This is a genomic window from Qipengyuania citrea (genome assembly GCF_024171405.1).
GTDB lineage: Bacteria > Pseudomonadota > Alphaproteobacteria > Sphingomonadales > Sphingomonadaceae > Qipengyuania > Qipengyuania profunda.
In genome coordinates, this window is the sequence record NZ_JALJZT010000002.1 from 680,342 (window position 1) to 788,539 (window position 108,198).

Genomic DNA, 108,198 nt, shown 5'->3' on the forward strand with positions numbered 1-108,198 from the left:
GGCGGGTTGGCGAGCATCTGCTCGGGCAGGTAGAAATAGCTCGCCTGGTTGCGCAATGCATAGGCCGCGAGCAAGCCCGCCCCGACCAGCGCCACGAGCGCGAGGACGACCAGCACGAGCCGCTGGTGCTTGGGTTTGGGCGCGTTCATTTCCGGCGGCTTTCCTCACGGCGCTTCTCGGCGCGTTTCATGTCGAGCCATGCCCAGCCGACCATCGCCAGCGTGCCGATCACGCCCACTGCATAGGCGGCGACGACGAAGGTCCATTGATCGAGTGCTTCGCGCATCAGGCGGCTTCCATCGCGCGGCGGCGCAGGCGCGCCTCGGCCTGCACGTCGGCGAGCAGCGCGCGCATGCGCGCAAGTAGGACGCCGCCGAACAACAGCGAGAAGCCGGCCACCGCCACAAGCAGCGGCACGAAGAATTCGGCGTCGATCGCGCTCTTGCCCAGCGTGATGCTGGGGGGCTGGTGGAGCGAATTCCACCACACCACGCTGCGATTGATGATCGGGATGTTGATCGCGCCGAGCAGGCCGAAAATGGCCGGAATGCGCGGCGAAACACCTTCGCGTTCGGCGGCCTGCGCCAGCGCGATATAGGCGAGATAGAGGAAGGCGAGCACCAGCATGCTGGTCAGCCGCCCGTCCCACACCCACCAGGTCCCCCAGGTCGGGCGTCCCCAGATGGATCCGGTGGCGAGACAGATGATCGTGAAGACGAGGCCGGGCAATGCCGCAGCGCGCGCGGCCAGCGCGGCGAGCGGATGGCGCCAGACGAGGAATACGAGGCTTGCCACGGCGATCGCGGCCCAGCCGCCCATCCCCAGCCATGCGGCCGGGACATGCAGGAACAGGATGCGCACGGTCTCACCCATCAGGCGGTCGGGAGGCACCTGGAACAGGCCCCAATAGAGCGCGGCCGCGCTCACCACCAGGCCGCCGACCAGCAGCAGCGGGGTCAGCGGGTTGGCGAGCGCGAGGAAGCGCTTGGGATTGGCGAAGCCATGCATCGAATATACCGTCCGGCACCGCTTTGGCAGCGCGCCACCGGCCTCGCAAGGCCGCAGTTCAGCGGCCAATCAGTTCCTGTGCCATGCGATCGGCAACCTGGTCGGGCGAGACCCCCGTCTGGTCGCTTTCCTGCCAGATCTGTTCGAGCCGTCCGGGGATCAGCGCGATACGCTTGCGGACCTCGTTGATGTCGCACGGCGTCTTGTCCCGGCGACAGAGATATTCGAGCGTTACCGAGATGATCCCGCCGGCATTGATCACATAGTCGGGAGCATAGAGAATGCCGCGTTCGGCCAGCATCGGGCCATGTTCCGGGCGCTTGATCTGGTTGTTCGCACCGCCCGCCACGATCTGGCAATCGAGCCGCGCGATACCCTCGTCGTCGAGGATTGCGCCCAGCGCGTTGGGGCTGAAAACATCGCAGGAAACCGACATGATCGCATCGGCTGCAGCGGTGTCCGCACCGAGTTCGGCGGCGAGCGCTTCTGCGCGACCCGCGTCGATATCGGAAAGCGTCAGCCTGGCCCCATCGCGCGCCAGCAGGCGGGCAACCCCGCCGCCGACACTGCCCGTGCCCTGCAGCGCGACATGCACGCCTTCGATACTGTCCTTGCCGAGCTTGTGCCGCACCGCGGCCTTGATGCCGAGGAAAATACCGAGCGCAGTGAACGGGCCCGGATCGCCGCCCGCGGCGTCCTCGCCCTCGACCGGGAGGCCCGAGACATATTGCGTGCGCTGCGCCACCGCAGCCATGTCGGCTTCGGAAATGCCGACATCTTCGGCGGTGACGTACTGGCCGTTAAGCCGCTCCACCGCATCGGCGAAGGCCGCCAGCATTTCGGGCGTTTTGGCGGTGTCCTTCTGAGCCAGGATCACGGCCTTGCCCCCACCCATCGGCAGGCCTGCCATGGCGTTCTTGTAGCTCATCCCGCGCGACAGGCGCAGCGCATCGCGCATGGCATCGGCGGGTTCGGCATAATGCCAGAAGCGGGTGCCGCCGGCACCGGGACCGAGATGGGTCGAATGGAGCGCGATGATGGCGGTCAGGCCGCTTTTCGCATCGCGGACCACCTCGACCAGTTCATGGTCGTCGAAATCCGCTTCGGTCCAGAATGCCGTCATGCAGCGAGTCCCCAAAATGCTCTGATGGACGGCCATGATGGGGGAGAATATGGGGCGATCGACGGGGTTCGAACCCGCGACCTCCGGTACCACAAACCGGCGCTCTAACCAACTGAGCTACGATCGCCACATGCCCCCGGAACCGCCCGGGAAAGGGGGGCTGTTACGCATGAGCGGGACAGCGTCAAGCCGCCTGCGCAACGGCGCGTGCCTGTTGCACAATGAAGCCGAATAGGGAAGCGAAAATCGCAACCGCCGCAGCTGTGCGCAATTTTCTTTCGCGGTTGAAGCGCGTTGCGCGCGCGCTATCGTAAAAGTGATGACGGGACCGGGCGAATCTTCGAGCGAGATGCTGCTGGCGCGCGAGGGCATGCAACGCGTGCCGAGCGACAAGATCGAGCTGTTCCAGCTGCGCGATTTCGTCCCCCTCGACCTGCGTGCCGGATTGATCCGCCTGATCGAGCAGGACCGGCGGCCCTCGACGCTCGCCGATGCTGGCGACGACCGCTATTTCCGCACCAGCGAAACCTGTGACCTCGATACGACTGAACCTGCCGTCCAGGCACTCGAAGACTTGCTGTTCGAACTCAACGGGATCGACCCGGCGCATGGCGAACCGCTGCAGGGCCAGCGCTATGACGTGGGGCAGGAGTTCAAACCGCATTGCGACTATTTCAATCGCGGCGGAGCCGACTGGGCGACCTATTGCTCGGTCGCGGGCCAGCGGACCTGGACCTTCATGATCTATCTGAATGATGTCGAAGGCGGCGGTGCGACCCGCTTCAAGGCGGTCGGCAAGACCTTCCAGCCCGAGGCGGGGAAGCTGGTCTGCTGGAACAACCGGCGCCCCGACCTGCGCGAAAACCCTAATACGCTCCATCACGGGATGAAGGTGCGCAAGGGGATCAAATATGTGATCACCAAATGGTACCGCGAGAAGCCCTGGGGCTGGTGACGCGTTCGGCACGCGGCGTTTGCACAACGAGAAAGGGCGGCCCCAGCGGGACCGCCCTTGCGTAAATTCTTGGGGTTGGCTGCGTTCAGCCCTTCTTGAGCGACAGGCCGCCGAAGCGCTTGTTGAAGGCTGCGACGCGGCCGCCTTCCTGGATCTGCTTGGTGCCACCGGTCCATGCCGGATGGCTGGTCGGATCGATGTCGAGCGTCAGCGTTTCGCCCTCGTTGCCCCAGGTGGAGCGCGTCTGGAATTCGGTACCATCGGTCATCTTGACCGTGATCATGTGGTAATCGGGGTGACCTGCGGCCTTCATGATAAACGTCCTTCTAGCATCGGAACGGTTCCGACCGGTCCAGCTGTTATGGGAAAGGCGCGCGCATAGCGGCGAGCGCCCGAATTGACAACCCTATTCGGGCCCGTCGGCAATCATCGCGGTGAATTGCACTTCGCAGGTCACCTTGCCATCCACGCTCGCCTTGCCGGCGAACTTGCAGACCTTGGCGCGCTTCTGCACGAATTCGGCCTTGAGATCGAGCAGCACGCCCGGAGTCACGGGCGCGCGGAACTTGGCGTTCTCGATCGCCATGAAATAGACCAGCTTGCCCGAGTCCGCGAGACCGAGGCTCTCCACCGCGAGCACGCCCGCGGCCTGCGCCAGCGCCTCGATCTGGAGAACGCCGGGCATGATCGGCGCGCCGGGGAAATGGCCCTGGAAGAAATCCTCGTTGAAGCTGACCGCCTTGACCGCGTGGATACGCTCGTCGGCGACCAGTTCCTGCACCCGGTCGACGAGCAGCAGGGGATAGCGATGCGGCAGGCGCTTCAGCACCCCGACGATGTCGAAACCGGTCTCGCTCATCACCCTGCCCCTCTTGTCGTGCCTAGCGGCCGGTCGGCTGCGCGGGCTGCTGCTGCTGCTGCTGCGCGGCCTGCTGGGCTGCCTGCTGCTGCGCGACACCGAGGAGGACCTGCGACACGGTCTGCTGCGCGGACAGCGATTCCTGACGGGGACGCCAGTCGGCCGGCGGCGTGATCTGGACGCTCGGCATGCGCTGGTTGAGCGCGGCGACGAGGTCGTTGGTCACATTGACCGCTTCGGGTGCCCACTGGATCGCGTCCGGGTTCAGCAGCAGCTGGATGTTCTTCTGCTGGATGACCTGCTGCTGGACATTCTGGTAATCGTTGATCAGCTGCTCGATAGCATAGGTCTGCGCGAGCACGATCGGCTGCGAAGCCTGGCCAAGCTGCTGCTCTTTCTGCTGGAGCTGCTGCACGACCGTAGGGTTGGCCTGCGCTTCGGCCTGGCTCAGCTGGCCATTGTTGTCGGTATCGAGGCTCTGCTGCAGCGTCTGCATTTCCTGACGCAGCGTGCGGATCTGCGCGATCTGCGCCGAATACTGCTGGTCGATCTGCTGATAGGCATTGATGCGCGCCTGGCTGCGCACGATCACGGCTTCGGGGCTGCTGGTAGCGATGCCCGAAACCTGCGCGGCGGCGGGAGTTGCGATGGCTACAGTGCCCGCAAGCGCGGCGGCAGCAATGGTCTTGGCAAAAAGTTTCATCAGAATTGCGTTCCTACGTTGAAGGAGAAGGTCTTGGTGTCGTCTCCGACCTGCTTCTTGAGCACGTGAGATACATCGATCCGGAACGGACCGAAGGGCGAGTTCCAGTTCACGCCAATGCCCACCGAAATACGCGGTGCGGGGCTGTCGCCGACGAAGACTTCCTTAAAGAAGGTCCCGCCGATGACGTTGCGTTCGTTCTCGGTCCCATCGGGTGCGAAGCGATTGGTTACTGCCTGGAGGATGTCGTTGCCTTCATCGTCTACGCCGGGCTGCAGATAAAGCAGATTGCCGTCCCCGTCAGTGGCTTGCAAGCCATCGGGGTAATCCTGCAGGACCGGGCGGGTAACGCTGAACAACGACCCTACGTCCAGGAAGATCGACGGACGCAGGCCCATCTCACGCGCTCCGCTGCCGAGCGGAATCTCGAGTTCGGCGCGGCCGAGGTAATAGGCCTTGCCGCCCAAGGCATCGTCCACGCGGCTATCGCTGGCGAGCGCTTCCTCGATCGTCTGCGAGACCCGCGGCGTGGCGGCATCGCCATCGTCGTCCAAATACTGCAGGCGCACGATGCGCGGTCCAACACCGCGGATGTCGAACCCGCGCATTTGCGGCTCGCCGAGGAAGAAACGATCGGTCAGGCGAACGTCGTCCTGCCCGGCTACGTTATTGTCCTCGAGGCTGCGAATCCAGCCGCCTTCACCGGTCACCGAGAAGATGAAGCCCCCGCCGACGGGCCAGTACTTACCGGCGCGGGCGCGCGAACGGACATATTTCACATCGCCGCCGAGCCCGGCCAGTTCGGTCGTCCAGCTGATCGTCTCGCCACTTGTGGGACGCAGGCGGCTGTTGAGCGTGTTGTAGTTGAGCGTGAGCCCGACGATCGAGCTGGTCCGCTGCCCGATCGCCTCGCACAGATAACGACTGGCAAGGATCGGATCACAGGTCGCAACCCCGTCGCCATCGCGATCAGAGAAATACAGTCCTTCGTCGAGCGTCACGTCGTCGTAATTGAACGTATAGCTGGCAACCGCCGAGGTGTACTCGGTCAACGGAACGCCCGCACGCAGCTGGGCGCCGGTGGTCGACTGCGCAAAGGTGGTGTTGCGCTCGTTATTGCGGAAGTTGAAGCTGTTGGTGTCGCGGCGATAGATATCGACGCCCGCCGAGATATTGCGGTCGAACACATAGGGTTCGGAAAAGCTCACCTGCGCCGATTTTGAATAGCGCGAATAGTTCAGGCTGAGGCCGACCGTCTGGCCTCGCCCGCGGAAGTTGCGCTGGCGGATCGAGCCCGCAAGAATGAAGCTCTCGAGGCTGGAGAAGCCAGCCGACAACTGCAGTTCGCCGGTCGCCTGTTCTTCGACATTGGCCTCGAGCACGATCCGGTCGGGGGCGCTGCCCTCGACCTGGTTGATTTCGAAGTTTTCCTGGAAATAGCCCAGCGAATTGATGCGTGCGGTCGACCGCGCGACCGACAGCGAATTGAAGGCATCGCCTTCGGCCAGGCGGAATTCGCGGCGCACGACCTTGTCCTGCGTCAGCGTGTTGCCGTTGACGTCGATCCGTTCGACATAGACGCGGGGTGCTTCGCGCAAGGCGAAGGTCACGTCCATCGTCAGCGTGTCCTGGTTGCGGCTGAACTGCGGCTGGACGTCGGCAAAGGCGTAACCGAAGGTTCCGGCCAGCTCGCTGAGCTGCTCGACCGTGTCCTCGACCAGCTTGGCATCGTACCAGTCGCCGCCCTGCATCGGCAGACGCGCGGTCATCGCCTCATCGTCGAAATCGCGGATCTGCGATTCGACATCGACCGTGCCGAATTTGTACCGCTCGCCTTCCTCGACGACATAGGTGATGATGAAGTCGCGCTTGTCGGGGGTCAGCTCGGCGACCGCCGAAACCACGCGGAAATCGGCATAGCCTTCGGTCAGGTAATACTGGCGCAGCTTCTGCTGGTCGAAGGCCAGACGATCGGGATCGTAGCTGGTGTTGGAACTGAGGAAGCTGGTCAGGCGGGCCTGCTTGGTCAGCATCTCGCCGCGCAGCTTCCCGTCGGAGAAAGCATCGTTGCCGATGATGTTGATCTGGCGAACCTTGGACTTGGGTCCTTCGCTGATCTCGAACACGATATCGACACGGTTCTGCGACAGTTCGACCATCTTCGGCTCGACCGTGGCGGCGAAGCGGCCCTGGCGCTTGTACAGCTCGATGATGCGGGAGACGTCGGCGCGGACCTTCGAGCGGGTAAAGATCTGCCGCGGCGACAGCCGGATTTCGGGCAGCACCTTGTCGTTCTTCAGCCGGCGATTGCCTTCGAGGATGATGCGGTTGATGACCGGGTTCTCGACAATGGTGATGACCACATCGCCATTGTTGTTGACCACATTGGCGCTGGAGAACAGCTCGGTCGCGTAGAGGTCCTTGAGGACCTCGTCGCCCGCGGCCTGCGTCCACGTGTCACCGGGGCGCAGCTTGATGTAGGACAAGATCGTCTGCGCCTCGAGGCGCTGGGCGCCGCTGACAGCGATCGTGCGCACGACATCCTGCTGGACCGCCGGTGCGGCTGCCGGGACTGCGGCAGCCTCTTCCTGGGCAAGAACCGCGGTGGGTACACCTGCAAGCATGGTGCCGGCCAGCAGGCCGATAGCCAGCCGCGCGGCAGGGTTGCGTCGCGTGGCGGCAGAAGCAAAATTAGTCATCGACAAGGAGATTCCCGTCCTCGTTACACTTACAGCAGACCCGGCTGGTGCAGCCCCGATCCGGCATCGGGCCGCGTTGTGCGGGGCGGCCTTGCCGTCCCCTGCCCCATGCGTCCGTGGCGATCAAGCTTTGCTGCGGTCTATTGCCGGTTACCCGCTCCCTTTCCCCGGCTAATTCCCGAAAACGGGAAGCGTCACCAGATCGTTGATTGTGACGAACACCATCAGCATGAGCACAAGGGCCACACCGGCGCGGTACGCCACTTCGGTTCCACGGGGGCCGACCGGCTTCCGGCGGACCGCTTCTGCCGCGTAGAAAGCCAAGTGCCCGCCGTCGAGCGCCGGAATTGGCAGGAGGTTGATGAATGCCAAGTTAAGCGAAATCAGCGCCGCGAAATTGATAAAGGCCATCGCGCCGAGGCTGAGCTGTTCGCCCGAGAATTTCGCGATCTTGACCGGCCCGCCCAGTTCCTGGACCGACCGCTCGCCGGTGAATATCTGGCCGATGCCGGTCACCATCATGTCGACGATCCCGATCGAGTGATCGACCGCCAGGCCAAGCGAGGCAACCACGCCCTGCGGTTCGAACTCGAAGCCCGCGGCCGCCGGTGCGATGCCGATCAGCCCGATCTTGGATACATTGCCGAACCGGTCTTCCATCTCGACGCTGCGGACGGGCACGGCAAAGCTCTGCTCGGCGCCGTCCCGTTCGACCGTGATGTCGAGCGTACGCCCGGGATAGAGCATGATCGAATCCTGCAGGTCGCGGAAGTCCTCGATCCGCTCGCTTTCGACCGCCACGATGCGGTCGCCGATCGCGATACCCGCTGCGCGCGCAGGCGAAATTTCGGCGAATTCGGCGACGGTCAGCTGTTCTTCGGGATTGCCCGGAACCGGCTTACCGTAAAAGGCGAAGAAACCCGCGAAGATCGCCAGCGTCAGCAAGATATTGGTTGCCGGCCCGGCAAAGACGATCAGCGCGCGCTTCCATAGCGAGGCATGATGGAAGCTTCCCGCGCGCTCTTCCGCGCTCGCTTGTGCCGCGGCGTCGGCATCGGGAATGCTCGCCGGGTTCATATCGCCCTTGAACTGGACATAGCCGCCCAGCGGCAGCGCGCTGAGCTTCCACCGCGTGCCACGTTTGTCCGTGAAGCCCCAGAGTTCCTTGCCAAATCCGACCGAGAACGCTTCTGCATGGACGCCGAACCAGCGACCGACCAGATAGTGGCCCAGCTCGTGGATCGTCACCAATGGCCCCAGCAGCAGCGGGAAACCGATGACGTAATAGAGCCATAAAGGCAGGTTCAGTTCCAAGGTCAGGCAGGCTCCAGAATGCGGGTGGCACGGGTGCGGGCGTCTTCGTCTACGCGCAGGACCTCTTCGAGGGTCCGCGGCGCCGGGTGCAGATCACCCTGCTCGAGAACGCTCTCGACCAATACCGCGATGCGGCTGAATACAATCTGACGCTTCAGGAAAGCGGCCACCGCGATTTCGTTTGCGGCATTGAGCACCGCCGGGGCCGCTCCGCCCGCTTCGGCGGCCTGCCGCGCAAGTCGTGTCGCCGGAAAACGGTCTTCATCGGGGGCGAAGAAGGTCATCTCGCCAATTGCCGGCAGGTCGAGCGGGGCCATTGGCGTATCCATCCGCGCGGGCCAGGCAAGGCACGAGGCGATCGGCACGCGCATGTCGGACGGCCCCAACTGCGCCAGTGTCGAGCCATCACGGTATTCGACCATCGAATGGATCACGCTTTGCGGATGCACGACGATGCGGATGCGGTCGAGCCCGACGGGAAACAGGTGATGCGCCTCGATCAGCTCAAGACCCTTGTTGAACATGGTCGCGCTGTCGACGCTGATCTTGGCGCCCATATCCCAATTGGGATGCGCGATCGCCTGCTCGGGCGTCACTGCGGACAAATCCTCGACCATACGCAGCGGACCGCCGCTGGCGGTCAGTGTGATCGAGCGGACGTCCGCGATCTTGCCGCCCTGCAGGCACTGGAAGATGGCGTTGTGCTCGCTGTCGACGGGTAGCAGCGTGGCCCCGTGCCGGGCGACGGCGGCGGTCATTACCTCGCCTGCGGACACCAGCGCTTCCTTATTGGCCAGCGCAATCGTGCCGCCCTGTTCGATCGCCGCCATCACCGGGCCCAGCCCGGCGCAGCCAACGATGGCCGCCACGGTGATCGCGGCAGGACGCGCAGCCGCTTCGCAGAGCGCACTACGCCCGGCCGCGGCTTCGATCCCGCTGCCCGAAAGCGCGTCACGCAGGTCATCGAGGCACTTCTCGTCGGCGACGACGGCAAGTTCGGCCCCGAATTCACGCGCTGCCGCAGCCAGCCCCGCGACGTTGGAATTGGCGGTCAGCGCGACGACGTTCCAGTCCCCTGGATTGCGGCGGAGGAGGTCGAGCGTCTGCTCGCCTACCGAACCCGTCGCACCGAGGATGGAGATCGACCGTGTCACTGCGCGGCACCCAGCAGGACACCTGCGAGCAGCACGACGGGGATCATCCCATCGGTCCGGTCGAACACGCCGCCATGACCCGGGATGAGCATGGACGAATCCTTCACCCCCGCCTTGCGCTTGAGCCAGCTTTCGAAGAAATCGCCGGCCTGTGCTGCCACGGCAGTGAGCGCGCCAAGGCCGAGCATCTGGCCGAACCGGGTAACATCGATGGCAGCAGCCGCATCGCCGCGCATGGCGGGGGCGACGAAATAGCTCCAGACCGCGATCCAGATCGTCGCACCGACGATCCCGCCAAGCAGGCCCGCCCAGGTCTTCGATGGGCTGATCGAAGGCGCGATCTTGGGGCCACCCAGCGTGCGACCGAAGAAATAGGCAAAGCTGTCGACGAACACGACGGCGCCGATCACGCCGACCACCAGCGGCAGCGGGAACCGCGCCAGCATATAGCCCGCAAGCCCGATATAGATCGCGCCGCCGAGGATACCGGCGAGGCGGAAGGCCACGGACGGGGTGGCTTTCACCATCAACAGTACGAATTCGACCATGGTCGCAAGCGTGACGGCGAGGATGAACCAGCCCAGCCACGGGGCACCGGCGACCAATGCGCCGACTGCGAGCGCAATCATCACCACGGCGGAGACGACCCGTACGGGCAGATCGGCATTCTTGCGTACGGGCGATGCCGCAGATGTCTCAGCGTCCGCCAAAGCGCCTCTCCCTCTCCGCGAACTCGGCCAGCGCCTGCTTCAGGTGATCGGGCGTAAAGTCCGGCCAGAGGACGTCGAGGAACAGCATCTCCGCGTAGGCCGCCTGCCACAAGAGGAAATTCGACAGCCGCACTTCGCCGCTGGTGCGGATCAGCAGGTCGAGCGGGGGCAAATCCGCACTGTAGAGATGCCGGGCGATGCCCTCTTCGGTGATCTCGCCCTCGGCCGCCGCTTGCCGCGCCGCCTGGACGATTTCGGCATGCGAACCGTAATTCAGCGCGACCGCGAGCGTGCGCGAGCCCGGCGCGGTCTGCTCCAGCGCATCCTCGAGCATTTCGACGATATCGGGCGCAAGTCCGCGCCAGTCACCGAGAATATGCAGCCTGACGTCGTTGGCCACGAATTCGGGCAGGTCCGATTTGATGAACTTACGCATCAAGTTCATCAAATCGTCGACCTCTTCCTCGGGCCGCTTCCAGTTTTCGCTGCTGAAGGCATAGAGCGTCAGGCACTCGATCTCGGTACCCTGGAGACCGCGCACCAGTTCGCGCACCGCTTCCACGCCCTTGCGATGCCCCATCGCGCGGGGCAGATGCTTGCGCTTCGCCCAGCGGCCGTTGCCATCCATGATGATGGCCACATGGCGGGCGCTCGCCCCTTCCCCAGTCATCCTTTCACTCCGCGTCCTGCCCGCCTTACTGCGTCAGGATTTCCTTTTCCTTCTGCACAGCGGCGGCATCAGCTTCGGCTACATAGGTGTCGGTCAGCTTCTGCACTTCATCTTCGCTGCGCTTGCGCTCGTCTTCCGAGATTTCCTTCTTCTTCTCGCCTTCCTTGAGCGCTTCCATCCCGTCACGGCGGACATTGCGGATGGCGATCTTGGCCTGCTCGGCATACTGGCCGGCCAGCTTGGCCAGCTCCTTGCGCCGTTCCTGGGTCAGATCGGGCATCGGCAGGCGCACGTTCTGCCCGTCGATCATCGGGTTGAGCCCGAGGTTGGCCTTGGCGATACCCTTTTCGACCGCAGTGACATTGGCCTTGTCCCACACCTGCACGCTGAGCATGCGGGGTTCGGGCGCGCTGACCGTGGCGACCTGGTTAAGCGGCATCATCGAGCCATAGACCTCGACCATCACGGGATCGAGCAGGCTGGTGTTCGCCCGGCCGGTGCGCAGGCCGCCAAGATCGCTCTTGAGGCTCTCGACGGCACCCTTCATGCGGCGCTCGATATCGGCTTTGTCGTATTTGGCCATGGCGGCTTCCTCTGTCTTGTCTTTGCGTTCAGTTCTTGACGATCGTCTGCACGCCTTCGCCGCTCAGCACACGGGCGAGATTGCCCTTGTCGCGGATCGAGAAGACGACAATCGGGATCTTGTTGTCGCGGCACAAAGCAACGGCGCTGGCGTCCATGACCTTGAGGTCGTCGGCCAACACCTTGCCGTAAGTCACCGTATCGAAACGTTTGGCGTCCGCGTTCTTCTTGGGGTCGCTGTCATAGACCCCGTCAACGCTGGTGCCCTTGAGCAGTGCATCGCAATTCATTTCCGCTGCGCGCAGCGCGGCACCGCTATCGGTAGTGAAATAGGGCGCGCCGACTCCCGCGGCGAAGATCACGATCCGTCCCTTTTCGAGATGGCGCTCGGCGCGGCGCCGGATCACCGGTTCGCATACCTGGTCCATCTGCACCGCGCTCTGCACGCGGGTCTGGACGCCAAGCTGCTCGAGTGCGCTTTGCATCGCCAGTGCATTCATCACTGTGGCAAGCATGCCCATGTAATCGGCCTGCGCGCGGTCCATCCCCTGCGCTGCGCCGGCCATGCCGCGAAAGATGTTGCCCCCGCCGATGACGAGGCAGATTTCGAGGCCGGTTTCCTTCGCCTGCTTCACTTCCTGCGCGAGCTCCAAGACGAAGGCCGGATCGATCCCGAATTGCTGGTCGCCCATCAGCACCTCGCCTGAAAGCTTGAGGAGGACACGTTTCATCGTCGAAAGAGGCATGGGCGGAGAGGGATCCGTGTAGCGTAGGGAGTTGCGGGTCCTTAGCCATGAAGCAGGAAACGCGCAAAGGGAAAGCCGGGGTTCGGTGCGGGAGGGGAAAACGGCGGGCCCCGGTTCGCAGACCTCGCGCGAGCGAGACGCAAACGGCCCGCCGGACACGAAAGCGGTCGCCGAACCGAAGTCCGACGACCGCTCCCGAATTCACGCGTCCCGGAAACATCGGGCGCAGGAAACTGCACAGATAAAGAACTGACGGTCCAGCCCTTTATCGTGCGCGATACACAGAATTAGCCAGCGACGGCTGCCGCGACTTCCGCGGCGAAATCGCTTTCTTCCTTCTCGATGCCTTCGCCGAGCTGGAAGCGGACATAATCGACCAGTTCGATCTTGGCGCCGGCATCCTTGCCGGCCTGCTCGACGACCTGCGCGATGGGGGTCTTGTTATCCATCACGAAGACCTGGCTGAGCAGCGCGTTTTCCTTGGCGTACTTGCCGATTGCGCCTTCGACCATCTTGTCCTGCACGGCTTCGGGCTTGCCGCTTTCGGCAGCCTTTTCCTTGGCGATCGCGCGTTCACGCTCGATCACGTCGGCGTCGAGGCCTTCGGCGGTCAGCGCCTGCGGGAATGCCGCGGCGATGTGCATGGCCAGCTTCTTGCCGAGTTCTTCGAGCTTGGCGGTATCGCCTTCGCTCTCGAGTGCGACGAGCACGCCGATCTTGCCGAGGTCGGGGGCAACCGCGTTGTGCATATAGGGCACGATCACGCCGTTGGTGACCGAAACGGTCTTCATGCGGCGGACCTGCTGGTTTTCACCGATGGTCGCGACATTGTCGGTCAGCTTGTCCGAAACGGTGCCGCCATCGGGATAGGAAGCAGCCTTGAGCGTGTCGATGTCGTCACCCGAAACGCCCAGTGCGACCTGCGTGGTCTTGCGGACGAAGTCCTGGAACTTGTCGTTCTTGGCGACGAAGTCGGTTTCCGAGTTCACTTCGACGGCCACGCCCTTGGTGCCTTCGACAGCCACGCCGACAAGACCTTCGGCCGCGGTGCGGCTCGACTTCTTCTGGGCGGTGGCGAGGCCCTTGGCGCGCAGTGCGTCGACCGCGGCTTCGATATCGCCATTGGCGCCTTCGAGGGCCTTCTTGGCGTCCATCATGCCCGCGCCGGTCTTCTCGCGCAGGGCCTTTACGTCAGCAGCAGTGAATGCAGCCATGGTCGTTTCCTTCTTGGTATGGTGTGCGGGCACCGGGCCAGCTGGTGGGCGGCCCGGCGCGTAGCTCCGCTTTGTGACGGGCGCATGATGGCGCCCGGTCAATCGAGGGATCAGGCCTCGACGGTTTCTTCCGGCGGGTTTTCCATCGCGCCGACATCGGCACCCGAATCCTGCACGCTGTCACCCTTGCCGCTCTTCGCGGCATTGGCGACTGCATCGCAGTACAGGCGGATGGCGCGGGCCGCGTCGTCATTGCCCGGGATCGGGAAGGCGATGCCTTCGGGATCGACATTGGTGTCGAGCACCGCAACCACCGGAATGCCGAGGACGTTGGCTTCCTTGATCGCCAGGTCTTCCATGTTGGCATCGATCACGAACATCACGTCGGGAATGCCGCCCATGTTGCGAATGCCGCCGAGCGACATTTCAAGCTTGTCCCGCTTGCGGGTCAGGTCGAGCACTTCCTTCTTGGTCAGGCCCGCAGTGTCCCCCGACAGGCGCTCGTCGAGCGTCTTGAGGTACTTGATGCGTTCGCTGATGGTCTTCCAGTTGGTCAGCATGCCGCCGAGCCAGCGATGGTTGACGAAGTGCTGGCCCGAAGCGAGCGCGGCTTCGCGGATCGCGTCCTGCGCCTGGCGCTTGGTACCGACGAACAGCACCTTGCCGCCCGAACGTGCGGTCTGCTGGATGAAGTCGAGCGCACGCGCGAAAAGCGGCACGGTCTGCGACAGGTCGATGATGTGGATGCCGTTGCGCGCGCCGAAGATATACGGCTTCATGCGCGGGTTCCAACGGTGGGTCTGGTGGCCGAAATGCGTGCCGGCCTCGATCAGTTCCTGCATCGTGACGGTAGGAGCCGCCATAAGTAAATTCCTTTCCGGTTATGCCTCTGGAAAGCTGGAACCCGAATGCGGTCATGTCCCGCGGCGGGCACCGGTCTGTGCGCCTTCCATGTGGATTTGCCCGCTGCGCTGCAGCCGAAAATCGGCCGAATCCGCTGCGGACCGCGCGCACTTAGCGCCGATGAGTGGGAAAATCCAGACTCGATTTGCCGCAAAAAATGCGGGGCCGAACGGGAAAACGCTTGACAGTCGAGAACAAAAAGAGAACATTGTTCTCATTCGCCGGAACCTCCGGCGGGCGCTACGGGTTTTCCACTAGATTTCCCCGGTCTGTCAACAGGCTTGTCGGCAACCGGGCAGGGAGATTTCGCGATGTTCGCATTGTTCCTCATTACCCTTCTCGCTGCCATCGGCCTGGCAACGGCGACCGTGCTCGCCGACAGCGGGCTGCGCTGGTGGTCCGCTTTCGCTCGTCTGCGGAGTGAATTGAAGGGCGCACCCGCCCCATTGCCAGCACTGCGACCGGCCACGACTGCTGGCTCTCAGGCCGCGTTCGATCGGTCGGGTGCGGTACGGTCTGCCGGCGGCAGGGTCAGCTACGCCGCTTGACCCGCGAGTAGCGCAGCAGGCTGTAAGGAAGCAGCAACAAGTACCCGGCGCAGATGGCGCTCAGCGTCCACCAGGGTTCGACGAGCAGCGCCGCGAAGGTCAGGCCCACGAAAGCCAGCACTTCCAGCCGTATCCCGCGGCGCGGGCGCAGCGAGGTCCAGCTCGGCGTGGCCATGTTCGAGATCATCAGTAGCGCAATGACGGTCAGCCAGATGCCCACCAGCAGCGGATGGCGCAGCACGTCGAGACCGGTGGCCATCCACAGATAGAACGGTGAAAAGGCGAGCCCCGCCCCGATCGGTGCGGGAACGCCGGTCAGAAAGCCAAGCGATTTGTGCGGCTGCTCAGACACATCGATCTGCGCATTGAAGCGCGCAAGGCGCAGCGCGCAGCAGATCGCGAACGCCAGCGCGGCAAACCAGCCGAGGCGCGGCTCGGCCACCAGCGACCACAGAAAGATGATGATCGCCGGTGCGGTCCCGAAGCTCAACGAATCGGCAAGACTGTCGAGCTCCGCACCGAACCGCGACTGCGCCTTGAGCGCGCGCGCGATCCGCCCGTCGACCCCGTCCAGGATCCCGGCGATGATCACTGCCACCACTGCAGCAGACCAGTTCTCGTCAATCGCAAACCGGATACCGGTCAGGCCTGAACACAGCGCGGCCGCGGTGATTGCATTGGGGATCATCGCGCGCAGGGTCAGCGCCCTCGTGTGCACCTCGGTGGGTTGTTCGTCTTCCGTCGCCTTCGGGCCGAGGCGGGCTCCGCCCTCCGGGTCGGCGCTGGGGGCGGTCACTGCGACACGCCCTCGATCAGCCGCTGCGAACCGATTTCGGCCAGCACGGTTTCACCCGCGATGACCTTCTGGCCGAGCAGGACCCTGGAATCGGTCCCGGCGGGCAGATAGACATCCACCCGGCTGCCGAAGCGGATCAGGCCGATCCGCTGGCCCACGCCGACACTGTCGCCGGGCTTGACGAAGGGCACGATCCGCCGCGCGACGAGGCCGGCGATCTGCGTGAAGCCGATCTTCTGGCCGTCCATCCGTTCGATCAGGACGTGCTGGCGTTCGTTTTCCTCGCTCGCCTTGTCGAGGCCCGCATCGACGAAACTGCCGGGGATATATACCACGCGGCGCACGGTCCCGGCGATCGGGGTGCGGTTGATGTGGACATCGAACACCGACATGAAGATCGAAATGCGCGTGACCGGGCCCGGCGTCAGCCCGGCATGGCCGCTGCCATCGTCGATCATCAGTTCCTCGGGCGGTTCGACTTCGGCGATCAGCGACACCAGGCCATCGGCCGGGGCGACGATCAGATTGTCGTCCTGCGGCACCACGCGCTCGGGATCGCGGAAGAACGCGAACACGCCAAGCGACAGCAGCAACAGCGGCCAGCCAATGATTTCCCAGTCGAGACCGATCAGGAACACAAGGCTGACCAGCACCGCGATGACGCCGAACTTGCGACCTTCGGGATGGATCGGGGGCCATGACCAGCGAACATCGCCGCGGCCACGATTGTCGAGTAAATCACCTGCCATGTCGGCCAAGTAGGGCCTGCGGGCAGCAGTCACAAGATGTTATGCCACCTTACGCACGAACACCGCACCCGCTGAATAGCCCGCGCCGAAGCTGCAGATCAGCCCCGTATCGCCCGCGGCAAGGTCTTCATTATGCTTGTGGAACGCGATGATCGAACCCGCGCTCGACGTATTCGCATAGGTATCGAGCACCGTCGGGCTCTCGTCCGGCGTGGCCTCGTGGCCCAGCACACGCTGTGCGATCAGCCGGTTCATCCCGGCATTGGCCTGGTGCAGCCACAGCCGCCTCAGTGCCTGCGGATCGATGCCCAACCGCTCGGCTTCGGTGACGATCATCTCGGCCACCATCGGGACGACTTCCTTGAACACCTTGCGGCCTTCCTGGACGAACAGCTTGTCCGGCTTGCCCTCACCCTCGGGCGAAGCGCGGTTGAGGAAGCCGAAATTGTTGCGGATGTTGTTCGAGAACACGGTCTTCAGCCGCGTACCGAGAATATCCCAATGCTGCTTGGGCGCCACAGCGACATCTTCGACCAGCACCGCCGTGGCCACATCGCCAAAGATGAAATGGCTGTCACGATCGCGCCAGTTGAGATGGCCGCTGGTAATCTCCGGGCTGATCACGAGCACGCTCCTAGCATTGCCCGAGCGGATATAGTCGGCCGCGGTCTGGATGCCGAAGGTCGCCGAGGAGCAGGCGACATTCATATCGAAGCCGAAGCCGTCGATGCCCAGCGCCTGCTGGATTTCGATCGCCATTGCCGGATAGCCGCGTTCCATGTTTGACGCCGCGCACAGCACCGCATCGACATCCGCAACATCGCGGCCCGCCCGCTCGAGCGCCTGCCGCGCCGCCTTCACGCCGATTTCCGCCATCACCGAAAGTTCGTCGTTCGACCGCTCGCGCAGCCGCGGTGCCATGATTTCCGGATCGAGGATGGGCGCCTTCGTCATCACATGGCGCGCCTTGATTCCGCTCGCCTTTTCGATGAATTCGACCGAACTCGGCTGAAGCGCTTCGACTTCCCCCGAGGCAATGGCTTCGGCATTGTCGGCATTGAATATCTCGACGTAGCGATTGTAGCTTTCGACGAGCTCTTCGTTGGTGATGGTGTCTTCGGGCGTGAACAGCCCGGTGGAGGAGATGACGGGGCGCCCGGTCAAATTGCTATCGTGACTCATGCCGGCTGGTTAGTCCGGCTCCGGCCATCCCGCAAGTTCCGGTCCTGCCCGCGGTGCAGACACGCCTTGGCATCGCCGCGGGCACCCGATAGTGCTGGCGATATGCAGGATATGCAGCCTTCGCGCCCCCGCAACTTTTGCGATAGCTGCGCCATTCGCAACCGGGCGATCTGCGCCGAGCTGGACGAGCGCGAGATCGACCTGCTCAACACCATCGGGCGGCGCCGCACCCTGGCAGCGGGCGAACAACTGATGTGGGAAGGCGACGAGGCGGTGCTGGTCGCCAATGTGATCGAGGGCGTGCTCAAATTGTCATCGCACTCGGCCGACGGCAAGGAGCAGATCCTCGGCCTCGTCTATCCCTCCGATTTCCTCGGTCGGCCCTTCGGGGAAACCTCACCTTATGGCGTCGAAGCGCTGACCGAGGCGCAGATCTGCGTGTTCGAACGCGCGGACTTCGACCATTTTGCGCGCGAACATCCGCGGCTTGAACACAAATTGCTCGAACGCACGCTTAGCGAACTCGACCGGACCCGGCGCTGGATGTTGCTGCTTGGCCGCATGAATGCCGAACAGAAGGTCGCCAGCTTCCTGCTCGAAATGGCCGACCGGCTGGGCAACGGCGTTGCGGGCGCGCAGACGAGCCTGCTTCTGCCCGTGTCACGACAGCAGATCGCCGATGTGCTCGGCCTCACGATCGAAACGGTCAGCCGCCAATTGACCCGCCTGCGGAGCGCAGGCGCGATCGAACTCCCCTCGCGGCGCGAAATCATCCTGCGCGACCGCGCCGACCTCGAACTGCGCGCAGGGTAACGCCGATCACGCGGATTGCCGCCGGAAATCCCGACGACGTCAACGGATATGAGAGTTTCGGAAAGGGTGGCGGTGGTGGACAGGGCTGGTCGAGCGATTCCCCCCAATTTCAGCGGCTTGCTGATGTCCAACCTACCCTAGCAGCCCACGGAAACCCGCCGCATCCCGCGCGGCGTTGTCCAACCTTTCGGCCCCGATCTGGGCCAAACCATGCACCCAGGGCTGGCGCACAATTCCGCATAGCCGACCAGGGCCAGACCGCGGCGCAGTGCGATCGGTCCGCTCATTGTCGAAAATGGCAGAACCGCGTGCCCACTCACAACGGTCCAGGGTATGCGCGGGAAATGCCTAACTTTTCTAACATCTTCGAAAATTCAGCAGCTTACCTTGTAACATTTAGCTAATATCTATCTTATCAAATTACATATTCTAAAGGTAATATCGCCACCGGAAAAAACCGCGAAAATTCAATGAGGTAAGGAAATCGGTTCGAAAATGTTAGGCTAAGTAATACCGCACTTGTAACCGCAGGAGCGGCGGAATTCCGCCACTTTTCGACCGCGCAGCGGAGCACGTTAGGAAGGTTAGGCGATCGCCGCGACCGGACCCTGCCGCCAGCTGCAGCGTGACCAGCCAACTTTGCATAATTCGAAGCGAAAAAGGGGAGGGCGTGGCGTGGGGGCGAGCGCGGCGCGCGGGTCGGGCGGCATGAAAGTCGGCGGTCTGGATGCCCTGCCCGCGCTTGACCAGGCGCGCACGATCGCGGCAGGGCCGCGGGATGGTCCGCCGCCGCTCGCCTTCGCATTTGGTCCCGCTTCCAGATCCGCTGCCCGATGGCTGGACCGCGCACGATGGCGGCGCGATGCCGGTCGAGCCCGACAGCTTGCCGGCGGTCTGGTTTCGAGGCGGCCAGCGGATGCAGGCCGGCCTGCGCAGCGCGGCCAGCTGGGAAGGCTGGGCCGGTCGATCGACCGGCAGCTGCTGGACCTGGGAGGGGGACGCCTTCGACATCGTCGCCTGGAAGCCCACGCAATGAAGCCACGGGTCGAATTCGCGCTACTTCTGGCGCTGTTGCTGTTCTTGATGCTGGCGCCACTGCTGACCTAATCCGCGGCCAGGCAAAGCCGCTTTCCTACAAGGTCCGCGCGCCCCTAAATCGATTCGCATGAAGACACCCGAACAACGCCGCGCGGCGATCGAACGCCGCGCATCGACCTGGTCAGACCCTGCCGCTGCCGATCGGCTGCGCCAGCTGGCCGAGGAAACCGACTTCATTGTCGAAGTTGAACCATCTTTCCGCCACCGCGGATGACACCGAAGGGCCCCGCAACCTAGAATGGTCGCGGGGCTTTTCGTGTCTTAGGCCGCCAGGCGATCCAGCAGCTGCTTAAGATAGGGCAGCGCAGTAGGGTCTTTTTCTTCAAAGTAGGCCCAGGCGCGGGTCGGCAGCCACACCTCGCGGAAGTAAGACCGAAAATCAGCCAGGAGCCGTTCGGGATAGGCCTTCGGCTGCACCGGCTTTCGGCCATCCTGGAAAGACTGCACAAAGGTCGGCATTCGATCGGTATCGATGCCACATTCCTCGCGAAGATGACGCGCGAACATTGATCCAGACGAAATATCCGGCCAAAGCCGTTCGGGAAGTTCGTAACCTAGCTCTTCCAATGGGGCGATAAGCAAAAAGGTCATCTCGGTCAGAACCGAGAAATGGCCCACCGGCACCCCGCCCTGGTTGGCGAGATAGCGGGTGATGTGATACGAATTGATGCCCTTGCGGGGCGGCTCCTTGGTCATGGTCGTGATCCCTAAAATGGACGCTGGAAAACAACTTCCGATTGGGCTGATCGACCTTGACCTAATCCGCTGCAAATTGCATATCGCGGTTGAACCTAGGAGAGGGTCGACCAACCCTTTCGTGAAGCCTCGCCAGAGAAATCCGGCGAGGCTTCTTTCATAGAGAATCAGAACGGGGATTCGAAGGCAAGAAGTAATGATTCGGCGGGGAAAAAGTTGGGATAACCCATCGCGATCCCCCGCGCTTACCTACGCTACCATCCAATTGCCGCGGTTCCTCCATATCGAAGTCAGTCGGTGGACTGAATTGACGTTGCCGATTCGCGCGGGTCAGTCTTCGCTGGCAGCCGCAATCCGCTTGCCGGTCGGCGTTATCTGACTGCCATCGCTTGCGTCGTAGTTCGCGAACTGCAGCACTTCGCTTCCCGCCCAGTCATTCACCCGCAACAGGCGCCGGATGATCGGGACGACTTCGACCAGGTAAAACGTGTCCAGCGCTTCGCTGGGCTTGCCGAAGCCGGCCGCATTCTGGGGCACGATGCCCAGCAGGATCGGCGGGACGCGATGCGCGGCCAGCATGTCGTCGCGGCTGATGTTCTTGATGCCGCTGAATTCGTCCTTCGCCGCCAGTTCGCCGACCGGTAGCAGCTGGACGCTGTCTTTCTTGCCGCTGGGGATGTTGAGAAACATATTCTTGAAATTCCCCGCGCCCTTGCCGGCCTTGATCGCCTTTTCGATCTGGTCGGCGGTTTCCTGGTCGCTGAAGGCTTCGCTGACATACAGGATGAACCCCATGTGCGCCCCGTTCAGGTAATAGCGGCGGCGGAACAGCGTTGCGTTCTCATTCAACAGGCCGGATTGCAGCGCGGCCAGCCAGGCCGGCAATCCGTAAATCTCCTGGGCGACATCGGGCTGCTGAAGGTGAAAAATCCGCCCAGGCGCGAACTGATGTTCCTGCGCCACGCCGCTGCCGATGAAGAAGTAACCTTCGTTCGGGTCTTTCGGCGCGCGCATGTGCCGCGCGCTCGCATGGTCCAGCCTGGCGGTCCCGCCCCCGCGGTTCGGGATGTCCTCGAGATAGCCGTTGCCCATCTGCAGGAAGTCCAGCGCCCAGCGTTCGAAATCGTCGCTGGAAAGCTTCGCGGTCGGGACATGCGCGCCGACCAGCAAATTCACCTTCAGCCAGATCGCGCTGCTATGATGCGGCGCCATGTTGAACGCCTGGCAAAGCTTGTCCATCGGCAGCGGCGGTTCAAACCAGCGGCCATTGTGCCAGATCTCGAAATATTGCGACAATTCGCGCCGGTCCAGGACGCTTTCGGCCTCGCCGAAGCTGAAGGCCATTGCCTTCGATGCGCCGGCGCCGCCGCCATCGGGCGCGGCAGTCTCGGCAAGGTCAAGCTGGGTCTGTTCGGTCATGGTCTTCGGTCCCTTGGAAAAGGCGTTCAATCGGAAAAGGCGACGCGCGTGCGGCTTGTCCCGCTGGCTGCCGCGGCAGCGTCCAGCGGTTCATTCGAAAAGGCATGAAGCACCGACCAGGCCAGGTCGGCATGGCCCACGCCTCCGGCGCGGCTCGCGGTATAGGTGACGCGGTTGCCGCTGGCGGTCAGCGTCGGGCGGATGGCCATGAAGGCGGCCATCAGGTCTTTCCAGCTGGCATCGAATTCGACCCGCCCTTCGCGGAACAGCCGCTGACCCTTCAGGACCAACGCAGCCTTGACCGCGACCGTGTATTCGATCGCGCGAACGTTCGGATACCAGCGCTGGACCAGCTGCAGCACCGCCGCGCCGATGCCGCCGCTGGCATCGATCGCGATGTCCTGGACATTGAAGCGCTGCGCGATCGACCGGATGAAGTCGGCCTGCGCCTGAAAATCCATGTTGTTCAGGCGGAACTTGGCGAGGATGCGGAACTTGCCCACGCCTGGCTGGTCAGGCGGCGCGATCACGGTCAGCGCGGCATCGTCGCGGCCCTGATGGTTCGGGTCGTAACCCAGCCAGACCGGTTTGTCGCCGAAGGGCCGCGCGCGCGGGATGTCCAGCTTCGCCGGTTCGAAATCGCGCCAGGTATAGAAGCTGTCGACCCGCGCGGTCGCCAACAAAGCCCAGGGGAAGCTGCTTTCGCTGTCGTCGACGAATTCGCATTCGTAAAGATTGCGGAATTCGTCATCGCTCGCTTCGACGCGCAGTTCTTCGATGTCGACCAGGTCGCCCAGCCCGCCGGCGATGGCATCCTGCAGCGTGACCACCTGGCACCAGCTGCCATCGGGCATGATCTTGCCGCGCTGCAGATTGGCATGGCTGCAATCGAATTCGCGCTGGTCGCCCTTGGGCTTGCCGCGGTTCCATTCCTCGCCGGACCAGAAGGCGAAGGCGTCATGGGTCTTCGTGCTGGGCGTCGAAAAATAGGTGCGCTTGAATATCTTGTGGGTCGCCATCGCGGCGGCGACCTTGCGCAGTTCGGCGAAGCCCTGGGCCCAGAAGAATTCGTCGAAATAGAAATCGCCGCTTTCGCCCTGCGACGTATTCGAATTGGTCGACATCGGATAAAGGCCGACCTGGTCCAGCCCGCCGCCGATCGGTTCGCCGTCTTCGGTTTCCAGCCCGCCGAAGTCCAGCATGATCGGGTCGCCGACCAGATCGACGCCGGTAACGCGCTTGACCCAGCTGACAATCTCGCGGCGGAACTTGTTTGCCTGGCGGCGCGATGCCGAAAGGAAAATCTGGTTGCGCGGCTGCTCGCCGGCCAGCACATCTTCGGCGATCTTCGCCACCGCTTCGCGGGCGAAATACCAGGTCGCGCCGATCTGCCGCGACTTCAGAATTTTCCGCGTCCGGCGCTCGCGCTGTTCCCACCAGCCCGCCTGGTATTCGAAATTCTTATCGTGGAAGTCGTCCAGCAGCGCCTGCCACTGGTCCAGGGTCAGGAAATTCTTGCGCTTGTCGGCGCGCTTGGCCTTGGCCGCATCATCGTTTCGCGCGGCGATCTTCGGGTTAAGGTCGCCTTCCTTGCCGGTCTGGCGATACTTGCGGCAGCGCTCGACCCGTTCCAGCTGTCGCATACAGAAGTCGACCCGCTTCATGTCGCCTTCGGACAGATGCGGCTTGTCCATCAGGTTCGCGACATGAATTTCGAAGGCGTCTTCGGCGACATCGATCGCGCTGAAGTCATCCCAATTGCCGCGCTTTTTCCAGCTGGCCAGCGTCTGGTAATTGACGCCCAGTTCCTCGGCAATTTCGGCCAGCTTCCATTCGCGCCAATACAGCGACCGCGCATGGCGGCGCAGGAATGCCGGATTGGTCAGGTCGGTTCCGTCTCGGGCGGGAAGCAAGTGCATGGCGATGCCATGCACCCCTGCAGCGCGGGCTTGGCCATCGCCTTGCGCGGTCGAAGCGACATCCACCGCGCAGCGGCGTTGCGCGCAGGCGCATCTGTCGGCCCTTAGTGCGCTTCAGATTGCACACCTGCCCCCGCGCAACGGAGCCTAGACCGCCATGAAGACCAAAAAGTTCCTGCTCGCCACCGCCGGCGCCACCGTCGACGGGCGCACGATCGATGCCAACATGCTGACCGAAATGGCGGAAGGCTATGATCCGAAGACCTACGGCGCGCGCGTCAACATCGAACACATCCGCGGCATCAGCGGCCAGGCGCCCTTCCGCGCCTATGGCGATGTCCTGGAACTCTCCACCGCCGAAGTCGATGTCAACTTCCACGGCCAGACCGAAAAGCGCCTGGGCCTGTTCGGCACGCTCGACGTGACCGATGATGCGAAGGCATTGAACGATGCCGGCCAGAAGGTTTACCCGTCGGTCGAAATCGAGCCCAACTTCGCCGGCAAGGGCAAAGCCTATCTGATGGGCGTGGCGCTGACCGACAGCCCCGCGGCGATCGCCACCGAGCGCATGGCCTTCAATCGCTCCATTCCCGGCGCGCTGACCCTTGCGGCAGATCGGCCCGAACAGGCGTTCGCATTCGAATTCGCCGACGCCGAAGGCAAGCCGAGCGAGGCCGCCGAAGGGCTGATCGGCAAGTTCGGCGCCATGCTCGACACCGTCTTCGCCAAGCATGGCGGCAAGGAAGGCGAGGTGCCCAAGCCGAAGGAAGGCGACGCCCCCCAGGCCGGCGACCTCGACTTCGCCCAGCTGCGCCCGCTGTTCGAAGGCTTCGCCCAGGATGTCGCCGGTTCGATCGACACGCTGCGCACCGAAATGCGCGGCGAACTCGACCAGTTCGCTGTCCGCATCAAGGGCATCGAAGGCAAGGTCGAAGGCACCCCTGCCGACACCTACAACCAGCGGCCCGCCGCTGCCGGCGCCAATGGCGACCAGCAGCTGACCGACTGCTGACCGCCCAACCCGCAACCCAAGCAAAGCCCCGCATCCGCTTCGCTAAGGAACCCGCTCCATGAAGACCACCACCCGCATCAAGCTTGCGGCCTTCGTTTCGCAGATCGCCATGCTGAATTCGCTGCCGGCGCTCGCCGAGCCTGGCAACGGCACTACGAAATTCAATGTCGCGCCGAACGTCGAACAAAAGCTGGAAGACCGCCTGCGCAATTCCAGCGAATTCCTGCAGGCGATCAATGTCATTCCGGTTTCGGAACAGGAAGGCGCGGTCCTGGGCGTCGGCGTCTCGCGGTCGATGGCCGGACGCACCGACACCAGCGGCGGCGCGCGCCGCAACCCCACCGCCATCGGCGGCGCGACCGAAAAGCACCGTTACCTTTGCCGCAAGACCGACTTCGACTGGTCGCAGCGCTATGCCGTGATTGATGCCTGGGCGCATCGGCCGGAATTCCAGACCTTGCTGCGCGACGACATCCTGGCCCAGCAAGCCGAAGACCGCATCACCATCGGCTTCAACGGGACCAGCGCGGCGGCCACTACCGATCGCGATGCCAACCCGCTGCTGGAAGATGTCAACGAAGGCTGGCTGCACAAGATCCGCACCGACGCGCCGGCGCAGGTCATGGCCGATGGCTTCGAAGCCGGCGCCATCTACATCAAGGCCGGCGTCGAACTCTACGACAGCGAAGCCGACAATGCGGCGACCGCGAAGGCGGACTATTCGTCGCTCGACGCGCTGGTCCTGGACGCCAAGCGCGGCATCCACCCGCGCCATCGCGGTTCGAATGACCTGGTCGTCATCGTCGGCCATGATCTGCTGGACGACAAATACTTCAACATTGCCCAGAAGACCGGCGCCACCGCCACCGAAGTCGAAGCGACCGATCGCATCATTCGGTCCAGCAAGATGCTGGGCGGGCTCGAGGCGATCCGCGTGTCGGGCTTCCCCGGCAATGCGGTGATGATTACCAAGCTGTCGAACCTGTCGATCTATTGGCAGGAAGGCACCCGCCGGCGCCAGCTGAAGGACGAACCCGAATTCGACCGCGTCGCCAACTATGAATCGGTGAACGAAGCCTATGTCGTCGAAGAATACGAACTGGCGGTCCTGATCGAAAACATCGTCAACGGCGAAAAGCCCGCGGCCTAGCTGATGCGCTGGGGCGGGCTTGATCGAGCCCGCCCCGCTTCGACCGGCTGACCTGGCCGGACCCCTGCCGACCAGGTCAGCCAACCCGAACCGAACAAGGAAGCCCCCGCAATGTCGACCAGCCCGTTTCTGCGCAACCGCCACCGCCGCCTGGCCGCTGCCGCCGGCAAGGCCGCGACCGCCGGCATCCCCCAGGCGCCCGACGAAGCCAGCGAAGCCGGCCAGGAATATGCGGTCCTGAAGGTTCGCCTGGACGACAATTTGCGCAAGCTGGCCGATGTCGCCAGCCATGAAGCGCGCCTGCCGCTCAAGGCGGAATTCCTCGCTACCTTCCGTCCCTGGGTCGAAGGCGTCGTCGAAGCCGATGCGCCGGTCCAGGATGAAATCCTGCTGACCAGCATGGTCTGGGCGATCGATGTCGGCGACTTCGAACGCGCGGTCGACCTGGGCGCGTTCGCGCTGAAGCATGGGCTGGCCATGCCCGAACGCTACAATCGCAGCGTCGCCTGTTTCCTGCGCGAAGACATCGCCGAAGCCGCGCTGGCAGATGCCGATGTGGTCAGCCTGGAAACGCTGGTCCGCGTCGACCATCTCACCGCCGACGCCGACATGCCCGACGCCGCCAAGGCCAAGCTGGACAAGGCGCTGGGCCGCGCCTGGGCGGCCAAGGCCGACAGCTTCGATGCCGCCGACGACAATGCCCCCGCCGGCGGCGCCGCCGCATTCGTCGACCAGGCGCTGGGCAAGCTGCGCCGCGCGCTTGGGCTCGACAAGAAGGTCGGCGTCAAAAAGGACATCGAAAAGCTTGAACGCCGCCTGCGCGATCTGCGCACCGAAGCGGCGGCCAACGGCGCCGCCCAGGAACAGCAAGCCGGCGACGCCGGCGGGTAAAAGGACGCCCCACGGCGCTGGGGAGGCGATTGCGCCGCGATGCGATGGCTTCGGCCTGCAGCTGACCGGTTCTTTCTCACCTCCCCACTTGCCGGCGGGACATGCGGCCTGATGCAGTGAAGCGTCGGGCCGTTCAAAAGGTCAGGAAACCAGCATGGCAGGACTAACAGCGCCAGCAGACAATCACACTAGCGAGGGCCGGGTTATCGAGGCCGATGGCTGGTTTCCTGGCATCGACACCGCCGCAATTCGCGCGGCCATCCGCCTGGGCGATGGCGCGATCGGCGACGAACGCCTGGCGGCGGCGATCGAAGGCGGCATCATCGCCGGCCTGCGCGCGCTGTCGGCCTGGCGCAGCGCCCGCGCCGCCGAAGGAATCCCCGACCTCGCCGATGTCGCGCCTGAAGACCAGGTCAACGGCAAGCCGCGCGCGGTCCTGATCTGGCAGCGCATCGTCGGTTTCTACACCGCTGCCGAACTGGCCGACACGCATCTGGACGTTAGCGCCACCGACGAAGCGCTGGACCGCGACAGCGAAAAGCGCGACGCCGCCGACGATTATCGGCGCAAGGCATTCGAAGCGGTCGCCGATCTGCAGGGCATCGGCCTGGCCGAAGGCGCCCCGGCCCCTGGCCGCAACCGCGTGGCGCTGATCTGATGCGCCTGTTGCGCGACATCGGCCTGGCGCTGAAGCTGCTACTGACCGGCCTGCTGGTGGCGCTTGTCGGGATCTGTGTGTCGCTGGTCATCGGCATCGTCGAAGGGGGCAAGATGCTGGCCGGCTTCGCCTGTTTCATCGCCTCTTGCGTTGCCGACGACTGGAAGGGCCGCCGATGATCGCCACCGCCCAGGCCGGCGAAACGGTCGACGCGATCTGCTGGCGCGTCCTGGGCCGGACCGCAGGCGTTACCGAACAGGTCTTCGAACTCAACCCAGGGCTGGCGGACCTGGGCGCGCAGCTGCCTGGCGGGACGAACGTTACCCTGCCGGACCTCGCCGCAACCGCGCTTCCGGCGCGGCAAATCGTCAAGCTGTGGGATTGATCGATGCAGAAGCCCACCTCCCTTCGCAAAGCCCTGGAAGCCGCGCTGGAAGAACTGCGCATCGATCCGACGCGCCTGGCGCTCTGGGTCGAAGATGGCGCGGTTCGCTCGCGTTCGACCGGCGACCTGTCCTTCAGCTTCGAATATCCGCTGTCGGTCCTGCTGCGCGACATGAAGACCGACATCGCGCTGGTCACGCTCGCCATCACCCGCTGGCTGCATGTCCACCAGCCCAACCTGCTGGCGGGCGGCAGCGGCGACAGCTTCAAGTTCGAAACCGACATCCTGGACAATGAAAAGGCCGACATCCTGGTCACGCTGCAGCTGACCGAACCGGTCAAGGTCACGCCCAAGGAAGGCGGCGGCTTCGATCTGGAATATCTGGCAGAACCCGACCCGCTGTTCGCCAGCGACGCCGGCTTCGCCGAAACCGCCGCGCCCCCGCTGCAGACTGCCGACACCATCGTCGCCGACTGATGGCTGATGGCTATGACAGCGAAGCCCTGGCCGCGCTCGACAGCTGGCTGGGGCGCGTCCTGCAGGGACTGTCGCCAGGGCAGCGCCGCCGCGCGGCGACGAAGCTTGGCCAAGCGCTGCGCCGGTCGAACCTCAAGCGCATTACGCAAAACACCGAGCCCGATGGCGGCAGCATGGAAGAACGCAAGCCGCGCCTGGACCGGCGCGGGCGCGTTCGCCGCAAGGCCGGTGGGCGCATGTTCCGCAAGCTGCGCCTGGCGCGCTTCTGGCGCATCGACGCGCGGCCCGACAGCGTCGAAATCATGCCGCACGGCAGCGACAAGCTTGCAGCCCAACACCACTTCGGCAAAAAGGGCTTCGTCGGGCGCGCGCCGGACGGGTCGAAGACCTTTGCCCGCTATCCCCAGCGCCGCCTGCTGGGCTTTTCCGATAGCGATCGCGACCTGGCGATCGACATCGCCGCGCAGCTGGTCGACCAGCGCCGCTAGATTGCCCGCCGGACCTGCGCGCAGCACGGTCGAAGACGCTTCCACCGCCCCCGCCCCTATGCGCGCGCGGAACAGGTCGGGCATCTGGTCCGCATGTCGGCATCCTCGTCAATCGCAACGTCAACCGCAGTCGAACTGTCGCGCCTGCCGCCGCCCGATGTCGTCGAAGCGCTCGAGTTCGAAACGATCTTTGCGGCGCGCCTGGCCGAATTCCAGGCCAACTATCCCGACCATGACGCGCTGGTCGAAAGCGATCCTGTCTTCAAGCTGCTGGAAGTCGGCGCATATCAGGAACTGGTGCTGCGCCAGCGAATAAACGAAGCCGCGCGCGCCTGCATGGTCGCTTATTCGCTGGGTAGCGATCTGGACAATCTCGCCGCAGTCTTCGGCGTCACGCGCCTGGTCGTCACCCCGGCGGACGAACAGACCGCCACGCCGGCAGTCATGGAAGCCGACGAAGCGCTGCGCCGCCGCGTCCTGCTTGCCGCCGATGCCTATTCCGTCGCCGGCCCGACCGCGGCCTATATTTTCCACGCGCTGACCGCGTCGGGCGAAGTCTTCGATGCTTCGGCCATCAGTCCCGCGCCAGGCGAAGTCCTGGTCACGGTCCTGTCGACCCAGGGGACCGGCACCGCATCGCCCGAACTGCTGGCCACGGTCGAAGCCGCAGTCGCCGGTGATACCGTCCGCCCGCTGACCGACCAGGTGACGGTCCAGGGCGCCGACATCGTCGACTTCGCGATCGATGCGCAGCTGACGCTTTACCCTGGACCCGACCGCGCGCTGGTCGAAGCCGCCGCGCGCGCCAGTCTCGCCAAGGAACTGGCCGACCGCCGCCGCCTGGGCCGCGATGTCACCAGGTCGGCGCTCTATCGCGCGCTGCATGTCGGCGGCGTTCATAACGTCGTCATCAATTCGCCCGCCGCGGACATCGTCCTGGATGACACGCAAGCCTGGAATGTCACCGACACCCAGCTGCTGGTTGGGGGCGTCATGCAATGACCTTGCTGCCGCCCCAGGCGTCCAGACTGGAACGCGCGGTCGAAGCCAGCTTTGGCCAGCTGGTCGAAGTTCCCGCGCCGATCCGCGATCAATGGAATCCGGCGACCTGCGCGCCCGAATTGCTCCCCTTCCTCGCCTTCGGCGTGTCAATCGACTTCTGGGATGCCGACTGGACCGAAGCCGAAAAGCGCAGCGCGATCGCCGGCGCGATCGATGCGCAGCGCCGCAAGGGAACGCCCGCCAGCTTGCGCGAAGTCCTGGACCGGTTCGACCCGATGATCGCGTTGGTCGAATGGTTCGAAGACAAGGTCCATCTGGCCCCCTACACCTTCCGCCTGGAACTGCCGACGCGCGCGGAAAGTGCCGTGGTTTACGATGAAGACCTGGTCCTGGCGCTGCTGCGCGACATCGAAGCGGTCAAGCCCCTTCGCGCCCATATGTTCGCTGTCCATCGTCTCGCGGCGAATGCCGACGCCTGGCTGGTCGGCGGCGCGAAAATCGCCGGGTTCGTCCGCGTCGAAGGCTACACCGACCTGACCGTCCCCGCTGACCCAGCCTGGTCAAACTATCTCGAAACCCAGCAAGGCGAGCCCATACGGAGCGCCGAAGGCCCGTTCCTGGAGGTTGCATAATGTCGGATCGGATCGACCTCATCATTACCAGCGCGGGCCTGGCGGCCCTTGTCGACGCTCAAAGCGGCAACACCGATGCTATTCGGGTCGTCGAAGTCGGCCTGACCGAAGCCATCTTCGACCCGGCCCCGACGCTCAATGCACTTCCTGGCGAATTCAAGCGGATCGACAGCTTCGCCGGCGAATCAGTGGCCGAAAACATCATCCACATGACTGGTGTCGACCAAACCACCGACACCTACGATCTGCGCGGGATCGCACTATACCTAGAGGACGGCACCCTGTTCGCCAGCTTCGGCCAGGCGGACCCGATCTTCAGCAAGGTTTCGATCGCCCAGTTCCTGTTCGCCTTCGATGTCCGCTTCAGCGGCGTCGTCTCTGGCGACATCGTCTTCGGCGATGCGACGTTCCTATATCCGCCGGCCAGCGAGACCATCAAGGGCGTGGCCGAACTCGCCACCCAGGACGAAACCGACGCCGGCGACGATGACGAACGCATCGTCACACCGAAAAAGCTGAAGACTGTCATTGATGCAGTTGTCGACGCACTGCAGCAGATGATCGCCACGCTGACCGGGCGCACGATTACCGGCAGCGGCCTGGCCACTGGCGGCGGCAATCTGTCGGCAAACCGGCAGATTACTGTCAGCGCCGCGATCGGCGCGGAAATCGCCGCCGGGACCGAAGCGGGAAAGGCAGTAACCCCGCTAGCGATCGCCAGCGTCCCGCAGACCTTCGGCGGCAATTCCAGCATTCGCGGCCTGGGCGGCTCGATCCTGAAGACCGGGACCGTGAATGTCGGCTTCCCCGGCGGCGGTTCGCACACCTTCGCCACCGCATTCCCCACCGCCTGCGACCGCGTCCTGCTGACGCCGCTAGGCAACCCGGATGGAAGCGATGAAGCCGACGAGCCCTGGTGGGTTGGCAACATGTCCGCTTCGGGCTTCTCGGTCTCGACCGCCAATGACGGCGTGACCGCCAGCTTCGCCTTCCTCGCCATCGGACACTGACCACCATGACTTACTTTTTCAGCCCATCGACCGGCGGTTTCTACACCCGAGAAAGCCACGGCAATGCCGTCCCCGCCGACGCGGTCAAGGTCTCGGTCAAGCGCCATGCTGCACTTATGAAAGCCCAGATGGCGGGCGCGCGCATCGAACCGGATGCCAAGGGCAGGCCGCAGGTCCGCCGCCCCGCGGCGGCCGATCTGCGCGCCGCCCTGGCCCGTGGCATCGCCAGGGAAGCCCGCCGCCGCATCCTCGCCATCAGCCCCGAATGGCGGCAGATGAACGACATCCGCCAGCCCAGCGACGCCGGCGCCGCTCGCTTCGCCGCGATCGATGCAATCCGTTCGGCCAGCGACCGGATCGAAGCCGCGCTGACCGACATCGCCGATGCGGATCTGGACCAATTCCAGATTAGCGAAAATCCGAGCTGGCCGGAGGTCCAACCATGACGAAAATACCCGATCTCGATCTGCTGGCCGGCGCCGACATGGACGGCAGCGAAACCTTCCCGATCGTGAAGGATGCGCAGACCAAGCGCGCGACGATTGCCGGCATCAACGAAGCCGCACTGTCGCAAATGATCGCGCTTTTCCCCCCGATGATCGATCGAACTGCCGGAACGTCCGGCAGTCTGGGGATGACCTTCCTTTTGCCCGATGAAACCTGCATCGGCGCTGCGGTCGTTTTCGGCAACCGTCTGGCTTTTGGGGTCGATGTCGATACCGGCGACGTTTTCCAGGGGAACATCGCATTCGATGACATTCGCCCTCTGCGCTTCGACGCCGATGGCATCCTTCCGCTGCTGTCGGACCCGACCGGCGCGACCCCTCAATTCCTGAAGGATGGTCAGGTCTGGGCGCCATCTGCGCCCGACACGCCTGAAATCGTCATTCGTCCGGTCAATGGCGTCGGTCAGGCATTCCTGCTCGATGATGGCGGCACGGCGGCGCGCCAGGCCACGTTCTCGCAGCTTGGGGTCGTCAGCGCCCGCGTCGATGGCCCTGGTCAGCTGCGGTTCGCGGCTGAAGACATCGGCGGCGGCGTCCATATTCAGACCGCGCCCTTCCTTCACACCCCGCGCGCCGCGCCGGTCAGCTGGGCGCATATCGTCGGCATGGGGCAATCGCTTAGCGTCGGTTACGATTCGACCGGCAGCCAGGAAATTGTCACTGTCAATGAAGCGGCGCCCGACGATGTCTTGATGTTCAACGGCGGCGTCATCCCGCTGCAGGTTTCGCCGACCGGCAGCAACAAGACTGTTGCGCTCAATGCCGCCGAAATCACCTCGCTTGTCGGCGCCAAGGAAGAACAGCGGGGCGGCAGCAACTGGGAAAGCCACCTGTCGACTATGGGCTGGGCAGCTGCCGGCCCCAGCGGCTTCAATTTCGCGCATCCGCTGACTGTTTCCGGTCATGGGTTCGGCGGCACGGCTTATGCGGACATGAAGAAGGGGCAGCAGTCGTTCGCCAACATGCTGGCGGCGGTCCAGGCGCATAGCGACCTGGCGGCGGCGGCGGCGACTTCCGCCTGGGTCCCTTGGCTGGATTGGGTCCATGGCGAAGCCGATGCCGGCGCCACGCAGGCGGCCTATCTGGGCTATCTCAATGAATTGTGCGCCGATGCGAATGCCGACATTCCGGCGATCACCGGCCAGGTCGAACCCGTCCTGATGGTCACGAACCAGATCGGGTCGAATAGCGGAGGCGCTGTTTCGCAAGTTGCGCTTGCGGCGCTTCAGTTCGGCACGGAAAACCCCCTGGGCGTGTGCGCCGGCCCTAAATACATGCTGCCTTTTTCCGATGCCCAGCATCTGCAAAGCGCCTTTTATCGCGTGATGGGCGAGTATCATGCAAAATTCGCGCTCGAGCGCCTGCGCGGCCATGCCGCTTTCCCGCTCCATCTGACCGGCTTCACGCGGGTCGATCCCCGAACGCTGAAGCTGAAGTTCCATGTCCCTGTAGCTCCCATCGCGATCGGCGGCATGGGCTTTGTCACCGACCCTGGAAACTGCGGCATTTCGGTCGACCAGGTCGGCCTGCAGGACATCGCCAGCGTGGAAGTGACAGGGCGCGACGAAATCACCGTTCGGATGGTCGCAGACCTGACTGCCGCCGGCGTCACCGTGGAAATAGCCATGCAGAATTTGGGCGAGCAAGGGCCGCAAACCGGGCCCCGTTCAATCATCCATGACAGCGACAATCGCATCGGCCCTGTCACCGGCACCCGCCTGGTGAACTGGTGCTGTCACTGCCGAGTGTCGGACTAATCGAAAGGAAACATCCATGCCCAAACTCGGTTCTTCGCAGATCATCGACGCGCCCCTGGTAAATGCGGCGCCTGGTCTGCCGATCGTTCCCGAACTGACCGACCACGAATTCCTGGTCGCTCGCACACCCGATGTCGGCCTTTGGGTCGACCCTGCCAACGCGCCCCCCAGCGGGATGCCCCTGCTGCGTGAAAAGCGGTCGGGCCTCAAGCTGGCGCGCTTCGCTGGCGACAAGACCACCACACTCGCGCCGAACATCGCCAACGGCCATCCGGTCATCCGGTTTACCGGCGACAATGCCCAGGGCATCCTGGTCCCTGCCGATTATGTGGTCCCCGCCGCCGCTTACACCCTGATCGCTGTGGTCGCCATTCGCGACTTGACCCAGGCGGCAGTCATCGCGGGCGATCCTTCCGGCACTGCCTCCCCGCGATTTAATTTTGCGCTTCAGGCGGGCGCCGGCAAGGCAGGCATTCGCATCGACCACGGCAACGCTACCGGCGACCGGCTTGTCGTCGACGCCGGCGCCGAAGGTGCGGGCCTGCCGCAAGATACCTTTGCCGTGATTGCCGCATCCGTCGATGGCGCGACCGACAGCGCGCGCTTGTATATGAACGAAACCGAAATTGCAGCGACTGGCAACTTCACCGTCGACAATCCGCGAGAACCGGGCCTGCACCTGGGAACAATCAACGGCAGCAACACCGGCGCCATCGATCTGGCGGAATTCGTCATTCTGCACCGGTCATCGCATGCCGATGCGACCGGCATCGCCAGTCGCATCGCGCTTACCGCTTCGCTGAAGGCGAAGTTCGGAATCGTCTGATGGCAATGTCGGCCAGGCGTTCGGCGATGCTGGCGTCCGCGCCCGTTTCTCCCCCATCCCAAGCGAGGGCAAATTATGGGCTTTGAACTGAAAACGCTGCTGGTCTGGGCCGCGCTCGCGCTGGGCATCACCGCGCCACTTCCCGACCTGGTCGGCGGCATGGTCGTGGGCCTGGCCGCGACCTATGCCGGCTTCCTGGTCACGCCGGCGGAATCGCGCATGACCGTTTGGGCCACTTTGTTCACCGGCCTGATGGTTTGCGTGGTCTTCGCCATAGCGCACCCGCAGCTGCCCTTCGGCCTTACGGATTTGCGCTTGCAGCTGGTCATGGCTGTGGCCGGCTTCACGTCGCGCTGGATTGCCGGCGCGATGGCCAGCTTCGGCAAGGGGGCGGTCGCGCGCGCCGGCAAGATACCTTCCGAACTTCGCCTACCCTGGGGGAAAGACTGATGGACACCATCCACCTGTTGACCGGCCTGGTCGAAATCGCCGTGGCGATCGCCCTTTGGCACCACGCCGCGCCCGCACTGCGCCGCCTGGGAACCTGGCGCGCCTGGATGACCTGGCTGCTGGGCCTTGCCCTCGCCCTGCTTGGGATCGGCCAGATCGATGCCTGGCTGACCGGCCAGACAATCCCCTGGCTGCGCCAGTGCGGCGACATCGCCCTGGTCATCTACGCCGCCTGGCGCTTCGTCCACATCATGCGCCATGTCCCACCCCCGCATTGGAGCGACGCACCATGAACGAAGCAATCACCTGGCCGCTGGTCCGCAACCGCATTCGCCGTGGGATGAATAACCACACCTTCGGCATGGTCCGCCGGAACGCCGATGGCAGTCGCCGCCCGCACCAGGGCTGGGATTTCGAAGCCGACATCGGCGAAACCTGCTTTGCCATCGCCGATGGCACGATCGAACTGGTCCGCAATGGCGGCGCCTATGGCCGGCAGATCATCCTGCGCTTCGCCTTCGACTTCGATGGCGATGGCGATGCCGACACGCTGTTCGCCGCCTATTGCCACCTGTCGCGCGTCGATGTCGCGCAAGGGCAGAAAGTCCGCAAGGGGCAGCCGATCGGCCTGACCGGCGACAGCGGCAACGCCCGCGGCATGGCGCCGGCAGACCGCCACCTGCATTTCGAAATCAGGACTAAGGCGATCGCGGGCCGCGGGCTCGCCAACCGCTTCAGTCCGCTGGCGGTCTTCGGCGAATGCCCGCTGGCGCGCCCGGTAGGGCGGATGGCGGCATGACCGGCTTTCTCGGCGCCCGACATGCCATCAAAGGCACCCTGCTGGCGGGCTGCGCTGGCGCATTCCTGTCGGTGGTGGCCTTCGCCGGCGTCCAGACCGCGCGCCTGGAAGGCTTCCATGTCTGGCCGGTCAGCGTGACGGGCTGGAAGAAAACCGCGCAGGATGCGCAGGCGACAATCGACCGCATCGAACTGGCGCAGATCGAGGCTGCCGAAGCCGCGCGCCTGGCGCGCATCGCCAAAGAAGACGCCTACCGCCAAATTGCCGAAAGGATCGACGACAATGCAAAGCAAAGCCTGGACACGGCACTGGATGCTGCCGATCGCTTTATCGCTGCTGGCGGCCTGCGCGCATCAGCCGCTGGAAGTGCGCCCTGCAGCGCCCGAACCGGCGCCGCGGATTACCCCGCCGCAGATCCTGACCGAACCGGTCGAACGGCCCAGCTGGATGCCGCAGGCGCTGGCGCTGGTGACCTGGGGGCACCCGCCGGCGGGCTCGTTCTGGTCAGCGCTGCCGATGTCCGCATCTGCACCCGCAACACCGTGAAGGCCGAAGCGGGGCGCGACCTCGCGCTGCAGCTGGAACATGCGAGTGCGAACGAATGAGGCTGTTCGACCCGCAGCAAGCATTTGACGAAATACCTGCCGACCTCGCCGCGATGATCCGCGTCGGGACCGTCCTGTCGGTCGACCTGGCCGGCGCGCGTTGCGTTGTCCGCTATGGTGACCCTGAAGGCGAAGACACTGCCGAGACGCCGCCGATCCGCTGGCTGGCGCCGCGCGCCGGACTGACGCGGGTATGGTCGCCGCCCAGCGTGGGCGAACAGGTCTTGCTGCTGGCGCCCGATGGCCAGCTGGGCGCCGCGGTCGCGCTGCTGGGCATCGTCCAGGATGCCTTCCCGCCGCTTGGCAATTCCGAAGCCGAAGCGATCGAATGGGCCGATGGCGCAAAGATCACCTATGACCCGACAGGTCACGCGCTGACCGCCATATTGCCGGCGGACGCCACCGCGGTCATCGAAGCGCTTGGCGGCATCACGCTGCGCGGCAATGTCACCATCGAAGGCGACCTGGCCGTCCAGGGCGCGGTCCAGGTCGACGAAACCTTGACCGCCGCCGAAGACGTGATAGCCGACGAAGTCAGCCTGACCGGCCACAAGCATGGCGGCGTCCAGTCCGGCGGCAGCGAAACCCAGCCACCCAGCTGACCCGACCGGCGGCAACGGTCGAAGCGCCTTTCACCGCTGCCGCCGCTGGCCTTTCGCGCGCGAAAGACCCCATGCCCTGCGCATGATCGGCATCAGCGCCACCACCGGAAAGCGCCTGGAAGGCGAAGCGCATCTGGCGCAATCGATCGGTGACATCCTCTCTACGCCTCTCGGCAGCCGCGTCATGCGCCGCGACTATGGCAGCCTGCTGTTCGAATTGATCGACAAGCCGGTCAACGGCGCCGCGCGAATGCTGATGCACGCCGCCACCGCGATCGCACTACGCCGCTGGGAACCGCGCCTGCGCCTGACGCGCGTCTCGTTACAGGGCGATGCCGCTGCCGGCCAGCTGACCATCCGCATCGAAGGCCAGCGGCTCGACCTGCCGCCGGCGAACTCGCTGACCACCTTGACCATCCCCATCGACACCACCCGCGGGCAACGCGCCCAGGCGGCAAACTGAAGGAACCCGAGACATGGCATTCCACCACGGCCTGACCCTTACCGAATCCGCCGGCGGAGCGCGCGCGCTGGGCGCCATCAGCCTGGCGGTCATCGGCATCGTCGCGACCGCGACCACCAGCGGCGACGCGCAAGCGCAGGCCGACCTGGACGCAGCCTTCCCGCTCGACGAACCGGTCCTTATCACCGGCGGCGTCGACATCGCTTCAGGCAAGGCCGGCGATGGCGGGACGCTTGGGCCGGCGCTGGCCGCGATCGGCGACCAGGCCAGCCCTGTCGTCGTCGTCGTCCGCGTCGCAGAAGGCGCCGACCAGGAAGCCACCGAAGCCAATGTCATCGGCGCAACCGATGGCAATATCTACACCGGCCTGCAGGCGCTGAAGGCCGCCGAAACGAAGGTCGGCGTCAAGCCGCGCATCCTGGGCGCGCCAGGGCTCGACAGCCAACCGGTCGCCGAAGAACTGGTCGCCATCGCCAAGGCGCTGCGCGGCTTCGCCTATGTCGGCGCGAAGGGCGCGGATGGCGTGGCGCCGGCGGACGACATCGACGAAGCGCTGACCTATCGCGACAACTTCGACCATCGCGAACTGATGGTCATCTGGCCGGACACCAGCCAGGGCGGTGGCGACGCCATTGCCCGCGCGCTGGGCCTGCGCGCGCAGATCGATGAATCGACCGGATGGCACAAGACGCTGTCGAACGTCCCGCTGGTCGGCGTCACCGGCCTGGCGCGCGATGTCCACTTCGACCTGGTCGACCCGTCGACCGATGCCGGCGTTCTCAATGCGCAGGAAGTGACCACCATCATCCGCCAGACCGGCTTCCGCTTCTGGGGCAACCGCACCTGCGCCGATCCTGCAGCGCAACCCGAATTCGTCTTCGAAAGCGCGGTCCGCACCAGTCACGCGCTGCAGGACATCTGCGCGCAGATCGTGTCGCCCTTCATCGACAAGCCGATGACCATCGGGCTTATCAAGGACCTTCTGGAAACCGGCAATGCGCGCTTCCGCCAGCTGGCCGCCGAAGGCCAGATCATCGGCGCGGAAATGTTCTTCGACCCCGATGTCAACAGCGCGCAGGAACTGGCTGCCGGTCGCCCGCGCTTCCGCATCGACTTCACGCCCGCGGCGCCGCTCGAGAACCCGAACATCGACCTGGTCATCACCGACTTCTACTATTCGGGCTTCGCCGACCAGCTGATCTAGCGCCGCGACCTCCCACCGCCACCTGACCACCCGCGAAAGGAACCCTGTCATGGGCATCCCCAAGAAACTGAAGAACATGAACGCCCATGTCGATGGCGAAGGCTATCTGGGTAAGATCGCCGAATTCGAAGAACCGAACCTGGCGCTGGCGACCGAAGACTGGCGCGGCGGCGGGATGATCGGGCCGGTCAAGATCGACCTGGGCCTGGAAGGCATGGAAGCGAAGCTGAAAATGGGCGGGCATGAAGCGTCGCTGATTCGCAAGTTCGGCACTACGCGGGTCGACGGCGTCCGCGTCCGCCTGACTGGCGCTTACCAGGCCGACGATGGCACCGCCGCCCAGGCGGTCGAATGCTACATCGGCGCGCGCTTTTCCGAAATCAGCCCAGGCACCGCCAAGCCTGGCGACGACACCGAACACGATTACACGCTGCCGCTCGCCTATTACCGGCGCGAAGTGAACGGTCGCACCGAAGTGGAAATCGACATGGTCAACGGCGTCTTCAAGGTCGACGGTTTCGACCGCTATGCCGAGATCATGGCCATCATCAGCAGCTGACCCGAAGGTTCGCCGGTCGGTCCTTTTGCGGGGCAGCCGATCGGCGGATGCGGGACTGGCCGGCTTGCCTCTCGGTCGCGCCAGTCCCGCCCCAGCGTCCCCGCATAGTCCTGGCCCGATGTCGCTAAGCGGCAGGCCGAAAGCAACAGGAAGTCCCCGCAATGACCGACACCGCCACCGACACCGCCCAGACCGCCCAGACCGCCAAGTTCGAATCGATCGACCTGGTCGCGCCGATCACGCGCGGCGACACCACCATCGCCAAGCTGCAGCTGCGCAAGCCCAAGGCGGGCGAACTGCGCGGCCTCACGCTTTCCGCGATCATGGAAACCGACATCTCGACCACGCTGAAGCTGTTGCCGCGCATCAGCGAGCCGGCGCTGACCGATGAAGAATGCGGCAACCTGGACCCTGCCGATCTGGCCGAGGCTGGCGGGACCATCCGCGGTTTTTTTATGACGAAGGGCGAGAAGGCGCTGATGGAAGCGCTGATGGCCGAGCAACAGTCGAAGACCTGATGGCGGACATCGCGGCCATCTTTCACTGGCCGCTGTCTGACCTGCAGGCGCTGGCGCTTGACGAACTGGCCGACTGGCACCGCCTGGCGATCGACCGGCTGAAGCAAATGAAAGGCGTGAAATAGGATGTCGAACAAGCTGTCGCTGCTGGTCAATTTCGTCGGCGTCGACAAGATGTCCGGCAGCCTGCGCAATATCATGGCGCTGGGCAAGAAGGGCTCGCGCTCGCTGGGCGACCTGCGCGGCGAAGGCCGCAAGCTGGAAAGCCAGCTACGCGATGTCCGCCGCGAAATCGCCGGCGCGTCGGGCAATGTCAGCGACCTGGTCAACCGCGAACGCGCGCTGGAATCCGCGATCGAAGACACCAACCGCCAGCTGGATCGCCGCAAGAAGCTTAGTGCGATCGAAGGCGACCGGCGGGCGATGGTGGCGCGCGGCGAAGACATGAAGGCGCGCGGGCGCGATCATATCGTCCAGGGCGCCGCGCTCGCCACCCCGATCATCCTGGCGACGAAGGCGGCAGCCGAATTTTCCAGCGGGATGGTCGACATCCAGCAAAAGGCCGCGCTCTCGAATGCCCAGACCGATCGCCTGGCGCGCAACATCGTCATCATGGCGAAGGACGCCAAGCAACTGCCCGAAGACATCCGCAGCGGCCTGGACCTGCTGATGGCGAAGGGCATGGGCCTGGACGCCGCGACCCAGGCGATCGGGCCCGCGGGGCGCCTCGCCACCGCCTACAAGGTCGACATTCCCGACGCCGCCGATGCGGCCTTCGCCAGCGTCAACAATCTGAAGGTCGCCGGCGCCGAAACCGCCAGGATATTCGACGCGATGGCCGCTGCCGGCAATGAAGGCGGCTTCGAAGTGCGCGACATGGCGCGGCACTTCCCTTCGCTGACCGCGCAGATGCAAGCCCTGGGCGAAAAGGGCGTCCCAGCGGTTGCCGACCTATCCGCGGCGCTGCAGGTCGCCATGTTCACCGCCGGCAATGCCGACGAAGCGGGCAATAACGTCAAGAACCTGCTGGCGAAGATCAACGCGCCGGCGACCATCCGCGCCTTCGAAAAGAACTTCGGCGTCAACCTGCCCGCGGCGATGAAGAAGCTGACCGACGAAGGCCATTCTTCGCTGGAAGCCATCGCCATGATTACCGACAAGGCGACCGGCGGCGACGACAAGAAGCTGGGCTTCGCCTTCGAAGACATGCAGGCGCGCATGGGCATCATGGCGCTAATCCAGAACCTGGACGAATACCGCCGCATCCGCGCCGCGGCGCTCAATTCGGGCGGCACGGTCGACCAGGCTTTCGCCCAGCGCACCGCGCGCGATGCGACCGTTCAATGGAAGGCGTTTCTGGGCAGCGCTTCGGCGCTGGCGATCACGCTGGGCAACACGCTCCTGCCGGTCGCCACCCAGGTATTGACCATGCTGTCGAATCTCGGCAACTCGGTCGCTGCCTGGGCGCAGCGCAATCCTGAAGCCGCGGCCACGCTGGCCAAGCTGGTCGCCGGCCTGGCGGTCTTCAAGATCGGGCTGGGCGCGGTCCTGCTGGTCACCGGCGGGCTTATGGGGCCGCTCGCCACGGTCGTTTCGCTGTGGCACAAATTCCGCGTCGTCGGGTCGCTGGCGGCCATGCTGCCGCGCCTGGCCACCGGACTGCGCCTGGCCGGCATCGCCTTTCGCTTCATGCTGGGACCGGTCGGCCTGGTCATATCGGCGCTGGTCATGCTGGGCATCGCGGTCTGGCAGAATTGGGACAAGATCAAGGCCGCCTTCGACGCGGGGAAAGCCTGGCTGGCGAATTTCGGGTCGAACATGCTGGCGGTCGGTCGCGACATCGTCCTGGGGCTCGCGCGCGGCATCGCCGGCGCGCATGGTGCGGTCTGGAACGCGCTGAAGGGCGTCGTCCAATCGGGCGTCGGCAAGGTCAAGAACCTTCTGGGCATCAAATCCCCGTCGCGCGTCTTCATGGCGATCGGCGGGCACACCGCCGAAGGCATGGCGGTCGGAATCGATCGCGGGCGCCGCAATGTCCTGAATGCAGCCGGCAGGCTGGCCACCGGCGCCGCGGCTGCCGGCGCGATGGCTATGGCGCCATCGGTCGCTGCCGCCGGAAACGGCCAGGCGCGACCGGGCGACCCCCGCAGCGGCGGACTGCAGGTCACCTTCAACATCACCCAGCAGCCTGGCGAGGATGCCGAATTCCTGGCCGATCGCGTCATCCGCAGGCTGGAACAGCAGGCCGGCATCGCCGCCCGCTCGAACTACCAGGACAGTTAGACATGGCCAGCAGACCGCCAGACACCACGCCGACCGCCCGCGAACTGATGACGCTGGGCATGTTCGTTTTCGGCATGTCGACCGTCGCTTATCAGGATCTGCAGCGCAGCCGCGAATGGCGCCATGCCGGCAGCGAACGGCACGGCGCGCGCGATGCCAGCCAGTTTATCGGCCCAGGGCCGGACACGGTCACGCTGGCGGGCCTGCTGGTCCCCGAAGTCGCCGGCAGCTTTTCCGCGCTGGAAACGCTCGCCGACATGGCCGACGCTGGCGACACTTACCCGCTGATCGACGGGCTGGGCCGGATATTCGGCCATTACCGCATCACCCGCCTGGAAGAACAGCACCTGTCGGTCATGGCCGGCGGCCTGCCGCGCCATGTCGGATTCCGCATCGAACTGCAGCGCGGCGACGATGAAGTCGACGCTGGGGCGAGCCAATGACCGTCCGCCAGGCGGCGCTGCAGCTGGCGATCGATGGCGGCGCCGATCTGACCGCCAAGGTCAATCCGCGCCTGGTCGACCTGACCCTGTCCGAAAGGCGCGAAGACGACGCCGACGAATTGAACATCGCCCTGCAGAATGCCGATGGCCAGCTGGCCATCCCCGACACCGGCAAGGCGTTGCAGCTGGCGCTGGGCTGGGCGTCGGGCGACGATGTCCCTGTCGGCATGGTCGACAAGGGCCGCTTCATCGTCGACGAAGTCGGCATGGAAGGGCCGCCCGATGTCGTCACCATCCGCGCCAGGTCTGCAGACCTCACCGACCGGCTGCGCCAGCGGCGGACGAAGTCCTGGAAAGACACCACGCTGGGCGCCATCCTGCAGGCCATCGCCGGCCGGCACGGGCGCACCGCCCAGGTCGATGGCGCGCTGGCGGGCATTGCGGTCAAGGCGATCGAACAGGAAGGCAAGAGCGACATGGCCTTCATCCGCGACCTGGGCCGGCGCCACGATGCCATTGCGACCTGGAAGGATGGCAAGCTGCTGTTCCTGCCGATCGGCAAGTCGGCGAGCGCCAGCGGCGCCGCGCTCGCTTCGGTCACGCTCGCGAAGCGCGATGGCTGGCGCTGGTCTTTCCGCCAGGCCGACCGCGACGCCTATGATGGCGCCGAAGCGCAATGGCATGACCAGGATGCCGGCAAACGGCGAACGGTCCAGACCGGCGGCGGCAAGCGCAGGAAACTGAAGCGGGTCTATGCCAGCGAGGCCGAAGCGAGAAAGGCCGCCGAGGGCGCAGCATCGCGCGCCGCCCGCAAGCCCTTTTCCTTCACCTATGACCTGGCGATCGCCGACCCCGCGCTGCAGCCCGACATGCGGGTCAAGCTAAATGGCTGGGGCGAAAAGATCGATGCCATCGACTGGCTGGTCAAGACAGTCGAAACCCGCTTCGGCGCCGGCGGGCTGCGCCAGTCGATCGAAATGGAAAGCGCCTAATCCAGCGCCAGCGCAGTTGTCCCTTCGGCGATCGCCAGGTCGCCGACCGTGCAAGTCTCGCCATCGAACGCGCCGCCGGCCACCATCATAGTCCCATCGCCGCGGCGGACGCGTAGCAGCGCCAGTTGGTCGCGCGGAACCGTAAAGTCGACGAACTCGAGATTGCCCGCCTGGTCCACCGGCAAGCGATCGCGGACGCGGTCCAGCAGCGCGTCCAGGAAGGCGGCATCGCGGGTGCGGCAGATGTCGCCCGGATCTTCGCGCCATAGGTCTGCAGCGCGGATGACATAACTCGTCGGTTCGGGCACCGGTGGCGACGCAGGTTCGCTGCACGCTGCCGCAAGAGCCGCTAAGATCATAATCATGCGCATCTGGCTACTTCACTCTAATCAGGCTGGAAGGCTCTCTATGACGCGATTGCGAAGGTCGCGGGCGTGAGCGATCAATTCGTCAATTGCTTCAACAGATTTTGCAGTTCTAAGGTCTATGCAGATGTCCTGCAGTTCGGCCTTTGCCTTTCCTTTGGGCTCCGCATGATCGATCTCTTCGAGAAGCGTATCCAATGTCATTGCACGCGTCTGCATCTCCATGGCCTTTGATTTGCGAGCCCTTGGATGATCCCAGATTACCCTCTTTGCGCCCAGCACAACTGCCATTGTCGCCCAGGACACCGGCTCTGGACCGATCAGACTTCCCGCAATAAGATCCCATGCGAATTCAGCCTGGGCCCCGGCCAAGCCGGCAATCGGAACCAGGACCCAGTCGCCCGGATGCTTGAAAAAACTTGCAAGGGAATCGAGCATCAGTCGCCCTTCTTGCTGGTTTCATTTTGAGGGCTCTGATCCTCGTCTTCATAAGGCGATGACCTGGAGATTATGAACTTCCCAGAACGTGTTGAGCGTGATGCTTTGCCCTCGTGCTTGGTGCTTTGTCCTTCTTGACGCTTCCTGCGATTTCGTTCGCGAAGTTTTTCGCTCATGGTCGAGGCAGATTCCACCGCGTCAGTCGCAAGCATAGTCTTTGCAGCGACAAAACTGCCGGTTATTCCCCTACCTCTGATGGTCATCACCGTTTGGTTAGAACCCTCCAAGGCCGAAATGGTCGGGATGGGATCAGGCTTAGGTTTCTCTTGGTAGTATGCTTTCACCTCGCCGGGATGCGCTTTGGCAGTTGGCTGGTCGCCCCACGTTTCGGACTGCGCCATATTCGCGCGCGCACCCTCGAAAGCCCCCTTCAGAAAGGCGATCCTTTCACCCCACCTTTGCAGGTCCAACGCAATCGCGATAAGTAAAATGGCACCGCCAGCTATCGCAATCGACAAGACAAAAGGCGCGCCCAAGTATGATGAGACAAACCCTATTCCTAGGAAAGCCATCGGAAGATCGATAGCGCAATTTTCTTCGATGTGCTCGGCTTTGGTCATACCTTCCTCACAATCGCCACCACGCGCCCGATCAGAAACAATTCCTCATCTACAGCCCGATCTTCAGGCACCGCAGAATTGTCCGAAAGGATGGCGATGCTGCCATCGGGCCGCGGTCGCAACCGCTTGACCATCCCCACCCCGCCGAAGCTGAAAGCCCATATTTGATCGGCGACGCGCAACGTGTCGACACTGCGATCAATCAACATCTGGTCATTGGAACCGATCGTCGGCGCCATGCTGTCGCCTAGGCCGTCCGCGATCACCAGGTCTTCGGCCTTCGCTTTCGTGTAGCGGCGAATGAATGACAGCGGGAACGGCTCGCTGCGCACATTCGCGTCGACATCGTCCAGATATGTGCCGCCCATGCCATAGGCCAGGTCGATGACGGGAATCTCTAAGGTGCGGTCAGCCACTTCGGCAGGATCAAGCTTGAAGGGAACTTTCTTGTCGGGCGCGTGGCCTGGATGCGGATTATCCGTGTCCCCCATCAGGTAATCTGGCGAAGTCTCCAGCAGCGCAGCGATGCGGTGTAGATGCTTCGAGCCCTGCGATTCTCCGCGCGCAAGCTTCCCGATCGATTGCGGCGTGATGCCGACGCGGCGGGCCAATTCGGCCTGCGACCAACCCCGGTCTTCCAGAAGAATCGCTAGACGCTCGCCGATCATGTTCTGATGCTACAACTTACGTTGACAACTCGCGCGGCGCTTTTGGTTGTTGACGGTAGCAACTTAGGTTGCCATAGCCGCAACCATGACGAAACCAACCCCTCTCGAAGCCCTGACCTCCGCCGTAGGCGTGGCAGGCTCGCAAGCTGAACTCGCCCGCATCTGTGAAGTATCTGCGACCGCGGTCTGGAAATGGGTTCAGTCCTCAAAGCGGATGCCTGCGGAATATGTTTTGCGCGCAGAAGCGGCGACCGGCGTCTCGCGCCATGACCTGCGGCCCGACATCTACCCGCGCGAAATCATGGTCGATCACCACGCCGGAGCCCGCTTCGAAGGTGTCGATCAACACGCATTTTCCCCTGTTGCGCCTGCTCGCCTTTCTAGCCGTGCCCATGCAACCCGCGACTTCAATCGCGACTGCGTATTGAAGGGCGCAGACCAATGACGAAGCGGCGGGAACCCCTCACCTATCAACACACCCTGACGAAGATCGCCGGATTGATCGGTTGGGACCGAGCGGGTGCGGTTTGCGGTGTGACCTCGCGTCAGGTCCGAAACTGGTCGGACCCCGATTGCGAAACCGAAATACGCCTGATCGACGCCGAACGACTTGATCGCGCCTTCATCGAATTGGGCGGCGACCACGCGCCTTTCCATCGGCTGTTTGCCTTGCGGCTTGAAATCACCGCACGGGCCGATGTCGACTGTCTGGTCGCGATCGCCAGCAGCATGGCGAAGGAAGGCGGCGAGGCAGTCGCAGCAGTCTTGGATCTGGCCCGAGACAACGACACCGCCGCGCACCGACGCGCCCGCAAGGAAGTCCAGGAAGCCATCGAAAGACTCACCGATTGCGCAGCAAAATTGGAAGGATGCGAACCATGAGTGGAGAGGGAGCGGCCTTGATTAAAGGACCGATGGTTCATGCCCCGCTAGAATTCCGCCTGCAGCCTGGCGGCAGTCGTGCGGGCGATGGTTGCTTCCTGCGCTGTCCTAAGTGCGACACCCAGGCAGCCATCCGCCGGTCCGAACGTCCGACCCCGACCGTGACCCAGATGGACTGCATCTGTTCGAACACGGCCTGCGGCCACACCTGGCGTGCCGACATCGTCTTCGTTCATTCCATCAGCCCTGGTCTGATCGACCGGCCTGACCTCGCGTTGCCGGTCTGCCCTCGCGAAGACGCGGTCCATGTCGTTCCGCCGCCGCGCGCGACCGACCCGAGCGCCCCGACCTTTTTCGAAGACGGGAACAGCGCCGCCTAGCGGCGGCCAAACCCACGGAACCGAAGACACGCCGCGGCGGACGCGATTCCGCCGCCTGGGAGGACTCACCCGATGCACGTTGAAGACACCGCCTGGCCACCCCGCTGGTCCGCCGCATCCGCCCGCCGCCGCCGGCGGTTCGATTGGCTGGCGCTGGCCCCCGCCCTGTTCCTCGCCGCTTATGGCGCCGCCGCAATTGGGGAGGCGTTCGCAAGATGAACCTGGGCGAACAAATCCTGCATGGCCTGAAGCGCGAATTCGGTTTCAAGAACGTCCGCGGCGACTGGCTGCAGGGCGGCAAGTGCCCGCAATGCGGCAAGCACGAAGTCTATTGCGCCGCGACCGAACCCAAGGTCGTCAAATGCGGGCGCACCGACCGCTGTGGCTGGGAAGACAGCGTCCGCAATCTTCTGCCCGACCTGTTCGAAAACTGGTCAGATCGCTTCCAATCGACCGAAACCAACCCCGACGCCGCCGCCGAAGCCTACTTGCTCCACGAACGCGGCCTGGACCTGCGATTGCTGCGCGGCACCTTCAGCCAGGAACTGTTCCGCTGCCCCAGGACGCGCCAGACATCGGCGACCGTCCGCTTCCCGATCGGCAACAGCTATTGGGAACGCATCATCGACAAGCCTGGCCGGTTTGCGAAGAAGGCGCACTTCAAGGCCGGTGGCAGCTGGGGCGGCCATTGCTGGAAGCCCAACGGGCTCGACATCGCGGCGCTGGCGCAGGCGAAGGACATCTGGGTCACCGAAGGCATCTTCGACGCTGTCGCGCTGGTCCAGGGCGCCGGCGTCGCCGCGGTTTCGAATATGTCGACGGGCCCCTATCCCGAACACTTCCTGAAGGAACTGGTCGACTATCTCGCTGTCGAAGGCATCGCCGAGCGTCCGCGCCTGGTCTTCGCGTTCGATGTCGGCCCTGCCGGCGTCACGTATTCCAAAAAGCATATCGCCCGCGCCAAGCGCGAAGGCTGGAAGGCGACCGCCGCACAGGTCCGGCCCGATGGCGAAGGGTCGAAACTCGACTGGAATGACCTTCTGCTGAAGCACCAGGCATGGAAGGGCGAAGCCGAAAAGGCGCCGCTGGCCGCCGCCGCGCTCGACACCTACCTGCACAACGGCGCCATCACCATCGCCGAAACTGCAGTCCAGAAGGCGCGCCTTATCGTCGACCGCGCAGCTGCCGGCGCGCGCGCCATGTCCAGCTTCGACATGCGCCACGGCAATCGCATCTGGTGGGTCAGGACGAAGACCGAAGAAGAAAGCGGCCAGACCCAGATTGACCTGACCGAAATCGCGAACTGCGCCTTCCGCCTGCTCTACCGCGAACGCGACGAAATCGCCGACGAAACCACCTACTTCCTGCAGATCGACTTTCCCGACCGCGCCGGCAGCGTAAAGGCGCGCTTTTCGTCCGCGGCCTGTTCGAACGCCGGCGAATTCAAGAAGCGGCTGATGGCGTTCGCGGGCATGTGGACCGGCAGCGGCGAACAGCTTGACCGGCTGATGAAGACCCAGACTCGCCGGCTCAAAGTCGTCGAACCCATCGGCTTCACCGGCTATTCGCAGGCGCATGGCGCTTGGGTCCTGGGCGACTTGGCAGTCGCGAAGGGCCGCGTCCTGTCGGTCAACTCTGAAAATTACTTCGATGTCGGCACCCATGCGGTCAAGCTGCGCACCGCCGAACGGATGCTGGCGATCGACTACGACGCCGACCAGATCGACTTCGCCTGGCTTGAAGACCTCTGGACCGCCTACGGCGCGCGCGGGCTCATTGCCCTGGCATTCTTCACCATGTCGCTGTTCGCGGTCCAGATCCGCGAACGGCACAAGTCGCTGGGCTTTCTGGAAGTCACCGGCCCGCCTGGGTCGGGCAAATCCACCCTGATCGAATTTCTGTGGAAGCTGCTGGGTCGCCACGGTTACGAAGGCTTCGACCCGAACAAGGCGACGCGCGCAGCGTTCGCCAGATCGATGGTCAAGGTCGCGAACCTGCCGGTCGGGCTCATTGAAAGCGGGCGCGACGACAATGGCCGATCGCATTCGCGCCAGTTCGAACCGAACGAACTTCTGGTCCTCTACAACGGACGCAGCCCGCGCAGCATCGGGCGCAAGTCCGGCGGCTTCGAAACCGAAGAACCGCCCTTCCTGGGCGCCATTTACCTGATGCAGAACGAACGCATCGACGCGATTCCGGCGGTCCTGGAACGCCTCATGTCGATGGCGATCGACAAGTCGCTATGGGGACCAGGGACCAAGGAAGCGGCCATGCGCTTGGAAGCCTGGCCGATGGAAGACTGCAGCGGCACGATCGTCCATATTGTGCGCAAGGAAGCGGACTGGCTGAAGTTCTTTTTCGACCGCTTCACGCATCACGATAACGACATGGGCAAGCGGGTCGAAGGGCTAAACAATGCCCGCCCGATCAAGTGCCATAGCCAGCTGGCCGCGGCGATCGAAGCGCTGCCGCACCTGTTCCCCAACTGCCGCGAAGCCTGGGTCGCCGATGCGCTCGCCGAAGTCGACCGCATGGCGCTGGACCGGCAAAAATCGGCCGGCGGTGACCATCCGCTGGTCGCGACTTTCTGGGAACAGGTCGACTATCTGATCGGCAGGGAAGCCGATGATCTGCACGGCGTCGGCGGCAGTCTCAATCGCCACCGCAAGGCCGAAGACTTCATCGCCATCAACCTGCCCGACTTCGAAGCGCGTTGCCGCCATGCCGGCATTTATCCGCCGCCGCTCGACCAACTGAAGAAACTGTTGCGCGGGTCGAAATCGCGCCGTTTCCTCGCCACGAAAGTCGTCAACCCGCCAGGCGAGAACACGAAGGCGCAGCAATGCTGGGTCTTCGAACAGCCGAAGGCCGGCCAGGCGGTCATCATATGACCGCGCCAGCTTTCCGCGACTGGTTTGGCATCCGCGCCGAAGACTCGCCGGTTCGCCGACATGACTTCGCCGACTTGCTCCGCATGGCCGAATCCATGCTGTCGACCAGGCGCCAACGTTTTCCCGCAATGATCGCCGCCGGCGAACTCGAGCCCGAAGCGGCCCAGGCCGAAATCGCGGCCTTCGAAGACCTGGTCGCCGACTGGCGCTTCATCGTCAGCGCCGGCGCCGAAGGCGCACCTGCTTCGTCGCTGTCGCTGTGGCGGCGGCGCCAGCTGCTGGACGCCAGCCTGCAGACCATCGCCGACCTTGCCCGCGAACAGCGCGGCTTTTCCGAAACCCTGGGTCGCCAGGCCGAAGCGGTCATCGCGCTTCGCTGGCACCTGGAGCCTGGGCGCGAACAGATTGCGCTGGCCAGGCTGACCCACCAGCTGCGCGCCGACGCGGCACAACGAAGGGAACCTGCAACATGCAACTGACTTGGAAAAAACAGCGCCAGCATGGCGAGCCCATGCACCCGCCGCGCATCGTCGCCGACAACGGTCTGCGCGGCGGCGCCTTCCTCGCTGCGGCTGCCGCGCTGGTCGCCTGGGGCGTCTTCATTGTCGCCATTGTCCTGGTGGCCGGAGGGCCGGCACAATGACCCAGCCCTTCGTTCACGAATGCGCGGTCTGTCACACCGTCCACAATTCGCCCGACCGTGAACTGCCGACTGGCTGGCGCAGGTCCGGCGGCTTGCCCGTTTGTGGCGATTGCGACCGGAATGCTCGACTTCGCCTTGCGCAGCCGGACCTGGCGAACGGCAGCGACCAGGCGATGCGTAGCGAAACCAGCATCCGCCTGCTGTCGGGCGCTTATCTCGACCTGGCCGACCCAGACTGCAGCGTCATTGCGCCGATCGACATCGCCGCCGGCCTGCGCCAACCCCGCTTCAGCGCCCAGACCCGCCAGTTCTACACCATCGCCCAGCATTCGCTGCTGGTCCTGCGCCTGGTTTCGTCCGCGGCCCGCGCGCTGGGCGGCGAAAAGGGTCTGCAGCTGCGCCGCTGCGCGCTGATGCACGATGCCGCCGAAGCCTTCCTGCATGACATCACACGCCCGCTTAAAATCCAGCTGGCGGATTATCGGGCGATCGAAGCGAGGATGGAAACGCGCCTGGCTGCGACCATCGGTTTCGAATTCACGCAATGGCGCCGCGAACAGGTCAAGCTGGCCGACCTGCAGGCGCTGGCGATCGAACAACGCGACCTGGTCGGCAACACCGACGCCTGGCCGATACTCGACGGCATCGATCGCGCCGAACTCGCCGGCATCAAGATCGGGCGCTGCTGGCATCCCGACGAAGCGATGGACCGCTTCCTGGCCGCTTTTGAAGATCTGTTCCCGACCGAAGAAAGGAAGGCAGCATGAAGCGCCGGAACCCCGCCATCAGCGCGCGCCATGCCGCCGCCCGCCAGATGCAGGACCAGCGCCGCGACGAACTCGCCGCCCTGCGCCTGCAGCGCCGCATGACCGATGCCGAACTGGAAGAAGAAGCGCGCCTGGAACGCGCCCTGGCACTGCGCGTCTGGCGCGAAGGCCAGGCCGCCCAGGAAGCCCGCATCGCTGCGACCATCGCCGCCCAGGCACGGCCCGAAAACCAAAGGAAGACCGCATGAAGCCCCAGCCCAACCCGATGCCCACGCCGATCGGTGCCATCCCGCGCCTGTCCATCGGGCGCGCCAGCGACATCAAGGCGCGCAGCGAATGCGACATCGAAGTCAGCAACGTCGCGGTCAGGACCACCGACCGCGAGGCATTCCTGGACATCATAAAGACCCGCGAAGCCCAGCTGGCCGCGCCGATCAAACCGCCCGCGAAGCCGGCGACCGCCGCCGCCGAGATCGCCAGCTTCGCCCTGGCCGCGAAGGAAGCGATCGAAACCGGCTGCCCACCCGAATTGATCGCCGCGCACCTGGAAACCGCCGCCGCCCGCGCCATCGCGCTGCTGGTCGACCTGCAGGGGGAAGGCTGATGTCCGCTCCCCGTTCAATAGGTCAATGGCTTCAGGCGATCGGCGATTGCGGCGTCCTGCGCGTCTCATTCCACGATGCAGCGCTGCACGATGCGGTCGCCCTGGACCTGGTCGATGTCGAAATCGTCACCGGCGACGACAAGGCGCTGGACTACCGCCTGACCGCGCGCGGCATTTTCGCCCAGGCCGAACAGGTAGCGCCGCAAAGGATGGTGGCATGATCGTCGTGAAGGTCGAATTGCATTCCGCCATCACCGGCGACCAGACTGAACTGGCGCGCATGATGATCGACAACATCGGCGGTGACATGAAGGTCGGCGACTATCGCGCCCGGACCTATCGCGGGCGATCGGCAGCAACGCTTGAACGGGCGATGCGCAGCGGGTCGACCACTCGCGAAGGCACCGTCCTGGGCCACCGCCGCCTGGCGCTACATGTCTGGCATCTGGTCGCCAAGGCGCTGACCGGCATGGGTTACGGTAAATGAACGCGCCCAGCATCATCGGCATCGATCGCGCAAGCTGCGCCGATCGGCATGTCGTCCAGATCCGGCGCGGCGATGTCATCGTCGCCACGCTCTACCTGGGCGACGCCTACGCCATCCGCCCGACGCTGGGCTTTATGGACTGCGATGTCATGGACCCGCCCTACTTGCTGCAGACTAGCGGTGGCGGTCACTTCCGGCTGCGCAGGCCGGCGATGGACCAGATTGCGGATCTGGACATCGACAAGGGCTTCGACCTCTCGATCATCAATTCGCTGCTGTGCGGCGCGCTGGTGTGCTTCTGCCACAATGACCAACTTCCCGCGCTTCTGCCGCTCGCGAATGGTCAGTTCCGCCAGTTCGCGCTTTGCGACTGGACTAAACAGCGCCCGATGCCGGTCGCGAACAAGCATTACCAGCCCGACCGCGAATTCTTCGTCCATGCATGGAACAAGGGCTTTCATCCCCAGGGCGACCTGGCCGACAAGCGCCGTTCGGTTACCGCCGACCATGACCCGAAGCTAAAAAAGCGCTTCGGCCATCCCACGATCAAACCGCCCAAGGTCATGGACAAGATCATGCGCAACGTCGCCGGCGATCGCATCTGCGACCCGTTCATGGGGACCGGCTCGACCGGCGTGGCGGCGGTCCTGGCGAACAAGCAATTCTTCGGCATCGAACGCGACCCGCGCTGGTTTGAAGCCGCGGTCACCCGCATCAGCGAAGCCGCGCAGGCGCTGGACTGATGACCGCGCCCGCCCGCATCTGCCAGCAGGACATCGACCGCGCCATCAAGGCCGTGGCGAAGGCCGGCATCGATCGGGCGCGCATCGTCCTGGACTTGGAGAATCGCAAGATCGAAGTCATCATCGGCGAATCGGTAGCTGCAGCTGCCGAGCCAGGGGACGACTACGATGCCGAAGACCGATAGCCTGCCCGACAACGTCAGGCCGGTAAAAGATCGCCACGGGAAAACCCGCTTCCGCTTCCGCCGGAAAGGCTGGCCCAGCGCCTATTTGAAAGGCGAGCCTGGCAGCGCCGAATTCCATCGGTCCTATGCCGCGATCGTCGAAAAGGGCGGCGCGGAAAAGTCACCGATCAAACCGCTGCAGGACATCAAGCCGCGCTCGCTCGACGATCTTTGGCGCCGACACCGCGCGACACCGCGCTGGAAGAAGAAGGCGGCGCGAACCCAGCTGGTTTATTCCCGCGTCCTGGACCGCTTCATGGACCGCATCGATCGCAAAGGTCGGCGCTATGGCAGCTGGCCGGTCGCTGCAGTTTCGGTCGCCTGGCTGGATGGCATCTTCGGCGACATGGCAGCGACGCCTGGCGCGGCAAACAATCTTCGCAAGTTTCTCGCCGGGCTGATGGATGACGCGGTCCGCCTGGGCTGGCGCGTCGACAATCCGGTTCGCTTCACCGAAAAATTCGACAGCGGCAAGGGCTTCCATGATTGGACCGACGCTGAAATCCAGCGGTTTCGCGATACGCACCCGCTTGGCACGATGGCGCGCCTTACCTTGGAACTCGCGCTTAACACCGCCGCCAGGCGCTGCAACGTCAACAAGATCGAGCGCGACCATATCACCGGCGGGCGCATCATCGTCGACCACGCGAAGGGCAACAATTGCACTTCGGTCCCCATGCTGGCCGCCACCCGCGCCGCGATCGAAGCGCTGCCGGCGCAGCCCATCCGCTTCCTGGTCACAACTCAATTCGGCAAGCCCTTTTCCGATGCCGGCATGGGCAACCGGATGCGCAAATGGTGCGACGCCGCCGGCCTGCCGCATTGCTCGCTGCATGGGCTCCGCAAGGCGATGGCGCGGCAGCTGGCCGAGTCCGGCGCGACCGATGCCGAAGGCATGGCAGTCACCGGACACAAGAAGGCCGCCACCTTCGCTTATTACCGCCAGGCGGCCAGTCAGCCCGCCCTGGCCGATCGCGCGATGTCCAACCTTGAAGCCCGCGCCGTTGTCCAACCTGCGAAAAATGACGACAAATCAGGCGATTAAGTAGCGGCTTGGTGGCAGGGCTTGAATCGAACCTAGCAATTAACGTTTTGAAATCAATTTAGTACTCATAGGCAGCGTAAACTCTACCCCACACTCTCCCCCACATTTTTGTTCATATAAGTGTAGTTCGGTTCAGCTTTTGAGCTTTGAAACTGAATTTTTCGGGGCTTGGTAGAGCGCCTTTCCTTCTTATCCCAGCCCGTTCGAAGTGCCAAGAAGCACTACCTCAAAAGAAGCTCTTTGCTGTTCCACACCAGCGTACCAGCATCTGGGAATGGGTCTATGAACGCCCATCCCCATTTCTTGGTATTGACGTATACGGGCTCCGCTGAATCACTGTGCCCAATGAGCGAGTTTTGCGGATGAATCATGGTCAGCAGGTGCAACCATTCCAGCGACTTGCTAGGAACTGACTGATGAAGACCGATCTCGATCACCTGCCCCCGCAAAAACAGCGCGAGCTGGAACGCGTCGTTCAGCTGATCTTCGAAGAGTTCGAGGATGCCTTCGCACTGGCTAAGCACGACTGGAAGAAGGCCGGGCGTATCCTCAAGGTCATCCTTTACGGAAGCTACGCACGCGGTACCTGGGTCGACGAGCCGCATACCGCCAAAGGCTACCAGTCGGATTATGATTTACTGATCATCGTCAATGACAAGCGGCTCACCGACAGAGTGAAATACTGGGCAAAGGTCGATGACCGCCTGATGCGAGAATACGGCGTGACGGGCACGCTCCACACGCCGGTAAATTTCATCGTCCACACCTTGCAGGAGGTGAACGACGGTCTCGCCCATGGCCGCTATTTCTTCATGGACGTTAAGCAGGATGGAGTCGCGCTCTACCAGTCGGACGACACCGAGCTGCATACGCCTAAACCCAAGACTCCCGACCAAGCGCTAGCAATGGCGCAGGAGTATTTCGACGAGTGGTTTCCAACGGCTATCCAGCGCTTTGAACTCTCGAAACTTGGCAGGGAGCGAGGCTTCCTCAAACCCGCTGCCTTCGACCTTCATCAAACTTCCGAGTTTCTCTATCACTGCGTGCTCCTGGTCTGCACGTTCTACACACCCCACGTGCACAATCTCGGGTTCCTTCGCACCCAAGCTGAGCGCATCGATCCTCGCCTCACCTACGTCTGGCCACGCGATACGAAGCGAGACCGCGCCCGCTTTGAGAAACTCAAAGAAGCGTACGTGAAGGCGCGCTACTCAAAACACTACCGGATCACGAAAGAGGAGCTTGAGTGGCTCGGCGAGCAGGTCGAAGAGCTGGGCCGCGTCGTCCACGAAGTGTGTTCTGAGCGATTGGAAAAACTCAAAGCCGAGACCGGGAACGGTTCTTAGACAATTGCTATCTTGGCTCGAGATTCGTCAAGATTACGGAGCGCTGAGCACATTTGTCTGTTCTGTTTCTGGAAAAAGCGGCAGGGTTTTGTCGTCAAAACCGGCCTCCCCCGCCTCCCGGGTAATTTCATAAGGCCCGAGCGCCTCGACGATCCTTGCCGTGAGTGTCTCGACCGCTTCGCGCCGGTTGAACGCTCTCGTTGCTGAAAGCACATCGCGGAGCGCGTAGGTCTCGACCGTACCGAGTGCAGCCCCGATCACATAGGTAAGTTCAGTATCGCTAGGTCGAATCAACATTCTTGCAGTTAGAACATAACAGGAACTAATTGCCAATGCGAAACTTCTACCCTGCTGCCGATTGACAGTAAAACATGCTCGCGGCAGGCGCTTTGCGATGTGCAATCTCTACCGAATGACGAAGGCGAACGACGAGGTCGCGCGCTGGTTCAATGCAGCCGATCAACTGGGCAATGCCAACTTTGGGGACGAAGTGTTTCCGGGATATCCCGGTGCTGTGATTGCAGATGGCAAGCTCTCGCAGATGTCCTGGGGTTTCCCGTTGTCGCTCAAAAGCAAGCGCACCGGCGAGCCGCTCAAACCGAAGCCGGTCAACAACGCTCGCACCGACAAACTCGACAGCTACATGTGGCGCTACAGCTTCGAGGAACGCCGCTGCCTCATTCCGTTGACGGCATGGGCGGAAGCCGAGGGCACACCGGGAAGCAAGACGCGCACCTGGCTAAGCCGTCCCGATAGCGAGTTGTTTGCAGCCGCAGGGCTGTGGCGCAACAGCGACGAATGGGGTCTCGTCTACTCGATGTTGATGACCGACAGCGCTGGCATTGCTGCGGAATGCCATTCGCGGATGCCGGTACTGCTGGAGCAAGACGACTGGTCGAAATGGACCAACGGCTCGACAAGAGAGGCGCGCAGTCTCTGCAAGCCATGGACCGGTGAGCTTGCAATCGAACGGACGGATCAGAGCTGGTAGAAGTGCATTCCGACTGCACGCCTGCCGTTTTTGGTGCGCTGTAATCGCTGCGCTCGCTTCGCGACATCATTGCCACGCATTTGCAACGAAGCTGCATCGCGTGCTGTTCAGATAAAGTGTCCGTGGACGTTTGGGGTGGGTAGGAAATAGGATGGCGAGATAAAAGCACCGCCGTCGGTCGGGGTGCAGGTGGTTGGTTTCGCTGATGATTTGCCGACGGCGCTGATGTTGCCCTGCTGGCGCTGCCCTATGAAATCCTTTTGTTTTCAATGCAGAGAGCGACGGCGCCTCCCAAATCGAGCAAGTATCTTGGCAAATGAGCCTTTGAGATGAGATCCGCATTCGTCCCCGAAGACACGTTGGGATACACTTTACCCTAAGTTGCCAGAAGAGCGGCGCGCCAGCGCACCAAAGGCTGCCCCAGCGTAAAAACGTCATGTGGCGCGCCAGCTCTCAATAGAGCGATACTCGCTGTCGATGGCGGGCCGGTCTGCTCCCCTCCATGATCCCCCAGGTCGGTCCGTCATCACCCGATAGATGAAAGGACCGACCGGCATGCCTTCTGCAGGCACGACAGACCATCTTCGCGAGCAACGACAGCGTCAGTCGATAGAACCGATAGCGATGCGGGTGCCCGAGGCCTGCCGCTATCTCGGGATCGGGCGCAGCACCCTCTATGTGCTCATCGGTGAAGGCGAGATAGAGATCGTCAAGCTGGGCAGTTCGACGCTTGTGCTGACTGCCAGTCTCCGATCGCTGGTTGAGAGACGGCGGAAGAATTCAGATGAGCCGACTGCAGAAGCTGTGCAATGACCATGCATCCTGATCTCATGAAGGCCATCGTACTCGCCGCCATCATCAGGATGCCGGACCACTCGAAGCGTCAGCTGGTGTCGACGGTTCAGCAGCGACGCGAGAAATCCGAAGATGCATTGGCAGCCAGCGTGGTCGTGGAACTTTCGCGGCGCTCCTAGTGCACTCGAGCTATGTCGGCTTCGCGCCCCAATATTGGACATTTGATCGGTCTCGTCGCGATCCTGAAACCTGCCACTGGACTAGGTAGTAGCTGAGGGCGGCTTCGTGCCCTCAATTCGGAAATCGGAGATACAAATGCCGATCTCGAAAGCCGACATTCTCCAAGTGCAAGGCAGACTGTTCGCGTAAGGCTTTTGACAACACCAGATCAATGATCTAGCAGTTTGACTTCGGGCACTTATTCCGGCGCCCGGTAAGGCAATGCGCCCAAGTCCGGCTCGATGAGCTGTGTGCGAAGGACGCGTTGATGAATTCTCCCGCTAATTCAGGTTCCGTAGAACAAACTCCGATCCCGTTTTCCGAAGGGGTGCGTGTCTGGGCGCGCGTGGCCGCGTTGAGCTTTGGTGGACCAGCGGGCCAGATCGCGGTGATGCACCGCATTCTAGTCGATGAAAAGCGCTGGATCGGGGAGAACCGGTTCCTGCATGCGCTCAATTACTGCATGCTCCTGCCCGGACCGGAAGCCATGCAGCTTGCCACCTATATTGGCTGGTTGCTCCACGGCGTTCGCGGTGGCCTCGTCGCAGGATGCCTGTTCGTCCTTCCCGGCTTCCTCAGCATTATGGCGCTTAGCGTGCTCTATGCCAGTTTTCAGGAGGCCAGCTTCGTCCAGGCGATTTTCTTCGGCATTAAGGCGGCGGTGCTCGCCATAGTCATCGAGGCCCTGCTGCGCATCGGGAAAAGGGCATTGAAAACTTGGCCCATGTATCTGATTGCCGCCGCAGCCTTCGTGGCGATATTCGCATTCGATGCACCTTTCCCGCTGATTATCGCGGCCGCCGCGCTGGTCGGTTTTCTTGGAGGGCATTTCGATCCTGCACGGTTTCTGGTCATTCGCGCCCGTGAAACGACCGAGGACGGGGAGAGCGAGCCGGAAGCCGTGCTTCATACAGGCGGTATGGCGAAAGCGCAGCCTACATGGCGCGGAGCAGTCCGCACGGCCTTGATCTGGGGCAGCATCTGGGCAGCTCCCATAATTGCGCTGATCCTTCTTGTTGGCCCAAATCACGTGTTCACGGAACTGGCGGTTTTCTTCTCCAAGCTCGCGGTCGTGACATTCGGGGGCGCGTATGCCGTGCTGGCCTATATGGCGCAGGAAGCCGTGCAGACGCATGGCTGGCTTGCCCCCGGTGAAATGCTCGATGGGTTGGGCATGGCGGAGACCACGCCGGGTCCACTGATCCAGGTCGTCCAATTCGTGGGGTTCATGGGGGGATATCGCGAAGCAGACATGTTAGGCCCGGTGGCTTCGGGCATCGCGGCTTCGGTCATCGTCACGTGGGTCACGTTCGTGCCGTGCTTCCTATGGATTTTCCTTGGTGCGCCATTTATCGAAAAACTGCGCGGCGTGAAGCTTCTGACAGCGGCGCTTTCGGCGGTGACGGCAGCAGTCGTCGGTGTGATCCTAAACCTTGCCATCTGGTTTGCGCTGCACGTTGCCTTCGCACGGCTTGACGAGGTTCGAGGTTACGGCGCACGCCTGCTCGTGCCGGACTTCGCCACGATCGACGTCGCCTCCGTCGTCATTGCCGCTGCGGCCCTGATCGCCATGCTGCGCTTCAAGATCGGGATGTTGCTCGTTCTCTTCGTGAGCGCACTCATTGGGTCGCTGTATTACCTCGCAATGATGGCTGGCACCTGAAATCACATCCAAGGAGAACTAAGATGAAGCAATTACGCAGAACATTGTTCGTCGGCGGCTTGGCTCTATCGCTATCAGCGATGTCGGCGGCTCTTCACGCGCAGGATAATCTCGGCAATCTCGAGGCACTGATTTTCGAGGCATCGCACTCGGAGGTCACCATGACCGACGATGGGGTCGCACGCATCGGTTGGACGCGCGCCGACGTGCCGGTGATGGTCGACGGCATGCGCCTCGATCCCCCGGCAGGTCTCGGCTCATGGGCTGCCTTCAAACCCGTCGATGGCGGAGTGATGGTCATGGGCGACACGGTCGTATTCGAGGATGAGATAACAGCCGCGATGGACGCTGCCCTCGCCAACGGGTTGACCGTCACCGCGCTGCACAATCATTTCATATTCGACGATCCGCCGGTCTATTTTATGCATATCGGCGGGCATGGGGAAACCGCCAAGATGGCAGCGGGTGTAAAAGCCGTCTGGGATGCCATCAAGGAAGTGCGCGCCGCCTCGCCGACGCCGCAGCGCAGTTTCGGTGGCATGACGCCGGATGCAAACGGCACGATCGAAGCCCTGGCGCTGAGCGAAATCTTGGGCACCGAGCCAAGCATCGCCGATGGTGTCGTGAAATACACCTTCGCTCGCCAAGGCCGCATGCACGGCGTTGAGATCGGTGGTTCGATGGGGCTTACGACCTGGGCGGCGTTCTCGGGCACCAACGACCTTGCCGCCGTGGATGGTGACTTCATCATGACCGAGGACGAAGTCCAGCCCGTGCTCCGCGCACTGCGCGAGCGGGATATCCATATCGTAGCATTGCATAACCACATGATCGGCGGTGAACCGATGTTTTACTTCCTCCACTACTGGGGAGTGGGTCCAGCAAAAGAGCTTGCAGCGGCGATTGCTGCTGCCCGTAACGCACAGGCCGAAACCGGATAGGCGCAACCATTCCGATAAAAATCAGTAAGGCAGCGATCGCTTGCACCTCATTGCGACAGGCATTGTCTTCGAAATGGCAGGGAACGTGAGTTATGTCGCTAGCTGGTGGGCTTGTCTTTGAATGCGATGTGGATGGGACACGGCGCCGCGATTTGAATCGCGACCGGATTGTCCGTTTTCTTAGGAAAGCTCCCGAAACCAGACTGTCTCGAAGCGGCCCAGAACTCGCCACGATATGGCAGCTAAACTACCGGCGCCCGAAACCAAGCCGGTCAGACGATTCATACGTCGGATTGGTTCACGGGAATTCTGGTCACTTTCACTGGCCGGGAAATGGGATGACATTGGCGCTATCAAGAAAGGTCGCCATACCTTCATCAGCGACTACCTGCTCGAACGCCCTGAATGCCGCGTCATCATCTGCGAACTGGTCATCCCAAACGATCGAGGTACCCTTCTCATTGACGACTTCGAGGGTCCATTGACCTTCGTCCTCCAGACGAAAAATGTTCACCTCGACAGAAACCCCATCTTTCGATTGGCTACCCGATAGGCCGGAAGTGACAAGGTTAGGGTCGCGTTTGCTCATATACTGCTGGATATTGCAGAAGGGCATCCGTGTAAATCGCATCGACGCCGCACAAATGACCGGCGAATTTTGCCGGCAATGTGGCGGGGCATGTCTGGTGTAAAATAAGAGAGGCTACTGGCCGAGGCAGAAACCCAACGGACCGTCAGCTTTGCCCTGTCCGGAGCTTCACAGCCGACATTCCGGAAACGGCCCAAATTCAGTCACCGCCCACGGGCAAATTTAGGCTGGTAGCTTTCGATTAAATCGGTCTCTTCGTCCTCGATTTCGTACGGGTCTTCAGGAAGCTCTTCGCTTGAAAACACGGTCAAAGTGAAGCCGTAGGAACCTAGACCGATCACCTCTTCATCAAGAACGGTGTATGACGAACCCTCGAACCAGTCCGAGACCGTAGTCTCACCGCTAGCTCTGGCGCCAGAGATCACATTTGCAGGTGCGGCATTGAACTGTCTGGTCGCCGAAGCAGGCAGGAGATCGCCTTTCCGAGGGTATGCCCGGGGTCCTAGTTGCTTGAAGCCCTCGGACAGGAATCCGTAGCATATCCTGTCAGCTTGGCTGACCACGACGGCCATTGGATAAGGACTGCATTCAGCAGACCTGATGGCAGAAGCGGTCAGAGAGCATTCGGACAGTTCGGCAAGCATTTCTATCCCAGAAAGGCCTATCGGCGCATCGTCGAGGGTGCTGCGAACAAGCTTGCCCGGGAGAAGCAGACCAGACGAAAAGTGATCTGCTTCAATTTCGATAGGCCGATCGCCTGCGGAGAACCCAGCCTTCGATGCATGCAGTGGACCGACCTTCTGCAATTCCTCGGGGTGGCCTGGAAGGAAATAATGCCCCAGCTCGTGACCGATGGTGAAGCGATGAAATCCAGGACTCTTGATCGCGGTAGAGTAAAAGATGCCGACATTCGGGCCGTCGAAAATGATGCCGCCACTAACCCCGGGCTGAGCGGCTTTGTGCTCTTCGACAAAAATATCCTCGTCAGCAGCGATCGCGAAGGGATCGATCGGGAAGGAATCGAAGCCGAACTCTCGGGCCTTTCGCTCGCCAAGCTTGCGCGCCCATTCCGGCCGAAACCCCCTCACTGATCCGACTGCTCGCGTCTCTCGCGCATGAGATTTATCATGAGCTGGATATGCTCGCGGTCTGCGTCAGTAAGGTCCTCTTCGCCGCGGAATGCAGTCGTGGCGCCAGCCATGTTTTCGGTCCGCCCGAGCAGGTAGTCCGAGCTCACATTGAGTGCCTTTGCGAGCGCCCGCACATTTGCAAACGAAGGTTTGCGGCGACCACGTTCAAAGTGTCCAATAGCGGCAACTTGCAGACTGGCCTTCTTGGCAAGATCCGCTTGAGTAAGCTCGCGCTTTTCGCGGGCCTTCGTCAACCGCTCTCCGAATTGATCCTCGTTCATCACGCTCCTTGACCTACGGGACAAAACTAGTTAAGCCTACGCAATGGTAGATAGAAGCGCGCCCACTCCGGGGCGCTTGTTTTTTGCCATATTGCCCTACGGTTTCGTAGATGTTTTTACGACGAATCAGCAGAATGTCAATCGAAAGGAGGTGATTTGGAATGGCGGGAAGGAAGAGCAATTCGGAAGTGACGAGCAAGAAGGCGGCTTCTGCGGCGTCCAAGGTTTTGCGCGACCCTAAGTCAAGCAAGGCCGCGAAGTCGGCAGCAGCGTCGGCGCTCACGCAGCGTCCCAACCGGAAGTAATCGCTGAAGCGGAGCGATGCCTCGCTCCGCTTCAACAACCAGCAAATGTTAAGGAAGAACTATTATGGCAAAGCGTTATGTGCGCCAGACTGGCAAAGACAAGGATGGCGACATCACTCGCCTTTGCAATTCCGGTCAACCGTGGTCTCCGCGAGCGAAGGTCGATGCGATCCGTGATATTGAAAACGGTACTCACGAGTACTGTGTCAATTGGACGCACTATCCGGAAACTCGGATCCGAGTCGTTCAAGGTCCCAACGGCAAATATCTGCGGACGGACCGGGACGAGACCAACAAAAACAATCTGGATGACCTGCCGGACTGCTGACTGGGGTGCGTCAGTGTTTGCAAAGGAGGCGATTACCGGATGAAGCAATCTACGCTGCTTCAGCCGGTTTTTCGCGTGCCGCAGCTTAACGCGGTTCAATGTCTCTTGGGTTGGGGACTTCGCCCACTGGCAGACGGTCCGTAATTGGCCCCAATCCGAAATCTCGCACAGTGTCCCAGCGTACTTGAGTTGGTGTTGCCTTGTCGTCGAGCGCACTGCCCTCCCCACGAGATCGAAGTCCAAAGCAAGCTGTGGACTGGTAAGCCTTTGAGCATGCAATGGCTTGGCGAGTCTGGCTGCCCCGCAGTTCGCTGTGCACGAGCGGCACAGGCCGGGTGTAATTGAACGGTAGATCCGCTACTTCGCTGGCAGCAGGGAGGGTGGCTGTGTTTCAGGGCGCATTATTTACTCGTGATTGGCTGAAGGAAGGGATTGCCGAAACCCCTGAATGGCAAAGCCTCGCAAGTGATGCAGTTGGACTGCTATGGAACGAGGCGCGGACACTTCTGCTGGACCACGCGGGACGGAAAAAGCCGACCGAGGCCGAAACCGAAGACCAACTCATCTATCCCTTGCTCGAAATGCTGGGTTGGCAACACAAATCTGTCCAGCAGAACATGACGACCAAGGGACGCAAGGATGTCCCCGATGCCCTGCTATTCGCGGATGAAGAAGCCGCAGAACGGGCAAAGACGCTCGACCCGTGGCAACGCTTTCGCCACGGCGCGGCGCTTGTGGAAGCGAAGCGCTGGGATCGACCGCTCGATCGCGAGGGACAGGGGGAGCAGGGCGTCCCATCCACTCAGATAATGCATTACCTGCGCCGTGCTGCCGTCATTGCCGATGGAAAGATGCCGTGGGGCATTCTGACCAATGGGCGGCAATGGCGGCTCTATTATCAGAATGCACTTTCAGTCGCCGAAGACTTCTTCGAGATAGACCTTGGCAAGGTATTCGGGTTGCCTGGATGCGACCCCGATCTTCTCGATGAGCAAATCGATCCCGATCACGCATTCCGGCTCTTCTTGCTGATCTTCGGGCGGGATGCCTTTCGCCCAAGCGAACAAGGTCGCAGCTTCCATCTGATCGCGATTGAAGATGCGCGGCGGTGGGAAGAAAAGGTTCGCAAGGATCTGGCGGATACCGTGTTCGACAGTGTATTCCCCGAACTAATAATGGCGATCCCGTTAGCAGACCCGTTTCGCCCTGAAGTGGTGGATGATGAGTACGCAGAGGATGTCCGCCAAGCGGCCATGTACCTGCTTTATCGCCTGTTGTTTGTCCTTTTCGCAGAAGACCGGAACCTGCTGCCTGACGAGCGCGGCCCTTATGCCGATTATTGCCTCACCCGGTTACGGGAGGAGATCAAGGAGCGGCATGTCCAAGGACAGGCGCAACTTGCTCGCAGCACTGCATACTGGTCTCGCCTCGAAACGATATTCGGAGCCATTTCCGAAGGCGATGATGATTTGGGCATCCCTCCTTACAACGGGGGCTTGTTCGCGACGGAAGGTGACTCGTTGCTCAGCCGCATCAAGCTTTCAGACGATACGCTCGCCAAGGTGATCTTGCCGCTTTCACACAGAGAGGAGGATGGACGTCTCCGCTACATCAACTACCGCGATCTTTCGGTTCAGCAGCTCGGGTCGATCTATGAATCGATTCTCGAATACGGTGTCGAAACCGAAGAAGGCGGAACGGTGCGGCCGCGCTCGGACAATGAGGCGCGGCACCGGTCGGGCTCTTATTACACCCCTGAGCCGCTTGTCTCGCTGATCATCGAAAAGACCGTTGGGCCACTCGTCGACGAGAAGCGCGAAGCGTTCGCAGCCGCTCTCGAAAGCGGCGCGACGGGGGACACGCTTCGCGGCCACGATCCCGCGATGTCTCTGCTTTCGCTCCGCATCGTCGACCCGGCCATGGGGAGCGGGCATTTCCTTGTCAGTCTGGTAGACTGGTTTTCAGACAAGGTTCTCACTGCGGTTGGCGACGCTGAAAGCATGGCCGGGGGCGACTATACGTCTCCGCTGGTCAAGCATATCGCCGATCTGCGAGAGGGGATCATCGCCAACGCGCGCGCGCATAACTGGCCTATCGTCGAAGAACAGCTGGACGACCGCCACATCGTGCGCCGCATGGTACTCAAGCGCTGCGTGCACGGGGTCGACCTCAACCCGATGGCAGTTGAACTCGCCAAGGTCGCGCTCTGGCTGCACAGCTTCACGGTCGGGGCACCGTTGTCCTTTCTCGACCACCATTTGCGCTGCGGCAACAGTGTGCTCGGCGCATGGGTGCAACCTACATTTGACTGGATGCGGGAACGCGGTGCCCTGATCTCCAATCAGCACCTTTTATCCCTAGCAGCTGTCGTACGGGACATGGGAGAGATCGAAGGGCTGACCGACACCGACATTACGCAGGTCGACCAGTCAAAAACGCTTTTTGCAAAGATATCCGAAACCAGCGCACCGCTTGAAGCAATTTTGAGTCTCGCCAAGGCAGACGACCTCATGGGTGTGCTGGAAACAACCGTGCGACGTCCTCGCGAGACGGCAAATGCCATACAGGCAGACGGCGAGAAGCGGCTGGCGCAAATGGAGGAAGGGCCGAGCAAGGAGAAGGAGGCGGCAAAGATTAAGCGTGCGGTTGCCAGAGCGATCGATGCCGAGCGCAAGTTCGACCGGGCCGAAGCGATGAAGCTGGTACACGAAGGATCTTTCGGTGACCCCAGCCGGATCGCGAGCGGAGAGATCGAGGTGCTTGCGGCGGATACGCGCACCGAACTTGGTCTCGGCGGACCAGAGCCGGTCCAGGGCAGCCTTATGCCGAGCCACCGGCCGGATGACCGGAGGCGCGCGCTGGCGGACAGTCTCGTGCGCGAAGCACGCGCAATCGCAGCAGAACAAAGGTTTTTCCATTGGGAGGTCGCCTTCCCTGGCGTGTGGAGCGACTTTTCCTCGCCGGAGCGATCGGGTGGATTTGACGCTGCTATCGGCAATCCGCCTTATGTCCGTCAGGAAGAGATCAGCGCGATTAAGCCTGCGCTTGCAAAAGCCTTCGATACTTATGCGGGTAGTGCCGATCTTTACGTCTACTTCTACGAGCAGGGGATCAATTTGCTCAAGCCCGGCGGGCGTATGGGCTATGTCGTGACCAACAAGTGGCTGAGGGCCGGCTATGCCGAAAAACTCCGCCGGATGTTTGCGGAAGAGGTCTGGATCGAGTTCCTCGCCGATTTCGGCCACGCGCGACATCTGTTCCCGGACGCCGACGTTTTTCCATGCGTCATATCGGTCCGGAAGCCCGATACTGACGCAGCGCCCGAGCAGTACGATCTTGCAGTCATCCCGCGTGACGATGTTCCCCGGGAAGGTTTGTCAGCGGCTGTCCAAGCGGCAACTTATCGCGCCGAACGCTCCGATCTGTCTGGAGAGGCATGGGTGCTGGAGCCACCAGAAGTCGCCGCTCTTCTCCGGAAAATTTGCGAGCGCGGAGTTCCGTTGGAGGAATATGCCGGGGTTAGCCCGCTTTATGGCATCAAGACCGGATTTAACGAGGCGTTTCTGATCGACACCGCCATCCGCGACCAACTGGTAAGCGAAGATCCGAAAGCTGCCGAAATCATAAAGCCTTACCTGCGCGGGCAGGACATTGAACGATGGCAACCGGAATGGGCTGGCCTATGGATGATCGTTATGAAGTCGAGTGGCGACCATGCTTGGCCCTGGGCAAACGCCGCATCGGAAAGCGAAGCTGAAGCACTTTTTGCGCAGCGCTATCCGTCGATCCATCGACGATTCAAGGCACTCGAGAGCTTCCGCAAAGAAGGCAAACTCAAAGGCCTGCGGCATCGCGAGGATCAGGGGCGTTTCTGGTGGGAGCTTCGGCCCTGTGCCTATTATGAAAAGCTGGAACAACCAAAGTTGGTCTACACAGAGATCACTTGGTCAAACAGTTTTGCTGTCGATAATAACAATCACTACATCAACAATACCGCCTATGCACTTTCCTCTGAAGATTCCTGGATACCAACGGTTCTCAATTCCCCACTGACTTGGTGGTACTCTTGGCGAAAGGCACAGCACGGTAAGGACGAAGCTCTCCGCTTCATGGATTCGTTCATTAGACCCTTTCCCATACCACCTTGCCTGCCAAATGATGCGCAGGAGGCGCCGGAAGTTTCGGCGGCGCTTCAAACTGCGCTCGGTGTTATTCGGAAAGCCGACAAGGCTATGGCGGATTGGATTGATCAGACATTCCAACCTAAGCGCCTCCCTCCCGTACTCCGCGAACCAAGCAAACTCGACAGCGATGGCTTTGTCGCTGCTGTTCGATCTGCACTGCCCAAACGGCAAGGACTGACTCCCACGCAGCTTCGTCAATTGCGCGAGGCCTTCAGCGAAACCGCTGAGCCCGCAAGGCAAGCGCGGATCGAATTGCTTGCATATGAGCGCAGACTCGCTGCCATGGTCGAACGCGCATACGGGCTGACGGACGAGGAAATCGCGCTGATGTGGCGTACTGCCCCGCCCCGCATGCCATTGGCGCCGCCACCAGGTTTAGACCTTAGGCCCCTTACCACTGAGTAAGTCTGTGATCCTTTCCGTAGACCTTTGTCGGCTGTTCGGTGTGTTGCGATCATCAGATCCCGGTTGTGTTTTCAGGCTGCCCTGCGGGCGACCTGCTCTATCCGCTTCGCGGACCGGGCCTGAAGTCCCGGCCCATTTGGGTGACGATCAGGAGCAGTTCTAGGTTGAGCGGGAGTTTCTGGAGGACGCGCTCTGTCCCGCGCTTCGCGCTCCTGAGTGCGCGGCGTTCTTGAGCTAACACGCAGGCACTCTTGCCTCTCTCATTGCCGGACGCCCGCTGGCGCACCGGTCGCGCGCGCAGGACGTCCGGTGGCTTCGCGCCGCCGCAAGGGTGCCGTTTCTTGTGCGGATCGCGGCTGCGATCCTTGCGCGGGAACGCCAAGGGCGTCGCCCTCTCGTTCCCGAAACCGCAAACAGACGCCCCCGGGTGGCGGGCTGACGCCCGCTGGCCCGCGCCAGGGCATCGGTTTACGGTTTTCCCTCCCCCTCCCATCCTCGCCGGAAGGCAGGCGGCATGGCGAAGCCATGCGCGCCGGTGGTGCAGGTGGTCTGTCTGTGGGGCACAGAGCGTTAGTCGTCTGGGTCGCGCGGTGGTTTCCATCTTGTTGTGCCGAGCGGTCGTCACCCGGTGTGTCCATAGGCTAATCGCGCGCCTGGCTTATCCTTAGTCCCGAGATTGTTCGTGAGGCGATAGGCAGCCTGCACTCCGTCAGCCGTCTTGTGGGCGAAACCTGCTTCGACCACCGCAATCGCAAAGGCCTTGTTCGCCGCCCAGTCGGCGAAGATGACAACTAGCTGAGTGCAAGATCACCGCGTGCGAATGCCGCCAATTGCGCCCTGTCCCATACGACCACCGACAACTCTTTAGCTGTTTTAAAGGCCGGTCCGGTGACCCCATTCACAACAATTAACATTGGAATGGCGCTTGAAGCCGCACAGACACCGGCAATTTCTCGCACCGCGCCAACCGATACTGGTTTTACGTGCCCTTTGCACTGACAGAAGAACGTCGTGTTGGCGTATTTGAGGACGAGATCGACCCCTCCGTCTCCTGTCGTAGCAGTTGTCGAAACTTTCCAGCCCCGCTCTCGAAAAACTCCGGCGGCTGCCCATTCCAGATCTCTGCCGCGTAAGGACCTCCAATAACCTTCGCCCGAGACCGTCTGGAAATGCTTCCAATTCTGGAATGCGACGCGGAAATCACAGGCGTCGTTGATATAGGCCTCATCGCCATAAATCGATTTCAGCATATAATCTGCGAAAGGCAGTACGAAGATCAGGACATAGCTAAAAGCAACTGGCCCCAGATAGCTCGTCAGGAAACTGCGCTCCTCGCTGTCATCGTGCAACGCGAACACGAACGCAGCGGCTAGGATTGCGAATATGATCAACTTTACGGCAAGCGAACGCCGCTCCCGTTTTTTCAGGAACGCGTCAAATTCTTCAAAATCAAAGTCTGGCGGCAGTCCAAAATCTGCCCGTGTAGGCTCAACCTTTTTCTCGCTCGAACTCCTGCTGACGGCATCGGCTAATGCAGAACGAGCTGCCACTTTCTTTCTGCGAGCTATCTCTGCTTTCGTGGGTTCCAGCATCATGACGCAATTCCGATATCAGAAGACTTTCAGGGAACCGTTAAAGCGCATGCTTCAACTGCCTGCCGCCCATCGCATCCAGCTTGAAGCATTTAGACATGAAAGCAGTCGCTCCCTCAAATTTGCCCTCTTATGACGCTACGTTGCCCGCGCAGTAGGCTCCCCAAGCCTCCATGAGCTTCACACGCATACCAGGATTCTCCTTAGTGCCGAGGTAAGTGGTGCGGCGATACGCCGCCTGAACCGCGTCTGGCGTTTTATGCGCGAGCGCTGCCTCGACAACTGCATTGGGAAAACCCTCGTTTGCCGCCCAGTCCGTCAATGCCGAGCGGAAACCGTGGACGTGAAAGGGTTCCTGCATGTCGCGCAGCACCTTGAGCAGCGTCATGTCGGACATCGCTTTGCCCGTTGCCCCAGAAAATACTACTTCAGCCCCCTCGACACGGAACGCATCCGCCTTCGCGAGTACTCCCAGTGCGGCTTTGGAGAGCGGGACCACATGCGCCTTGCTTCGCTTCATGTGTTCGGCGGGGATAGTCCAAAGGCGTTCTTCCAGATCGAATTCCTCCCACGTGGCGAGTCGGACCTCTTGCGAGCGCGTGCCGGTCAGGATGAGGAGATCGAGCGCGAAGCGTCCGAAGGATGGCTTGCGCCTGAGTGCGGTCAGGAATGATGGGATAGCGACGTAAGGCATCGCTTTTCGATTCTGGGTTTTCTTGATCTGCCGTGGCAGGCCCCTCCCCGCTTTCAGGCTACTGTTCCCAGATGGCGCTTCGGTCGACCGCCAGCCCTTGGCGTGTGCGTAATCCAGTACCGCGCAAATCCGGTTGCGTACCTGGCGCGCGGTTTCTGGGATTTCCTGCCAGATCGGCGTGAGTACATCGATGATGTCAGCTGCGGCGATACTGCCGGTCGGCATGTCGCCAAGCTTGGGGAAGGCGTAGTTCTCCAGGCTGGCCAGCCACTGGCGCGCGTATACAGCGCTCTTCCAGCCCGCCTCGTTTTCGGAGTGATACTGTGTAGCGGCTTCGCGGAAGGTCACCTTGGCGGCAGCCTCGTCCTTGCGCTCCGTAAGAACATCGCGCTTTTCCACCTTCACGGCCTTCCGCAGTTCGTTCGCTTTCTCCCGTGCTTCCGCCAGCGTGACCAGCTTTGCGCTCCCAACCCCGATGTCCCGTCGCTTTCCATCTTGCTGGAGTCGGAGCAGCCATGAAGCCGAGCCGGTTTTCCCAACTTTGAGGAAAAGACCTTCCCCATCCTGATACGTGCCCGGATTCGCTAAAGCTGCCTTTACCGCTACCGCCGTGAGCTTGCCCATTTCCTTCCCCACATTTCCGCAGGCCGTTCCGGAAAATACAAGTGTGGGGAAGCGTCCGTCTTTCCCCACACCTTCCCCACACTAGGCCTCGGATGCGGGTGGATCACGATGGCTCTGTGGGGACGGAATAGACGTAATATACCGCAGAAATCCAACGGTTTCCATGGATTTCTGGGGATGCAGATAGATGCTGAAAGAAAGGGGGGTGGTGGACAGGGCTGGATTCGAACCAGCGTACGCTTGCGCGGGCAGATTTACAGTCTGCTGCCTTTAACCACTCGGCCACCTGTCCACACGGGCCATTTCGCTGAGGAAATCGAGGGGTCGACAAGCCGACCCCGTGCCGAGAGGCGCCCCTTTGGCGAAGCGACGCTTGCCTGTCAATGCCCTCGCTGGCACAGGCCGCAACCAATGATGCAGACAGGACGAATTTGATGGCCAAAGGCGAACGCAGGCGCGCGCTCCGTGGACGGGCAGGACGAATGAAGGGCGGTCGCGGCAGCGGGCGCGCGAGCACCGGGCAGGTCCGGCTGTGGGGCCGCCATGCGGTGGAAGCCGCGCTCAAGAACCCAGACCGGGTCCATCAGAAGCTGTGGGCGACGCGCGAAGCGATCGACACGCTCGACGGCGAACTGCCGGCCGACTTCCCGATCGAATATGCCGATGTCGCCGATCTCGCCCGGATGGTCGCCAAGGATGCCCCGCACCAGGGGCTCGTGCTCGAATGCGCCGCGCTGGAAGATATCCATCTCGACGAGGTTCTCGACAGCGAGCCCACCCGTCCCATCATCGTGCTCGACCAGGTTACCGATCCGCATAATGTCGGCGCAATCCTGCGCTCGGCCGCGGCTTTCGGGGCGGCGGCACTGGTCACGCAGGATCGCCATGCGCCGCCCGAAGGCGGGGTGATTGCCAAATCCGCATCGGGTGCGCTCGAAACCGTGCCCTGGGTCCGGGTGATCAATCTCGCCCGCGCGCTCGAGCAGATTGCCGAGGCCGGATACTGGCGCATCGGCCTGACCGGCGCGGCGGAGGCGACGCTGGCAGAAGCGCTGCCGGCGGGGCCGGTTGCCCTGGTGCTGGGCGCGGAAGGCGAAGGGATGCGCCAGAATATCGAATCGCATTGCGACGCGTTGGCCAAGCTGCCGATTGGCGACCAGATCGAGAGCCTCAACGTCTCGAACGCGGCAGCCATCGCGCTTTATGCGGTCGCCACAAGGTAAATTCATTCGAATGGGGGGGAGTTCATATGAAACGCATCGTGATCGCTTTACTGGCACCGCTGCTGCTGGGCGGGTGCTTGCTGTCACCCGGCAAATTCGCCAGCGAATTGCAGCTGTTCGCAGACGACCAATTCGCCTTCACCTATGACGGCGAGATCCAGATGCTGGCGCTGAGCAAGCTCGCCGAAATGGCCAACAACGGCGACGAAAGCTTCGTCGCGGAATGTTATGACGCCGATTTCGAAATGGCCGAATGTTCGGAGGCGGAGATCGCCGAGCAGCAGGCGGAATGGGATGCGGGAGCCGAGGATCGCCGGGCCGAACAGGCCCGCGAAGCCGAAAAGATGCGCGCCGTCATGGGCGGTATCGATCCGGCGAACCCGCAGGCGGCACAGGAACTGGCCGCACGGCTCGAACGCCAGCGCGGTTGGCAGCGCGTTACCTATAAGGGCGATGGCGTGTTCGACGTGGCGTTCGCCGTTTCCGGCACTCTCACGCATGACTTCACCTTCCCCACGATCGAGGGAATGCTGGGCGCCAATGCGTTCGTCAGCGTCAACCTGCGCGATGGGGCGCAAGTCCGTGTCGATGCGCCGGATTTCAGCCGGCAACAGGACAGCAACCCGATGTTCGGTGGCGGCTCGCTTGCGGCGCTTGCCGCCATGGCCGAAGCCGATGAGAGCGGGGACATTCCCCAGATCGTCATGCCCGAAGGGACCTTCACCATCGTGACCGATGGCCGCGTGCTGGCCAACAATACCGACGAAGGCCCTGCCCCACACGCCGCGGGCCAGTCGCTTTCGTGGACGATCGGGGCCACGACACGGCAGGCGCCGACCGCGCTGATCGCCTTCGACTGATCGATACGAAAACGCCGCGCATTCCGGGTAGGAATGCGCGGCGAAGTTCGATCCCATTGTCGCACCGCGAGGCGTGGCGGCGCGCCGGTGAGAGAAACCGGCTTAGTTGACTGCGTCCTTGAGACCCTTGCCCGCCTTGAACTTGGGCTGGTTGGATGCCTTGATCGTCATCGGTTCGCCGGTGCGCGGGTTGCGGCCCGTCGAGGCCTTGCGCTTGGCTACCGAGAACGTGCCAAAGCCGACCAGGCGCACTTCGTCACCGCTCGACAGGGCCTTGGTGATCGCATCGAACACGCCTTCGACGGAGCTCGCTGCATCGCTCTTGGAAAGGCCGCTGGAATCGGCAACCGCGCTGATCAGGTCGTTCTTATTCATTAGGAAAACCCCCTTGTTCTTATCGGGAAATGGTATTGGCTGAATCGCCTCGGCGAAGACGCCCAAATTGAGAGTTTTTTGCCCGCACTGTCAAAGGCAAAATCGGCTAAAAACGGCGGCTTCCGGGGCTGAAGCGGTTAATATTAGGGTGAAGCACTTATTCACCATCCCGATACCTCACCCGCAGCGGCGGGACGGACCCCGGCATGCCGCCGGAGCCCGTCCGATTCGCTGCAGCGCAGCACATCTTTTGTTAATGTGCTGTCGGGGGCGGCGCGGGATGTGCGTGGCTCGGCTGGCTTGCGAGATCGTCGGCCTCGGTCCATTCGATCGGTTCGGGCACGCTGCACAGCGCCTGCGCGAGGACCTCGTCGACATGGCTGACGGGAATGATTTCCAACCCATCCTTCACATTGGCGGGTATCTCGGCGAGGTCCTTCACGTTTTCTTCGGGGATGAGGACCTTCTTGATCCCGCCCCGCAGCGCCGCGAGCAGCTTTTCCTTGAGCCCGCCGATCGCCAGCACTCGGCCACGTAGCGTCACTTCGCCGGTCATTGCCACATCGGGGCGCACCGGGACTCCCGAAAGCGTCGAGACGATCGAAGTGACCATGCCCACGCCCGCGCTCGGCCCGTCCTTGGGCACTGCGCCTTCGGGAAGATGGATGTGGATGTTACGGCGGTGGAACAGGCTTGGCTTGATTCCATAATGTGGCGCGCGCGCCTTCACGAAGCTGAAGGCCGCGGCGACGCTTTCGTTCATCACCTCGCCGAGCTTGCCGGTGGTCTTGATCTCGCCCTTACCGGTCGTGGTGACACTTTCGATGGTAAGCAATTCGCCGCCCACTTCGGTCCACGCCAGACCGGTGACAGCACCGACCTGCGCTTCGTCCTCGCCCATGCCGTGCTTGAATTTGCGCACCCCGGCAAAGTCGCTGAGGTTGTCGGGAGTGATCGTGACGCTCTCGACTTCCTTTTCGAGAATCTTGCGCAGGCTCTTGCGTGCCAGCCGCGCCAGTTCACGCTCGAGCGTGCGGACGCCCGCTTCGCGCGTATAATAGCGGATCAGATCGCGCAGCCCGTCTTCGGTCAGTTCGAATTCGCCGGCTTTCAATCCATGCTCGCCGATCTGCTTGGGTAGCAGGTGGCGTTTGGCGATCTCGACCTTCTCGTCCTCGGTATAGCCCTCGAGCCGGATGATCTCCATCCGGTCGAGCAGCGCCTGCGGCAGGTTCAGGCTGTTCGCCGTGGTGACGAACATGATGTCCGACAGGTCAAGGTCGAGTTCCAGGTAGTGGTCCTGGAACTTGCTGTTCTGTTCGGGATCGAGCACTTCGAGCAGCGCCGATGCGGGATCGCCGCGGAAGTCCTGGCCCAGCTTGTCAATCTCGTCGAGCAGGAACAGTGGGTTGATCTTGCCCGCCTTCTTGAGGTTGGTGACGATCTTGCCCGGGAGCGAGCCGATATAGGTGCGCCGGTGTCCGCGGATTTCCGCTTCGTCGCGCACGCCGCCGAGCGACTGGCGCACGAATTCGCGGCCCGTCGCCTTAGCAATGCTCTTGCCGAGCGAGGTCTTGCCGACGCCCGGCGGGCCGACGAGACACAGGATCGGCCCCTTCAGCTTGCGCGTGCGCGCCTGCACCGCGAGGTATTCGATGATCCGGTCCTTGACCTTCTCGAGCCCGTAATGGTCGGCATCGAGCACCTGCTGCGCTTCGCCGATGTCCTTCTTGACCTTGCTCTTCTTGCCCCAGGGCAATCCGAGCAGGACATCTAGGTAGTTGCGAATGACAGTTGCCTCGGCGCTCATCGGCTGCATCGCCTTGAGCTTCTTGAGTTCGGCTTCCGCCTTTTCGCGCGCTTCCTTACTGAGCTTGGTCTTGCCGATCTTCTCGGTCAGTTCGGCAATCTCGTTGCTGCCGTCCTCGTCGCCGCCAAGCTCGTTCTGGATCGCCTTCAATTGCTCGTTGAGGTAATATTCGCGCTGGGTCTTTTCCATCTGACGCTTCACCCGGCCGCGAATACGGCGCTCGACCTGAAGCACCGACAGTTCGCCTTCCATGAAGGACATGACCATTTCGAGGCGCTTGAGCGGGTCCTTCTCGACCAGTAGCGCCTGCTTGTCGGACACCTTGGCATTGATCGCCGCCGCAATCGTGTCGGCCAGTTCGCCGGCGTCGTCGATGTCGCCCAGCTGTTCGGCCGCTTCTTCGCCCAGCTTCTTGTTGAGCTTGGCGTATTCGCCGAACTGTTCGACCACCTGGCGCATCATGGCCACGACTTCGCTGCCCGATGCGGTGACCGCGTCGTTCATGGCCACCGCCGCTTCGACATATTCGCCGCGTTCGCTCAGCTGCTCGAGCTGCGCGCGCGAACTGCCCTGGACCAGCACGCGCACGGTGCCGTCGGGAAGTTTGAGCAATTGGAGCACCTGCGCCACCACACCGACATCGAAGAGGTCGTCGCGTTCCGGATCGTCGCATCCGGGATCGAGCTGCGCGAGGAGGAAGATGTCCTTGCTGCCTTCCATCGCCGCTTCGAGCGCAGCGACCGATTTATCGCGACCGACGAATAGCGGGACCACCATGCCGGGGAACACCACAATGTCGCGCAGAGGCAGGAGGGGATAGGTCTGGGTCATCAATCAAATTCCAAATCGAGGCCGTCCGTGGCCGTTCGCAAGGAATATGGTGAGCCGTGTCCCGCAACGCAACGCCATGCATCAAAGTCATGTGGATGGCGCACTATTACAATGAATCGCTCGTTAAGGTAAGGTATATGCGCCGGGAGGTGGGGAGAGGAAATTTATTTCCTTTTGGAGTCAGGACAATGCTGGGTTCGGTAATCTGCAAAGTTAGCGGCCATCGGGTAAACCGGCGTCGTGTGTGGCACGATGGATTGGATTTTCGTACCAATTGCGAACGGTGCGACCTTCCCTTGATCCGCGATATGGCGAAGGGGTGGCGGCCGTTCGACAGCGCGCGCGACCACCAGGCCCATCGCAAGGGGCATCCCCATCATGCGTGATGGAGCGCGCGCAAAATAACTCGGCCTTTGCGGCTCGGCGCGCACCCCATGGTATGCCGCACGAAGGGTCGCCGGGTCACCGTCTCGCTCTCGGAAGTCCGAACTCCGCGCTCACATGCCCGGCAGTTTGAAACCCGGTGGCAAGCCCACGTCCTGCTGGATTTTGTTCATTTCCTCGGCGGAAACACGATCGGCCCGGTCGCGCGCATCGTTGAACGCCGCGGTCACCAGATCCTCGACCATCTGCTTTTCTTCGGGTTTCATCAGGCTGTCGTCGATCGCAACGCCAAGAATGCGTCCGCGTGCAGTCGCGCGCACCTTGACCAGTCCGCCGCCGGCCGAACCCTCGACTTCGATATCGTCGAGTTTGGCCTGCGCTTCGCCCATCTGCTTCTGGATGGTCTCGGCGGCCTGCTTGGCCTGCGCGAGCATTTCTTCCATGTTCATGCTTTTCTACTCCAGGGTATTTCGCGGCGCTCGGGGGGCGCGCCGCCTTCTTCGATCAATTCGGCATCGGGGAAGGCATCGAATGCCGCCTTCACCAGCGGGTGCGAGCGCATGGCAGCGGCTGCAGCCGTGCGTTCCGCTTCGAGCACTTCGACCAGCGACGGCGCACCGGCACCGCCGGCCACTTCCTCGACCGTCCAGCGCTTGCCGGTATGGCGATGCAGCGCCTCGCGCAGGACCGGGGCGATATCGTCGGTGAACTTGCCGTCGCGCCCGTAGCGCAAGATGCCGTCGGCAAGCTCGACGACCCGCACCTGCAGACGCATAATGCTCGCTTCCTGCAACAGGCCGGATGCATCGATGGCGTCGACCAGTCCCTGCCAGTCCGGTTGCGCGGTAGCGGTCGGCGCTGCTTCTCCCCCCCCGCCAGCGGGCGCGGATGCAGGAGGCGGCCCAGCTTCCGCGAGCGCCTCGATCTTCTTCGCCAGCGTGCCCGGATCGGGCATTTGCCCGGCATGCAGCGTCCGCAGCAGTGCCATGCGCAGGGCGACCAGCGGATCGGGTGCCAGCCGGACCTCCTCATGCCCTTTGAGCAGCAATTGCCACAGCCGGTGCAGTTGACCTGCCGGCAGGCGCGATGCCCATTCGGCCAATTGCTCGCGTTCGTCGGCGCTGGCGCCTTCGGGTTCGCTGCCCGAGACCTGCGCGACGGTGATGCGGTGAGCGACGTCCATCTGGGCGCGCATCAGTGCAAGCGGTTCCACACCAAGCGCATATTGCTCGTCCACTGCTTCCAGCAGGGCCTTGCCCTCGCCTTCGAGGATATGGCCGAACAGTCTCCGCTGCGCGCCTTTGTCGGCGAGGCCGAGCATGTCGCGCACCCGCGCCGCGCTCACCCGTCCCTCGGTATCGAGATCGGCATGCGCGATCGCCTGGTCGAGGATCGAAAGCCCGTCGCGGACCGAACCTTCGGCGGCATTGGCAACGATATGCAGCGCCTCAGCATCGGCCTCGACGCCTTCCTTGCGGCAGATTTCCGCAAAATGCGCTTCGAGCAGTTCAACCGGGATCCGCCGCAGATCGAAGCGCTGCGTGCGGCTGAGCACTGTGACCGGCAGTTTCTCGACTTCGGTCGTGGCGAAAAGGAACTTCACATGCGCCGGCGGCTCTTCGAGCGTCTTGAGCAGCGCATTGAAGGCATTGCGCGACAGCATGTGGACTTCGTCGATGATGTAAATCTTGTAGCGCGCCGAAACCGCCGCATAACGCACCGCCTCGATGATCTCGCGCACGTCGTCGACACCGGTATGGCTCGCCGCGTCCATTTCGATGACATCGATATGGCGCCCTTCGGCAATTGCGCGGCACGGCTCGCATTGGCCGCAGGGGCTGATCGTCGGACCACCTTGCCCGTCCGGACCGATACAGTTGAGCGCCTTAGCGATCAGCCGCGCGGTCGAGGTCTTGCCGACCCCGCGCACGCCGGTCATCAGGAAGGCATGCGCCAACCGATCGCGCGCAATCGCATTGGCGAGCGTACGTACCATCGCCTCCTGCCCGATAAGTTCGGCAAAGGTCTGCGGACGGTACTTGCGTGCCAGTACGCGATAGGGCTGCGCCGGATCGGGTGTAACCGGTTGGGTCACGGGAGCGGTTGGGGGCGCGGGCTCAGGCTCGGCTTTCTGCTCGGGCTCGCCAGCTGGCGGACCGCCGAACATCGCTTCCTGTCCGGCGTCCTCGAGTTCCGCCACGCTCGGCGTGTCGGCCTCTTCGGCCCCGCTTTCCCACGGAAGGCCGTCAGGATTGTCCGGTGAATCACCCATGCCCGACTAGGTAGGCACTGGCGCGGCAAAAGTCATGCCATGGCGCATACGAATTGTGGGTGAAAAAGGAGCCGGCCGACCCGCCGCAATCCACCTGGGCTGCTTCCTTCCGGACCTGACCCGGTGAGCGAACGCAAACGTCCGACCGACTCCCGGCGCGCCATATGGCGGCGGGAGCGAGAAAAATCAATTACCGAAAATTGTCGGCGTAGGCCTGCAGCTTGAGGCTCTTCGCAGGCGTCGCGTGAACGCGCGCGACAATGCCGTATTTCTCGGCATAGGCCTTTGCTTCATCCTTGCTCGGGAAGGTCAACTGGACTTGTGCCTGCGTATCGCCGCTGCCGGTCCACCCCATCAGCGGATCGGCCTTGCGCGCTTCGGACTGCTCGAATTCGAGCACCCATTCGTCGGTACGCGCCCGGCCGGACTGCATGGCGTTCTTCGGTCGCTGGTAGATACGTGCTGACATTTCTCTCGATCCTTCAGGCGCCGGGCGGCAAACACCCCTCGCTTGGCTACCTCGCATGAGCCCTAAACAGGCTCCGCCCTTGCCTCGCCTTCGGCGTGGAAGTCAACTAGCGCGAGCGGTCGAAGGCGTTCCTGGTCTTCAAACTTGGCGCTTCGGTCCAGGGTTCCTCCGGCCAGCGATGCTTGGGATAGCGCCCCTTCATTTCCTTACGCACTTCGGCCCAGCTTCCCCGCCAGAAGCCGGGCAGGTCGCGGGTCGACTGGATCGGCCGCCCCGCCGGGCTGGTCAGCTTGAGTAGCAGCGGCGTGTCGCCAACCATGGGATGGCGCTCCAATCCGAACAATGCCTGGACGCGAACCTCGACGCTCGGCGCGTCGTCACCCACGTAGTCGATCTCGTGGGTGGTCCCTGCAGGCGAGGTGAAAGCGCGCGGCGCCAAGCGTTCGAGCCGCTGGCGGCTATCCCAATCGATCTGGCCGAGCACGGCGTCGACCAGCTTGCCCTTCGGCAGCGCCAGATCACGCCTGCCCTGAAGTAGGGGTGCGAGCCACACATGCGCATTGGCGGCGAGGCCCGCGCTGGAAAGGCTTTCGATGCCGGCATGACCGGCCCGAGCAAGCAGCGCTTGCGGAAGCAGCTTCGCCAGGTTCTCCAGAGCCTTGTCCACAAGCATGTCCACAATTGCGCGGGGGTCGGGTGCGGGATCGGGACCGCGCGCCAGCGTGATCGCACCGAGCCTGCGCTCGAGCAAGGCCTCGACCCGGTCCCCCGTCCAGCGCAGGACCTGTCGGCGCTCGATACGGTCAGGAAGCCAGCGTTCCAGCTCGATCTCTTCCAGAGCAATACCCGAGGTTATCCGCGCGCCCTTCGCTTGCCCCTGCGCATCGCCCACCACCATGAACGCCGCGCGGGCGAGCGGGGAAGTCGGATCGAGGACGAAACCCCTGCCGCCTGCCGCGAGCCACTGTTCACCGCTGGCATCGCGCCGCTTGGCAATGAATTCGGGCCGCCCAGCCGCCAGCAGGATCGCAGGCGGCGGCGCATTGCCAGTCGATACCGGACCGGCAAGGTCGGCGGCGCGCTTGGCCCATCGCCCGGCCAGCTTGCGACTGGCATCGGCCCGGCGACCGCGATCGGCATTCCAGCGCGTGAGGCGCGCTTCCAGATCCTCCCCCGGACCCCCCAGCCCGCGTTCCTGCAGCAACAGTGCCAGCCGCGCGGCTTGCTCAGCTGCGCCATGCTCGGCCCCGAACAGCACGGTCGCCGCACCTTGCGGATCGAGCGGCAGTTGCGCGAGCTTGCTGCCACGCGGCGTAATCCTGCCGGTTTCATCCAGCGCGTCCAGCGCCGCCAGCATTTGCCGCGCCGCCCCGACCGAAGCTTCCGGGGGTGGATCGAGCCATGCGAGGTCCGCCGGATCGCCGCTGCCCCATTGCGCCAGTGCCAGCACCAGCGGGGCAAGGTCGGCCGTCACCATTTCGGGCGGATCGTAGGCCGGCCGTCCGGCATGCCCCGCTTCCTCCCACAAACGGAAAGCCACGCCCGGGCCCTGCCGCGCTGCGCGTCCGGCACGTTGCGACGCCGCCGCCTGGCTGGCACGATGCGTCACCAGATGCGTGGTGCCCGCGACGCGGTCGAACTCGGCCCTGCGCGATAGCCCCGCATCGACCACTACCGAAACGCCGTCGAGCGTGAGCGACGTCTCGGCGATCGCGGTTGCGAGCACCACCCTGCGCCGCCCCCCGGGATCGCGTTTGATCGCCGCGCGCTGGCCCGCCGGGTCGACCTGTCCATGCAAGGGCAGGATGAGCGCAGCGGGCAGCCGCGCTTCGAGCCGTTCGCGCGTGCGATCGATCTCGCGAACGCCGGGAAGGAAGGCGAGGATGTCGCCTTCCTCTTGACGCCATGCGGTGCCGATGGCCTGCGCCATGGCGTCCTCGGCTGCGGCCTGCGGCGACGAGCCCAGCCATTCGATCCGCAGCGGATAGGCCCGGCCGGCGCTTTCGATTACCGGTGCATCATCCCCTAGCAAGCGCGCAAAGCGGCTGCCGTCGATAGTCGCCGACATGACCAGCACGCGCAAATCCTCGCGCAGCACCGCGCGGCTTTCGAGCGCCAGCGCCAGCCCGAGGTCGCTGTCGAGATGGCGTTCATGCGCCTCATCGAACAGCACCGCCGATATGCCGGACAGTTCGGGATCGGCGAGGATCGTGTTCACGAAAATGGCCTCGGTCACGACGAGCACGCGGGTTCGTGCCGAACGCTTGCTGTCGAGGCGGGTGAGATAGCCGATCGTTTCGCCAGGTTTCTCCCCCAGCGTTTCCGCCATTCGCTCGGCTGCGGCGCGCGCGGCAACCCGGCGCGGCGACGTCAGGATTATCGTCCCGCTGCACCAGTCCTGGTCGAGCAGCGCGGGCGCGACCGCAGTGGTCTTGCCCGCGCCGGGCGGTGCGACCAGCACGGCACCGGTCTGCTCGCGCAGAGCATCAAGCAATTCGGGAAGGACGGAGTGGATCGGCAGTGCGGGCACGCCAGTGGCCCTAGGACGGATCAGTACCCGCGCGCTACCGCGAACAGCGCCGCCTGCGTCATCGCCTGGCGCGCGGTGCTGTCGGGGAAGATCGACAGTGCATCGATCGCCCGCTGGGCAAAGTGCCGCGCGCGCAGTTTGGTATCGTCGACCGCGCCATGGCGGTCGATCAGTGCAATTGCCTGTTCGAGGTCATCGTCGCTGGTCCGGAAGCCGCCGATCGCGGCTTTCCAGAAGGCCCGCTCTTCCTCGTCGCCGCGGGCATAGGCGAGGATGACCGGCAGCGTCATCTTGCCCTCGCGGAAATCGTCGCCGCGATCCTTGCCCATGGTAGCGGCGTTCGAATCGTAATCGAGCGCATCGTCGACCAGCTGGAATGCAACGCCGAGATTGCGACCGTATTCGTCGAGCGCCTGCTCCTGCTCGTCGCTGCACTCGGCAATGACGGCGGCAATCCGGCTTGCCGCGGCAAACAGCGCTGCGGTCTTGGCGCGAATAATATTGAGGTAGCGTTCCTCGCTGGTGTCGATCTTGCGCTGCGCGGTGAGCTGGTCGACCTCACCCTCGGCAATGATCGCGCTCGCGCCCGAGAGGATCTTGAGCACCTTGAGGCTGCCGTCCTCGGTCATCAGTTCGAACGAGCGGCTGAAAAGGAAATCGCCGACCAGCACGGTCGCGGGATTGCCATAGATGATATTGGCTGCCGCCTTGCCGCGGCGCAGGTCGCTGCCGTCGACGACATCGTCATGCAGCAGCGTCGCGGTGTGGATGAACTCCACTGCGGCGGCGAGCTTGTGCTGGCGCGTGCCGCTGTAACCGACCAGTTCGGCCCCCGCGAGCGTCAGCATCGGGCGCAGGCGCTTGCCCCCGCCCGCGATCAGATGCCCTGCTAGCGCGGGAATCAGCGGTACTTCGCTCTGCATCCGGTCGAGGATGACCTGGTTGACCCGGTTCATGCCCTGCGCAGTGAGAGCCAGCATGGGTTCGATCGAGCCCTCGGGCTCTGCGCGATTCAGGGGGATTACGTCGGCAGACATTTCGGCTTGGCCATGGTCTGCCCAAGCTTTCTTGGCAAGACGGGATTTGCTGTTAGCGTGATCGCATGTCCGACGCCCCACAGACCGATGCCGTCCTTGCCGGCTTTCGCAAAAGCATCGACAATATCGATGCCGCGCTCATCCATATGCTCGCCGAGCGGTTCCGGATCACGCAGGCGGTTGGCGAATACAAGGCCAGGGTCACGCTGCCCCCCGCCGATCCGGCGCGCGAGCAGGAACAGATCATGCGGCTGCGCCGGTTGGCCGAAGACAGCGAGCTCGATCCCGAGTTCAGCGAGAAATTCCTGCGCTTCATCATCGACGAGGTGATCCGCCACCACGAACGCGCGGCGCGGCGCTAGATCCGGCTTACAGCGCGCTGCGCGGCAGGGTGAGCTTGACCAGCAGGCCGCCCAAATCCTCGCTCTCGCCCAGCTCGACCGAGCCGCCGTATATCTCGACCACATCGCGCACAATGGCGAGGCCAAGTCCGGTTCCGGGCTTACCCGTATCAAGCCGTGCACCGCGGTCGAAGATGCGCGGGCGTTCGCTTTCCGGGATACCGATACCGTCATCCTCGATCCAGATGATGCAGCGGCTGGCTGCCGGATCGGCGTCGATTGTGACGAACACGCTGCCCCCGCCATATTTGGCCGCATTCTCGATCAGATTGCCGAGGATCTCGTCGAGATCCTGCCGCTCCATCGAGACCGCGGCATCGCGATTGCCATCGAGGTCGAAGCGGGTTTCCTCGTAGATTCGGGTTACCGCACGCAGCACGCTTTCGGCGCTGGGCCAGACCTCGGCGCGCGCATGCCCGCTGGCGCGGCGACCAACCGCGCGCGCGCGCGCCAGATGATGCTCGACATGGCGCTGCATGGTCTTGGTTTCGCGGCAGACGAGGTCGGATAGCCGCGGATCGTGCGCGGTGGCGGCATTGGTCAGCACCGTCAGCGGGGTCTTGAGCGCATGAGCGAGATTGCCCGCGTGCATCCGCGCTTCCTCGGCCTGCTGTTCGGTATGCGCGAGCAGCGCGTTGATCTCATCGACCAGCGGCTCGACTTCGAGGGGAAGCGGATCGGTAATCCGGTTCGTGCCGTGGGTGCGCATGGCCTGGATTGCGTTGCGCACGCGCCGTAGCGGCGAAAGGCCGTACCAACTTTGCAGCATTGCCATCGCCAGCAGGCCAAGCGCCAGGGCGGCGAAACTCCAGACGAGGATCGAGCGGATCCGCGTAATCTGGTAGTCGAGTTCGCCGCGCGCCGAGGCAACTGCGAAGGTCCAGCGCGTGTCGCTATCGGGTAGGATCACGGTCCGTTCGACGATCCGCAGGGGTTCGTTCTCGAACTGGTCCGAATTGTAGAAATGCGGCTCGTTGTCGATGTGGTCGCCCTCGACCGTCAGGCTGCGATCCCACAGGCTGCGGCTGGGAAACGGCTGGTGCCCCTCGCCAGTGATCTGCCAATAAACGCCGCTATTGGGTTCGAGAAAGCGCTGGTCGCCAAGCGAACGGTAGAGCTGCACATCGCCGAAGCTGTCGATCTCGGCCGAGGTAATCAGCGCGGTCTGCACATACTCGAGCTGCTCGTCGAAATTGTCCTCGACCAGCCGGACCAGCGTCCGGTCGAGCGCAAAGCCGCCGCCCAGCAGCAGCACGCCGATCCATAGCGCGGCGATCGCCATCATGCGCCGCGCAAGACTGCGCTTCGCGGGCGGTGCAGCGAGGGTCACCGGGCTGTCGGCAGCCGGGTCTGGCGGCGGGGATCGCCCGACCTTCAGCACCGTGCCGGGCGCAGCATCAGGCGCGCGGCTGGTCGGCGGGGTCGTCGAGACTGTATCCGAGTCCACGGATCGTCGTGATCACTTCGGCGCCCAGCTTCTTGCGGATGCGCGTGACGAAGACCTCGATCGTGTTCGAATCGCGGTCGAAATCCTGATCGTAGATATGCTCGATCAGTTCGGTGCGGCTGACCACCTTGCCCTTGTGGTGCATGAGGTAGCTCAGCAGCTTGTATTCCTGCGCCGTCAGCTTGACCGGTTCACCCTTGAGCGTGACCCGGCCCGAGCGCGTGTCCAGCCGGACATGGCCGGCAGTCAGTTCGCTCGACGTGTTGCCCGATGCGCGGCGGATCAGCGCGCGCAGACGCGCGATCAGTTCCTCGGTCTGGAATGGTTTGGCGAGGTAATCGTCCGCTCCTGCATCGAGGCCCGCGACCTTGTCCGACCAGCTGTCGCGCGCGGTCAGCACCAGGACGGGGAACTTGCGGCCTTCCTTGCGCCACATGCCGAGCACGGTCAGCCCGTCGATTTCAGGCAGGCCGAGATCGAGGATCACGGCGTCGTAATCCTCCGTGCTGCCGAGAAAATGGCCGTCTTCGCCATCGGTGGACAGATCCACCGCATAGCCGTTCTGCTCGAGCGTCGACTTGAGTTGCTGGCCCAGGGTGGGCTCATCCTCGACGATCAGGATCCGCATAAATGTCCGTCCTCGGATTGTTTGAAGCGCGTTTCGTTCATGTAGATGAACGCGTCAACCTGAACGGAGTTGCACCGGGGCAAATCAGCGGCTGCGCCGAAGGACTTTCCCGGTGCGCGCATCGACATCGACATACATCACGCGGCCATCCCTGATAAACTTCAGGCGATAGGCCATCGCGGTCGAATCGTAAGCCGGGCCGAGATATTCCGCCCCACGCATGGTCGGCAGGATACGCGCCTCGATATCGCGCAGTTGCAGGATATTGCCCGCACTCATCTCGCGCCGCGCCTCGCCCTGTTCGGAACGGGGCTGCGCGACAGCGGGCGCGGCCATGATCGGGCCGGTAACGAGCCCCAAGGCGAGGAAAGAGGCGAAAATGCGTTTCATAATGCGAACCTGCCTAGCCTTGGGGCATTGAACAAGGACTGAATGTCCGTGCTTGCGCTCATCCGGCCTAGCGGGTCATCTCGAATTTTACGGTCAGCGAAACCATCGTGCCAACCAGACCCGGTTCGACCGGCGTCGGCCCCGCCGATACCTTGATCGCCTGGCGGGCATCCGATTCGGCAAAAGGCATCGGTCCGCTCGATGCGACGGATTCGCTCACTTCGAGCAGCCTCACGCCGCCAAAACCCGACCATTGGGCATATTCCTCCGCCTGTGCCCTCGCCTTGTCGAACGCCGCCTTGCGCGCCTGCGCGCGCGCCGGGCTGTCATCGTCGAGCGAGAAGCGCGGACCGCCGATATCAGTCGCTCCTGCAGCGACCAGCGCATCGAGCACCTCGCCGGCCCGCTTCACGTCGCGCAAGGTGACGCTCACGCGGTTCGAGGCCTGGTAGCCGCGGAACACCTGCTGGCGGGTCGACTGGTCGTAATCGTACTGCGCGCCAAGATTGATTCCGGTCGTCTGGATATCGTCTTCATCGATCCCGAGCGCCTTGATGCGGTCGATCACCGCGGTCATTTCCCGCGCGTTGATCTGCATCGCCTCGACCGCGGTGCGCGCCTGGCTGGTCACGCCGGCGCTGATGTCGACGATGTCGGGCTTGGCATCGACGGTTTCGCTCACCGACAGTTCGACCACCGGCCCCTGGCTGACGATCTGGACTTCGGCGGCCTGTACCTGCGAAGCGGTGGCGGCAATGGCCAGCGCGGGAATAGCGAAACGGATCATGGATTTGCTCCTCATTTGTCGAGCGTAATGTCGGCTTTACAGCTTTACGGCTTGCTGAACGGAAGTGTTCCCGCTTTTCTCGGCCCTTGCTTGCCGCTAGCCATAGCGCCGATCGAGAGGGAATGAATGACAGCCTGGAAATATGCGCTGGCCGCCTTGGCCATGGTAGCGACGCAGCCGCTGGTCGCGCAGATGGAGCCCGTGCCCGCGCGCGCCGCCGACGAGGGCGAAGGTCCCTTCGGCAAGCTGCTGATCCGCGGCGCAACGGTGATCGAGGGCAGCGGTGCCCCGCCGGCGGGACCGATCGACATCATGGTCGAAGGCAATCGCATCGCTGCGCTCTATCCCGGCGGCGCGCCCGCCGCCGAGGCGCAAGACGTGCAGCGCGTGATCGATGCCAAGGGCATGTATGTCCTGCCCGGCTTCGTCGATGTGCATGGCCACAATGGCGATGCTTCGAAAGCGCCGCAGCCATCCTATGGCTACAAGCTGTGGCTCGCGCATGGCGTGACCACCGTCCGCGGCGTCAGCTTCTACTTCGGCCCCGATACGCCCGACCTTTCCGATGCGCGCCGCAGCGCCGCCAACACCATCACCGCTCCGCGCCTGATCCCCTACGCCGTCTTTGGCGATAAATGGTCGCGCGGAGCGCCCGACACTCGAACCGAGGCGCGCGAATGGGTCCGCTGGGCCAAGGCGCAGGGCTATTGGGGTGTCAAATTCTTCAACGGCTATTCGCCCGCAGTCTTCGCGGCGGCTTTCGACGAGGCGGAGAAGCAGCAGATGGGCACCGTCGCGCATCTCGCGCAGACCGGGGTGGCCGAAGTCAACGCGCGCAAGGCGGTCGAACTCGGCCTCGACGACGTGACGCATTTCTACGGTCATTTCGAAAGCCTGCTGAAAGACGCCGCGCTCCCCTATTATCCCGAGGACTACAATTATTTCGATGAGCAATCGCGCTTCGCCTGGGTTGCCCGGCTTGCCCCGCAGGCCGTCGAACCCGGGAGCGAGACGTGGAACGATTATGTCGACCTGCTGATCGAGAACGGGGTGACGCTGAGCCCGACCTTCAACATCTACGCCGCCAGCCGCGACGTTATGCGTGCGCGCGGGTTCGACTGGCATGCGCAATATACGCTGCCGTCGCTGATGGATTTCTACGCGCCCAGCGCAACCAATCACGGGAGCTATTACAAGGACTGGACGAGCGAGGACGAAGTCGCATGGCGGAATTTCTACGCCAAGTGGTTTGCGCTGACCAAGGACTTCCATGACCGCGGCGGGCGCGTCACCGCCGGTTCCGACCCGGGCTATATCTACCAGACCTGGGGCTTCGCCTATATCGGCGAGCTGGAAATGCTGCGCGAGGCGGGCCTTTCGCCGCTCGCCGTCATCCGCGCGGCAACGCTCGACGGGGCGCGTGCGCTGTACGAACCGCTGGGCGAAGAACCGCCGATGGGCCGGATCGCCGTGGGCCAGCTGGCCGATCTGGTGATCGTGCCCGAGAACCCGCTGGCCAATCTCAAGGTGCTCTATGGCACGGGCCATACGCGGCTCAACCGCGAGACCGGTGCAATCGAGCAGGTCGGCGGGGTGCGCTGGACCATCAAGGACGGGATCGTTTACGATGCGCCGCAATTGCTCGCCGACGTCGCGCGGATGGTCGCGGAGCAGGAGGCGGCGCGCTAGCGTCTTGCGGAGCGGCGTCGGCGCGCCTACCTCGCGCGGCCTATGGCACAGCCCCCCATTCTCAGCCTCGAAGGCATCGCGCTGCAACAGGGCGGCAAATGGCTGTTCGGCGGGCCCGATCACGAGCCGCTGGACCTGCATGTAGGCCCGCGCGACCGCATCGCGCTGATCGGGCGCAATGGGGTGGGCAAGACCACGCTGTTCCGGATGATCGACGGGCAGGTCGAAACCGATGCCGGCATCCGCAAGACCAAGCCGGGCACGCGGATCGTCGTACTCGAACAGGACCCCGACCTGTCGGGCCATGCCACGCTGATGGCGTGGGCTCTGGCGGGCGAACACGCGCCGCAGGAGCACGAGATCGACGCCATCGCCGGCCAGCTCGGCATCGACATGGCGCGCGAGACCAAGGGCGCAAGCGGGGGCGAGAAGCGCCGCGCGGCGATCGCCCGCGCGCTGGCGCAGGACCCCGACCTGCTGCTGATGGACGAGCCGACCAACCATCTCGACCTCGGCGCGATCGACTGGCTCGAAAGCTGGCTCGAACGCTACAAGGGCGCCTTTCTCGTCATCAGCCACGACCGGACCTTCCTCAAGCGCCTGACCCGCACCACGCTGTGGCTCGACCGCGGAAGCCTGCGCCGCAAGGAAGTGGGCTTTGGCGGCTACGAGGCATGGGAAGAACAGGTCTATGCCGAGGAAGCGCGCGCGGCGGAGAAGCTCGACGCCAAGCTCAAGCTCGAGGCACACTGGCTCGAACGCGGGGTGACTGCGCGGCGCAAGCGCAACCAGGGCAGGCTCGAGAAGCTGGGCCAGATGCGCGCGCAACGCGCTTCGATGATCGACGCCGCTGGCACCGCCAAGCTCAAGCTGGCGACCGAGGAAGACTTCAAGTCCAAATCGGTGATCGCGGCCGAGAACATCACCAAGGCCTATGGCGACCGGATGATCATCAAGCCGTTCTCGCTGCGAATCCAGCGCGGTGACCGGATCGGCATTGTCGGCGCCAATGGCGCGGGCAAGACCACGCTGCTCAAGATGCTTACCGGCGAACTCGCACCCGACAGCGGCAAGGTCGACATCGCCAAGACGCTGACCGGGGTGATGATCGACCAGCAACGCCAGCTGCTCACCGCCGACAAGACGGTGCGGCACGTGCTCGCCGAAGGCGGCGATTGGATCGACGTGCGCGGCAATCGCAAGCATGTGCAGGCCTATCTCAAGGACTTCCTGTTCGACCCCAAAATCGTCGACATGAAGGTCAGCGTGCTGTCGGGCGGCGAACGCAGCCGGCTGCTGCTGGCACGCGAGTTCGCCAAGGCGAGCAACCTGCTGGTGCTCGACGAGCCGACCAACGACCTCGACCTCGAAACGCTCGACCTGCTGCAGGAGGTCATCGCCGATTACGAAGGCACGGTGCTGATCGTCAGCCATGACCGCGACTTCCTCGACCGCACGGTGACCATTACGCTCGGCCTCGACGGGACGGGCAAGGTCGATGTGGTCGCGGGCGGCTACGAGGACTGGGAGCGCAAACGCCGCCAGCCGATCGCGGGCAAACCCAAAGCTGAGAAGCAGGCCGAGAAACCCGCCGCCCCGCCGCCGCCGCCCGCAAAATCGAACAAGCTTTCCTACAAGGACCAGCGCGACTTCGAACTGCTGCCGACGCGCATCGAGGAGCTCGAAACCGCGATTGCCAAGGGCGAGGCGATCCTGTCCGATCCCGAACTCTACACCGCCGATCCGCAGCGCTTCGCCAATATCTCCAAGGGCCTGGAGAACGCCCGCGCCGAGAAGGATGCCGCGGAGGAGCGCTGGCTGATGCTGGCGGAGGCGGTCGAAGGGTGAGCCTCGAGGCCGAGATCGCGGCCTGCCGCATCTGCGCCGATCACTTGCCGCACGGCGTGCGCCCCGTGGCCAGCTTCTCGGCAACCGCGCGGTTGCTGATCATCGGCCAGGCACCCGGCTCGAAGGTCCACGAAAGCGGCATTCCGTGGGATGATGCCAGCGGCGACCGGCTGCGCGAATGGACCGGGCTGAGCAAGGACCAGATGTACGACCCTGCGCGGGTCGCGCTCGTCCCGATGGGGTTCTGCTATCCCGGCAAGGCGAGCGGCGGCGACAAACCGCCGCGCCGCGAATGCGCCGCCCAATGGCACGAACGCGTACTCGACGTGCTGCCCGAGGACCGGCTGACCCTGCTGGTCGGCACCTATGCGCAGGCGCGGTACCTGCCCGCGGCGCGCACGCTGTCGATGACCGACCGGGTGCGCCAGTTCCGCGACTACCTCCCGCACTACATCCCCCTGCCCCACCCGGCCTGGCGCTCGACCATCTGGATGCGCCAGCACCCTTGGTTCGAAGCCGAAGTGCTGCCCGTATTGCGCGAGGCGGTTGCGCAGCGCGTGTAGGACTGGACGGTTCGCTTCCAACGACATGGACCACATGGACCACTGTCCTGCGCGAAATATCCCGCCTCAGCCGATCCGGTAGAAAACCGCCACCCGGTCGAGCGCGAGCTTGAGCACCAGCTTGCCGCTGCGCGCGGGCCATGCCAGAGCGCGTTCCGCCCCCGGCAGCCCTTCGCCCGCACACGCGACACGCCATAGAATGTCGCTGAGCCCCGGCCCTGCCTCGCGCATCGCACCATCGAAGCGCGCCTTCGCCGCAAGCTGCCGCTCGGTCGGGGTAAGGTCGCGGTCCGCGGCGCCGCCATCGACCCGCACCGGGTCCCAGCGCATCGTGGTCGAAGGGGCGATCTGCGCGCGTTCGTAATCGGCGCGTAGCCGTTCCCCGGCATCGAACTGCTGGTCGGTCAGGTGCCCGCGTGAATGTAGCCAGCTGAGCGGGCTTTCGGCGAGATTGACGGTTACGCTGCGCCGTTTGCCGTGCGCGGCGGCGCCGCGGCGCGGCCCTTCCTCGGTCAGTTCGCGTTCGACAAGTGTGCGGCGCATGGCAGTCTCCCCGGTTCTGAAAGTTAGGCCTTGCGCCGAGCCGGTTCCTGTAGGAAACAGGAAAAACCAAATCGGTTATCTGTGGAGCAGCCAAGTGATCAACCGGATCCGCGACATCCGCAAGCAGAAGGGCCTGACGCTGGCCGACCTCGCCGAGGCCTGCTCTCCGCCGACTACCCCCCAGACGGTCGGACGGCTCGAGACCGGGATGCGCAATCTCTCGCTCAAATGGATGGAGCGGATCGCCGCCGCGCTCGAGGTTGATCCCGAAATGCTGGTGCGGAGCGAAAAGGCCGGTCATCCGCAGGTCGTCGCCGCGCTGGCAAAGACCGGACCCGAAGCGCTTGCTACGCCGCAGGATGCCATCCTCGCCACCGATCTGGGCGGCGATGGTTCGCTGATGGTGCTCGATATCGCCTATCCGCATGGCGAGTACCGCCCCGGCGACCAGCTATGGCTACGCCAGCTCAATCCCGAAGAGGCGGCGCGCGCGATCAACCGCGATGTGCTGGTCCCCAAAAAGGGCGGACGCTTCGCCTTCGGGCGGCTGATCGACCGGCAGGGAAAGATGGTCGGCCTGCTCCCTCCCGGGCATGGCGAGAAGCAGCAGGTTGTCGACAATCCCGCCTGGATCGCGGTGGCGGAAATGCTGGTGCGCCGGCTGTGAGCGTCGCCAAGACCCGCCGCGTGCTGTCGCTGGCGACGCTGTTTCCCAATGCCGCCAATCCGCGCTTCGGCGTCTTCGTGGCCAAATCGCTCGAGGCGCTGCAGCGCGATACGCATTGGGATGTCACGGTGATCAATCCGCTCGGCCTGCCCCCGGTCGCGCTCGGGCGCTACCGCGCATTGGCGGGTGCCGCCGAGGATGGGCGCGAGTTCGGGATGGCGGTTTATCGACCGACCTTTCGGCTGCTTCCGAAGATCGGCGGCAGGCTCAACCCCGGGCTGATCGCCAAGGCGGTGCTCCCCCTCGCCCGCCGCCTGCATGCGGACCATCCGTTCGACCTGGTCGATGCGCAGTTCTTCTATCCCGACGGACCCGCCGCGATGATCATCGCGCGCGAACTCGGCCTGCCCTTCTCGGTCAAGGCGCGCGGGGCCGACATCCATTACTGGGGCGCACGCGCCTATGGCCGCGACGCATTGCTCGAAACCGCACGCGAGGCGGCGGGTGTGCTGGCGGTATGCGCGGCGCTGGCCGACGACATGGCCACGCTGGGCATGGCACGCGACACAATCACGGTCCATTACACCGGGCTCGACCGCGACCTGTTCCGCCCGATGGACCATGTCGGGCTGCGCGCGCGGCTGGGCGAGACCTTCTCGATCCCCATCGCCAGCGGCGATCGGCTGCTGGTGAGTGTCGGCGCGCTGATCGAACGCAAGGGCCAGGCCCTGGTAATCAAGGCGCTGGCCGATTTGCCGCGGGCACGGCTGCTATTGGTCGGCAAGGGCGAAGACGAAGCGAGCCTGCGCGCGCTGGCGAAAGAAGTCGGCGTGGCCGAGCGGGTCCATTTCCTTGGCAGCTTGGCCCCGACAATGCTGCCGCCGATCCTGTCGGCGGCAGATGCCATGGTGCTGCCTTCGGCCAGCGAGGGCCTTGCCAATGCCTGGATCGAGGCGCTGGCCTGCGGAACGCCGCTGGTCATCACCGACGCGGGCGGCGCGCGCGAAGTGGTGACCGCGCCCGAAGCCGGGGTGATCGTCGCGCGCAATTGCCGCGCGGTTCGCGAGGGGATCGACCTCGTGACCCGCCGCCCCCGCTCACCCGAGACGGTGGCGGCGACGGTCGAGAAATTCAGCTGGGAAGCGAACGCCGCGGCGCTCGCCGCCCATTACGACGCGATTGCCTAGACCAGGCCGCGCGCCTTCTTTTCCTGCTGATCGGCCACCGTTTCGGTAGGCACGAAGCTGTCGCTGGTAACGCCCAGCCAGACGAGGATCGGCGCCGCCATATAGACCGAGCTGTAGGTACCCACGAACAGGCCCAGCGTGATCCCGGCGACCATGCCGAACAGGCTGGCCGGACCGAACAGCAGCAACGGCAGCAGAGCGATCAGCAGCGTCAGCGAGGTCATCACCGTCCGCGCCAGCGTTTCGTTGACCGACAGGTCAAGGAGCGCAGGCAATTCCATCTTGCGGAACTTCTTCAAATTCTCGCGGATGCGGTCGTAAACGACGATGGTATCGTTGAGCGAATAGCCGATGATCGCGAGGATCGCCGCGATGATCTGCAGGCTGAATTCCATCTGGAACAGCGAGAACATGCCCAGCGTCAGGCTGACATCGTGGAACAGCGCGAACAGCGCACCCACGCCGAACTGCCATTCGAACCGAATCCAGATGTAGAGCGCGATCGCCCCCATCGCGGCCAGCAATGCGTAAAGCGCGGTCTGGCGGAATTCGCCCGAGACCTTGCCCGACACATTGTCATTCCCGTCGAGCCGGAAATCCTCGTAATCGGTCTGCAGCGTCTCGACGATATCGTTCGCGGCAGCCTGAGCGGCTTCCTTGTCGGCCGATACCTCGTCGGGCAAGCGCACGCGGATCGAGACCTGGTTGTCTTCGCCGAAGCGCTGGACCACCGGATCGCCATAGCCGAGCGTGGCCACCTTTTCGCGCAATTCGCCCACCGGGGCTTCCACGCTCTGGGTGAAGGTCGCGCGCACTTCGAGACCGCCGGCGAAGTCGACGCCGTAATTGAGCCCCTTGGTGAAGACCAGCGCCCAGCTGGCCGCGATCAGCAGGATGCTGATCGCGAAGAAAGGCACGCGCCAGCGGAGGAACTTGATGTTAGTGTCGTCGGGGACGAGCTTGAGCAGTTTCATATCGTCGCCCTCCTTACAGCACGATGTCTTTGGGCTTGGCCTTGCGCAGCCAGTCGGCGACCCACATGCGGGTCAGCGTGACCGCGGTGAAGACGCTGGTGAACAGGCCGATGATCAGCACCACCGCGAAGCCGCGGATGGGGCCCGATCCGAACAGGAACAGCAGCACGCCGGCGATGAAATTGGTGACGTTGGCGTCGTAGATCGCACGGCTGGCTTCCTTGTAGCCGTTCTCGACCGCCGCAACCACGCGGCGCCCACGCTTGCGTTCCTCGCGGATACGCTCGTTGATCAGCACGTTGGCGTCCACCGCCGCGCCGATCGTCAGCACGAAACCGGCGATACCGGGCAAGGTCAGCGTGGTGTTGAGCGCGGCCATGATGCCCAGCAGCATGGCGACGTTGATGACCAGCGCGATCGTAGCGTAAACGCCGAAACGGCCATAGCTGGCGATCATCAGCGCGATGACCAGCAGCGAACCGACCAGCATGGCGAGCATGCCGCGCTTGATCGAATCGGCGCCGAGATCGGGACCCACGGTGCGTTCTTCGATCACTGCGAGGTCGACCGGGAGCGCGCCCGAGCGCAGCGAAATCGCCAGCTGGTTGGCAGTCTCGACCGAGAAGCCGCCCGAGATCTGCGCCGTACCGCCGCGGATCGGCTCGTTGATATTGGGCGCGGACAGTACCGTATCGTCGAGGATGATCGCGAAGGGCTTGCCCACGTTTTCGGTGGTCAGCTTGGCGAAGCGGCGTCCGCCATCGCTGTCGAACTGGATATTGACCACCGGCTCATTGGTCTGCGGGTCGAAGCTCTGCTGCGCGCCGGTCAGATTGTCGCCGCGGATACCGCCGAGGCGGCGCACCGCGAGCGAGGATCCGGCAAAGGCCGACGTATCGGCATAGGCGAAGATTTCGGAGCCCGGCGGGGCGAGGCCCTGCTGCACGTCGCTGGGCAAGGCGTTCTGGTCGACAAGTTTGAATTCGAGCTTGGCGGTCTGGCCCAGCAGCGCCTTGAGCTGGTCGGGATCCTGCAGGCCGGGGACCTGCACGACGATGCGCGTATCACCCTGGCGGATGATCGTCGGTTCGCGTGTGCCGAGTTCGTCGATACGCTTGCGCACGACTTCGGTCGCGCTTTCCATCGCGTCACCGACCGCCTGATCGATCCCCTCGGAGGTGGGGGTGAGGATCATGCGATTGCCGTCCTCGACCGCCAGATCCCATTCGCGCACCAGACCGGTACCGTTGATCGACGGCAGCAGCAGTTCGCGTGCGCGGTCGACCTGCCCCGGATCGTCGAGCATGAAGCTCAGCCGTCCGTCACGGGTCGATACGTCACCGATGCGGATCCGCGGTTCGGCGCGGCGCATGGTGTTGCGCACATTCTCTTCCATGTTCTCGAGCCGCTGCGTCGCCACCTGCGCGGCGTCAGCCTCGAGCAGGATATGGCTGCCACCGGCAAGGTCGAGACCGAGGTTGACCATCGGGTCGGGCAGCACATCGGGCCAGCGGACGCTGGTGGCCGACAGCAGCGAGGGCAGCGCGGCGGCCACGCACAGGCCGGTAATCAGCCAGAGCCAGACCTTACGCCAGGTAGGGAAATCGAGCATGGAGGTGAGGCGTCCCTAGTCGTTCGCGGCGGGCGTGTTGCGCGACGACAGCACTTCGCCGATCGTGTTGCGCACCGCCTTGACGGTCATGCCCTTGGCAAGTTCGACGTGGACGAAATGCTCGTCCACCTTGGTGATCTTGCCGACGAGACCGCCGGCGGTGACCACTTCGTCACCCTTGCCAAGCCCGGCAACGCGTTCGCGGTGCTGTTTCTGCTGGCGCATCTGCGGGCGCAGGATGAGGAACCACAGGATCAGCAGCATGCCCAGCGGCAGTACCCAGCCGGTCCATGCGGGCGGCCCGGCGGCGGCGCTTCCGGCGGCGGCGAGAAAATCGATCATCGGAGGAATACCTGTCGGAAATTTGCGTGTCGGTCGGATCCGCAATTGGGCGATGCGCGCGACCGGTTCAAGCGGCCTGCGCAGTCCTTCTTGCGAAAGTGCGGCGCGGTTAGCAGCATTGCGATGCCGGGGCAACGAAATGCCTGCGAACTCCGCTTGCCATGCACAAACACCCGCCCTATAGGGCCGCCTCCACTGGTTTCGGGATGTAGCGCAGCCTGGTAGCGCACCATACTGGGGGTGTGGGGGTCGCTGGTTCGAATCCAGTCATCCCGACCAGTGGTTTCCCTCCCATTTCGCCGAACCGACGCGCCCAAGCGGCCGCGCAAACACGCGAATCATTTTCCTACACGAACCGATGTGGTTATCTGATCCGGTCTCACCAACCGGAGACGCCCCATGCCGCTTATCGAATCGCTCATCGGCCCGATCGCCTCGATCATCGACAAGGTGATCCCCGACAAGGAAGCGCGGGCGAAGGCCAAGCTCGAACTGCTCGCGCTCGAGGGCACGCAGGATCTGCAGCAGATCGAGGCGCGTCTGTCCGCTATCGTCGCAGAGGCACAGAGCGCCGACCCCTGGACCAGCCGCGCACGGCCGAGCTTCCTTTATGTCATGTATGCGCTGATCCTGTTCAGCGTCCCGATGGGCGTGATCGCCGCTTTCGACCCCATCGCCGCACGCGCGATCGGCGACGGCATGACCCGCTACCTCGCCGCCCTGCCCGAAGCGCTCTACGCGCTCTTCGGCACCGGCTACCTAGGCTACACCGCGGCGCGCCAATGGGGCAAGGTCAAGGGCGTGGATCAGTAGTTGGGGAGGCTGCTATTGGGTGGAAAGCGGACCACGCGAGAGGGTTCAATTGTCATCGGCAGCGAAGCGTTTCATAGTCGTTTGGTGAAAGCTATCTTCGTTCTCGCTTTGTTGACGCCACTTCTCGGTTGCGAGCAACCTCAACCTGCCATTTCGGATGAGGAATTTATCGCGTTCCGGGAATCCCATCCGGGCATGGTCCAAACCTGTCTAGACGAGGTTCGCTTTGGTGGTTTCATCGAGTGGCGCCCTGACGACCCTGATTGCTATGAAATGCTCCCAGCACAGCGATGGAATGGGCTTTGGGAGCATGGGTGGGAATGGACAAACTTCTGTCCTGACCCAGCAGATACTTGCGATTGGATGGCAAAGCGCGGCATTTGGCTTGAGTTTGCGGATAACGTTGAACTGGATGACATTCCACCTGATGGTATCCATCGCATCGAGTTTGTGGGGAGACGAACCAAGGTGCCAGGATACTTCGGCCACGCCGCCAGCTACGAGCACCTCATGATCATTGACCAAATTATCTCGCTTGAACCCGTCACCGCCCAGCGATAGTTCATATCCTTCGCTGACGCGCTTGAAGGTCCGTTATCAGGTCGTAAGCCGACCTTCCACTTCCTTGTCTCGGCCTTCGACGCTACCCCTTCCCCATGACCGACACCGTCTTCGTCCTCAACGGCCCCAATCTCAACCTGCTCGGCACGCGCGAACCGGAGATCTACGGCTCCGACACGCTTGCCGATATCGAGGCGATGCTTGGCGAGAAGGCGCGTGAGCTCGGGCTGGCGATCGACTTTCGCCAAACCAATCACGAAGGCGTGCTGGTCGACTGGTTGCACGAGGCACGCAAAGTCGGCGCCAGGGCGGTGCTGCTCAACGCCGCGGCCTATACGCATAGCTCGATCGCGCTGCTCGATGCGATCAAGGCGATCGAATTGCCCGTGATCGAGGTCCATCTGTCCGACCCTGCGACGCGCGAAGCGTTCCGTCACATCTCCTATGTGGGCATGGGCGCGGTGGACGAGGTCAAGGGACTGGGCGCGCGGGGCTATGCCGTAGCGTTGGAGAAAGCGGCCGCGCTCTAATTCGCCCGCACACCCCTTGCCCTATCGCCGCGCGGGTAGCATAGGCGGCGCAAACAACACACAAGGGGTTCCATGGCCGATCGTAAAGCCAGCGCCGGCAAATCCGGCATGAATGTCGACACCGCTCTCGTACGCGAGCTGGCCGAGATGCTGGACGACACCGGACTTACCGAAATCGAAGTCGAGGATGGCGACCGCAAGATCCGCGTTGCGCGCGGCGGCGGCGTGGCCATGGCCCCCGCCCAAGCGATGGCGGCGCCAGCCACAGCGGCTCCGGCAGCGCCCGCTGCTGCGGCGCCGACGCCCGATAGCGCGGGGGCCGCGCAAGCGGACACCGCCGGGGCGACCAAATCGCCGATGGTCGGCACGGTCTATCTGGCCCCTGAACCGGGTGCGGCCGATTTCATCAAGGTCGGCGACAGCGTCAAGGAAGGCCAGACGCTGGTGATTGTCGAAGCGATGAAGGTGATGAACCCGATCACGGCCGACAAGGCAGGAACGGTGAAGGCGATCCTCGTCGAAAACGCCCAGCCGGTCGAATTCGACCAGCCGCTCGTCGTCGTCGCGTAAGCCATGGGTATCTCGCGCATATTGATCGCCAATCGCGGCGAAATCGCGCTGCGTATCCACCGCGCGGCACATGAAATGGGTATCGAGACGGTCGCGGTGCATTCCACTGCCGACGCCGATGCCATGCATGTCCGGCTCGCCGATCACGCGGTGTGCATCGGTCCGCCGCCCGCGACCGACAGTTATCTCAACGTGGCCAATATCATTTCCGCGGCCGAGGTGAGCCAGGCCGACGCGATCCACCCGGGCTACGGCTTCCTGTCGGAAAACGCCAAGTTCGCCGAGATCGTCGAGGCGCATGATATCGCCTGGATCGGCCCCAAGCCCGAGCATATCCGCACCATGGGCGATAAGGTCGCCGCGAAGAAGACCGCCGGCGCGCTTGGCCTGCCGCTGGTCCCCGGTTCCGACGGCGCGGTCGAAACGGTCGAGCAGGGCCGCGCGATCGCGGACGAAATCGGCTATCCGGTGATCATCAAGGCTGCCAGCGGCGGCGGCGGGCGCGGCATGAAGGTCTGCGAAAGCGAAGACCAGCTCGAAACGCTGATGAAGCAGGCGGGCAGCGAGGCCAAGGCCGCCTTCGGCGACGCCACCGTCTATATCGAGAAATATCTCGGCGATCCGCGGCATATCGAATTCCAGGTCTTCGGCGACGGCAATGGCGGGGCAATCCACCTGGGCGAGCGCGACTGTTCGCTCCAGCGCCGTCACCAGAAGGTGTTCGAGGAGGCGCCCTCCCCCGTACTGGGCGAGGACGACCGCATGCGGATGGGCGAAATCTGCGCGCAGGCCATGCGCGACATGGCCTATCGCGGCGCGGGGACGATCGAATTCCTGTGGGAAAACGGCGAGTTCTATTTCATCGAAATGAACACCCGCCTGCAGGTCGAACACCCGGTTACCGAAGCAATCACCGGCGTCGATCTGGTGCGCGAACAGATCCGTATCGCCGAGGGCAGGCCGCTCTCGATCACGCAGGACGAAATCGAGTTCAAGGGCCACGCGATCGAATGCCGCATCAACGCCGAAGATCCCTGGACCTTTGCGCCCTCGCCCGGCGAAGTGACGCATTATCACGCGGCCGGCGGCATGCATGTGCGCGTCGATAGCGGGCTTTATGCCGGTTACCGGATTCCGCCCTATTACGACAGCATGATTGCCAAGCTGATCGTCTATGGCCGCACCCGCGAAGGCTGCATGATGCGCCTCAAGCGCGCGCTGGAGGAAATGGTGGTCGAAGGCGTCAAGACCAGCATCCCGCTGCATCAGGAACTGCTGCAGCAGGACGATGTGAAGAGCGGGAACTACTCGATCAAATGGCTCGAGGAATGGCTCAAGACGCGCGAGGGGTGAGGTCTTCAACCCCGGCACTGTAACGCGTTGGATGAGCAACTGCACCGGCCTGCTTCACCTGCGCGATGGTGCGCGTGACCATTTTATTTGCCCTTCCATCGCCTCTCGCCCAAGAGGATCGGAGTGAAATTAATTCCCTAGATGTGTTGGCTTTGGCGCTCAAAAGGAAACCCAACAGTCTAAGAAAAGGTTCTTTAACGAACATGTCCTTATTTGTTGTCCATGCGTACCAACATCCTCTTTGCGCCGGCATTCGTAGTTGCGACGGTCAGCTCCGCTATTTTTTTTACAGAGCCACCGCCAGCCGCAAGCCAAGAGGATCTGCAGTCGCCCGTTGGAGACGAAGCGAGCCCACCGCCGACGACACTCGAGGAGGTGCTCGACCTGCCGGCCTATCGATGGCTGAAATCCAAGAAACGACCAGGCAGGATCCGGTCGTACGATGGCGGAAGTGTCCAGTTCAGGGGATATTTCCTGGAAAGCGAGCTCACTCCAGAGCGGCTCGACGCCTTCAATCGCTACTCGCTGTTCCCGAATTGGATCAACGGCGACGATGAGCTGTCGGTCGACCGGCTCCAGACATTCCAAGTATCCTCGCAACCAGACCCTGCAGTGGCCTGCGTTGGGCTTGTTCAGGTTGTCGGATACATTCCAAGGGCTCAGCGGGATGAGGAATCAGCCGAACTGGTGGAGGCCTATTCGAACTGGTTGCCCAGTCGCCCCCTTGATCGCAATTGCGACTTCACCGAGCCGACCATGCCCCAGGACTTCGAGGAGCGACGGACATTCAAATTGGTCGGTGGGCCTGTGTTGCGGGAAAAACAAAGACCCTGTGCCGATTTTGCCGGGGACCGCAACGACCGGATCATTCTGTCGAAGGATATGCGCTTCGACATCCGGCGAATCGCAGTCGGCAGCAGTATGCCGAAAACCGACCTTCACTACCCCTCGACCTTTTTCGACATGCCCTTCCGCGGATTCACATCGGCGCTGCACCGCGGCGGTATGAGAAACCTGCAATACCTGGTCGACGGCAATTACGCCCCGAGACCGCAGGATGTCTCGATCGAATACCGAGTGGTGGAGGATGAGCAGGCCGATCGCTTCTGCATCGTCATGGATCTGCGGCAGGGCAACGCAGAGCGTCGGTTCAGAAGAGTGGAACCTCGGCAGGGACGGGCCCTGCCATGGCACGCCGGACCACGCGGCGGCCCCATGGTCTATGTCCCGGACAACGCTACCTTGGTGGATTTCGGCACCGAAATCGCGGATACCATCCTCGTTGAGAATGGCCTGGTTCCCAGAGCTATCGGGCAATAAACAACGGTGCTACGCCCTAAGGCGCTTTAGTCGAAGGTGAAACCCGCAGCCTCGGCTTCCGCGATCACCTCTTCGCCGGTCTGGCGCGGATGGTCACCTTCGATGCGGCCCCAGTCGGCGCGTTCGTCGACGAAGATCTCTTTCTCGATCGCATGGTGGGCCGCCGCATCGAACAGGCCCGCGGAAAAGCTGCGGTTGCCGGTCGGCAGGAAGCGGAACCACAGATTGCTGCCGCATTGCGAGCAGAAGGCGCGCTCGGCCCATTCGCTCGAGCGGTATATGGTGGCCTTGTCCTCGCCCGTAATGTCAGCGCGCTCGCCCGTCTGCGCAGTGTAGAACGAGCCGCCCCAGCGCCGACACATGGCGCATTGGCAGATCTCGATCTCATGCGCCGGATTTTCGAGCGCGATGGTGACCGCGCCGCACAGGCAATGGCCCTCGATCCGCTCGACCGCGCTCATAGCGGGACGCCCGGTTCGTGCTTGCTGGTGCGAATGGTCAGCGAGGTTTTCACGCTCTCCACATTGGGCGCCGGCGTGAGCTTGCTGGTCAGGAATTCCTGGAAGCTCTGCAAGTCCCTGCTGACGATCTTGATGATGAAATCGATCTCGCCATTGAGCATGTGCACTTCGCGCACCTCGGGCAGGTCGCGCATCGCGACCTCGAATTCGCGCAAGGCGTCTTCCGCCTGGCTCTTCAGACTGACCATCGCGAAGACGGTGATCGAGAAGCCCAGCTTCGACGGATCGAGCTCGGCATGATAGCCGCGGATCACGCCCTCTTCCTCGAGCGCGCGCACGCGCCGCAGGCACGGCGGTGCGGTCAACCCGACCCGGTGGGCCAGTTCGACATTGGTGATTCGTCCTTCGGACTGGAGTTCCGCCAGCAAACGACGGTCGATATCATCAAGATTGGCCATATACGCTGCCCCTGCTAACCCTGCGCCACGGGCGAGTCATCGCGAAACTTCCACGAAATGTTGGAAACGCGATGCAGCCCTCTTGGCTAACATTATTAGCTCTGCCAGCAATTGTCCCGCTTTGCAACGCGAAGGCAACTTTCCGTTCAGCCTAAGTTTTACACCTGTAGAAACGTTGTGCTGCGATGGGTTACGTGTAGCGGACCCCCACGCCACCCGGAGAATCAATGCATTTCGACGATCGCCTTGCCACTGTGCTGCGCCACCGCGCTGCGGGCGAGCGCGCGGCGAAGACGCAGTTCCGGCAATTGCTCGATCTGCTTGGCGAGCGGCCGCAAGGTGGTGATCCCGCGCTCAAGGCGGCGGCGTATCTGCGGCTGATCGCACTAGCCGAGGTGATCCCGACCGATGAACGCGCGGGCATTGTGGGAGAGAACGGCTGGCGCTTCCGCAACCCCGAACTCGTGCGCTGGTTCGGCGAAGCGCATCCCGCCATCGCCGGGGCCGCGCTGTATCGCGCGCAATTGACCGACAAGGAATGGGCCGCGCTGATCCCGCGCCTGCCGATCCGCGCGCGCGGCTTCCTGCGCCATCGCCGCGATTTGCCCACCGGTGCGGTGCGCGTACTCGACCGGCTTGGCGTATCCGATCGCGCGCTGCCGGCGCCAACCCCGGCGCCCCAGCGCAAACCGGCCGCGCAGGACACACGCGACCCGATCGATCTCGAAGAGCTCGAACCGCTGGTGCTGCGCCCCGCGAACGAGAATGCCGCGCCCGCGGATGAGCCTGGCGGCATCGTTGAAGCGGATCCGCAGCCGACGCCGGTGCCAGTCGCTGAAGACAACCCTCCCGCACCCGGGGCGGAAATGCCTGCCAAGTCCGATGGCATCCGCGCGCTGGTCGAACGGATCGAGACGTTCCGCAAGGCCCGTGCGCCCGGCGCGCAGGGGGCCAGCGCGCCGACACTGCCGATGGCGGGGCTCGAGGAGACGGCGCAGCGCAAACCGCTCGACGGGTTCAGCTTCGGCACCGGGTCCGAAGGCCGGATCGACTGGGCCGAACCCGAAATCGCCCCATTGGTGATCGGGATCGACCTATCGCAGCGGCGCGCAGGCAGCCAGGTGGGCGAGGATTTCGCCACCGCTTTCATCAATCGCCAGCCGGTCCGCGACGTGCCGATCAGCCTGCGCGGGGCCGACGCGATCGAAGGCGAATGGATCGTCGATGCCGCCCCGCGTTTCACCCGCGGCGATGGGCGCTTCTATGGCTATGTCGGGCGCTTCCGCCGCGCGCTCGCACCGGTCGACAACCGTGCCCAGCGCAGCGCCGATCGCCTGCGCCAGCTGCTTCATGAGCTGCGCACGCCGGTCAATGCGATGCAGGGCTATGCCGAGGTGATCCAGCAGCAGGTCTTCGGGCCGACCCCGCATGAATACCGCGCATTGGCCGCGACGATCGCGGGCGATTCCGCGCGCATCCTTGCCGGGTTCGACGAGCTCGACCGGCTGGCGCGGCTCGAGGCCGGCGAATTGGATCTGGAAGCGGGCGAGAGCGATTTTGCCGCCATCGTTCGCGCGCAGGTCGGCCAATTGCAGACTGTGCTGGGCCCGCGGGTTGCGCGGTTCGATGCAGAGATCGCCGAAGCGCCTGCCCCAATGGCGCTGGCGCAGAACGAAGCCGAGATGCTTGGCTGGCGCATCCTGGCGACGCTTGCGGGAGCGACCGGAGCGGGCGAGAACGTCGCGCTTGCCCTCGCGCTGGACGGCGACCAGGTCGCGCTGCGGGCGCAGTTGCCGACCAAGCTTGCCGAAACCGAGGACGTCTTCGTCTCCGATGTCCGCTCGGGTGGCAGCACCTTGAGCTCGGGCATTTTCGGCGCCGGCTTCTCGCTCCGCCTCGCGCGCGCTGAAGCCCGCGCGGCAGGCGGCGAACTGGTGCGCGAGGAGGGTGCGCTCATCCTCGTGCTCCCGCTCTTGACCGGCGTGGATGCGCTGCCTAGCCCTGCTGACGCACCTGATCGCGCCGCCGGCTAGGACCCACCGCCATCGCCCATGCCAACCTTCTCGACCCGCCCCACCCATCGCAGGTCGCGCGCTATGCGGACGGGTTCGGCCAGCGTTCGCTGCTGACGGTCGATACCGAGGAAGAATTCGACTGGAACGCCCCGTTTCGCGCCGATGGCTATGGGCTCGACCATGTCCGCGCGATCACCGGTTTCCAGGAGTTCTGCGAAGGGCTCGGCGTCTCGCCCGTTTACATGGTCGACTGGCCGATCGCGGCCGACCCGCTGGCGCGCGAGATCATCGGCGGTGCGGTGCGCGCGAAAAAGGCCGAAGTGGGCGTGCAATTGCACCCCTGGGTCAATCCGCCGCACGAGGAAGAAGTTACCACGTACAATAGCTTTGCCGGCAATCTCCCGCACGAGCTGGAGCGGGACAAGTTTTGCCGCCTGCGCGATGCGATCGAAGAAGGCTTCGGCACCGTTCCGCGGATTTATCGCGCGGGCCGCTATGGCCTCGGCCCGCAAACCGCCAAAGTGTTGAGCGAGACCGGCGTGGCGATCGATAGTTCGGTGCGCGCGCGTTACGATTATTCCGATGCGCACGGTCCCGATTACAGCCGCCATCCGGTCGTCCCTTACTGGACCGATGCCGAGCGCACATTGCTCGAGCTACCGCTTACCAGCGTATTCTGGGGCATGTTGCGCAAGCAGGGCCAGCAGATCTTCCCGCTCGCCCGCAAACTCCCGCTGCTGGGCGGCGCGCTGGCGAAGCTCGGGCTGCTCGAACGCATTGGCCTCACCCCAGAAGGCGTGACCAAGGAAGAGGCGCTGCGCGCGGTCGATATCGCGATCGACGACGGCCTGCCGGTACTGGTGCTGAGCTTCCACAGCCCCTCGCTGGCGCCCGGTCACACACCCTACGTCCGCACCGAAGAGGACCTCGACGCGCTCTATGACTGGCTGCGCGGGGTCTACGGCTATCTCGACATGCGCGGCGTCCGCCCGACCACGGTCGCGGAAATCATGACGGCAGTGGACGCCTAGCGCTTGCATGCCTCTCGCCCCGGGGCTAGGCGCGCTGTTCCGCAGGGCGTGCCTTGGGGCCTGTAGCTCAGTTGGTTAGAGCTGGCCGCTCATAACGGCTAGGTCGCGGGTTCGAGTCCTGCCGGGCCCACCAAGCTCGGCGTCTTGCGGGAAATCGGTCGGGGAGTGGCGCAGCCTGGTAGCGCACTTGTTTTGGGTACAAGGGGTCGCTGGTTCGAATCCAGTCTCCCCGACCAGTATTTCGTAATGCGTAGCCGCCGCCTGGGCGGCTTCGTCCGGCAGGCTTCCAGCCGCCGTTGCGGGAGTTCCGCCGTTTGAACACCGCCGCCTCTCCCGCCATCGACACCCGGCTGATCTGGGCCATCGCGCTGCCCGCCATGGTGACCAATGTCGCCACCGCACTGATCGGCGTTGGCGATATGTGGATAGTCGGGCGGCTGGGCGATGCCTCGACGCAGGGCGCGGTAGACGTCGGTGCCAAGCTGTTCGCGGCGCTGTTCACCGTGATGAATTTCCTCAAGACCGGCACCACCGGCATGGTCGCGCAGGCGGGTACGCGGTCGGGCGCGCAGGCGCAGGCCGAGGTGCTGATCAAGGGGCTGGTGGTCGGCCTGTCGATCGCCGCGCTGCTGCTGCTCGCCAAGCCGGTGCTGCTCCCGCTGTTGCTCGACGCGCTGGGTGCAGAGGCGCAGGTGCGCAGCGCGGCGCTGGTCTATGCCGATATCCGGTACTGGAGCGCCCCCGCCGTGATGGCGAATTTCGCGCTGGTCGGCTTTCTCGTCGGGCGCCGCCGCATGCGCGAGGTGCTGGCGATCGAGGTATTCTACAATCTGCTCAATGTTGCGCTGGGCCTGTGGCTCGCGCTGGCGCTCGACTGGGGCATCGCAGGGATCGGCTGGTCGAGCTTTATCGCCGAGTTTGCCAAGCTCGCCGTCGCGGGCGTCGTGATCTGGCGGATTGCAGGCAGCGACATCCGCGCCGCGCTGCACACCGGCACCAGCATGTCGCTCGCGACGCTCAGGCCCTTCCTGTCGGTCAATCGCGACCTGTTCCTGCGCACGGTGGTGCTGATCGTCGCCATTGCCGCGCTAACCCGGCTGGGGGCAGAACGCGGACCGGTGGCGCTCGCGGCGAACGGGATCGTGTACCAGCTCTTCGTGCTTTCCGCGCTGCTGCTCGACGGGTTCGAAAACGCCGCACAGGTGCTCAATGGCGAACGCGCCGGAGACAAGGACCGCGCTGGCTTCACGCACTATATCCGCGCGATCCTGTGGCGCTGCCTGGGCGTGGCGGCCGTGCTGGCGCTGTTGTTTGCCTTCTTCGGCGGGCCGATCACCGACAGTTTCGCCGCCACCGCCGCAGTCGCCGCCGAAGCGCGAACGCTGTGGCCGTGGCTGGTGGCGATCCCGCTGGCGGGTTTTGCCGGTTTCGTACTCGACGGCGTGTTCGTGGGCGCCAGCTGGACTCGCGCACTCCTGCTCGCAATGGCGGGTGCGGCGGCGGGCTATGGCGTGATGCTGTGGCTAACCTGGCCGCTTGGCAATCACGGGTTGTGGGCCAGCTTCGTCGGGTTCCTGCTGCTGCGTGCGGCGATGCAAGCAGCGCTCATGCCGCGCTTGCTGCGACGGGAACTGGGCTAGGCGCGTACTTCGCGCGGATCGGGACCCTGCTGGAGGGGGGATACCACGGCGCGTGGTCTGTCGTCGCCATCGGCGGAAGTGGAATTGCGGCCGCCTTCCTTTGCCCGGTAGAGCGCCGCGTCGGCACGCGCGAACAGCCTGCCATAACCTTCGTCCGTCACCCATTGGGCGACGCCGAAGCTAGCCGTCAGCCGGACGTCATCCGAAATGCCCTCGATCGGCAATTGCTCGAACCGCGCGCGGATACGTTCGGCTAGGTTAAGCGTGGGCTCCTCCGGGCAGTTCCACACGAGGATGCAAAACTCCTCCCCACCGATGCGCCCGGCAATGTCGGTATCCCGGATCGTCGAGCGCAGCAGGTCCCCGAAGCTGGCGATCGCCGTATCGCCGACCTGGTGCCCCCAGATATCGTTGACCCGCTTGAAGTGATCGATATCGGCCACGATCACGCTCACCGGGACGTCCTTGTCGCGAGCGCGGTTCAGCATGGCGATTGCCTGGGCTTCGAAGGGGCCCCGCATCTTCAAACCGGTCAGCGCATCGCGCTCCGCATCTTCGCGCACCGCCTTGGTCTGGTCGGTCAAGGCCGCCCCCAGCAAGATCAGCGCCAGAGATACCGCCGCAAGCGCCAGCGACACGACCATCAGGGCGTAGAACGGCGTTTCGCGATATTCGGCAGCGGTCATCGACCCTTCGACCATGATCGCGACCAGCGGGCGGACGAAGAACTGGAAGGTGCCGATGGCAAGAAGGAGAATTATCGCCTTGTCGAGCAACTCCGTGCCTGCCTTGCGCGCGGCTGTCTGGGTGCCGAGAGCAAGGATCAGGCCGTAACAGGCGTTGGCGGTATACAGACGGGCATTGTAATCCACCCCGAAGCTCGCGCCGATCATCAGGATCATGCCGGTAACGGCAATCGCGATATAGAGCCTGTGATTGATCGGCTGCCCGTACCGTGCGCATATTCCCCACACCAGGCTGATCGTGCCGAGCGAATAGCACAAGTGCATCAACACGATCGCGATGATCCCGTTGGGGTCGTCGGTGAAATGGAAAATGAAAAACCCGAGCGCGCTGGAGAAATATCCCACGGCTATGATCGCGATCCAAGTGGCGCTGGGGTCGCGTCGCCACAAGATGAAGAACGCAAGGGCGAATACCGTGCTAAGCATCGGATTCGCCAAAGCTAAAATGTTCTCTGACATGCGCTACCCCGACCCTCTCACCCGATCTCTAGGTGATAACAGTTAAGGCCCGATTGAAAAACATCGGTTTTGTTTTCGCAGGACAAGTGGATTGGCGCAGGGACATAGCGCAGCTTGACTCAGAGTCCTGGCTAGACGCTCGCTTCGCGCCGCTCCTCGACGCTTTGCGTGATCGAGGTGACCACGTTGCGTTTCTTACCCGCACTGTCGCGCACCGTACGGTTGCGGCCGCCTTCCTTGGCCCGGTAGAGCGCCGCGTCGGTCCGCGCGAACAGTCGGCCGTAACCTTCGCCCTCGATCCGCCCGGCAGCGCCGAAGCTGGCGGTGAGCCGGTGATCGTCGGGCATGCCCTCGACCTGTGTGTGCGCGAACTTGGCGCGGATGCGCTCGGCCATGGTGACCGCCGCGGTTTCGTCGCAATTCCACGCGAGAATGCAGAATTCTTCGCCGCCGATACGCCCGGCAAGGTCGCTATCGCGAATTGTCCCGGTGATGATCTGGCCGAATTGCGCGATCGCATGGTCGCCGACCTGGTGACCCCAGACATCGTTGACCGCCTTGAAGTGATCGATATCGGCCACCACCAGCGACACCGGCAGGCATTCCTGCTTCGCGCGTTCGAGCAGTTCGACGACATCCTGTTCGAAGGCGCGCCGCGTGCGCAGCCCGGTCAGCCCGTCGAGCTCGGCCTGTTCGCGCACCGCCTTGATCTGGTCGTAGACGCAGGCGCCGACCAGGACCATCGCGCTCATCAGCGAGATCAGCGCCAGCGACAGGTTGAGGACCGAGTAATAAACCGACTGGCGATAGCCTTCCGCCGCGATCCCCTGCTCGACCAGCAGCGTCAGAACCGGGCGGATCATGAATTGCGCGGCGAGGATCGAATGCGCGACGATGATCAGCTTGTCGATCGCCTCGCGCCGCTGCCCGCCGAGCAGCGACATCAGACAGACGAG

Annotated in this window: 124 protein-coding genes, 5 tRNA genes and 1 other RNA gene (2 of these 130 only partly in view); 74 read left to right on the forward strand and 56 right to left on the reverse strand. The window is 63.4% G+C overall.

Going from position 1 to position 108,198, the window contains the following annotated elements; translation table 11 throughout:
- From ccmE to J2S32_RS04175, 5 genes are all read right to left on the reverse strand, one after another.
- Positions 1–149: the beginning of a cytochrome c maturation protein CcmE gene (gene ccmE / locus J2S32_RS04155; RefSeq protein ID WP_253516764.1), read on the reverse strand. Its footprint begins 322 nt before the window's first position; 149 of the gene's 471 nt are visible here — the first part of the coding sequence; it begins with the start codon at positions 147–149; its stop codon lies off the left edge, out of view.
- Entirely contained in the window at positions 146–286 is a 141-nt protein-coding gene (locus J2S32_RS04160) for a hypothetical protein (RefSeq protein WP_253516766.1), read from the reverse strand. Before J2S32_RS04160 ends, ccmE begins: the two co-directional genes overlap by 4 nt.
- The gene (ccmC, locus tag J2S32_RS04165) at positions 286–1,008 is read right to left on the reverse strand and encodes a heme ABC transporter permease CcmC (RefSeq protein ID WP_253516768.1); all 723 of its coding nucleotides are present in this window, start codon (positions 1,006–1,008) and stop codon (positions 286–288) included. The genes J2S32_RS04160 and ccmC overlap by 1 nt, the downstream gene beginning before the upstream one ends.
- Before the next feature lie 58 nt (positions 1,009–1,066).
- Entirely contained in the window at positions 1,067–2,131 is a 1,065-nt protein-coding gene (locus J2S32_RS04170; protein WP_253516769.1) for a Leu/Phe/Val dehydrogenase, read from the reverse strand.
- Positions 2,132–2,181: 50 nt separating this feature from the next.
- A tRNA-His gene (locus tag J2S32_RS04175) sits at positions 2,182–2,258 on the reverse strand.
- Between the two features lie 192 nt (positions 2,259–2,450).
- On the opposite strand from J2S32_RS04175, the gene J2S32_RS04180 reads away from it, so the two are divergent.
- Entirely contained in the window at positions 2,451–3,086 is a 636-nt protein-coding gene (locus J2S32_RS04180) for a prolyl hydroxylase family protein (protein ID WP_253516772.1), read from the forward strand.
- Between the two features lie 85 nt (positions 3,087–3,171).
- Here the strand turns inward: J2S32_RS04180 and rpmE are convergent, their stop codons facing one another.
- From rpmE to J2S32_RS04255, 15 genes are all read right to left on the reverse strand, one after another.
- On the reverse strand, positions 3,172–3,399 hold the full coding sequence (rpmE, locus tag J2S32_RS04185; protein ID WP_253516775.1) for a 50S ribosomal protein L31: 228 nt from the start codon (positions 3,397–3,399) through the stop codon (positions 3,172–3,174).
- Positions 3,400–3,492: 93 nt separating this feature from the next.
- Positions 3,493–3,945 (reverse strand): 3-hydroxyacyl-ACP dehydratase FabZ, encoded by a 453-nt coding sequence (fabZ, locus tag J2S32_RS04190; RefSeq protein ID WP_253516778.1) that lies wholly within the window; start codon positions 3,943–3,945, stop codon positions 3,493–3,495.
- 22 nt (positions 3,946–3,967) lie between these two features.
- On the reverse strand, positions 3,968–4,648 hold the full coding sequence (locus J2S32_RS04195; RefSeq protein ID WP_253516781.1) for an OmpH family outer membrane protein: 681 nt from the start codon (positions 4,646–4,648) through the stop codon (positions 3,968–3,970).
- Positions 4,648–7,347, reverse strand: coding sequence for an outer membrane protein assembly factor BamA (gene bamA / locus J2S32_RS04200; protein ID WP_253516783.1), 2,700 nt, complete (start codon positions 7,345–7,347; stop codon positions 4,648–4,650). Before bamA ends, J2S32_RS04195 begins: the two co-directional genes overlap by 1 nt.
- Before the next feature lie 171 nt (positions 7,348–7,518).
- A complete protein-coding gene (rseP, locus tag J2S32_RS04205) occupies positions 7,519–8,661 on the reverse strand; it encodes an RIP metalloprotease RseP (RefSeq protein WP_253516785.1) in 1,143 nt (380 codons plus the stop codon).
- A 2-nt stretch (positions 8,662–8,663) separates the two neighbouring features.
- Positions 8,664–9,815, reverse strand: coding sequence for a 1-deoxy-D-xylulose-5-phosphate reductoisomerase (dxr, locus tag J2S32_RS04210; protein ID WP_253516787.1), 1,152 nt, complete (start codon positions 9,813–9,815; stop codon positions 8,664–8,666).
- Positions 9,812–10,525, reverse strand: a complete 714-nt coding sequence (locus J2S32_RS04215) for a phosphatidate cytidylyltransferase (RefSeq protein WP_253516789.1) — start codon at positions 10,523–10,525, stop codon at positions 9,812–9,814. The genes dxr and J2S32_RS04215 overlap by 4 nt, the downstream gene beginning before the upstream one ends.
- Positions 10,512–11,195, reverse strand: a complete 684-nt coding sequence (gene uppS / locus J2S32_RS04220) for a polyprenyl diphosphate synthase (protein WP_253516791.1) — start codon at positions 11,193–11,195, stop codon at positions 10,512–10,514. Before uppS ends, J2S32_RS04215 begins: the two co-directional genes overlap by 14 nt.
- A 25-nt stretch (positions 11,196–11,220) precedes the next feature.
- The gene (gene frr / locus J2S32_RS04225; RefSeq protein ID WP_253516794.1) at positions 11,221–11,778 is read right to left on the reverse strand and encodes a ribosome recycling factor; all 558 of its coding nucleotides are present in this window, start codon (positions 11,776–11,778) and stop codon (positions 11,221–11,223) included.
- A 28-nt stretch (positions 11,779–11,806) separates the two neighbouring features.
- On the reverse strand, positions 11,807–12,523 hold the full coding sequence (gene pyrH, locus J2S32_RS04230) for a UMP kinase (RefSeq protein ID WP_253516796.1): 717 nt from the start codon (positions 12,521–12,523) through the stop codon (positions 11,807–11,809).
- A gap of 287 nt (positions 12,524–12,810) precedes the next feature.
- Positions 12,811–13,737: a translation elongation factor Ts gene (tsf, locus tag J2S32_RS04235; RefSeq protein ID WP_253516798.1), complete on the reverse strand. Its 927-nt coding sequence runs from the start codon at positions 13,735–13,737 to the stop codon at positions 12,811–12,813.
- Positions 13,738–13,847: 110 nt separating this feature from the next.
- Positions 13,848–14,600: a 30S ribosomal protein S2 gene (rpsB, locus tag J2S32_RS04240; RefSeq protein ID WP_253516799.1), complete on the reverse strand. Its 753-nt coding sequence runs from the start codon at positions 14,598–14,600 to the stop codon at positions 13,848–13,850.
- A 571-nt stretch (positions 14,601–15,171) separates the two neighbouring features.
- Positions 15,172–15,984 (reverse strand): CDP-alcohol phosphatidyltransferase family protein, encoded by an 813-nt coding sequence (locus tag J2S32_RS04245; protein WP_437181916.1) that lies wholly within the window; start codon positions 15,982–15,984, stop codon positions 15,172–15,174.
- On the reverse strand, positions 15,981–16,733 hold the full coding sequence (locus J2S32_RS04250) for a phosphatidylserine decarboxylase (protein ID WP_253516810.1): 753 nt from the start codon (positions 16,731–16,733) through the stop codon (positions 15,981–15,983). Before J2S32_RS04250 ends, J2S32_RS04245 begins: the two co-directional genes overlap by 4 nt.
- A 39-nt stretch (positions 16,734–16,772) precedes the next feature.
- Positions 16,773–17,915 (reverse strand): beta-ketoacyl-ACP synthase III, encoded by a 1,143-nt coding sequence (locus J2S32_RS04255; protein WP_253516813.1) that lies wholly within the window; start codon positions 17,913–17,915, stop codon positions 16,773–16,775.
- Between the two features lie 102 nt (positions 17,916–18,017).
- On the opposite strand from J2S32_RS04255, the gene J2S32_RS04260 reads away from it, so the two are divergent.
- From J2S32_RS04260 to J2S32_RS04270, 3 genes are all read left to right on the forward strand, one after another.
- Positions 18,018–18,728: a Crp/Fnr family transcriptional regulator gene (locus J2S32_RS04260; RefSeq protein ID WP_253516816.1), complete on the forward strand. Its 711-nt coding sequence runs from the start codon at positions 18,018–18,020 to the stop codon at positions 18,726–18,728.
- A gap of 778 nt (positions 18,729–19,506) precedes the next feature.
- Positions 19,507–19,764 (forward strand): hypothetical protein, encoded by a 258-nt coding sequence (locus J2S32_RS04265; RefSeq protein WP_253516819.1) that lies wholly within the window; start codon positions 19,507–19,509, stop codon positions 19,762–19,764.
- A 129-nt stretch (positions 19,765–19,893) separates the two neighbouring features.
- Positions 19,894–20,040, forward strand: a complete 147-nt coding sequence (locus J2S32_RS04270; protein WP_253516821.1) for a hypothetical protein — start codon at positions 19,894–19,896, stop codon at positions 20,038–20,040.
- 47 nt (positions 20,041–20,087) lie between these two features.
- Here J2S32_RS04270 and J2S32_RS04275 read toward each other — a convergent pair whose 3' ends face one another.
- From J2S32_RS04275 to J2S32_RS04285, 3 genes are all read right to left on the reverse strand, one after another.
- A complete protein-coding gene (locus J2S32_RS04275) occupies positions 20,088–20,522 on the reverse strand; it encodes a hypothetical protein (RefSeq protein ID WP_253516829.1) in 435 nt (144 codons plus the stop codon).
- A gap of 330 nt (positions 20,523–20,852) precedes the next feature.
- Positions 20,853–21,941, reverse strand: a complete 1,089-nt coding sequence (locus tag J2S32_RS04280; protein ID WP_253516832.1) for a phage portal protein — start codon at positions 21,939–21,941, stop codon at positions 20,853–20,855.
- Positions 21,942–21,967: 26 nt separating this feature from the next.
- Positions 21,968–23,860 carry a terminase large subunit domain-containing protein gene (locus tag J2S32_RS04285; protein ID WP_253516841.1) on the reverse strand — a complete coding sequence of 631 codons (1,893 nt, stop codon included), beginning with the start codon at positions 23,858–23,860 and terminating at the stop codon, positions 21,968–21,970.
- Positions 23,861–24,017: 157 nt separating this feature from the next.
- Between J2S32_RS04285 and J2S32_RS04290 the strand changes: the two genes are divergently transcribed.
- The 27 genes from J2S32_RS04290 (at position 24,018) to J2S32_RS04420 (ending at position 43,572) form a co-directional block, all read left to right on the forward strand.
- Complete coding sequence (locus tag J2S32_RS04290) at positions 24,018–24,872, forward strand: GPO family capsid scaffolding protein (RefSeq protein WP_253516844.1); 855 nt, start codon at positions 24,018–24,020, stop codon at positions 24,870–24,872.
- Between the two features lie 58 nt (positions 24,873–24,930).
- Positions 24,931–26,022 (forward strand): phage major capsid protein, P2 family, encoded by a 1,092-nt coding sequence (locus J2S32_RS04295; RefSeq protein WP_253516849.1) that lies wholly within the window; start codon positions 24,931–24,933, stop codon positions 26,020–26,022.
- Positions 26,023–26,133: 111 nt separating this feature from the next.
- Positions 26,134–26,913 (forward strand): phage terminase small subunit, encoded by a 780-nt coding sequence (gene gpM, locus J2S32_RS04300; RefSeq protein ID WP_253516854.1) that lies wholly within the window; start codon positions 26,134–26,136, stop codon positions 26,911–26,913.
- Between the two features lie 154 nt (positions 26,914–27,067).
- Positions 27,068–27,571, forward strand: coding sequence for a head completion/stabilization protein (locus J2S32_RS04305; RefSeq protein WP_253516857.1), 504 nt, complete (start codon positions 27,068–27,070; stop codon positions 27,569–27,571).
- Complete coding sequence (locus tag J2S32_RS04310; RefSeq protein WP_253516860.1) at positions 27,571–27,750, forward strand: hypothetical protein; 180 nt, start codon at positions 27,571–27,573, stop codon at positions 27,748–27,750. Before J2S32_RS04305 ends, J2S32_RS04310 begins: the two co-directional genes overlap by 1 nt.
- The gene (locus tag J2S32_RS04315; RefSeq protein WP_253516866.1) at positions 27,747–27,956 is read left to right on the forward strand and encodes a tail protein X; all 210 of its coding nucleotides are present in this window, start codon (positions 27,747–27,749) and stop codon (positions 27,954–27,956) included. Before J2S32_RS04310 ends, J2S32_RS04315 begins: the two co-directional genes overlap by 4 nt.
- Positions 27,957–27,959: 3 nt before the next feature.
- Entirely contained in the window at positions 27,960–28,433 is a 474-nt protein-coding gene (locus J2S32_RS04320; RefSeq protein ID WP_253516869.1) for a phage tail protein, read from the forward strand.
- Positions 28,433–28,921 (forward strand): phage virion morphogenesis protein, encoded by a 489-nt coding sequence (locus J2S32_RS04325; protein ID WP_253516871.1) that lies wholly within the window; start codon positions 28,433–28,435, stop codon positions 28,919–28,921. The genes J2S32_RS04320 and J2S32_RS04325 overlap by 1 nt, the downstream gene beginning before the upstream one ends.
- A gap of 93 nt (positions 28,922–29,014) precedes the next feature.
- Positions 29,015–29,923, forward strand: coding sequence for a baseplate assembly protein (locus J2S32_RS04330; protein ID WP_253516873.1), 909 nt, complete (start codon positions 29,015–29,017; stop codon positions 29,921–29,923).
- Positions 29,920–30,555, forward strand: a complete 636-nt coding sequence (locus J2S32_RS04335) for a phage tail protein I (RefSeq protein ID WP_253516876.1) — start codon at positions 29,920–29,922, stop codon at positions 30,553–30,555. Before J2S32_RS04330 ends, J2S32_RS04335 begins: the two co-directional genes overlap by 4 nt.
- Positions 30,555–31,565, forward strand: coding sequence for a gp53-like domain-containing protein (locus J2S32_RS04340; RefSeq protein WP_253516879.1), 1,011 nt, complete (start codon positions 30,555–30,557; stop codon positions 31,563–31,565). Before J2S32_RS04335 ends, J2S32_RS04340 begins: the two co-directional genes overlap by 1 nt.
- A 5-nt stretch (positions 31,566–31,570) precedes the next feature.
- On the forward strand, positions 31,571–32,011 hold the full coding sequence (locus J2S32_RS04345) for a hypothetical protein (RefSeq protein WP_253516882.1): 441 nt from the start codon (positions 31,571–31,573) through the stop codon (positions 32,009–32,011).
- Positions 32,008–33,828: a hypothetical protein gene (locus J2S32_RS04350; protein ID WP_253516885.1), complete on the forward strand. Its 1,821-nt coding sequence runs from the start codon at positions 32,008–32,010 to the stop codon at positions 33,826–33,828. The genes J2S32_RS04345 and J2S32_RS04350 overlap by 4 nt, the downstream gene beginning before the upstream one ends.
- A gap of 16 nt (positions 33,829–33,844) precedes the next feature.
- A complete protein-coding gene (locus tag J2S32_RS04355; protein WP_253516887.1) occupies positions 33,845–34,654 on the forward strand; it encodes a hypothetical protein in 810 nt (269 codons plus the stop codon).
- 75 nt (positions 34,655–34,729) lie between these two features.
- Positions 34,730–35,104, forward strand: coding sequence for a hypothetical protein (locus J2S32_RS04360; RefSeq protein ID WP_253516890.1), 375 nt, complete (start codon positions 34,730–34,732; stop codon positions 35,102–35,104).
- Positions 35,104–35,397 (forward strand): hypothetical protein, encoded by a 294-nt coding sequence (locus J2S32_RS04365; protein ID WP_253516893.1) that lies wholly within the window; start codon positions 35,104–35,106, stop codon positions 35,395–35,397. The genes J2S32_RS04360 and J2S32_RS04365 overlap by 1 nt, the downstream gene beginning before the upstream one ends.
- Complete coding sequence (locus J2S32_RS04370; protein WP_253516897.1) at positions 35,394–35,903, forward strand: M23 family metallopeptidase; 510 nt, start codon at positions 35,394–35,396, stop codon at positions 35,901–35,903. Before J2S32_RS04365 ends, J2S32_RS04370 begins: the two co-directional genes overlap by 4 nt.
- A complete protein-coding gene (locus tag J2S32_RS04375; RefSeq protein ID WP_253516902.1) occupies positions 35,900–36,508 on the forward strand; it encodes a hypothetical protein in 609 nt (202 codons plus the stop codon). Before J2S32_RS04370 ends, J2S32_RS04375 begins: the two co-directional genes overlap by 4 nt.
- Complete coding sequence (locus J2S32_RS04380; protein ID WP_253516905.1) at positions 36,505–37,110, forward strand: phage baseplate assembly protein V; 606 nt, start codon at positions 36,505–36,507, stop codon at positions 37,108–37,110. The genes J2S32_RS04375 and J2S32_RS04380 overlap by 4 nt, the downstream gene beginning before the upstream one ends.
- Positions 37,111–37,192: 82 nt before the next feature.
- Positions 37,193–37,573, forward strand: a complete 381-nt coding sequence (locus J2S32_RS04385) for a GPW/gp25 family protein (protein ID WP_253516914.1) — start codon at positions 37,193–37,195, stop codon at positions 37,571–37,573.
- A 13-nt stretch (positions 37,574–37,586) separates the two neighbouring features.
- Complete coding sequence (locus tag J2S32_RS04390) at positions 37,587–38,777, forward strand: phage tail sheath subtilisin-like domain-containing protein (protein WP_253516917.1); 1,191 nt, start codon at positions 37,587–37,589, stop codon at positions 38,775–38,777.
- A gap of 49 nt (positions 38,778–38,826) precedes the next feature.
- The gene (locus J2S32_RS04395; RefSeq protein ID WP_253516919.1) at positions 38,827–39,336 is read left to right on the forward strand and encodes a phage major tail tube protein; all 510 of its coding nucleotides are present in this window, start codon (positions 38,827–38,829) and stop codon (positions 39,334–39,336) included.
- A 161-nt stretch (positions 39,337–39,497) separates the two neighbouring features.
- Entirely contained in the window at positions 39,498–39,854 is a 357-nt protein-coding gene (locus J2S32_RS04400) for a phage tail assembly protein (RefSeq protein ID WP_253516921.1), read from the forward strand.
- Positions 39,854–39,979, forward strand: a complete 126-nt coding sequence (locus J2S32_RS04405) for a GpE family phage tail protein (protein ID WP_253516922.1) — start codon at positions 39,854–39,856, stop codon at positions 39,977–39,979. Before J2S32_RS04400 ends, J2S32_RS04405 begins: the two co-directional genes overlap by 1 nt.
- 1 nt (position 39,980) lies before the next feature.
- Entirely contained in the window at positions 39,981–42,137 is a 2,157-nt protein-coding gene (locus tag J2S32_RS04410; RefSeq protein WP_253516924.1) for a phage tail tape measure protein, read from the forward strand.
- Between the two features lie 2 nt (positions 42,138–42,139).
- Entirely contained in the window at positions 42,140–42,580 is a 441-nt protein-coding gene (locus tag J2S32_RS04415) for a phage tail protein (RefSeq protein ID WP_253516926.1), read from the forward strand.
- Positions 42,577–43,572, forward strand: a complete 996-nt coding sequence (locus J2S32_RS04420; RefSeq protein WP_253516928.1) for a contractile injection system protein, VgrG/Pvc8 family — start codon at positions 42,577–42,579, stop codon at positions 43,570–43,572. Before J2S32_RS04415 ends, J2S32_RS04420 begins: the two co-directional genes overlap by 4 nt.
- Here the strand turns inward: J2S32_RS04420 and J2S32_RS04425 are convergent.
- From J2S32_RS04425 to J2S32_RS04440, 4 genes are all read right to left on the reverse strand, one after another.
- The gene (locus tag J2S32_RS04425; RefSeq protein ID WP_253516937.1) at positions 43,569–43,880 is read right to left on the reverse strand and encodes a hypothetical protein; all 312 of its coding nucleotides are present in this window, start codon (positions 43,878–43,880) and stop codon (positions 43,569–43,571) included. The genes J2S32_RS04420 and J2S32_RS04425 overlap by 4 nt on opposite strands.
- 81 nt (positions 43,881–43,961) lie before the next feature.
- Entirely contained in the window at positions 43,962–44,375 is a 414-nt protein-coding gene (locus J2S32_RS04430) for a hypothetical protein (protein ID WP_253516939.1), read from the reverse strand.
- On the reverse strand, positions 44,375–44,995 hold the full coding sequence (locus J2S32_RS04435) for a hypothetical protein (RefSeq protein WP_253516941.1): 621 nt from the start codon (positions 44,993–44,995) through the stop codon (positions 44,375–44,377). Before J2S32_RS04435 ends, J2S32_RS04430 begins: the two co-directional genes overlap by 1 nt.
- Positions 44,992–45,663, reverse strand: a complete 672-nt coding sequence (locus J2S32_RS04440; protein ID WP_253516943.1) for an XRE family transcriptional regulator — start codon at positions 45,661–45,663, stop codon at positions 44,992–44,994. Before J2S32_RS04440 ends, J2S32_RS04435 begins: the two co-directional genes overlap by 4 nt.
- Positions 45,664–45,748: 85 nt before the next feature.
- On the opposite strand from J2S32_RS04440, the gene J2S32_RS04445 reads away from it, so the two are divergent.
- The 16 genes from J2S32_RS04445 (at position 45,749) to J2S32_RS04520 (ending at position 55,675) form a co-directional block, all read left to right on the forward strand.
- Positions 45,749–46,108: a transcriptional regulator gene (locus J2S32_RS04445; protein WP_253516946.1), complete on the forward strand. Its 360-nt coding sequence runs from the start codon at positions 45,749–45,751 to the stop codon at positions 46,106–46,108.
- Positions 46,105–46,545, forward strand: a complete 441-nt coding sequence (locus J2S32_RS04450) for a hypothetical protein (RefSeq protein ID WP_253516948.1) — start codon at positions 46,105–46,107, stop codon at positions 46,543–46,545. Before J2S32_RS04445 ends, J2S32_RS04450 begins: the two co-directional genes overlap by 4 nt.
- A gap of 17 nt (positions 46,546–46,562) precedes the next feature.
- Positions 46,563–46,925 (forward strand): ogr/Delta-like zinc finger family protein, encoded by a 363-nt coding sequence (locus J2S32_RS04455; RefSeq protein ID WP_253516958.1) that lies wholly within the window; start codon positions 46,563–46,565, stop codon positions 46,923–46,925.
- Positions 46,926–46,997: 72 nt separating this feature from the next.
- Positions 46,998–47,144, forward strand: coding sequence for a hypothetical protein (locus J2S32_RS04460; protein WP_253516961.1), 147 nt, complete (start codon positions 46,998–47,000; stop codon positions 47,142–47,144).
- Complete coding sequence (locus J2S32_RS04465) at positions 47,141–49,816, forward strand: toprim domain-containing protein (RefSeq protein WP_253516964.1); 2,676 nt, start codon at positions 47,141–47,143, stop codon at positions 49,814–49,816. Before J2S32_RS04460 ends, J2S32_RS04465 begins: the two co-directional genes overlap by 4 nt.
- The gene (locus tag J2S32_RS04470; RefSeq protein WP_253516967.1) at positions 49,813–50,295 is read left to right on the forward strand and encodes a hypothetical protein; all 483 of its coding nucleotides are present in this window, start codon (positions 49,813–49,815) and stop codon (positions 50,293–50,295) included. Before J2S32_RS04465 ends, J2S32_RS04470 begins: the two co-directional genes overlap by 4 nt.
- On the forward strand, positions 50,286–50,459 hold the full coding sequence (locus tag J2S32_RS04475) for a hypothetical protein (RefSeq protein ID WP_253516977.1): 174 nt from the start codon (positions 50,286–50,288) through the stop codon (positions 50,457–50,459). Before J2S32_RS04470 ends, J2S32_RS04475 begins: the two co-directional genes overlap by 10 nt.
- Complete coding sequence (locus J2S32_RS04480; protein ID WP_253516979.1) at positions 50,456–51,226, forward strand: HD domain-containing protein; 771 nt, start codon at positions 50,456–50,458, stop codon at positions 51,224–51,226. Before J2S32_RS04475 ends, J2S32_RS04480 begins: the two co-directional genes overlap by 4 nt.
- Positions 51,223–51,474 carry a hypothetical protein gene (locus J2S32_RS04485; protein ID WP_253516982.1) on the forward strand — a complete coding sequence of 84 codons (252 nt, stop codon included), beginning with the start codon at positions 51,223–51,225 and terminating at the stop codon, positions 51,472–51,474. The genes J2S32_RS04480 and J2S32_RS04485 overlap by 4 nt, the downstream gene beginning before the upstream one ends.
- A complete protein-coding gene (locus J2S32_RS04490) occupies positions 51,471–51,830 on the forward strand; it encodes a hypothetical protein (protein ID WP_253516985.1) in 360 nt (119 codons plus the stop codon). The genes J2S32_RS04485 and J2S32_RS04490 overlap by 4 nt, the downstream gene beginning before the upstream one ends.
- Positions 51,830–52,051 carry a hypothetical protein gene (locus tag J2S32_RS04495; RefSeq protein WP_253516988.1) on the forward strand — a complete coding sequence of 74 codons (222 nt, stop codon included), beginning with the start codon at positions 51,830–51,832 and terminating at the stop codon, positions 52,049–52,051. The genes J2S32_RS04490 and J2S32_RS04495 overlap by 1 nt, the downstream gene beginning before the upstream one ends.
- On the forward strand, positions 52,048–52,317 hold the full coding sequence (locus J2S32_RS04500) for a hypothetical protein (protein ID WP_253516991.1): 270 nt from the start codon (positions 52,048–52,050) through the stop codon (positions 52,315–52,317). The genes J2S32_RS04495 and J2S32_RS04500 overlap by 4 nt, the downstream gene beginning before the upstream one ends.
- Positions 52,314–53,060: a DNA methyltransferase gene (locus tag J2S32_RS04505; RefSeq protein WP_253516993.1), complete on the forward strand. Its 747-nt coding sequence runs from the start codon at positions 52,314–52,316 to the stop codon at positions 53,058–53,060. The genes J2S32_RS04500 and J2S32_RS04505 overlap by 4 nt, the downstream gene beginning before the upstream one ends.
- Positions 53,060–53,245, forward strand: a complete 186-nt coding sequence (locus J2S32_RS04510; protein WP_253516996.1) for a hypothetical protein — start codon at positions 53,060–53,062, stop codon at positions 53,243–53,245. The genes J2S32_RS04505 and J2S32_RS04510 overlap by 1 nt, the downstream gene beginning before the upstream one ends.
- Positions 53,229–54,329, forward strand: a complete 1,101-nt coding sequence (locus J2S32_RS04515; protein WP_253517013.1) for a tyrosine-type recombinase/integrase — start codon at positions 53,229–53,231, stop codon at positions 54,327–54,329. The genes J2S32_RS04510 and J2S32_RS04515 overlap by 17 nt, the downstream gene beginning before the upstream one ends.
- A gap of 416 nt (positions 54,330–54,745) precedes the next feature.
- Complete coding sequence (locus J2S32_RS04520) at positions 54,746–55,675, forward strand: HEPN domain-containing protein (RefSeq protein WP_253517017.1); 930 nt, start codon at positions 54,746–54,748, stop codon at positions 55,673–55,675.
- A 33-nt stretch (positions 55,676–55,708) separates the two neighbouring features.
- Here the strand turns inward: J2S32_RS04520 and J2S32_RS04525 are convergent, their stop codons facing one another.
- On the reverse strand, positions 55,709–55,972 hold the full coding sequence (locus J2S32_RS04525; protein ID WP_119512566.1) for a hypothetical protein: 264 nt from the start codon (positions 55,970–55,972) through the stop codon (positions 55,709–55,711).
- Positions 55,973–56,069: 97 nt separating this feature from the next.
- Between J2S32_RS04525 and J2S32_RS04530 the strand changes: the two genes are divergently transcribed.
- The 5 genes from J2S32_RS04530 (at position 56,070) to J2S32_RS04550 (ending at position 60,284) form a co-directional block, all read left to right on the forward strand.
- Positions 56,070–56,666 (forward strand): SOS response-associated peptidase, encoded by a 597-nt coding sequence (locus tag J2S32_RS04530; RefSeq protein WP_119512567.1) that lies wholly within the window; start codon positions 56,070–56,072, stop codon positions 56,664–56,666.
- Positions 56,667–57,221: 555 nt separating this feature from the next.
- The gene (locus J2S32_RS04535; protein WP_119512644.1) at positions 57,222–57,479 is read left to right on the forward strand and encodes a helix-turn-helix domain-containing protein; all 258 of its coding nucleotides are present in this window, start codon (positions 57,222–57,224) and stop codon (positions 57,477–57,479) included.
- Positions 57,476–57,640, forward strand: coding sequence for a hypothetical protein (locus J2S32_RS04540; protein WP_182849688.1), 165 nt, complete (start codon positions 57,476–57,478; stop codon positions 57,638–57,640). The genes J2S32_RS04535 and J2S32_RS04540 overlap by 4 nt, the downstream gene beginning before the upstream one ends.
- Before the next feature lie 308 nt (positions 57,641–57,948).
- Positions 57,949–59,343: a chromate efflux transporter gene (gene chrA / locus J2S32_RS04545; protein WP_119512568.1), complete on the forward strand. Its 1,395-nt coding sequence runs from the start codon at positions 57,949–57,951 to the stop codon at positions 59,341–59,343.
- A gap of 23 nt (positions 59,344–59,366) precedes the next feature.
- Entirely contained in the window at positions 59,367–60,284 is a 918-nt protein-coding gene (locus J2S32_RS04550) for a DUF1259 domain-containing protein (protein ID WP_225081837.1), read from the forward strand.
- A 319-nt stretch (positions 60,285–60,603) separates the two neighbouring features.
- Here J2S32_RS04550 and J2S32_RS04555 read toward each other — a convergent pair whose 3' ends face one another.
- From J2S32_RS04555 to J2S32_RS04570, 4 genes are all read right to left on the reverse strand, one after another.
- Entirely contained in the window at positions 60,604–60,873 is a 270-nt protein-coding gene (locus tag J2S32_RS04555) for a hypothetical protein (protein WP_119512645.1), read from the reverse strand.
- Between the two features lie 203 nt (positions 60,874–61,076).
- Positions 61,077–61,961, reverse strand: a complete 885-nt coding sequence (locus J2S32_RS04560; protein WP_253517019.1) for an ImmA/IrrE family metallo-endopeptidase — start codon at positions 61,959–61,961, stop codon at positions 61,077–61,079.
- On the reverse strand, positions 61,958–62,284 hold the full coding sequence (locus J2S32_RS04565) for a helix-turn-helix domain-containing protein (protein ID WP_253517021.1): 327 nt from the start codon (positions 62,282–62,284) through the stop codon (positions 61,958–61,960). The genes J2S32_RS04560 and J2S32_RS04565 overlap by 4 nt, the downstream gene beginning before the upstream one ends.
- 13 nt (positions 62,285–62,297) lie before the next feature.
- Positions 62,298–62,567 carry a hypothetical protein gene (locus tag J2S32_RS04570; RefSeq protein ID WP_253517023.1) on the reverse strand — a complete coding sequence of 90 codons (270 nt, stop codon included), beginning with the start codon at positions 62,565–62,567 and terminating at the stop codon, positions 62,298–62,300.
- A gap of 86 nt (positions 62,568–62,653) precedes the next feature.
- On the opposite strand from J2S32_RS04570, the gene J2S32_RS04575 reads away from it, so the two are divergent.
- Together J2S32_RS04575 and J2S32_RS15815 are read left to right on the forward strand one after the other, a co-directional pair.
- Complete coding sequence (locus J2S32_RS04575) at positions 62,654–62,917, forward strand: DUF3892 domain-containing protein (protein ID WP_253517027.1); 264 nt, start codon at positions 62,654–62,656, stop codon at positions 62,915–62,917.
- A 380-nt stretch (positions 62,918–63,297) separates the two neighbouring features.
- A complete protein-coding gene (locus J2S32_RS15815) occupies positions 63,298–67,506 on the forward strand; it encodes an Eco57I restriction-modification methylase domain-containing protein (protein WP_253517037.1) in 4,209 nt (1,402 codons plus the stop codon).
- Positions 67,507–68,297: 791 nt separating this feature from the next.
- On the opposite strand, the gene J2S32_RS04585 is transcribed toward J2S32_RS15815, so the two are convergent.
- From J2S32_RS04585 to J2S32_RS04595, 3 genes are all read right to left on the reverse strand, one after another.
- Positions 68,298–69,101 carry a restriction endonuclease gene (locus J2S32_RS04585; RefSeq protein WP_253517040.1) on the reverse strand — a complete coding sequence of 268 codons (804 nt, stop codon included), beginning with the start codon at positions 69,099–69,101 and terminating at the stop codon, positions 68,298–68,300.
- Positions 69,102–69,228: 127 nt separating this feature from the next.
- Complete coding sequence (locus tag J2S32_RS04590; RefSeq protein ID WP_253517050.1) at positions 69,229–70,416, reverse strand: tyrosine-type recombinase/integrase; 1,188 nt, start codon at positions 70,414–70,416, stop codon at positions 69,229–69,231.
- Positions 70,417–70,622: 206 nt separating this feature from the next.
- A tRNA-Tyr gene (locus J2S32_RS04595) sits at positions 70,623–70,708 on the reverse strand.
- A gap of 142 nt (positions 70,709–70,850) precedes the next feature.
- On the opposite strand from J2S32_RS04595, the gene rlmB reads away from it, so the two are divergent.
- Both rlmB and J2S32_RS04605 read left to right on the forward strand, forming a co-directional pair.
- Positions 70,851–71,639, forward strand: a complete 789-nt coding sequence (gene rlmB, locus J2S32_RS04600) for a 23S rRNA (guanosine(2251)-2'-O)-methyltransferase RlmB (RefSeq protein WP_253517054.1) — start codon at positions 70,851–70,853, stop codon at positions 71,637–71,639.
- 26 nt (positions 71,640–71,665) lie between these two features.
- A complete protein-coding gene (locus tag J2S32_RS04605; RefSeq protein ID WP_253517058.1) occupies positions 71,666–72,499 on the forward strand; it encodes a hypothetical protein in 834 nt (277 codons plus the stop codon).
- A gap of 102 nt (positions 72,500–72,601) precedes the next feature.
- Here the strand turns inward: J2S32_RS04605 and J2S32_RS04610 are convergent, their stop codons facing one another.
- The 8 genes from J2S32_RS04610 to J2S32_RS04645 form a co-directional block, all read right to left on the reverse strand.
- Entirely contained in the window at positions 72,602–72,874 is a 273-nt protein-coding gene (locus J2S32_RS04610) for an HU family DNA-binding protein (RefSeq protein WP_253517060.1), read from the reverse strand.
- Positions 72,875–73,127: 253 nt separating this feature from the next.
- On the reverse strand, positions 73,128–75,515 hold the full coding sequence (gene lon, locus J2S32_RS04615) for an endopeptidase La (protein WP_253517063.1): 2,388 nt from the start codon (positions 75,513–75,515) through the stop codon (positions 73,128–73,130).
- Between the two features lie 497 nt (positions 75,516–76,012).
- Positions 76,013–76,348, reverse strand: coding sequence for a YbaB/EbfC family nucleoid-associated protein (locus J2S32_RS04620; RefSeq protein ID WP_420493518.1), 336 nt, complete (start codon positions 76,346–76,348; stop codon positions 76,013–76,015).
- On the reverse strand, positions 76,345–78,171 hold the full coding sequence (locus tag J2S32_RS04625) for a DNA polymerase III subunit gamma/tau (RefSeq protein WP_253517076.1): 1,827 nt from the start codon (positions 78,169–78,171) through the stop codon (positions 76,345–76,347). The genes J2S32_RS04620 and J2S32_RS04625 overlap by 4 nt, the downstream gene beginning before the upstream one ends.
- 61 nt (positions 78,172–78,232) lie before the next feature.
- Positions 78,233–78,327, reverse strand: an RNA gene (gene ffs / locus J2S32_RS04630) — signal recognition particle sRNA small type.
- Between the two features lie 34 nt (positions 78,328–78,361).
- Positions 78,362–78,640, reverse strand: a complete 279-nt coding sequence (locus J2S32_RS04635; RefSeq protein WP_253517078.1) for an ETC complex I subunit — start codon at positions 78,638–78,640, stop codon at positions 78,362–78,364.
- A 106-nt stretch (positions 78,641–78,746) separates the two neighbouring features.
- On the reverse strand, positions 78,747–81,170 hold the full coding sequence (hrpB, locus tag J2S32_RS04640) for an ATP-dependent helicase HrpB (RefSeq protein WP_253517081.1): 2,424 nt from the start codon (positions 81,168–81,170) through the stop codon (positions 78,747–78,749).
- A gap of 20 nt (positions 81,171–81,190) precedes the next feature.
- The gene (locus tag J2S32_RS04645) at positions 81,191–82,207 is read right to left on the reverse strand and encodes a polyprenyl synthetase family protein (protein WP_253517083.1); all 1,017 of its coding nucleotides are present in this window, start codon (positions 82,205–82,207) and stop codon (positions 81,191–81,193) included.
- Between the two features lie 65 nt (positions 82,208–82,272).
- Between J2S32_RS04645 and J2S32_RS04650 the strand changes: the two genes are divergently transcribed.
- Positions 82,273–82,569: a chorismate mutase gene (locus J2S32_RS04650; protein WP_253517085.1), complete on the forward strand. Its 297-nt coding sequence runs from the start codon at positions 82,273–82,275 to the stop codon at positions 82,567–82,569.
- Between the two features lie 7 nt (positions 82,570–82,576).
- On the opposite strand, the gene J2S32_RS04655 is transcribed toward J2S32_RS04650, so the two are convergent.
- The 4 genes from J2S32_RS04655 to J2S32_RS04670 form a co-directional block, all read right to left on the reverse strand.
- A complete protein-coding gene (locus J2S32_RS04655) occupies positions 82,577–83,893 on the reverse strand; it encodes a sensor histidine kinase (protein WP_253522936.1) in 1,317 nt (438 codons plus the stop codon).
- Between the two features lie 112 nt (positions 83,894–84,005).
- Positions 84,006–84,683, reverse strand: a complete 678-nt coding sequence (locus J2S32_RS04660; protein WP_253517088.1) for a response regulator transcription factor — start codon at positions 84,681–84,683, stop codon at positions 84,006–84,008.
- A gap of 84 nt (positions 84,684–84,767) precedes the next feature.
- The gene (locus tag J2S32_RS04665) at positions 84,768–85,073 is read right to left on the reverse strand and encodes a PepSY domain-containing protein (RefSeq protein ID WP_253517091.1); all 306 of its coding nucleotides are present in this window, start codon (positions 85,071–85,073) and stop codon (positions 84,768–84,770) included.
- A gap of 67 nt (positions 85,074–85,140) precedes the next feature.
- Positions 85,141–85,860 carry an SIMPL domain-containing protein gene (locus tag J2S32_RS04670; protein WP_253517094.1) on the reverse strand — a complete coding sequence of 240 codons (720 nt, stop codon included), beginning with the start codon at positions 85,858–85,860 and terminating at the stop codon, positions 85,141–85,143.
- 126 nt (positions 85,861–85,986) lie between these two features.
- On the opposite strand from J2S32_RS04670, the gene J2S32_RS04675 reads away from it, so the two are divergent.
- Genes J2S32_RS04675 through J2S32_RS04685 form a run of 3 tightly spaced genes read left to right on the forward strand, consistent with a single transcriptional unit; the run spans position 85,987 to position 89,960 of the window.
- Entirely contained in the window at positions 85,987–87,549 is a 1,563-nt protein-coding gene (locus J2S32_RS04675) for an amidohydrolase family protein (RefSeq protein ID WP_253517097.1), read from the forward strand.
- Between the two features lie 42 nt (positions 87,550–87,591).
- On the forward strand, positions 87,592–89,397 hold the full coding sequence (locus tag J2S32_RS04680; protein ID WP_253517100.1) for an ABC-F family ATP-binding cassette domain-containing protein: 1,806 nt from the start codon (positions 87,592–87,594) through the stop codon (positions 89,395–89,397).
- Entirely contained in the window at positions 89,394–89,960 is a 567-nt protein-coding gene (locus J2S32_RS04685; protein WP_253517102.1) for a uracil-DNA glycosylase family protein, read from the forward strand. Before J2S32_RS04680 ends, J2S32_RS04685 begins: the two co-directional genes overlap by 4 nt.
- Before the next feature lie 66 nt (positions 89,961–90,026).
- On the opposite strand, the gene J2S32_RS04690 is transcribed toward J2S32_RS04685, so the two are convergent.
- Positions 90,027–90,503 (reverse strand): DUF6456 domain-containing protein, encoded by a 477-nt coding sequence (locus J2S32_RS04690; RefSeq protein ID WP_253517104.1) that lies wholly within the window; start codon positions 90,501–90,503, stop codon positions 90,027–90,029.
- Positions 90,504–90,597: 94 nt separating this feature from the next.
- Here J2S32_RS04690 and J2S32_RS04695 point away from each other — a divergent pair, with 94 nt between their 5' ends.
- A complete protein-coding gene (locus J2S32_RS04695; protein WP_253517106.1) occupies positions 90,598–91,170 on the forward strand; it encodes a helix-turn-helix transcriptional regulator in 573 nt (190 codons plus the stop codon).
- The gene (locus J2S32_RS04700; RefSeq protein WP_253517108.1) at positions 91,167–92,357 is read left to right on the forward strand and encodes a glycosyltransferase; all 1,191 of its coding nucleotides are present in this window, start codon (positions 91,167–91,169) and stop codon (positions 92,355–92,357) included. Before J2S32_RS04695 ends, J2S32_RS04700 begins: the two co-directional genes overlap by 4 nt.
- Here the strand turns inward: J2S32_RS04700 and secF are convergent.
- From secF to yajC, 3 genes are read right to left on the reverse strand one after another with little or no spacing between them, the layout of a single operon-like run.
- The gene (gene secF / locus J2S32_RS04705) at positions 92,354–93,331 is read right to left on the reverse strand and encodes a protein translocase subunit SecF (RefSeq protein ID WP_253517111.1); all 978 of its coding nucleotides are present in this window, start codon (positions 93,329–93,331) and stop codon (positions 92,354–92,356) included. The genes J2S32_RS04700 and secF overlap by 4 nt on opposite strands.
- A 13-nt stretch (positions 93,332–93,344) precedes the next feature.
- Positions 93,345–94,943 (reverse strand): protein translocase subunit SecD, encoded by a 1,599-nt coding sequence (gene secD / locus J2S32_RS04710; RefSeq protein ID WP_253517115.1) that lies wholly within the window; start codon positions 94,941–94,943, stop codon positions 93,345–93,347.
- Between the two features lie 15 nt (positions 94,944–94,958).
- Positions 94,959–95,285, reverse strand: a complete 327-nt coding sequence (gene yajC, locus J2S32_RS04715) for a preprotein translocase subunit YajC (RefSeq protein ID WP_253517118.1) — start codon at positions 95,283–95,285, stop codon at positions 94,959–94,961.
- Positions 95,286–95,487: 202 nt separating this feature from the next.
- On the opposite strand from yajC, the gene J2S32_RS04720 reads away from it, so the two are divergent.
- From J2S32_RS04720 to J2S32_RS04750, 7 genes are all read left to right on the forward strand, one after another.
- Positions 95,488–95,564, forward strand: a tRNA-Pro gene (locus J2S32_RS04720).
- Positions 95,565–95,684: 120 nt separating this feature from the next.
- Positions 95,685–96,098 carry a holin family protein gene (locus J2S32_RS04725; RefSeq protein WP_253517121.1) on the forward strand — a complete coding sequence of 138 codons (414 nt, stop codon included), beginning with the start codon at positions 95,685–95,687 and terminating at the stop codon, positions 96,096–96,098.
- Between the two features lie 84 nt (positions 96,099–96,182).
- Entirely contained in the window at positions 96,183–96,659 is a 477-nt protein-coding gene (locus tag J2S32_RS04730) for a hypothetical protein (RefSeq protein WP_253517123.1), read from the forward strand.
- 95 nt (positions 96,660–96,754) lie between these two features.
- Complete coding sequence (locus J2S32_RS04735) at positions 96,755–97,189, forward strand: type II 3-dehydroquinate dehydratase (RefSeq protein ID WP_253517125.1); 435 nt, start codon at positions 96,755–96,757, stop codon at positions 97,187–97,189.
- Positions 97,190–97,261: 72 nt separating this feature from the next.
- Complete coding sequence (gene accB, locus J2S32_RS04740) at positions 97,262–97,759, forward strand: acetyl-CoA carboxylase biotin carboxyl carrier protein (RefSeq protein WP_253517126.1); 498 nt, start codon at positions 97,262–97,264, stop codon at positions 97,757–97,759.
- Positions 97,760–97,762: 3 nt separating this feature from the next.
- The gene (gene accC / locus J2S32_RS04745; RefSeq protein ID WP_253517128.1) at positions 97,763–99,112 is read left to right on the forward strand and encodes an acetyl-CoA carboxylase biotin carboxylase subunit; all 1,350 of its coding nucleotides are present in this window, start codon (positions 97,763–97,765) and stop codon (positions 99,110–99,112) included.
- A 222-nt stretch (positions 99,113–99,334) separates the two neighbouring features.
- A complete protein-coding gene (locus J2S32_RS04750) occupies positions 99,335–100,432 on the forward strand; it encodes a hypothetical protein (RefSeq protein ID WP_253517130.1) in 1,098 nt (365 codons plus the stop codon).
- Between the two features lie 26 nt (positions 100,433–100,458).
- Here the strand turns inward: J2S32_RS04750 and J2S32_RS04755 are convergent, their stop codons facing one another.
- Entirely contained in the window at positions 100,459–100,893 is a 435-nt protein-coding gene (locus J2S32_RS04755) for a GFA family protein (protein WP_253517132.1), read from the reverse strand.
- A complete protein-coding gene (locus tag J2S32_RS04760) occupies positions 100,890–101,351 on the reverse strand; it encodes an Lrp/AsnC family transcriptional regulator (protein WP_253517135.1) in 462 nt (153 codons plus the stop codon). Before J2S32_RS04760 ends, J2S32_RS04755 begins: the two co-directional genes overlap by 4 nt.
- A gap of 227 nt (positions 101,352–101,578) precedes the next feature.
- Between J2S32_RS04760 and J2S32_RS04765 the strand changes: the two genes are divergently transcribed.
- Entirely contained in the window at positions 101,579–103,384 is a 1,806-nt protein-coding gene (locus J2S32_RS04765) for a sensor histidine kinase (protein ID WP_253517138.1), read from the forward strand.
- Here J2S32_RS04765 and J2S32_RS04770 read toward each other — a convergent pair.
- Complete coding sequence (locus J2S32_RS04770; protein ID WP_253517140.1) at positions 103,381–103,548, reverse strand: hypothetical protein; 168 nt, start codon at positions 103,546–103,548, stop codon at positions 103,381–103,383. The two genes, J2S32_RS04765 and J2S32_RS04770, sit on opposite strands and share 4 nt — an antisense overlap.
- Positions 103,549–103,608: 60 nt before the next feature.
- On the opposite strand from J2S32_RS04770, the gene J2S32_RS04775 reads away from it, so the two are divergent.
- The 4 genes from J2S32_RS04775 to J2S32_RS04790 all read left to right on the forward strand — a co-directional run bounded on the left by J2S32_RS04775 (position 103,609) and on the right by J2S32_RS04790 (position 106,037).
- A complete protein-coding gene (locus J2S32_RS04775; RefSeq protein WP_367398970.1) occupies positions 103,609–104,397 on the forward strand; it encodes a polysaccharide deacetylase family protein in 789 nt (262 codons plus the stop codon).
- 56 nt (positions 104,398–104,453) lie between these two features.
- A tRNA-Ile gene (locus J2S32_RS04780) sits at positions 104,454–104,530 on the forward strand.
- A 26-nt stretch (positions 104,531–104,556) separates the two neighbouring features.
- Positions 104,557–104,633 (forward strand) — tRNA-Pro (locus J2S32_RS04785).
- 78 nt (positions 104,634–104,711) lie between these two features.
- On the forward strand, positions 104,712–106,037 hold the full coding sequence (locus J2S32_RS04790) for an MATE family efflux transporter (RefSeq protein WP_253517144.1): 1,326 nt from the start codon (positions 104,712–104,714) through the stop codon (positions 106,035–106,037).
- Here J2S32_RS04790 and J2S32_RS04795 read toward each other — a convergent pair.
- Complete coding sequence (locus tag J2S32_RS04795) at positions 106,034–107,209, reverse strand: GGDEF domain-containing protein (RefSeq protein WP_253517146.1); 1,176 nt, start codon at positions 107,207–107,209, stop codon at positions 106,034–106,036. The two genes, J2S32_RS04790 and J2S32_RS04795, sit on opposite strands and share 4 nt — an antisense overlap.
- Before the next feature lie 164 nt (positions 107,210–107,373).
- Positions 107,374–108,198 carry the 3' portion of a GGDEF domain-containing protein gene (locus J2S32_RS04800; RefSeq protein ID WP_253517149.1) on the reverse strand. Its footprint extends 387 nt past the window's final position, so only the last 825 of its 1,212 coding nucleotides appear in the window; its start codon lies off the right edge, out of view; it ends in the stop codon at positions 107,374–107,376.

Excerpts from the sequence above, each read along its gene's own strand:
- J2S32_RS04160 (WP_253516766.1), bottom strand. The coding sequence starts at position 286 with ATGCGCGAAGCACTCGATCAATGGACCTTCGTCGTCGCCGCCTATGCA.
- ccmC (WP_253516768.1), bottom strand. The coding sequence starts at position 1,008 with ATGCATGGCTTCGCCAATCCCAAGCGCTTCCTCGCGCTCGCCAACCCG.
- J2S32_RS04170 (WP_253516769.1), bottom strand. The coding sequence starts at position 2,131 with ATGACGGCATTCTGGACCGAAGCGGATTTCGACGACCATGAACTGGTC.
- J2S32_RS04180 (WP_253516772.1), top strand. The coding sequence starts at position 2,451 with ATGACGGGACCGGGCGAATCTTCGAGCGAGATGCTGCTGGCGCGCGAG.
- rpmE (WP_253516775.1), bottom strand. The coding sequence starts at position 3,399 with ATGAAGGCCGCAGGTCACCCCGATTACCACATGATCACGGTCAAGATG.
- fabZ (WP_253516778.1), bottom strand. The coding sequence starts at position 3,945 with ATGAGCGAGACCGGTTTCGACATCGTCGGGGTGCTGAAGCGCCTGCCG.
- J2S32_RS04195 (WP_253516781.1), bottom strand. The coding sequence starts at position 4,648 with ATGAAACTTTTTGCCAAGACCATTGCTGCCGCCGCGCTTGCGGGCACT.
- bamA (WP_253516783.1), bottom strand. The coding sequence starts at position 7,347 with ATGACTAATTTTGCTTCTGCCGCCACGCGACGCAACCCTGCCGCGCGG.
- uppS (WP_253516791.1), bottom strand. The coding sequence starts at position 11,195 with ATGACTGGGGAAGGGGCGAGCGCCCGCCATGTGGCCATCATCATGGAT.
- frr (WP_253516794.1), bottom strand. The coding sequence starts at position 11,778 with ATGGCCAAATACGACAAAGCCGATATCGAGCGCCGCATGAAGGGTGCC.
- pyrH (WP_253516796.1), bottom strand. The coding sequence starts at position 12,523 with ATGCCTCTTTCGACGATGAAACGTGTCCTCCTCAAGCTTTCAGGCGAG.
- tsf (WP_253516798.1), bottom strand. The coding sequence starts at position 13,737 with ATGGCTGCATTCACTGCTGCTGACGTAAAGGCCCTGCGCGAGAAGACC.
- rpsB (WP_253516799.1), bottom strand. The coding sequence starts at position 14,600 with ATGGCGGCTCCTACCGTCACGATGCAGGAACTGATCGAGGCCGGCACG.
- J2S32_RS04250 (WP_253516810.1), bottom strand. The coding sequence starts at position 16,733 with ATGGCAGGTGATTTACTCGACAATCGTGGCCGCGGCGATGTTCGCTGG.
- J2S32_RS04255 (WP_253516813.1), bottom strand. The coding sequence starts at position 17,915 with ATGAGTCACGATAGCAATTTGACCGGGCGCCCCGTCATCTCCTCCACC.
- J2S32_RS04260 (WP_253516816.1), top strand. The coding sequence starts at position 18,018 with ATGCAGGATATGCAGCCTTCGCGCCCCCGCAACTTTTGCGATAGCTGC.
- J2S32_RS04265 (WP_253516819.1), top strand. The coding sequence starts at position 19,507 with ATGGTCCGCCGCCGCTCGCCTTCGCATTTGGTCCCGCTTCCAGATCCG.
- J2S32_RS04270 (WP_253516821.1), top strand. The coding sequence starts at position 19,894 with ATGAAGACACCCGAACAACGCCGCGCGGCGATCGAACGCCGCGCATCG.
- J2S32_RS04275 (WP_253516829.1), bottom strand. The coding sequence starts at position 20,522 with ATGACCAAGGAGCCGCCCCGCAAGGGCATCAATTCGTATCACATCACC.
- J2S32_RS04280 (WP_253516832.1), bottom strand. The coding sequence starts at position 21,941 with ATGACCGAACAGACCCAGCTTGACCTTGCCGAGACTGCCGCGCCCGAT.
- J2S32_RS04285 (WP_253516841.1), bottom strand. The coding sequence starts at position 23,860 with ATGCACTTGCTTCCCGCCCGAGACGGAACCGACCTGACCAATCCGGCA.
- J2S32_RS04290 (WP_253516844.1), top strand. The coding sequence starts at position 24,018 with ATGAAGACCAAAAAGTTCCTGCTCGCCACCGCCGGCGCCACCGTCGAC.
- J2S32_RS04295 (WP_253516849.1), top strand. The coding sequence starts at position 24,931 with ATGAAGACCACCACCCGCATCAAGCTTGCGGCCTTCGTTTCGCAGATC.
- gpM (WP_253516854.1), top strand. The coding sequence starts at position 26,134 with ATGTCGACCAGCCCGTTTCTGCGCAACCGCCACCGCCGCCTGGCCGCT.
- J2S32_RS04305 (WP_253516857.1), top strand. The coding sequence starts at position 27,068 with ATGGCAGGACTAACAGCGCCAGCAGACAATCACACTAGCGAGGGCCGG.
- J2S32_RS04310 (WP_253516860.1), top strand. The coding sequence starts at position 27,571 with ATGCGCCTGTTGCGCGACATCGGCCTGGCGCTGAAGCTGCTACTGACC.
- J2S32_RS04315 (WP_253516866.1), top strand. The coding sequence starts at position 27,747 with ATGATCGCCACCGCCCAGGCCGGCGAAACGGTCGACGCGATCTGCTGG.
- J2S32_RS04320 (WP_253516869.1), top strand. The coding sequence starts at position 27,960 with ATGCAGAAGCCCACCTCCCTTCGCAAAGCCCTGGAAGCCGCGCTGGAA.
- J2S32_RS04325 (WP_253516871.1), top strand. The coding sequence starts at position 28,433 with ATGGCTGATGGCTATGACAGCGAAGCCCTGGCCGCGCTCGACAGCTGG.
- J2S32_RS04330 (WP_253516873.1), top strand. The coding sequence starts at position 29,015 with ATGTCGGCATCCTCGTCAATCGCAACGTCAACCGCAGTCGAACTGTCG.
- J2S32_RS04335 (WP_253516876.1), top strand. The coding sequence starts at position 29,920 with ATGACCTTGCTGCCGCCCCAGGCGTCCAGACTGGAACGCGCGGTCGAA.
- J2S32_RS04340 (WP_253516879.1), top strand. The coding sequence starts at position 30,555 with ATGTCGGATCGGATCGACCTCATCATTACCAGCGCGGGCCTGGCGGCC.
- J2S32_RS04345 (WP_253516882.1), top strand. The coding sequence starts at position 31,571 with ATGACTTACTTTTTCAGCCCATCGACCGGCGGTTTCTACACCCGAGAA.
- J2S32_RS04350 (WP_253516885.1), top strand. The coding sequence starts at position 32,008 with ATGACGAAAATACCCGATCTCGATCTGCTGGCCGGCGCCGACATGGAC.
- J2S32_RS04355 (WP_253516887.1), top strand. The coding sequence starts at position 33,845 with ATGCCCAAACTCGGTTCTTCGCAGATCATCGACGCGCCCCTGGTAAAT.
- J2S32_RS04360 (WP_253516890.1), top strand. The coding sequence starts at position 34,730 with ATGGGCTTTGAACTGAAAACGCTGCTGGTCTGGGCCGCGCTCGCGCTG.
- J2S32_RS04365 (WP_253516893.1), top strand. The coding sequence starts at position 35,104 with ATGGACACCATCCACCTGTTGACCGGCCTGGTCGAAATCGCCGTGGCG.
- J2S32_RS04370 (WP_253516897.1), top strand. The coding sequence starts at position 35,394 with ATGAACGAAGCAATCACCTGGCCGCTGGTCCGCAACCGCATTCGCCGT.
- J2S32_RS04375 (WP_253516902.1), top strand. The coding sequence starts at position 35,900 with ATGACCGGCTTTCTCGGCGCCCGACATGCCATCAAAGGCACCCTGCTG.
- J2S32_RS04380 (WP_253516905.1), top strand. The coding sequence starts at position 36,505 with ATGAGGCTGTTCGACCCGCAGCAAGCATTTGACGAAATACCTGCCGAC.
- J2S32_RS04385 (WP_253516914.1), top strand. The coding sequence starts at position 37,193 with ATGATCGGCATCAGCGCCACCACCGGAAAGCGCCTGGAAGGCGAAGCG.
- J2S32_RS04390 (WP_253516917.1), top strand. The coding sequence starts at position 37,587 with ATGGCATTCCACCACGGCCTGACCCTTACCGAATCCGCCGGCGGAGCG.
- J2S32_RS04395 (WP_253516919.1), top strand. The coding sequence starts at position 38,827 with ATGGGCATCCCCAAGAAACTGAAGAACATGAACGCCCATGTCGATGGC.
- J2S32_RS04400 (WP_253516921.1), top strand. The coding sequence starts at position 39,498 with ATGACCGACACCGCCACCGACACCGCCCAGACCGCCCAGACCGCCAAG.
- J2S32_RS04405 (WP_253516922.1), top strand. The coding sequence starts at position 39,854 with ATGGCGGACATCGCGGCCATCTTTCACTGGCCGCTGTCTGACCTGCAG.
- J2S32_RS04410 (WP_253516924.1), top strand. The coding sequence starts at position 39,981 with ATGTCGAACAAGCTGTCGCTGCTGGTCAATTTCGTCGGCGTCGACAAG.
- J2S32_RS04415 (WP_253516926.1), top strand. The coding sequence starts at position 42,140 with ATGGCCAGCAGACCGCCAGACACCACGCCGACCGCCCGCGAACTGATG.
- J2S32_RS04420 (WP_253516928.1), top strand. The coding sequence starts at position 42,577 with ATGACCGTCCGCCAGGCGGCGCTGCAGCTGGCGATCGATGGCGGCGCC.
- J2S32_RS04430 (WP_253516939.1), bottom strand. The coding sequence starts at position 44,375 with ATGCTCGATTCCCTTGCAAGTTTTTTCAAGCATCCGGGCGACTGGGTC.
- J2S32_RS04435 (WP_253516941.1), bottom strand. The coding sequence starts at position 44,995 with ATGACCAAAGCCGAGCACATCGAAGAAAATTGCGCTATCGATCTTCCG.
- J2S32_RS04440 (WP_253516943.1), bottom strand. The coding sequence starts at position 45,663 with ATGATCGGCGAGCGTCTAGCGATTCTTCTGGAAGACCGGGGTTGGTCG.
- J2S32_RS04445 (WP_253516946.1), top strand. The coding sequence starts at position 45,749 with ATGACGAAACCAACCCCTCTCGAAGCCCTGACCTCCGCCGTAGGCGTG.
- J2S32_RS04450 (WP_253516948.1), top strand. The coding sequence starts at position 46,105 with ATGACGAAGCGGCGGGAACCCCTCACCTATCAACACACCCTGACGAAG.
- J2S32_RS04460 (WP_253516961.1), top strand. The coding sequence starts at position 46,998 with ATGCACGTTGAAGACACCGCCTGGCCACCCCGCTGGTCCGCCGCATCC.
- J2S32_RS04465 (WP_253516964.1), top strand. The coding sequence starts at position 47,141 with ATGAACCTGGGCGAACAAATCCTGCATGGCCTGAAGCGCGAATTCGGT.
- J2S32_RS04470 (WP_253516967.1), top strand. The coding sequence starts at position 49,813 with ATGACCGCGCCAGCTTTCCGCGACTGGTTTGGCATCCGCGCCGAAGAC.
- J2S32_RS04475 (WP_253516977.1), top strand. The coding sequence starts at position 50,286 with ATGCAACTGACTTGGAAAAAACAGCGCCAGCATGGCGAGCCCATGCAC.
- J2S32_RS04480 (WP_253516979.1), top strand. The coding sequence starts at position 50,456 with ATGACCCAGCCCTTCGTTCACGAATGCGCGGTCTGTCACACCGTCCAC.
- J2S32_RS04485 (WP_253516982.1), top strand. The coding sequence starts at position 51,223 with ATGAAGCGCCGGAACCCCGCCATCAGCGCGCGCCATGCCGCCGCCCGC.
- J2S32_RS04490 (WP_253516985.1), top strand. The coding sequence starts at position 51,471 with ATGAAGCCCCAGCCCAACCCGATGCCCACGCCGATCGGTGCCATCCCG.
- J2S32_RS04495 (WP_253516988.1), top strand. The coding sequence starts at position 51,830 with ATGTCCGCTCCCCGTTCAATAGGTCAATGGCTTCAGGCGATCGGCGAT.
- J2S32_RS04500 (WP_253516991.1), top strand. The coding sequence starts at position 52,048 with ATGATCGTCGTGAAGGTCGAATTGCATTCCGCCATCACCGGCGACCAG.
- J2S32_RS04505 (WP_253516993.1), top strand. The coding sequence starts at position 52,314 with ATGAACGCGCCCAGCATCATCGGCATCGATCGCGCAAGCTGCGCCGAT.
- J2S32_RS04510 (WP_253516996.1), top strand. The coding sequence starts at position 53,060 with ATGACCGCGCCCGCCCGCATCTGCCAGCAGGACATCGACCGCGCCATC.
- J2S32_RS04515 (WP_253517013.1), top strand. The coding sequence starts at position 53,229 with ATGCCGAAGACCGATAGCCTGCCCGACAACGTCAGGCCGGTAAAAGAT.
- J2S32_RS04520 (WP_253517017.1), top strand. The coding sequence starts at position 54,746 with ATGAAGACCGATCTCGATCACCTGCCCCCGCAAAAACAGCGCGAGCTG.
- J2S32_RS04525 (WP_119512566.1), bottom strand. The coding sequence starts at position 55,972 with ATGTTGATTCGACCTAGCGATACTGAACTTACCTATGTGATCGGGGCT.
- J2S32_RS04530 (WP_119512567.1), top strand. The coding sequence starts at position 56,070 with ATGTGCAATCTCTACCGAATGACGAAGGCGAACGACGAGGTCGCGCGC.
- J2S32_RS04535 (WP_119512644.1), top strand. The coding sequence starts at position 57,222 with ATGCCTTCTGCAGGCACGACAGACCATCTTCGCGAGCAACGACAGCGT.
- J2S32_RS04540 (WP_182849688.1), top strand. The coding sequence starts at position 57,476 with ATGACCATGCATCCTGATCTCATGAAGGCCATCGTACTCGCCGCCATC.
- chrA (WP_119512568.1), top strand. The coding sequence starts at position 57,949 with ATGAATTCTCCCGCTAATTCAGGTTCCGTAGAACAAACTCCGATCCCG.
- J2S32_RS04550 (WP_225081837.1), top strand. The coding sequence starts at position 59,367 with ATGAAGCAATTACGCAGAACATTGTTCGTCGGCGGCTTGGCTCTATCG.
- J2S32_RS04555 (WP_119512645.1), bottom strand. The coding sequence starts at position 60,873 with ATGAGCAAACGCGACCCTAACCTTGTCACTTCCGGCCTATCGGGTAGC.
- J2S32_RS04565 (WP_253517021.1), bottom strand. The coding sequence starts at position 62,284 with ATGAACGAGGATCAATTCGGAGAGCGGTTGACGAAGGCCCGCGAAAAG.
- J2S32_RS04575 (WP_253517027.1), top strand. The coding sequence starts at position 62,654 with ATGGCAAAGCGTTATGTGCGCCAGACTGGCAAAGACAAGGATGGCGAC.
- J2S32_RS04585 (WP_253517040.1), bottom strand. The coding sequence starts at position 69,101 with ATGATGCTGGAACCCACGAAAGCAGAGATAGCTCGCAGAAAGAAAGTG.
- J2S32_RS04590 (WP_253517050.1), bottom strand. The coding sequence starts at position 70,416 with ATGGGCAAGCTCACGGCGGTAGCGGTAAAGGCAGCTTTAGCGAATCCG.
- rlmB (WP_253517054.1), top strand. The coding sequence starts at position 70,851 with ATGGCCAAAGGCGAACGCAGGCGCGCGCTCCGTGGACGGGCAGGACGA.
- J2S32_RS04605 (WP_253517058.1), top strand. The coding sequence starts at position 71,666 with ATGAAACGCATCGTGATCGCTTTACTGGCACCGCTGCTGCTGGGCGGG.
- J2S32_RS04610 (WP_253517060.1), bottom strand. The coding sequence starts at position 72,874 with ATGAATAAGAACGACCTGATCAGCGCGGTTGCCGATTCCAGCGGCCTT.
- lon (WP_253517063.1), bottom strand. The coding sequence starts at position 75,515 with ATGACCCAGACCTATCCCCTCCTGCCTCTGCGCGACATTGTGGTGTTC.
- J2S32_RS04620 (WP_420493518.1), bottom strand. The coding sequence starts at position 76,348 with ATGAACATGGAAGAAATGCTCGCGCAGGCCAAGCAGGCCGCCGAGACC.
- J2S32_RS04625 (WP_253517076.1), bottom strand. The coding sequence starts at position 78,171 with ATGGGTGATTCACCGGACAATCCTGACGGCCTTCCGTGGGAAAGCGGG.
- J2S32_RS04635 (WP_253517078.1), bottom strand. The coding sequence starts at position 78,640 with ATGTCAGCACGTATCTACCAGCGACCGAAGAACGCCATGCAGTCCGGC.
- J2S32_RS04645 (WP_253517083.1), bottom strand. The coding sequence starts at position 82,207 with ATGTCTGCCGACGTAATCCCCCTGAATCGCGCAGAGCCCGAGGGCTCG.
- J2S32_RS04650 (WP_253517085.1), top strand. The coding sequence starts at position 82,273 with ATGTCCGACGCCCCACAGACCGATGCCGTCCTTGCCGGCTTTCGCAAA.
- J2S32_RS04655 (WP_253522936.1), bottom strand. The coding sequence starts at position 83,893 with ATGATGGCGATCGCCGCGCTATGGATCGGCGTGCTGCTGCTGGGCGGC.
- J2S32_RS04660 (WP_253517088.1), bottom strand. The coding sequence starts at position 84,683 with ATGCGGATCCTGATCGTCGAGGATGAGCCCACCCTGGGCCAGCAACTC.
- J2S32_RS04665 (WP_253517091.1), bottom strand. The coding sequence starts at position 85,073 with ATGAAACGCATTTTCGCCTCTTTCCTCGCCTTGGGGCTCGTTACCGGC.
- J2S32_RS04670 (WP_253517094.1), bottom strand. The coding sequence starts at position 85,860 with ATGATCCGTTTCGCTATTCCCGCGCTGGCCATTGCCGCCACCGCTTCG.
- J2S32_RS04675 (WP_253517097.1), top strand. The coding sequence starts at position 85,987 with ATGACAGCCTGGAAATATGCGCTGGCCGCCTTGGCCATGGTAGCGACG.
- J2S32_RS04680 (WP_253517100.1), top strand. The coding sequence starts at position 87,592 with ATGGCACAGCCCCCCATTCTCAGCCTCGAAGGCATCGCGCTGCAACAG.
- J2S32_RS04690 (WP_253517104.1), bottom strand. The coding sequence starts at position 90,503 with ATGCGCCGCACACTTGTCGAACGCGAACTGACCGAGGAAGGGCCGCGC.
- secF (WP_253517111.1), bottom strand. The coding sequence starts at position 93,331 with ATGAAACTGCTCAAGCTCGTCCCCGACGACACTAACATCAAGTTCCTC.
- secD (WP_253517115.1), bottom strand. The coding sequence starts at position 94,943 with ATGCTCGATTTCCCTACCTGGCGTAAGGTCTGGCTCTGGCTGATTACC.
- yajC (WP_253517118.1), bottom strand. The coding sequence starts at position 95,285 with ATGATCGATTTTCTCGCCGCCGCCGGAAGCGCCGCCGCCGGGCCGCCC.
- J2S32_RS04725 (WP_253517121.1), top strand. The coding sequence starts at position 95,685 with ATGCCGCTTATCGAATCGCTCATCGGCCCGATCGCCTCGATCATCGAC.
- J2S32_RS04735 (WP_253517125.1), top strand. The coding sequence starts at position 96,755 with ATGACCGACACCGTCTTCGTCCTCAACGGCCCCAATCTCAACCTGCTC.
- accB (WP_253517126.1), top strand. The coding sequence starts at position 97,262 with ATGGCCGATCGTAAAGCCAGCGCCGGCAAATCCGGCATGAATGTCGAC.
- accC (WP_253517128.1), top strand. The coding sequence starts at position 97,763 with ATGGGTATCTCGCGCATATTGATCGCCAATCGCGGCGAAATCGCGCTG.
- J2S32_RS04750 (WP_253517130.1), top strand. The coding sequence starts at position 99,335 with ATGCGTACCAACATCCTCTTTGCGCCGGCATTCGTAGTTGCGACGGTC.
- J2S32_RS04755 (WP_253517132.1), bottom strand. The coding sequence starts at position 100,893 with ATGAGCGCGGTCGAGCGGATCGAGGGCCATTGCCTGTGCGGCGCGGTC.
- J2S32_RS04760 (WP_253517135.1), bottom strand. The coding sequence starts at position 101,351 with ATGGCCAATCTTGATGATATCGACCGTCGTTTGCTGGCGGAACTCCAG.
- J2S32_RS04765 (WP_253517138.1), top strand. The coding sequence starts at position 101,579 with ATGCATTTCGACGATCGCCTTGCCACTGTGCTGCGCCACCGCGCTGCG.
- J2S32_RS04770 (WP_253517140.1), bottom strand. The coding sequence starts at position 103,548 with ATGGTCGAGCCCATAGCCATCGGCGCGAAACGGGGCGTTCCAGTCGAA.
- J2S32_RS04775 (WP_367398970.1), top strand. The coding sequence starts at position 103,609 with ATGGTCGACTGGCCGATCGCGGCCGACCCGCTGGCGCGCGAGATCATC.
- J2S32_RS04795 (WP_253517146.1), bottom strand. The coding sequence starts at position 107,209 with ATGCTTAGCACGGTATTCGCCCTTGCGTTCTTCATCTTGTGGCGACGC.